We start from the raw sequence: 111,079 nt of genomic DNA on the forward strand, positions 1-111,079 counted from the left end.
TGCTGCCGGCGCTGGCGATCATGGGCGCGCCGTTCACCAGCGGCGCGGCAATGAAGTACCTGCTGAAGGAGGCCTGGCATGAAAGCGCCTTCGTCGCCTGGTTGCCCTGGCTGACCCTGGCCAGCTTCGCCACCGCGTTGCTGCTCTGGCGTGCGCTCTGGCTGATGTGGCGCGACCAGCAGCACGCCAGTGCACGCGCGCCGCTCGGCCAGTGGTTGCCGTGGGCGCTGCTCAGCATGGCGTCGCTATCCGTGCCCTGGTTCTGGCCGACCATGCGCGAAGCGCTGCTGGCTGGGGTGTATCCCGCGGGCCTGTGGTCAGCGCTCTGGCCGCTGCTGGCAGCTCTGGGTCTGACGCTGCTGGCTCTGCGCCGTGGCTGGAGGGTGCCGTCGCGGCTGGCGCAGTTGCCCAATCCGGCACTGTCGGCATCGCTGTATCTCACCCGCCTGCTGCGCCAGCCGCCACTGCCCGTACCCGGGATGCAGCTCGAGCGGAACCGCTGGCGGGCACGCGAACGGTGCTGGAATCGGCAGTGGGAACGCGGCGCCCTGACCCTAAGCGCCTGGCTGCTGGTGGCGCTGCTCTGGCTGGGCTGGCTGTGGTGAGCGATGGGATCAGGGCAGGGCTTTCTCGGCGTAGGGCCGGGTATCCAGGCCCAGCTGCGCGCGAAAGCTTTCCATGTCGAACATCGTGCAGATTTCCTGCACCTGCTGCGTCGGGGTGATGCTCCAGAAGGCCATGGCAGAAATGCTGAGCACCTTGTCGCTGGGCGGATAGCCGAACGCCGGCTGCTCGATGGTGCCGATCAGCGTGCTCCAGGTGACCACCCGGTTGCCTTCGGCGATGCATTCCTCGACCACCACTTCCAGTTCCGGCATGGCGTGGCGGATCTGCCGGACCATGTCGAGAAACTCGGCGCTGGCGAGCGGCCGGCCGATGAAGGAGCTCTTGTAGAGAAAATCCTTGCTGTGCAGGTGCTCGGCCAGCGCCAGGCGCCCGCGGTTCCAGGTCAGGTCGATGTGCTGACGGACGAGTTTCTTGCGGTCATCCAGTGACATGCGCCCTCCAATGGGCTGCAGATAGCTCGGCAGCGAACTCTAACAGCGGCCAGGGCCGTGCGGGAGTGCCGTTCGGTCAGTCGGCCTGCAGCCGGATGCGGAAAGCCGCGCCACCGAGCGCCGACTCGCCGAGACTGAGCTCGCCACCGTAACTGTCGAGGATGTCCTTGACCACCGCCAGGCCAATGCCCTGGCCGGGGTGCTGGCCATCGAGGCGCTCGCCGCGGCGGATGATGCGCTCGCGCTGGCCGACCGGCACACCCGGGCCGTCGTCCTCGACGCCGAGCAGCAGGTCGCCTTCGTGATGGCTGGCGCTGATTCGCACCTGCTGCAGGCACAGGCGGTAGGCGTTCTCCAGCAGATTGCCGAGCAGCTCCATCAGCGCGCCCTGTTCCATCGGCACCAGACACGGCTCGGCGAGCTGCATCTCGACCTGCACGTGTTTGTCGCGGTAGACCTTGTCCAACGTGCTGCAGAGGCTGATCAGCAATGGCTTCAGTTCGACCCGGTGTCGCACCAGACCGCTCTTGCCGAGGCTGGCGCGCTGCAGCTGGTAGCCGATCTGCTGGCTCATGCGTTCGATCTGCGCCTGCATCACCTGCGCCGGCTCGCGGCTCTGCGCCTGCGCGGCGAGGGTTTCGCCGACGCCCTGCAGCACGCTGAGCGGTGTTTTCAGACTATGCGCCAGGTCGCCCAACGAATTGCGGTACTGCTCGCGCTGGCGCCGTTCGCTGTCCAGCAGGCGGTTGAGCGAACGGGTAAGGCGCAGCAGCTCGCGGGGGTGTTCGTCGCTCAGGTGCTGGCGCTGGCCTCCTTCGACCTGATCGAGCTCGGCGCTGACGCGTTTCAGCGTGCGAAAGCCCCAGGTCAGGCCGAGCCAGAGCAGGATCAGCAACACCAGCAGGCCGCTGCCGAGCCACAGGTAGAGCTGCCGGCGAAACTCGTCGAACAGGCTCAGGTATTCGCTGGTGGGCTGCATGGTGACGAAACTGAAGGCGTTGTCGCGGCTGCCGGCCAGCTGCAGTTCGACGTCGTAGACGAAGTACTCGAGTCCCGCCGCATCGCGGGTGCGCAGAAATTCGCTGGTGCGGCCCTCGTAACGCGGGCGGTAGTCGATGCGCTCGTCGGCGGCCGAGCGGGAATGCCAGACCAGCTCGCCGCGGCGGTCGTAGATGAAACCGAGCAACTGCGCGTCGGGCAGGTTGAATTCTTCGTCCGGCATCCGCTCGGGCATCAGCAACCGGCCGTCTTCGACATGGGCGGCAGTGATCAGGGTGCTGGCATCGGCGGCCAGGCGTTGCTCGATGACGCGTTCGAAGGTCAGGCTGAAAGCGCCCTGCAGCGCCGGCAGCAGGGCCAGCATGAACAGCGCGGCGAGGCCTGCGGCGCCGAGCATCAGCCTTAGGCGCAGCGACATGGCACCTCTCAGTCGGTGGCGCACGCGCGCTTGCAGACGGCGCCAGCGTCGATTCATCGGCAGCGCTCGGTGAACAGATAGCCTAGGCCGCGCACGGTTTCGATGGGCTTCATCGCGCACTGCGCCTCCAGCTTGCGCCGCAGCCGGCCGACCAGCACTTCGATCACGTTCGGATCGCGCTCCTCGTCACCGCTGTAGAGCTGCTCCATCAGGCGCTCCTTGGCCACCACCTGCTGCTGATGACGCATCAGGTATTCGAGGATGCGGTATTCGTAGGCGGTCAGCGCCAGCGGCGCGCCATTGGCCGTGGCCTGCTTGCGATTGAGGTCGAGCAGCAGCGGGCCGGCTTCGATGGTGGCCTGGGTGAAGCCGCTGGAACGGCGCAGCAGAGCGTTCAACCGGGCTTCCAGTTCCTCGAACTGGAACGGCTTGACCACGTAGTCGTCGGCGCCCGCGGCCAGGCCTTCAACCTTGTCCTGCCAGTTGCCGCGCGCGGTAAGGATGAGAATAGGGAAGCTCTTGCCGCGGCTGCGCAGCTGGCGGATCAGGTCCAGCCCGCTGATGCCCGGCAGGCCGAGATCGATGACGGCCAGGTCATGGTTGAATTCGTGGGTCTGAAACAGCGCTTCCTCGGCGTTGGGCACGGCGTCGACGACATGCCCGCTTTCGCCGAGTCGGGTCTGCAAGTGGTGGCGCAGCAGCGCCTCGTCTTCCACCACCAGCACTTTCATTGGCTTGCTCCCCGTGCAAAAACGGCCAGGTTCTCGCCCTGGCCGTCGTTCAACGTTCTGTCAGCGTAACGCCATCAGAAGTGATAGTTCAGACCCAGATAGGCCTGCTTGCTGCTGTGCAGGTCGATCGAGCCGAGCTTGCCGACGCCGCGCTCGGATACTTCGGTACCGGCGTTGCTGCGCAGGTAGCGGTAGCCCGCTTCCACCGAAGTGTTGTCGCCGAGCTTCTGCAGGATACCGGCCTGCAGGCCGACCAGGTAACCGATGTCGCTGTCACGGCTGTAGCCCCTGGACTCGTTCTCCAGCTTGGTCAGGCCGGCGCTGGCGCCGCCGAACAGGCGGGTGGTGACACCCAGTGGGAGAAACAGGTCGTAGCTGCCGAGAAGGTTCTGCTGACGCAGCTTGAAGGTGCTGCCGTAATCGTCCGAGACGTTCTCGTAGGTCATGTAGTAACGACCCTCGTCGGTCATCTGGCCGGCGCGAACACCCCAGGTGCCGCTGTTCCTGATGGTGTCATCGAAACGGTTCTCGCCACCCATGCTCTGCTTCAGGGCGCTGGAACGATCGGTATTAACGGTGGTTTTGCCCCAGGTGAGACCGGCGAAGTTCTCTGCGGCGTGGGCGCCGAAGCTGAGGATGCCGAGGGACGTGGCCAGGGCCAGGGCCAGGGTGCTGAGTTTTTTCATCGGTGACTCCTTTTCAGGCAGCGGGATACTGACGGCCCCTAGCCTGAACGGGCGTCACTGAACCCTGCCTGAACCCCAGCTGAACCTGCGCTGAACGAGCGCCACCTGGTGCGCCGTCGGTCCGCTTTCGGCCTTCACGCGATCTGTTCCGGCTCGCTTTCGTCGTCCACATCGGCGTCGTCGTCCGGGTAGCTGCGCAGGATCGGCGGCTGCTCGGCATCGTCGATCCACCACTGCAGCTCGGCCTCGACACGGGTGTCGTCAGCGATGCCGAGGCGGTTGTTCAGCGGGCATTGCTGCGTCGGGGTGGCGATCAGCGTGCCGCTCTGCGCGGTCTGGGCATTGCCGGCCCTGCCACTGGAGCGCACCTTCAGACGAAAGCGGACCTGCTGCCCGCTGCCCTTGAAGCACAGGGCGAGCGAAAGCCGGCTTTGCTCGGCCGGTTGCAGCTCGAAACTGACGGCTACCGGTGCATCGGCAGGGGCGGGGGTGGCTGCGAGCAGCCAGGTGGTGAGGGTCATGGTCAGCATCCGTTCTGTTTCCGTTGAAGCCGGTCCGTGGCTGGAGGGTGGTTGCGCTACTGCTGGACGATGGTGGCGCTGTTGCCGGTGCCGCTCTGGTGGATCGTCGCGACGCCGGGCAGGCGGGTGAAGTCATTGGCCGGCAGGCTCTGGCGGATCATCGCCTCGTTGGCGCTGCCCAGTTGGGTGATGGTGGCCTGATGACCGTAATTGCCCTGTTCGATGCTCGCCAGGTTGTCGTTGCCGTTCTGGATCACCGTGGCCTGGTTGGACATGAAGCTCTGGGCGATGTCGACGCTGTTACCGCTGCCGGTCGACGAGCCACTGATGCGGCCGCCGAAGCCGTTCTGGTCGACCGTCAGCCGGTTGCTGTCGCCGCTCTGGGTGAAGTCGAGTTCGTTGTGGTAGTCGTTCTGCTGAATCTCGGCGATGTTGTAGGTGCCGGCCTGGGCGATGTTCATGCGATTGCCGTCGCCCTGGTAGATGTCGGCCAGGTTGCCCAGACCGTCCTGGGACACGTTCATCCGCGACCCTTCGAAGTAGCCCTGCTGGTCGAAGGTCAGCACGTTGTCGTCGCCGCGCTGCTCGATCTGTGCCGTGACGAAGGCGGTCTGGCTGCCGGTGATCTGGTTGCCGTTGCCGATGCTGCTGGCATCGACCGTGCTGGTACGTCCGGTCTGTTCGATGGTGGCGACATTGGCGTTACCGATCTGCTGCAGGTTGGCGACCTTGAAGTAGGCCTCGCCGATCTGCGTGATGCTGGCGGTGTTGAGGTTGCCGATCTGGCTGACATCCATGGTGCTGGACTCGACCAGGCCGGTCTGTTGCAGCTCGGCGACATTGTCCGTGCCGACCTGCTCCAGTTCGATGCTGTTCTGCGCCACGGCCTGAGTAGCGGCGAGAGTGAGCAGGGTGGCAATTGCCGTAGGCTTGAACATGAACTCTCCTGATCGCTAGCGACCCTGCACGATATTGATCTGCTGGCCGACGCCGTATTGCGTCACCGCGCTGCGCAGGCCCTGGCCGGTCTGCTCGATGCGCGCATCGTTATAGGCGCCGTACTGGCTGATGCTGGCCTGGTTGTCGCTGCCGGTCTGGCGGATTTCGGCGTAGTTGCCCTGGCCGACCTGCTCGATGACCGCCATCAGGTTATCGCCGTGCTGCAGGATAAAGGCTTCCTGATCGCCGCCCTGCTGCAGCATCTGCGCGCTCAACGCCTGGCCGTTCTGAGTCAGCTCGGCGAGGTTGCCCTGGCCGAGCTGCTGGATATAGGCGGCTCTGGCGTCGGTCAGATGAACGGCAAGCTGGGAGGTGGTGGTGCTGGTGCCGAGGGGCGATAGATCGCCGTTGTCCATCAGGTCGGCGGCCATCAGCGGCGCGCAGGCCAGGCAGGCAACCAGGGCAGACAGTGATGTGGCGCGGGGCAGGGCGTAACGGGCCATTGGTATGTACCGGATGACAGTGGTCGCGATTCTTGAACGCGGCGGACGCCCTTGAACATCCATCGGATGATGTAAAAGGCGTAGCACGAGCAATTCGCTCGGGATTAATGCCTGGCACGGGCGTGACGCTTTCGCACCGTGCCAGAGCGTCTCGGTGACGTCCCGTTCCGCTAGGCCGCCCGTCGCTGCGGGACGCTACTCAAGCGCTACAGGACTTGTCCCAGTCGAGATGACTGCGCAGCAGGTACGCCGCCTCGGCCCGATTGGAGGCGCCGATCTTGCGCAACAGATTGTGGATATGACTCTTGATCGTGTGCGGGCTGAGGCACAGCTGCTCGGCGATTTCCGCATTCGACAGCCCCTTGCCGGCGAGGCTCAGGATCTCGCGCTCGCGCAGCGTCAGGCTGGACTTGGTTTCAGCGAGCTGGCGCATGCGCCGCCACTGGCCCAGCAGCCTCTCGGTGAGGACCCGTGGCAGCCAGTCGCCACCCTTGAGCAGCACGCGGATGCCCTCGAGCAGGTGCTCGCGGGTGGCGTGGCTGTAGAACACCCCGCGAATCACCGGGTGTCGTTCGACCAGCTGCTCGGCCTGCTCGGGGACGATATTCACCAGCGCCACCGGTGTGTGCTCGTCGAGCTGGTCGATCAGGCTGGATATCTGTTCGGCTTCGCTATGGCCGGCGTCGACCAGAAACAGGTCGGCTCCGCGATTGTCCGGTGATTGCAGTCCGGTCAGCGCAACTTCGACTTGCGCCTGTTCGCCTAGAAAGTGGCGAAAGAACAACCCAAGCAGTTCATTGCCGGTTAACAGCGTGACAGTTGGGGAGGATGTGTCCCGTGTAAGCTCCGCGTCCATGTTCGGTACCTAGTCAGTCGGGCGTGATTGATTAAAAAGTTACTAAACGACCAGCACCTTGCAGCGAAGTTCAGCCGAGAGATGGCGAACGGGCATTATCCAGCCAGCACGTGCACAACTCCGCCAGGGTGAACGCGAGGCATCGAAAAGGGCGCGCGTTTTTGCACCGGGCGGCTGCTAAGGTAGGGGAATGATCGCGACCACCTCTGCCGTTTCGTCTCGTGAACTGACCCTGCGTGCCTTGCTCACCGGTCTGCTGCTGGGTGCGCTGCTGGCACCGTCGAATGTCTACTCGGGCCTCAAGATCGGCTGGTCGTTCAATATGTCGATCATCGCGCTGCTGATCGGCTTCGCGTTCTGGCAGAGCATTGCCGTCGCGTTCGGCCGCCCGCGCTGGTCGCTGCTGGAAAGCAACATCAACCAGACCACCGCCTCGTCCTGCGCCTCGATCATCTCCGGCGGGCTGGTGGCACCGATTCCCGCCTATACCCTGCTCACCGGTCAGCAGCTGGACAGCCTGCCGCTGATGGCCTGGGTGTTCTCGGTGAGCTTTCTCGGCATCTGGGTGGCCTGGTACCTGCGACCTTCGCTGATCGTCGAGTCGGGGCTGCGCTTTCCCGAGGGCATGGCGACCCTGGCGACGTTGCAGCAGATCTACAGTCATGGCGCCGAGGCCGGGCGCCGGCTCTGGGTACTGGGCGGTGCCGCCGTGCTGGCCGCGGGGAGCAAACTGGTCGATACCTTTTTCTGGACGCTGCCGCGCTGGGCACCTTCGGCGCAGCTTGAGCGCCTGACGTTCAGCTTCGAACCCTCGCTGCTGTTGCTCGGCTTCGGCGGCATCATCGGGTTGCGCGTCGGCCTGTCGCTGCTGCTCGGCGCCGTACTGGCCTGGGGCCTGATCGCGCCCTGGCTGCTGGCCGAGGGACTGGTGCGCTTGCCGGCCGCAGCCCAGGGGCCGCAGTTCGCCGCGCTGATCGAATGGCTGTTGTGGCCGGGCGTGAGCCTGATGGTCTGCGCGACGCTGACCTCGCTGGGCCTGCGCCTGCTGCGCTCACGCTCGCCAACGACACGCCGGCGGCCGGTGCTGCGGCGCCCGCACGGCTGGCCAGCGGCCGGTTTTGCGCTGTCGGTAGGACTGGTGCTGGCGCTGCAGGTCAGCCTGTTCGGCATCGACCCCTGGCTGGCAGCGCTGTCGATTCCGCTGGCGCTGCTGCTGGCGATGGTTGCCGCGCGGGTGGTCGGCGCGACCGGGATTCCGCCGATCGGCGCCATCGGCCAGCTGTCGCAGCTGAGCTTCGGCGTGTTCGCCCCGGGCCAGGTGCCGGTCAATCTGATGAGCGCCAACACCGCCGGTGGCGCGGCGGGGCAGTGCACCGATCTGCTCAACGACTTCAAGGTCGGGCATGCCATCGGCGCTGCGCCGGGGCGTCAGGCGCTGGCGCAGTGCTTCGGCATTCTGCTCGGCAGCGTGGTCGGCGTACTGGCCTATCAGCTGCTGATTCCCGATCCGCAGAGCATGCTGATCACACCCGAATGGCCGGCTCCGGCGGTCGCTACCTGGAAAGCCGTGGCCGAAGCCTTGACCGGTGGTCTCGGCGCGCTCGCTGCCGACATTCGCTGGGCAATGCTCGCTGGCGCGCTCGCGGGCGTGCTGCTCGGGATGCTGGAAGGGCTGCTGTCCGAACGCCGGCTGCGCTGGTTGCCGAGCTCCGCGGCGCTCGGCCTGGCATTCATCATTCCGGCGTCGATTTCGCTGATGATGACCTTCGGTGCCGTGCTCGCCTGGGCCTTCGCGTCACGCTGGCGCAGTCTCGGCGAGCGCTTCGTGATTGTCGCCGCGGCTGGCCTGGTAGCGGGCGAGAGCATGGCCGGCGTCGGCGCCTCGCTCTGGCAGCTGCTGCGCTGATTGGCGGCAACAGCTGAATTAATGCGCGGCGCGGTCTGTCGTACCTCTTGTACTCGCGAGGGGGAGCATCATGTCCACGTCGACACCGCAGAACGATGCCAAGACGGTCGCCAATCGCACGATTGTGCAGGCTGCGGTGCTGGCCGTCGTGGTGCTGCTGAGCATCGTCGCCTGGCTGGCGTTCGATTTCATCCTGCTGCTGTTCGCCTCGATTCTTTTCGGTGTGCTGATTCACGGCGTGAGCCGCTGGCTCTGCAGCAAGACGGCGCTGTCCTACAAGCTGTCCATGGCGGTGTTCTTCGTGCTCTTGCTGCTCGGCCTGGGGGGCGGCGGCTGGCTGGTCGCGCCGAGCATCGCCGAACAGGCCGATGCGCTCTCCGAATCGCTGCCCGAGGCCGTGGAGCGCCTGCGTGAGCGTGCCGAGCAGTTGCCTTAGGCGAATGAACTGCTGCAGCAGCGCGAACGCCTGGAGGACTCGCTGCCCGACGGCTCTAGCGCGTTCAGCGTGGTCACCAAGGTGATGGGCTCGATCGTCGGTGCGCTGAGCAGCTTCGCCATTGCCTTCGCCATCGGCATCTGCCTCGCCATCAATCCGAAGATATACGTACGCGGGCTGCTGAAGCTGATTCCGCTGGGCTATCGACCGCGCGCAGCGGAGGTGCTCGACGAAAGCGGCTCGACGTTGCGGGCCTGGCTGCTGGCCAAGCTGCTGGAAATGCTGCTGATCGGCGTGCTGACCACGCTCGGTCTGTGGTTGCTGGGCATCGAGCTGGCGCTGGTGCTCGGCCTGATCGCCGGGTTGCTGTCGTTCATTCCCAATATCGGTCCGGTGCTGGCGGTGATACCGGCGCTCCTGCTGGCATCGCTGGAGGGCGGGCGCACGGTGCTCTACGTCGCCGCGCTCTATCTGTTCATCCAGGCCTTGGAAAGTTATGTGTTCACGCCGTGGATGCAGCAGCGCATCGTCTCGGTTCCGCCGGCGCTGACCATCGCCGTGCAACTTCTGTTCGGCCTGCTGGCCGGTACCCTGGGTCTGCTGCTGGCGACGCCACTGGCAGCTGTCGGCATGGTGCTGGTGCGCATGCTCTACGTTGAGGATCTGCTCGGCGATCGGCCGCAGGCGACCGACGGTCCTAGTGCCTAGCCGCTCTGGCCGGGCGTTCTACAGGGCTGTCACGTTTTGTAAATGCTGACGACGAAACCCCTGACCCGTCCCGCTGCCGGATTACATGAACCCCCTGAAAATATGCAGGAGTCATCATGAACATGCACAAGATTGCGGCACTCACCCTGGCGGGACTGCTTTCCAGCGCGGCATTCGCTGCCGGCAATACCGGCACCGGCGCCGATACCGGCCACCGTGATTCGAAGGGACACAGTACCGAGCAGCCTGGAACCATGGGCGGCACGGGCAACGGAATGGATTCGACCTCCGATACCGGCAAGATGCCGGACGAGACTGAGCGCCCGGCGACCACACACGGTAGCGATCACGGTACTGGCGGCGATGGTGCGGCTGGTAAGCAGGGTACGACCGGTACGGGCGGCGAGGGCGGTGAACGCGGCGCCTACTGATCCATCGGTTGCACCTGAACGGCCCGGCAGGCTCAGCTTGCCGGGCCGTTCTGCGTTCAGCCTGACCGCTCGGCCGTTGCCGGCAGTTGTGCGGAAACCTTTGTCGGTGCCGGCGTGCCGAACCTGCAAGAGCAAAGATCGGGAGGTGCACGATGGACCTGCTGCGTATGAGCATTCTGCTGGTGCCACTGCTGGGCGCAACGAGCGCCCTGGCCGAGACTACCGGGCCGACCAATCCGGAAAAGGCCCGTCAGCACCCGCTGGACAGCCGCGAGCCGCGGCCGCACTCGGGTCAGCAATCGGACGAGATGGAACAGATCGAAGCACCGCTGCTGCAGCCGCGCCAGGCACCGATCGAGACCGATGTGCCGCCGACGCCCGAGCCGCGTGACGAGCAGCCAGGGGCGGATGTCGATGCTGCGGGTAATCGGGTGCTGCGCAGCTAGCGGAGAGCGCTCGGGTTTAGTCAGTGCGCATGAACGAAAAGGGAGGCCTAAGCCTCCCTTTCAACGCACCGCGTCAGCGAATCAGAACAGCACGCGGCTGCGGATGGTGCCGTTGACGTGCTGCAGCTTCTCCAGCGCCAGGTCGGAGTACTCCTTGTCCACGTCGATGACGACGTAGCCGACCTTCTCGTTGGTCTGCAGGAACTGGCCGCAGATGTTGATGCCGTTGTCGGCGAAGACCTTGTTGATCTCGCTCATCACACCCGGAATGTTCTGGTGGATGTGCAGCAGGCGGTGCTTGCCCGGGTGCGACGGCAGGGCGACTTCCGGGAAGTTGACCGAGGACACCGAGGTGCCGTTGTCGCTGTACTTGACCAGCTTCTCGGCGACTTCCAGGCCGATGTTGGCCTGCGCTTCGGCGGTGGAACCACCGATGTGCGGCGTCAGGATCACGCGATCCAGGCCACGCAGCGGGCTTTCGAATTCCTCGTCGTTGGACTTCGGCTCGACTGGGAACACGTCGATGGCGGCGCCGATCAGGTGCTCGTCCTTGATCGCGGCGGCCAGGTGATCCAGCTCGACCACGGTGCCGCGGGCGGCGTTGATCAGGATCGCGCCCTTCTTCATGGCGCGGATTTCCTTCTCGCCAATCATCCATTGGGTGGACGGCAGCTCGGGAACGTGCAGGGAGACGATGTCGCACATGCCCAGCAGCTCGTACAGCGAGCCGATCTGGGTAGCGTTGCCCAGCGGCAGCTTGGTCACCACGTCGTAGAAGTAGACCTGCATGCCCAGCGCTTCGGCCAGTACGGAGAGCTGGGTGCCGATGGAGCCGTAGCCGATGATGCCGAGCTTCTTGCCGCGGATCTCGAAGGAGTTGGCCGCCGACTTGATCCAGCCGCCGCGATGGCAGGAGGCGTTCTTCTCCGGAATGCCGCGCAAGAGCAGGATGGCTTCGGCCAGTACCAGTTCGGCCACCGAACGGGTGTTGGAGTAGGGCGCGTTGAACACCGCGATGCCGCGCTCGCGGGCGGCGTTCAGGTTGACCTGGTTGGTGCCGATGCAGAAGCAGCCGACGGCGATCAGCTTCTTGGCCGCATCGAAGACCTCTTCGGTGAGCTGGGTGCGCGAGCGGATGCCGATGAAGTGGACGTCGGCGATCTTTTCCTTCAGCTCCTCGCTGGACAGCGCGCCCTTGAGGTACTCGATGTTGGTGTAGCCGGCCGCCTTGAGGGTGTCGACGGCGTTCTGGTGCACGCCTTCGAGAAGAAGAAACTTGATCTTGCTCTTGTCGAGAGAGGTCTGGCTCATCTGCATTAAAACCTTAAGGCCGAAGGAAAGGACTGAAGTGTCCAGCGAAGGCTGGCCGACCCGTCATTAGCGGTGTCGGGAGTCTGCCGAGGCACGTTTCAAAGGGGTGCGTATGCTAGCATACGAGCCCCGCGAAACACCCCCACCCCTGTGCTGAAGCGTGCTCAGGGTGACCATGAATCGTATGAGAGTTCCCGTGATGACCGACCCCGCCCTGATCGATGAGCTGAAAACCCTGGTCGAGCCCGGCAAAGTGCTGACCGACGCCGAATCGCTGAATGCCTACGGCAAGGACTGGACCAAGCATTTCGCTCCTGCGCCCTCGGCCATCGTCTTTCCCAAGAGCATCGAGCAGGTTCAGGCCATCGTGCGCTGGGCCAACGAGCGCAAGGTCGCGCTGGTGCCCTCGGGCGGTCGCACCGGGCTTTCCGCAGCGGCCGTGGCGGCCAATGGCGAGGTGGTGGTGTCGTTCGACTACATGAACCAGATTCTCGAATTCAATGAGATGGACCGCACCGCCGTCTGCCAGCCGGGCGTGGTCACTGCGCAGCTGCAGCAGTTCGCCGAGGACAAGGGCCTGTATTACCCGGTGGATTTCGCCTCCGCCGGCTCCAGCCAGATCGGTGGCAACATCGGCACCAATGCCGGTGGCATCAAGGTGATCCGCTACGGCATGACCCGCAACTGGGTCGCCGGCATGAAAGTGGTGACCGGCAAGGGCGACCTGCTCGAACTGAACAAGGACCTGATCAAGAACGCCACCGGCTACGACCTTCGCCAGCTGTTCATCGGCGCCGAGGGCACCCTGGGCTTCGTCGTCGAGGCCACCATGCGCCTGGAACGCCAGCCGACCAACCTCACCGCGCTGGTGCTGGGCACCCCCGATTTCGATTCGATCATGCCGGTGCTGCATGCCTTCCAGGACAAGCTGGATCTGACCGCCTTCGAGTTCTTCTCCGACAAGGCGCTGGCCAAGGTGCTCGGCCGTGGTGACGTGCCGGCGCCGTTCGAAACCGACTGCCCGTTCTACGCGCTGCTGGAATTCGAGGCCACCACCGAGGAGCGCGCCGATCAGGCGCTGGCGACCTTCGAGCATTGCGTCGAGCAGGGCTGGGTGCTCGATGGCGTAATGAGCCAGAGCGAGCAGCAGCTGCAGAACCTGTGGAAGCTGCGCGAGTACATCTCCGAGACCATCAGTCACTGGACGCCGTACAAGAACGACATCTCGGTGACCATCGCCAAGGTGCCGGCCTTCCTCAAGGAGATCGACGCCATCGTCGGCGAGCACTATCCGGACTTCGAAATCGTCTGGTTCGGCCACATCGGCGACGGCAACCTGCACCTGAACATTCTCAAGCCGGATGCGATGGACAAGGACGAGTTCTTCGGCAAGTGCGCGACGGTGAACAAGTGGGTGTTCGAAACCGTACAGAAGTACAACGGCTCGATCTCGGCCGAACACGGCGTCGGCATGACCAAGCGCGACTACCTCGAATACAGCCGTTCGCCGGCGGAAATCGAGTACATGAAGGCAGTCAAGGCGGTGTTCGACCCCAACGGGATCATGAACCCAGGCAAGATTTTCGCGGCCTGAACGGCCCACGGATTACCAGGAGTCTTCGATGAGCTACCAGCACCACTACACCGATGGCACGCCGATCCACTATCCGCTGGGTAAGGTGGTCTGCATCGGCCGCAACTATGCCGAGCACGCCAAGGAACTGAACAACCCGGTGCCTACCGAGCCGCTGCTGTTCATCAAGGCCGGCAGTTGCACCGTGCCGCTGGACGACGGCTTCAGCATCCCCAGCGATCGCGGCGCCGTGCATTACGAAGCGGAAATCGCCGTGCTGATCGGCAAGCCGCTGTCGCGCAAGCCGAACGAGGAAGAGGTGCGCGATGCCATTTCCGGCTTCGCCCCGGCGCTGGACCTGACCCTGCGCGACGTGCAGGCCAGGCTCAAGGAAAAGGGCCATCCGTGGGAAATCGCCAAGAGCTTCGACGGCGCCTGCGTGCTGGCGCCGTTCGTGCCGGGCGATGCGGTGGAGGATCTGGGCGACATCGGCATCCGCCTGACCATCAACGGCGAAGTCCGCCAGGACGGCAACAGCAGCCAGATGCTCAACGCCATCCTGCCGCTGCTGCAGCACATCGCCGGGCATTTCAGCCTGCAGCCGGGCGATGTGGTGTTGACCGGTACGCCGGCCGGCGTCGGCCCGCTCAAGCAGGGCGACCAGCTGGTGCTGGAGTTGGTCGGGCTGTCGCGTTTCGAAAGCCGCGTGATCTGACCTGCGCGCGGCGGGGCAAACCCGCCGCGTCTGCTGCTTCTGTGCGAACCGCTCTCGTGTTGTAATCCGGCACCTTCCGCCGGAACGCTGTTCATGCCCGTTCGTTATTCCCGCTGGCGTCTGATCGTCGCCGCCATCCTGCTGTTGCTTTTTATAGCGCTGCTCGTCGCCACGCGCCTGCTGCACTGGGACGATCAGCTTCAGCTGTACTGGGGCGAGCGTTCGGTCAGCGCCGAACAGCGCGCAGCCAGCATCTGGCTGCCGGATTACGAGCTGACCCTGGAAACCACCCTGGCCGGCCTGGAAGACGAGGAAACCTCGGGACTGACCTGGAATCCCCTGACCGGCACGCTGTTCACCGTAACCGGCGAACAACTGGTCGAGTTCACTCCGTCCGGCGTCGTGCTGCGGCGCGTCGCGCTGACCGGTTTCGCCGATCCTGAGGCGGTGGAGGCCCTGGGTGACGGACGCCTGGCGATCGTTGATGAGCGCCGCCGGCTGGTGGCGGTGTTCCGTCTGGAGCCCGGCGTGGAAAGCCTCGATCTCGATGATCTGGCCAGCTATGACCTGGGCTTCGCCGATGCCGGCAACAAGGGCTTCGAGGGAATGGCCTGGAACCCGCGCACGCAGCGCCTGCTGCTGGCCAAGGAACGTGACCCGCAGGGCCTGTTCGAGCTGCCATTCCCGGGTGAGGACGGCGCCGCCGGGGCGCTGCAGGCCGTGCCGAAACAGCGGCTGCTGGTACGCGACATTTCCTCCGTCGCCATCGACCCGCGCAGCGGCCACACGCTGATGCTTTCCGACGAGTCGCGGCTGCTGGTGGAGCTGGACCTGCAGGGCAAGCCGCGCAGCTTCATCAGCCTGTTCGGCGGGCTCAATGGGTTGGTACATGGGATCGAGCAGGCCGAAGGTGTGGCGATGGATGGCGAAGGCAACATCTACGTGGTCGGCGAGCCCAACCGCTTCTACGTATTCAGCCGCAGGCGCTGAGACCTGGGCCGCCGTTAAGTTTGGTGTAAGCCTGACTGAAGACAATCGCTGCCCCAATTCCAGGTGAAAGTGGACCTTATGCGTGCGTTGAAAAGGATCTTGGCGGGGTTGCTGACCGTGGCCCTGCTGCTGGTGCTTGCCGCCGGCGTTCATTACCGGTTGTTCGAGCGTGGCTGGTTCCATCTCAACCAGTGGCATCGCGGCGAACCGGCGGCGGACGCCTCATTGTGGCTGCCGGATTACCAGGTGACGATCCAGGGCAAGGTGGTCCGTGGCATTGATGACGATCTCTCGGCGTTGACCTTCGATCCCGATCGCAACAGTCTGATCGCCGTCACCAATGGCAACCCGCATCTGCTCGAACTCAGCCTGGAGGGCGATCTGCTGCGCGCGATCCCGCTCGTTGGCTTCGGCGACCCGGAGGCTGTCGAGTACATCTCTGCCGGCGTGTATGTGATCAGCGACGAGCGCCGGCAGCGCCTGTTTCGGGTCGAAGTCGACGAGCAGACGACCATTATCGATGCCACACACGCCTCACAGCTTTCGCTGGGCATCGACCTCAACGGCAACAAGGGCTTCGAGGGCCTTGCGTACGATACGGCCGGCGGGCGCCTGTTCGTCGCCAAGGAGCGCAACCCGGTCAAGATTTATGAAATCGCGGGCTTTCCCTATTCTGCCGAAACGCCAGCAGTACATATCAATGAACACGAAGCCAGACTGTTCGTGCGTGATCTGTCCAGTTTGCAGTTCGATGAGCGCAGCGGACATCTGCTGGCGCTGTCCGACGAATCGCGGCTGGTGGTCGAATTGGGAAGCAAGGGCCAACCACTCAGCAGCCTGGCACTGAACGCAGGCAAGCATGGGCTGGAACAGGATGTGCCGCAGGCGGAAGGCATCGCGATGGGGCCGGATGGCACGCTGTATGTTGTCAGCGAGCCAAATCTGTTCTACGTCTTCAGCAAACAGGCCAGGTGACCGGTTACCGCCTCGATCACCGGCTTTGAAGGCGGTCAGGCGGCCGACGCGCTTTCGTCCTGCAGGGCGGCATTCGGTGCGTGGCGTAGTACCGAGTCGCAACCCTGCTCGGCACTGTGCAGGCTGGCGTACATCTGACTCTGGCCGATGACCTGCCCGTTGGTTGCCTTGAGCACGAAAAAGTACTTGCCGTTGCTCGACTCCTTGATCTCGAACGCACCTTCACGCACCGCGTTCTTGCGTACCGAATCGATGCCGTTGAGCGCCGAGGCATGGGCCTTGTACTGCTCGCTGGACAGGATGACCTGACCGTTGCCGGCCAGAAGATTGAAATGGAACTGGCCGTTGCTGGATTTCTTCAACTGGAATTTGCCGGACATGGCGACACCTCCTGTGATGAGCTGCGGCGGACTCGTCGCAGCGCACTTAAAGGGTAGTCGCCAGTTCGGCATCGCGCCGTTGCGCTTCGCCGCGGCGGATCAGCGCTTGAGTGTCTGCACGCCGTCCTTGGTGCCGAGCAGTAGCAAATCCGCCGGTCGCATGGCGAACAGACCGTTGCAGACCACGCCGACGATGTCGTTGATCTTGCCTTCCAGTTCCGGCGCGAAGCCGATCATCAGGTTGTGCACGTCGAGGATGACGTTACCGTTGTCGGTGACCACGCCGTCGCGGTAGACCGGGTCGCCGCCGAGCTTGACCAGCTCGCGGGCGACATGACTGCGCGCCATCGGGATGACTTCCACCGGCAGCGGGAAGGCGCCCAGCTGCTCGACCAGCTTGCTGCCGTCGGCGATGCAGATGAAGGTCTTGGCTACCGCGGCGACGATCTTCTCGCGGGTCAGGGCGGCGCCACCGCCCTTGATCAGCTCCAGGTGCTTGTTCGCCTCGTCGGCGCCGTCGACATAGAACTCCAGTTCGCTCACCGAGTTCAGGTCGTAGACCGGGATGCCGTGCTGCTTCAGGCGCTCGGCGGTGGCTTCGGAGCTGGCCACGGCGCCGTCGAAGAAGCCCTTGTGCTTGGCCAGCAGGTCGATGAAGAAGTTGGCGGTGGAGCCGGTGCCGACGCCAATGATGCTGCGATCGCTGAGGTGCGGGACGATATGGTCGACGGCGGCCTGGGCGACGGCCTGCTTGAGCTGATCCTGGGTCATGGCGGGAATCCGGGCGGGAAAGACGAAGGCTCGGATTATAGCCCTCTGCCGGCGGCGGGTCTTGTCATGCCGAAGCCGTGGTGGATTGCCGGTGGTCGCCGGGGGCGTGCGGGGGGTAGACTCCTCGTTCCCTCGCAATGCCTGCCAAGACAGCCAGAATGCTCGAACATTACGTCAAGAAGATCCTCACTTCCCGCGTCTACGACGTCGCCATCGAAACCCCGCTGCAGCCCGCCCGCCAGCTTTCCGAGCGAATCGGCAACCAGATTCTGCTCAAGCGCGAGGATCTGCAGCCGGTGTTCTCCTTCAAGGTTCGCGGCGCCTACAACAAGCTGGCGCAGCTGTCGGCCGAGGAACTGGCACGTGGCGTGGTCACGGCATCGGCGGGCAATCACGCCCAAGGCGTTGCGCTGGCGGCCAAGCAGTTGGGTATCAAGGCCACCATCGTCATGCCACGCACCACGCCGGAGCTGAAGGTGCAGGGCGTACGCGCCCGCGGCGGCAAGGTGGTGCTGCACGGTGATGCCTTCCCCGAGGCGCTGGCCTATTCGCTGAAGCTGGTGGAAGAGAAGGGCTACGTTTATATCCACCCTTACGACGATCCCGATGTGATCGCCGGACAGGGCACCGTGGCAATGGAAATCCTTCGTCAGCACCAGGGGCCGATCGACGCGATCTTCGTCCCGGTCGGCGGTGGTGGTCTGGTGGCCGGTATCGCCGCCTACGTGAAATACCTCTACCCAGAGACCAAGGTGATCGGCGTCGAGCCGGACGACTCCAATTGTCTGCAGGCCGCAATGGCCGCCGGCGAGCGCGTGGTGCTGGAGCAGGTCGGGCTGTTCGCCGACGGCGTGGCGGTGGCGCAGATCGGTCAGCACACCTTCGAGATCTGCCGGCACTATGTCGATGAGGTCATCACCGTCAGCACCGACGAGATCTGCGCGGCGATCAAGGATATCTACGACGATACCCGCTCGATCACCGAGCCGGCAGGTGCGCTGGCCGTGGCCGGGATCAAGAAATACGTCGAGCGAGAAGGCATCAGCGACCAGGTGCTGGTGGGCATCGACTCCGGCGCCAACGTCAATTTCGACCGCCTGCGCCATGTCGCCGAGCGCGCCGAGCTGGGCGAGAAGCGCGAGGCGATCATCGCCGTCACCATCCCCGAGCAGCCGGGCAGCTTCAAGGCTTTCTGCGAGGCGATCGGCAAGCGCCAGATCACCGAATTCAACTATCGCTACCACACCGACCGCGAGGCGCACATCTTCGTCGGTGTGCAAACGCATCCGGAAAACGACCCGCGCGCCGCGTTGGTGCAGGGGCTGCGCGACAAGGGCTTCCCGGTGCTCGATCTGACCGATAACGAACTGGCCAAGCTACACACGCGGCACATGGTCGGCGGCCATGCGGTCGGGGTCAGCAACGAGATGGTGCTGCGCTTCGAATTTCCCGAGCGGCCGGGTGCACTGTTCAACTTTCTCAACAAGCTCGGCGGGCGCTGGAACATCTCGATGTTCCATTACCGCAACCATGGTGCCGCCGACGGCCGGGTAGTTGCGGGGCTGCAGGTGCCGGCCGACGAGCGCCATCTGGTACCGGCCGCGCTGGACAAGATCGGCTACCGCTACTGGGACGAAAGCGAGAATCCGGCTTACAAGCTGTTTCTCGGCTGAACTGACTTAAAGGATCGCGAATGGAACACTATCTGACCCTACGAATCGTGCATGGCGCCACCGCGGTGCTGTTGCTACTGGGTGTGATCGTGCACCTGATCATGCTGTGGAAAGCCGGCCGCGGCGGCGACGAGGCCGTGCTGCAACGCAAGCTGCAGCGCACCCGCCGACTGTCCTTGCCGCTGCTGGCCGTGATCGGCCTGTCGCTGCCGGTGACCGGCTGGTGGCTGACGCATCTGGCCGGGTGGCCGCTGGGCCAGTTCTGGTTGCTGGCCAGCTCCGTGCTGTTCCTCGTGCTGATCCCGCTGGTTCTGCTGCTGGCCGGGCGTCTTGCCGCCTGGCAGGCGCCGGGCAGCGCCACCGCGGCGCGTAACGCCGGCATCTATGCTGTGCTGGTGCTGGTCGTGCTGATTGCCATCACCGCCCTGATGGGTGCCAAGCCGGTCTGATTCGACCGGCTCGGGTATGACTGCTGCGCTGGCTCAGCGCAGCGAGATGATCTGCCAGCCACGTTCGGTGGCGAAGTCGCGCAGCACCGGGTCCGGGTCCACCGCCACTGGGTGAGGGACGCGCTGCAGCAGCGGCAGGTCGTTGCGTGAGTCGCTGTAGAAATAGGCGTCTTCGAGAGTCTGCTCGGTTTCCGCCAGCCAGCGCTCGATGCGCTGGACCTTGCCTTCCTGGAAGCAGGGGATGTCGGTCAGACGGCCGGTGTAGCGCCCGTCACGCATCTCGCATTCGGTCGCCAGCAGGGTATCGACGCCCAGGCGTGCAGCGATCGGCCCGGTGATGAAGCGATTGGTGGCGGTGATGATCACTACCTTGTCGCCCGCCTCCAGATGCTGGCGTAGCAGGGCCTCGCCCTTGCTCAGCACGATGGGCTCGATGAAATCCTGCATGAATTCGTCGTGCCACTGCTGCAGCTGCGCCATCTCGCTGCGGCCGAGCAGTTCCTGGCAGAAATTCTGATAGGCGTGCACGTCGAGATTGCCGGCCAGGTAATCCTGATAGAAGGCGTCGTTGCGCGCCTTGTACTGGTTCGGATCGACGATGCCGCGCTGGCAGAGGTATTCGCCCCAGGCGTGGTCGCTGTCACCGGCCAGCAGGGTGTTGTCGAGATCGAATAGAGCCAGGCGCACGGATGTTTTCCTCGATGATGGTCAGGGCAGCCCCAAGCATACCGGTTGCAGCGTCTTGCGCGCAGCCTCGGGCGGCCCCTCGCCGAGCGCGCGGGTACGTGCCGAACGGCGGCTTGCCGTGCTTTCGGCTTATCGCGGTTTTGTGGAACAATGCCGCGACATGCGTCTGCGAGGTTGTATGCCGTGATCGACTCCGATGGTTTTCGCCCGAACGTCGGCATCATCCTGACCAACGATGTCGGTCAGGTGCTGTGGGCCAGGCGGATCAATCAGGATGCCTGGCAGTTCCCGCAAGGCGGGATCAACGCCCGTGAAACGCCGGAAGAAGCCTTGTTTCGCGAACTCAACGAAGAAGTCGGCCTGGAAGAGCAGGATGTGAATATCCTCGCCTGCACCCGTGGCTGGTTGCGCTATCGTCTGCCGCAACGCCTGGTGCGTACCCATAGCCAGCCGCTGTGCATCGGACAGAAACAGAAATGGTTCCTGCTGCGCCTGACCAGCGCCGAAGAGCGTGTACGCATGGACCTGACCGGCAAGCCGGAGTTCGACGGCTGGCGCTGGGTCAGCTACTGGTACCCGCTGGGACAGGTGGTCACCTTCAAGCGCGAGGTCTATCGTCGCGCACTTAAAGAACTCGCACCGCGTTTACCGGTGCGGGACTGAGATTCGGGGAGAAAGCCTCTGAGCATGCTCGGCACGCTGCGCAAGATTGTCCAGGAAGTGAATGCCGCCAAGGACCTCAAGGCGGCGTTGGGCATCATCGTGCTGAGAGTCAGGGAGGCCATGGGTAGCCAGGTCTGCTCGGTCTATCTGCTCGATCCGGAAACCGAACGCTTCGTCCTGATGGCCACCGAAGGCCTCAACAAGCGCGCCATCGGCAAGGTCAGCATGGCCCCCAACGAAGGCCTGGTCGGCCTGGTCGGCACTCGCGAAGAGCCGCTCAACCTCGAACACGCCTCCGAACACCCACGCTATCGCTACTTCGCCGAAACCGGCGAGGAACGCTATGCCTCCTTTCTAGGTGCGCCGATCATCCACCACCGGCGAGTGATGGGCGTACTGGTCATCCAGCAGAAGGAACGCCGCCAGTTCGACGAGGGTGAAGAAGCCTTCCTCGTCACCATGAGCGCGCAGCTTGCCGGTGTTATCGCCCATGCCGAGGCGACCGGTTCGATCCGCGGGCTTGGCCGGCAAGGCAAGGGCATCCAGGAAACCCGCTTCATCGGCATTCCGGGCGCGCCAGGCGCCGGCGTCGGAACCGCCGTGGTGGTGCTGCCGCCGGCTGATCTGGATGTGGTGCCAGACAAGAACATCGACAACATCGATGCCGAGCTGACGCTCTTCGAAGCTGCGCTGGAGGCCGTGCGCGCCGACATGCGAACTCTCTCGGAAAAGCTCGCCACGCAGATGCGCAAGGAAGAGCGCGCGCTGTTCGATGTATACCTGATGATGCTCGACGACTCCGCCCTGGGCGGCGAAGTGACCAAGGTCATCCGTACCGGTCAGTGGGCGCAGGGCGCGCTGCGCCAGGTGGTCAGCGAGCATGTGCGGCGCTTCGAGATGATGGACGACGCCTACCTGCGCGAGCGCGCATCGGACGTCAAGGACATTGGCCGGCGCCTGCTTTCCTACCTGCAGGAGGCGCGTCAGCAGACGCTGACCTATCCCGACAAGACCATCCTGGTCAGTGAGGAGCTCTCCCCGGCGATGCTCGGCGAGGTGCCAGAGGGCAAGCTGGTGGGCATGGTTTCGGTGCTCGGCTCGAGCAACTCCCACGTCGCCATTCTCGCCCGTGCCATGGGCATTCCGACGGTGATGGGCGCGGTCGACCTGCCGTATTCCAAGGTCGACGGCATCGAGCTGATCATCGACGGCTATCGCGGCGAGATCATCACCAACCCGGGCAAGGTCCTGCGCGAGCAGTATGAAGTGCTGGCCGAGCAGGAGCGCCAGCTCTCCGCCGGGCTCGACGTGCTGCGCGAGCTGCCGTGCGAGACCACCGACGGTCATCGCATTCCGCTGTGGGTGAATACCGGCCTGCTCGCCGATGTGGTGCGCGCGCAGGAGCGCGGCGCCGAGGGCGTCGGCCTGTATCGCACCGAAGTGCCGTTCATGATCAAGGAGCGCTTCCCAAGCGAGAAGGAGCAGATGGCGATCTACCGCGAGCAGCTGGAAGCCTTCCATCCGCTGCCGGTAACCATGCGCAGCCTCGACATCGGCGGCGACAAGTGCCTGCCGTACTTCCCGATCAAGGAACAGAACCCGTTCCTCGGCTGGCGCGGTATCCGCGTCACCCTCGACCACCCCGAGATCTTCCTGCTGCAGACCCGCGCCATGCTCAAGGCCAGCGCCGGGCTGAACAACCTGCGCATCCTCTTGCCGATGATTTCCGGCATCCGCGAACTGGAAGAGGCGCTGCATCTGATTCACCGTGCCTGGTGCGAGGTGCGCGACGAGGGCCTGGATGTGATCATGCCGCCGGTCGGCGTCATGATCGAAGTGCCGGCGGCAGTCTACCTGACGCGCGAGCTGGCGCGCATGGTGGACTTCATCTCGGTCGGCTCGAACGACCTCACGCAGTACCTGCTGGCGGTGGATCGCAACAATCCGCGGGTCGCCGATCTCTACGACTATCTGCATCCGGCGGTGCTCGAAGCGCTGCAGCGTGTGGTCAAGGAAGCCCATGGCGAGGGCAAGCCGGTGAGCATCTGCGGCGAGATGGCGGGCGACCCGGCGGCGGCCATGCTGTTGCTGGCGATGGGCTTCGACAGCCTGTCGATGAACGCCACCAACCTGCCCAAGGTGAAATGGCTGCTGCGTCAGATCAGCATGGATACTGCTCAGCAGCTGCTGGCGCGGGTCATGCTGCTGGACAGCCCGCAGGTCATCCACAGCACGGTCCAGCTGACCTTGCGCAACCTCGGCCTGAGCAAGCTGATCAACCCGTCCGCCGCCGTCTGAGCAATCCGCCGCTCGCCAATCAGCTCGTTGGCGGGTGGCGGTAGCGCACCTCGCCCACTGGGCCGTCCGGGCCGAAACTACGCTCCAGGATGTCCAGCGCTCCGTCGGCATGACGGATCAGCGCTGTGCTGGCGCGCGTGCCGTACTCCGGGCTGGCGATGAAGATGCTCGACAGCCGCCTTTCCCATTCCAGCGGCACGCCGGTCTGCGGCAGTTCATGCTCGGCCGCTGGACTTGGGTCCGCCAGCAGGGCGAGCAGGCTCTCAGGAGTCGCCGGGTCGAGGTTGGTCGCCAGTGCTGCGCGGGCTTTTCTCAGCTTGGGCCAGGGCGTGTCGAGGCCGGCGTTGGACAGACCGTAGATTCCGGGCTGCAACTCCGTCGCCTCACCGCGGTGTGAGTTCAGGTGCCAGAGTGCCTGCCGATCGCCGACCAGCAGGTTGAAGCCGGCGTAATCGGCGCGGCGCCCGGTCAGCTCGGCGAGGTAGTCGGCCGGCGGCAAGTTTCCGCGCAGGTACTGTTCCGGCAGCCCGCCGCGCGAACGTGGGCCGATCACCTGGCCGGGTGCGCGAATGTTGGTCAGTGCGGCGAAGCGTCCGCCGGTGGTGACGCCCATCCAGGTGCCGCCAGCCTGCAGGTCGCGCCCGCCGACGATCCAGGGTGCATCCTCCCAGTGCCCCAGCGGCAGGCTCGGGCGGGCGTGGAACTCGTCGCGGTTGGCGGCTACCACCAGCGGTTGGGTGTGGCCGGGGCGCCAGGCGAAAACGATCAGGCACATGGGAAAGCCAAACTATGTCCGGACCGCCAAGAGTACAGGCGTAGCCGGCGTATGAGCCACCGCCGGGTTTTTCACGCTCAACGTCGGCGCGCGGGGCGGGCGCATTTTCCGCTAACATGCCGCTTTGTTTCGCCGGGACGGGGCACATGGAGTTTCTGCTGTATCTGCTGCTTGGCGGCTTCGCCGGACTGCTGGCCGGGCTGTTTGGCGTGGGCGGCGGGCTGATCATCGTACCGGTGCTGGTATTCAGTTTCAGCGCGCAGGGATTCTCTCAGGAAATCCTCACCCACCTGGCCGTCGGTACGTCCCTGGCTACCATCGTCTTCACCTCGGTCAATTCAATTCTCACCCACCATCGCAAGGGTGCGGTGCGCTGGCCGATGGTGCTGTGGATGACCTTTGGCATCCTCCTTGGCGCTGCTCTGGGCAGCCTGACCGCGGCGGCTATCCAGGGTCCGATGCTGCAGAAGATCATCGGTGTGTTCGCCCTGGCGATGGCGGTGCAGATGGGCTTCGACCTGCGGCCCAAGGCCACCGGCCAGGCGCCGGGACGGCCCGAGCTGTCGCTGGTGGGCGTGGTGATCGGCTGGGCTTCGGCGATTTTCGGCATCGGTGGCGGCTCGCTGTCTGTGCCCTATCTGACCTGGCGAAGCGTGCCGATGCAGCAGGCGGTGGCGACTTCCGCGGCGTGCGGCCTGCCGATCGCCATTGCCGGGGCGCTGAGTTTCATGGTGGTCGGCTGGCTCGAAACGCAACTGCCCGACTGGAGTCTGGGCTTCGTCTATCTGCCGGCCATGCTCGGCATCGCGGCAACCAGCATGTTTTTCGCCAGACTGGGTGCGAAACTGGCGCATCGTCTGTCGGCCAAGGTTCTGAAACGGCTGTTCGCTCTACTGCTGCTGAGCGTCGGCATCAATTTTCTGGTTTGAGGAGTAACGGATGCTGCCCTATCCGCAGATCGATCCGGTGGCCATCGCCATCGGCCCCTTGCAGATTCACTGGTACGGCCTGATGTACCTGATCGGCATCGGCGGCGCCTGGTGGCTGGCTTCGCTGCGGGTGCAGCGCTTCGCGCCCGAGTGGCCGAAGGACAAACTCTCCGATCTGGTGTTCTGGGTGGCCATGGGCGTTATCGTCGGTGGCCGTCTGGGTTATGTGCTGTTCTACGATCTGGCTGCCTACATCAATGACCCAAGCCTGATTTTGCAGGTCTGGAAGGGCGGCATGTCCTTCCACGGAGGACTGATCGGCGTGCTGCTGTGCAGCTGGATCTTCGCTCGGCGCAACGGCAAGAGCTTCTTCGAGCTGATGGACTTCATCGCGCCGTTCGTGCCGATCGGCCTGGGCGCCGGGCGTATCGGCAACTTCATCAATGCCGAACTGTGGGGCAAGGCCACCGATGTGCCCTGGGCGATGGTCTTCCCGACCGATCCGCAGCAACTGGCGCGGCATCCGTCGCAGCTCTATCAGTTCGCCCTGGAGGGCGTCGCGCTGTTCCTGATCCTCTGGTTCTATTCGCGCAAGCCGCGGCCGACCATGGCGGTGTCCGGGCTGTTCGCGGTGTGCTACGGCATCTTCCGCTTCATCGTCGAGTTCGTCCGTGTGCCGGATGCACAGCTGGGCTACCTGGCGTTCGGCTGGCTGACCATGGGCCAGCTGCTCTGCGTGCCAATGGTGCTGCTCGGTGCCGGGATGATCGCCTGGGCCTATCGCCGCGACGCCGGCCGGGCTCCGGCCTGATTCCGTTGCCCTGCCTGTCGCCATGAGGGCGACAAGCGGGGCGCAGGCCTTTTACTATTCGCGCAGCCTTTTCACCGCGCTTCGGCGCCTGCTTCGAGTCAATCGATGAAACAGTACCTCGACCTGATGCGCCACGTGCGCGAATACGGCACCTTCAAGACCGATCGTACCGGCACCGGCACCTACAGCGTGTTTGGCCATCAGATGCGCTTCGACCTGGCCGAAGGCTTTCCGCTGGTCACCACCAAGAAGTGCCACCTCAAATCCATCATCCACGAGCTGCTGTGGTTCCTTCAGGGCGACACCAACATCAAGTACCTGAAGGAAAACGGCGTGCGCATCTGGGACGAGTGGGCCGACGAGAACGGCGAGCTGGGCCCTGTCTACGGCTACCAGTGGCGTAGCTGGCCGGCGCCGAACGGTGAATCCATCGACCAGATCGCCAACCTGCTGGCGATGATCAAGAAGAACCCGGATTCGCGCCGCCTGATCGTTTCGGCCTGGAACCCGGCGCTGGTCGAGCAGATGGCGTTGCCGCCATGCCACGCGCTGTTCCAGTTCTACGTCGCCGACGGCAAGCTCAGCTGCCAGCTGTACCAGCGCTCGGCGGATATCTTCCTCGGCGTGCCGTTCAACATCGCCAGCTATGCGCTGCTGACGCTGATGGTGGCGCAGGTCTGCGACCTGCAACCGGGCGAGTTCATCTGGAGCGGCGGCGACTGCCATCTGTACGCCAATCACCTGGAGCAGGCCGACCTGCAGCTGACCCGCGAGCCGCTGCCGCTGCCGACCATGAAGCTCAATCCGGACGTGAAGGACCTGTTCGCCTTCCGCTTCGAGGACTTCGAACTGGTTGGCTACGAAGCTCATCCGCACATCAAGGCACCCGTTGCCGTCTGACTTTGGTCGGTTTTGCCGTCGTGGATAACCCGGCTGTCATGTTTGCCGTATAGACTCGACCGCTCAGGGACTGTCGGGAGGCGAATCATGCGTAGGGTCGTGTTCAATCAGAAGGGCGGTGTCGGCAAGTCGAGCATCGCCTGCAACCTGGCAGCGGTCAGTGCATCGCAGGGCTACCGCACGCTGCTGGTGGATCTGGACGCCCAGGCCAACTCCACGCATTACCTGACCGGGCTGACCGGCGATGACATTCCCACCGGCATCGCCGATTTCTTCAAGCAGATTCTCGCCGGCGGTACCGCTGGCAAGAAGGCGCGCCCGCCCATTCTAGAAACGGCCTTCGACAATCTGCATTTGATCAGCGCGACGGCAGAGCTGGCCGACCTGCAGCCCAAGCTGGAGGCCAAGCACAAGATCAACAAGCTGCGCAAACTGCTCGACGGCCTCGCCGAGGACTACGACCGCATCTACCTCGACACCCCGCCGGCGCTGAACTTCTACACCGTGTCGGCACTGATCGCAGCCGACCGCTGCCTGATCCCCTTCGACTGCGACAGCTTTTCCCGCCAGGCGCTGTACAGCCTGCTCGACGAGATCGAGGAAATGAAGGAAGACCACAACGAGACGCTCGAGGTCGAGGGCATCGTGGTCAATCAGTTCCAGCCGCGTGCCGCGCTGCCGCAGCAAATGATCGATGAACTGCTGAGCGAGGGTCTTCCGGTGCTACCGGTCTACCTGATGAGTTCGGTGAAGATGCGCGAGTCGCACCAGGCCTGCACGCCGCTGGTTTACCTGGACCCGCGGCACAAGCTGAGCCAGCAGTTCGTCGAACTGCATGAACTGCTCGAAGCGAACGGCTGAGCCGGTTCGGCTTCAGTCCTCGGGGCGCCGCTGCAGCTTCTTGCCCAGCCGCGAGGCATAGAGTTCGCCGATCATCCCGCGCCGGAACACCAGTACGCAGACCATGAAGATGATGCCGGTGACCAGCGTCACCGGTAGCTCCGATGTGGCGAAGTAATTGCCCAGCGTGGTCACCAGCGCCGCGCCAAAAACCGGGCCGACCAGCGTGCCAATACCGCCGAGCAAGGTCATCAGCACCACCTCGCCGGACATCTGCCAGCTGACATCGGTCAGCGTGGCGAACTGGAACACCAGTGCCTTCAGCCCGCCGGCCAGCCCGGCCAGCGCGGCGGACATGACGAAGGCGCCGAGCTTGTAACGCGACACCGAATAGCCCAGCGAGATGGCGCGGTTCTCGTTCTCGCGGATCGAGCGCAGGATCATGCCGTACGGCGAATGGATCACCCGCCAGATCAGCAGCATTCCGGCGAGGAACACCGACAGCACGAAGAAGTACATGTACAGCGGCTCCTCGAGATCGATGAAGCCGAACAGGTGCCCGCGCGGGATGTTCTGAATGCCGTCCTCGCCGTGGGTGAACGAAGCCTGCAGGCAGAAGAAAAAGAACATCTGCGACAGCGCCAGGGTGATCATCGTCGAGTAGATGCCCTGCCGGCGGATCGCCAGGAAGCCGATGATCAGCCCGAGAAACGCCGCGCCGGCGACGCCGACGAGAATGCCCAACTCCGGAGGCAGCCCCCATTCCTTCACCGCGTGCGCGGTGAAATACGCCGCGCCGCCGAAGAACGCCGCGTGGCCGAAGGAGAGGATGCCGGTATAGCCGAGCAGCAGGTTGAAGGCGCAGGCGAAGAGGGCGAAGCACAGCACCTTCATCAGGAAGATCGGGTAGAAATAGAACGGTGCCAGTGCCAGCGCGGCCACGCCGATCAGGATCAGCACGGTCTCCAGGCGCAGCAGCGGGCGTTTGGTGGTCGGCGTGACATTCACCTGGCTGTTCATCAGGCGTCCCTCCCCATCAGGCCGGCCGGGCGCACCAGCAGCACGATCGCCATGATCACGAAGATCACGATGTTGGAAGCCTCCGGATAGAACACCTTGGTCAGCCCCTCGAGAATGCCCAGCATGTAGCCGGTAATGATCGCACCGAGAATCGAGCCCATGCCGCCGACCACCACCACGGCGAACACCACGATGATCAGGTTCGAGCCCATCAGCGGGCTGACCTGGTAGATCGGCGCCGCGAGCATGCCGGCCAGGCCGGCCAGCGCCGCGCCCATGCCATAGGTGAAGGTCAGCAGCAGCGGTACGTTGATGCCGAAGGTGCGCACCAGCGTCGGGTTCTCGGTGGCGGCACGCAGGTAGGCGCCGAGCTTGGTCTTCTCGATCAGCAGCCAGCTGGCGATGCAGATCACCAGGGAGGCCAGTACCACCCAGGCGCGGTACTTGGGCAGGAACATGAAGCCCAGGTTGTAGCCTCCGGCCAGCTCCTTGGGTACGGCGTAGGGCTGCCCGGAGGAGCCATAGAAGTAGCGGAACGCGCCTTCCAGGGCGAGCGCCAGGCCGAAGGTGAAGAGCAGGCTGTAGAGGTGGTCGAGGTTGTATAGCCGCGATAGCGCGAGGCGCTCGATCACCGCGCTGCACAGGCCGACGATGATCGGCGCGAGGATCAGCGCCGGCCAGTAGCCGATACCGAGGGTCGCCAGCAGCAGATAGCCGGCGAAGGCGCCGATCATGTATTGCGCGCCGTGGGCGAAGTTGATGATCTTCAGCATGCCGAAGATGATCGCCAGGCCCAGGCTGAGCATGGCGTAGAACGAGCCGTTGATCAGGCCAATCAGCAGCTGGCCGGGGAACGCCTGGATCGGCACATCGAAAATCGTCGTCATCAGACCCCCAGGGCTTCGTTGAGCATGCTCATGCGGCCGGGCAGATCGGCGACATCGAAGGTATCGATAACCTTGCCGTGGTCGACCACATAGAAGCGGTCGGCCACCTTGCTGGCGAAGCGGAAGTTCTGCTCCACCAGCAGGATGGTCATGCCGCGCTGCTTGAGCGTCTGCAGCGCCTCGCCGATGCGCTGGATGATCACCGGAGCCAGGCCTTCGGTGGGTTCGTCGAGCAGCAGCAGCTTGGCGCCCGTGCGCAGGATGCGCGCCATGGCCAGCATCTGCTGCTCGCCACCGGAAAGCTTGGTGCCGGGGCTCTTGCGGCGCTCTTCGAGGTTGGGGAACAGCTGGTAGATCTCCGCCAGGGTCATGCCGCCCTTGGCGATCACCGGCGGTAGGGTGAGGTTTTCCTCGACGGTGAGGGTGGAAAAGATGCCGCGTTCCTCCGGAACGTAGCCAATGCCGTGGCGGGCGGTGCGGTGCAGCGGTACGCGCAGCATGTCCTTGCCGTCGAAGCGGATGCTGCCGCTGCGCTTGCGGATGATGCCGACGATCGAGCGTAGCGCGGTGGTCTTGCCGACGCCGTTGCGGCCGAGCAGGGTCACCGTCTCGCCCTGGTGCACGTCGAGGTCGATGCCGTGCAGGGCATGGCTTTCGCCATACCAGGCGTTGAGGTCGCGCACGCTGAGCAAGGGTTCAGTCATCGTCGGTCCCCATGTAGGCCACGCGCACGCGCTCGTCCTGGCTGACCGTGCGGTAGTCGCCGGAGGTAAGGATTTCGCCGCGCTGCAACACGGTCACCTGATGGCAGAGGTCGGCGACCACCTTGAGGTTGTGCTCGACCATCAGCACCGCGCGCTGGGTGGCCACCTCGCGGATGATCTCGGCGACCACGTGCACGTCTTCGTGGCCCATGCCGGCCATGGGCTCGTCCAGCAGCAGCACCTTGGGCTCCAGTGCCAGGGTGGTGGCGATCTCCAGCACGCGTTTGCGCCCGTAGGAGAGATCAGCCGCCAGCTCGTTGCGCTTGTCGGCCAGGCCGACCGACTCGATCAGCTGCATGGCGCGCTCGTTGAGGCGGTTCAGCGAGCGCATCGGCAGCCAGAACTGCGTAGCCAGCCCGCCCGGCCGCTGCAGGGCAACGCGCACGTTGTCCAGCACGCTAAGGTGCGGGAATACCGCCGAGATCTGGAACGAGCGCACCACCCCCATGCGTGCCACCTTGGCCGGGTCGGTGCGGGTGATGTCATGGTCGAGCAGGCGAATGCTGCCGCTGGTGGGCTGCAGGAACTTGGTCAGCAGGTTGAACACCGTGGTCTTGCCAGCACCGTTGGGACCGATCAGGGCGTGCACCCGTGCATGGCGCACGTCCAGATCGACATTGTTCACCGCGACGAAGCCGCCGAACTCCTTGCGCAGGCCGCGGGCAGAGAGCATCACCGGCGTGTCCGTGGCTGTCCCAGCGGCCGAACCTCCGGCGTCCAGACCTTGCGCTGCAGCCATGCTCACTGCCCGACCAGATCACAGCCACTCTCGGCCGGATCGATGTAGGCCTCGTTGCCCGGCACGGTCGCCAGCACCTTGTAGTAGTCCCACTCGCGCTTGCTCTCTTCGGGCTTCTTCACCTCCATCAGGTAGACGTCGCTGATCAGCCGGCCGTTGGCGCCGACCTTGGCGTTGCGCGCGAAGACATCGTCCACCGGCATCTCGTGCATGGCCTTGGCCACCGGCTCGGTGGCGTCGGTACCGGCCTTCTCGATCGCCTTGAGGTACTGCATGACGCCGGAGTAGGTGCCGGCGTGGACCATGTTCGGCATACGGCCGGTGCGCTTGAAGAAGCGTTCGCCGAACTCGCGGGATTTGTCGTCGCGGTCCCAGTAGAAACTTTCGGTCAGGGTCAGGCCCTGGGCGGCGTCGAGGCCCAGGCCGTGCACTTCGGCGAGGGTGAAGAGCAGTGCGGCGAGGCGCTGGCCACCGGCGACGATGCCGAACTCGGCGGCTTGCTTGATGCTGTTGGCGGTGTCCAGGCCGGCGTTGGCCAGGCCGATGACCTTGGCACCGGAGGATTGCGCCTGCAAGAGGAACGATGAGTAATCGGTGCTCGCCAGCGGATGGCGTACCGCACCCTTGATTTCGCCGCCCTTGGATTTGACGAACTTGCCGGTCTGCTCTTCCAGCGAGTAGCCGAAGGCGTAATCGGCGGTGAGGAAATACCAGCTGTCGCCACCCTGGGACACCAGCGCGCCGCCAGTGCCGACCGCCAGCGCATGGGTGTCATAGGCCCAGTGGAAGCCATAGGGCGAGCACTGCTTGCCGGTCAGCTCGGTGGTGGCAGCGCCGGTGACCAGGTTGATCTTCTTCTTGCTCTTGGAAATGCCCTGTACCGCCAGCGCCACCGAGGAGGTGGTCAGCTCCATGATCGAGTCGACCTGCTCGCGGTCGTACCACTGCCGCGCGATGTTGGAGGCGATGTCCGGCTTGTTCTGGTGATCGGCGGTGACGATCTCGATTGGCGCGTCGAGCACCTTGCCGCCGAAGTCTTCGGCCGCCATCTTCGCCGCTTCGAACGACCACTTGCCGCCGAAGTCCGCGTACACGCCGGACTGGTCATTGAGGATGCCGATCTTCACCTTGCCGTCGGAAATCTCGGCCGAGGCGGGAACGGCGACCGCGGCCGTCAGGGTTGCCGCTGCGATTGCTGAAAGCTTCATGCGTATCTCCTTGCACGGTTTGTTCGGCATACGGGCGCGCGCCGATGCGAGGCGAGCCGTACGGGCGGTTTAGGGGAAAGCTGGGGAGGCGGGTAACAACGCAGCGCCGGGCTCGCTCCGCGCGAGGGCCGCCGTGGTGCACCGGCGGACGACGGTGCGTGGCAATCCGCGCATCAGGCAGGCTGCCGCCGTCGCGTCATGCTGCGAAGTCGAATGGCTGGATAGCGAAAGGGTAGGGCGAGAATCAGTCGAAGCAGGGCACATGGGCGTCTTCTTCTTATTGTTGTTCTGGCTCTAACCGTAGCAGGGCTTCGACGGGACGCAACTCGATGCCGCTGCGATGATGGCGCTGCGGCGCAGATTCACGCCCGTAGCGGGGCCACGGGCGCAGGCGGGCGGGGGTCAGCGGGCGATCAGGATGTCGCAGGGCGGCTGGTCGAGAAACTGACGCGCCAGGCTGCCGAGTAGCGCACTGCTCATCTCGCTACGGCTGTGGCTGCCCAGGGCGAGCAGCTGCGGTTGCCAGTCGCGCAGGGCGGCGTCCAGGCAGTTGCTGCGCTCGCCCTGATGCAGGCTGTAGCTCAGCAACGCACCGGTTTGCGGCAGTTGCTGCTGGATATCCTCCACCAGCTGATCGAACAGCTCCTGCTGCAGCACCAGACCCTCGGGGTCCGGGCCGTGCACCTCGGCCATCTCATGCACGTGCAGGGCATGCAGCTCGGCGTCGCCATCCAGCAGCTGCCAGGCGCACTGCATGGCGCGGGTGGCGCAGCGGGAGAAGTCCAGCGCGGCCATCGCGCGACGGTACGGCGCCTCGGCCGGCGCGACCACCAGCAGCAGCGGCGCGGTGCTCTCGAGCATGATGCGTTCCAGCGTGGTGCCGGCGAAGCCCTGACTGGAGCCACGGTGGTGGCGGCCCAGGACCAGCAGGTCGGCTTCCAGCCCTTCGGCCTGGGTGAGGATTTCCTCCACCGCCGGGCCGCGGCGAATCCAGGGCTCGAGCTGGTCCAGCTGCTGCTCGCGCAGACGCTCCTGCAGCCAGGCGCGTGCCGCGTGCTCGTCGGCGGACGGATCGCGCTCGTCGAGCACGTGCAGCAGGCTGAGCCGTGCGCCTGTCTGTCGCGCCAGCTGGACGGCACGCTGCAGGGCCAGACCGGCGTCCGGGCTGAGATCGTGAGCGACGAGAATGTGCTGGAACATGACTGGCCTCGCGAAGCTGGAGAAGAGGCGAGTATGCCGCGCCGCGGCAAGGCTGTCCTGCTGCAAGCCAGCAGCGGAGGGGCGTCGCGGCGGTTTCTGGCTGATCCGGCGCAACAACTTGCGCATCCATGCCCTTACGCGCTTTTGTCGATACGCTCCTGCGGCTATGCTTGCCGGCATTCGAGCAGGAGTGAAGGATGAGCAAGGTCAGTGTGCTGGTAGTGGATGACGCGCCCTTTATCCGCGACCTGGTGAAGAAGGCGCTGCGCAGCCAATTTCCCGGGATTCGCACCGAGGATGCGGTGAATGGACGCAAGGCCCAGCAGATGCTCGCCCGTGAGCGCTTCGACCTGATCCTCTGCGACTGGGAGATGCCGGAGATGTCGGGGCTGGAGCTGCTGACCTGGTGCCGCTCGCAGGATTCGCTGAAGACCACGCCGTTCATCATGGTCACCAGCCGTGGCGACAAGGAGAACGTGGTGCAGGCCATTCAGGCCGGCGTTTCGGATTTCATCGGCAAGCCTTTTTCCAACGAACAGCTCACCAGCAAGGTACGCAAGGCTCTCGGCCGCGCCGGCAAGCTGGATGCCCTGGCCGCCAGTGCGCCGACGCGAAGCCTGGCGACCGGCATGGCCAACGACTCGCTGGCCGCGCTGACGGGCGGCAAGGCCGAGGTGGTACGACCCGCCGCTCCGGCCGCCGAAGCCAAGGCCTCGCCGCTGATTCAGCCCAGTGCAGCGCCTGCCAGCGCACCAGCCGGTGCCGCGTCCGGTCGCGGGCAGGGCCAGTTGCGCCTGGCCAACGGCAGTGTCGCGTGCGTGATCAAGGCACTGAGCCTCAAGGAAGCGCTGCTGGTGGTCAAACGCGGCGAGCAGTTGCCGCAGGTGCTGGAAAGCGCCGTGTTCGATCTCGAGCAGGGCGAGGGCGGTGAGGTCGCCCGTCTCAATGGCTACCTGCATGCCGTCGCCGCGTTCGAACCCAAGCCCGACAGCGAGTGGCTGCAGCTGTCGTTCCGCTTCGTTGATCGCGATCCGCAGAAGATGGACTACCTGTCGCGCCTGATCGCCCGTGGTACCGCGCAGCGGCACTTCGTCCCAGGCGCCTGATTCGATCCGGCCAGGTGACCGTTCGGCGCCTGGCCACGCAGACAAACTGACGAGCATCACACCCCGACGGTCGGTGGCTCGCACAGGTTCTTCGGCACTGCTAGTCTTCCCGCTCTAACACTATAACCACTAGAAAAACTGCCGTTATGCTGGGGCGCATTCTTCTGTTGCTCGGGCTGCCGCTGCTGGCTACGCCGGCGCTGGCCCTGACCATCTACAAATACACCGACGCCAATGGGGTCGTGACCTACAGCGACCAGGCTGCGCCTGGCGCGCAGGTTTTCGTCTTCAGTGACCGCATGGTGGAAAAGCTCGACACCCAGGTCAAACTGGAAACCCGCAAGCACGCGGCGGGCGAGACGCTGCTGGTGCGTAACGACCTGTTCGCGCCGGTCGATATCGAGCTGAAGCTGGAAAACGTCGTCAATGCCGTCGGCGCACCGGCCAAGCCGATTCGCTGGGTATTGCCGCCGCGCAGTCAGATTCGTCTGGCCACGCTGGCCCCGCGCGATGCCAGCAAGCCACTCAAATACACGCCCAAGCTTCGCCATGCCCTGGGCGATCCGCGCCTGCTGCCCAAACCTTACAAGTACCCGCTGCCATGGCGCGGCGGTCCGTTCCGCCTGACCCAGGGCGCCAACGGCCAGTACAGCCATTTCACGCCGAAGGGCCGCTATGCGGTCGACATCGCCATGCCCGAAGGCACGCCCATCGTCTCCGCGCGCGGCGGCATGGTGGTAAAGATCGAGAACGAGCAGAGCGGCCGCGGCAACAACCCGGCCGGCAACTTCGTGCGCATCATGCATGACGACGGCACCATGGGCGTCTATCTGCACCTGATGAAAGGGTCGGTAGCGGTGCGCGAGGGACAGCGCGTCGAGAGTGGTACGCGTATCGCGCGTTCCGGCAATACCGGCAACAGCACCGGGCCGCACCTGCACTTCGTGGTGCAGCGCAACGTCGGCCTGGCGATCGAGTCGATTCCCTTCGACTTCTCCCAGCCGGTCAACAGCCTGCCGAATTTCGCCGTGGGGGGTGAGTAGCCGCGCTGGCCGCTCACCGGTCCGTTTATGACAGGTCGGCAATTTCAGCAACTCAGAATGCCAGGCCGACCTTCAAACCGACCTGTTCCTGCTTGAGCTTGCTGTTTTCGGCAAACTCGCTGTCACTGTCGATCTCGTAGCGGGTCTGGGTGTAGTACAGGCTGGTGCTGATTGGCATGTTGTTGATGCCCTTGTTCCACAGCACGCTCAGCTCACCGTAGGGGTTGACCTTGTCCTTGAGGTCGACGGTGTCGCTTTCGCCGCCAACCTTCAGCTTGCTGTCCGCTTCGATGGAATAGCGGGCGCCCACTTCAAGGCGCACGGTGTAGTCGGGCGTCAGGTAGTTGTAGCCGATACCTGCCTTGGCGAATGGCGAGCGGGTGGTCAGCTTGACGTCTTCCTCGAAGATGCCGACGCGCACGTCATCCTGCTCGATGCGTCCCCAGTCGTAGCCGCCGCCGACAATCAGGTCGACATAGTTGTTGGTACTCAGGGCTGCGCGCAGGCCCAGGTCGAGATCGGCGCGAGCGGACAGATATTCCACATCGTCTTTTTCACGGTACTGACCTTCGATTCCGGCCTGGTAGATGAAGCCTTCCTGTCCGGTCATCTTGTTGCCGAAGTTGTAGTACAGCCCGCCCTGGTTGAGGCGCTCCTTGTCGCTTTCGTCGTTCACGGTCAGCTTGTACTGATTGTGCGAGCCAATGACGCCGAACGTGGAGATCGGGCCGGTGGCCGATTGAGCAAAAGCCTGGGAGGTGGCTGCCAGGCACAGGGCCAAGGCGGTTGTGGTAGTCAAACCATTGATGCGCATGCGGGAAGCTCCATCGTCATTCGATAAGAAATCGGTGGCGGCTCAAGCGAGCCGCCTATGGCGTGGACTGGCGCTGTCTGAAAATAATTCTGCGTATCACGATGGGCGGTCGTTAATACTTGTAAATCAAGGATTAGCGAGCGGTATGTAAACGAAAAGGTAACTATGGTTGGCCAGCAATGGCGGGCGATCTATCCCGGAAAACGAAGGACCTTGGCCAAGACGATCTTCGGTCCGCGCATCTTCTTGATGACTATCTGCAGGCCATCGACCTGAAGCACTTCGTCTTCATCGGGGACACGTTTCAGCGTCTCGTAAACCAGACCGGCAAGGGTTTCAGCCTCGACGTGATCGAGATCGATCTCCAGCAGGCGCTCCAGCTTGAACAGCGGGGTGTCGCCGCGGACCAGCAGCTTGCCGGGCTGGTAGGCAAGCACGCCGCGTTCGGTCTTGCGATGTTCGTCCTGGATGTCGCCAACCAGCACTTCGAGCACGTCTTCCATGGTCAGGAAGCCAATTACCTTGTGGTCGCCTTCCTCGACCAGTACGAAATGCGCCCCTCCCTGACGAAACTGCTCGAGCAGGCTGGCCAGCGGCATGTGCTTGGACACCCGTTCCAGTGGGCGCAGCAGCTCGTTCAGGCAGAAGTGCTCGGGCAGGTGATCATCGGCGGCCAGCGCCAGCAGCAGGTCCTTGATGTGCAGCAAGCCGACGTACTCGCCCTGCTGGTTGTCGTAGACAGGGTAGCGGCTGTACTTGTGGCGGCGAATGACCTCGAGGACCTCGCTCAGCGGCGCATCGTGCTCGAGTTGCAGCAGGTCCTCGCGGGAGTTGGCCCAGTCAACGACTTCCAGCTCGCTCATTTCCACCGCCGAGGCCAGCACCTGGATCTGCTGGTTGCCGGGGTCGCGGGCGCGGTTGGAATGCAGGATCAGCTTGAGCTCGTCGCGGCTGTAGTGATGATCGTGGTGCGCCCCCGGCTCGCCCTGGCCGGCAATGCGGAGAATGGCGTTGGCACTGGCATTTAGCAGGTAGATGGCCGGGTACATCAGCCAGTAGAACAGGTACAGCGGAACGGCCGTCCACAGCGATAGCAGCTCCGGCTTGCGGATCGCCCAGGACTTCGGTGCCAGCTCACCAACCACGATATGCAGGTAGGAAATGATGAAGAAGGCAGTGAAGAAAGCGATGCCGTGCACCAGCGCCTGGGACTGGATGCCGATGCTGGCCAGCAGCGGTTCGAGCAGGTGCGCGAACGCCGGCTCGCCGACCCAGCCGAGGCCGAGCGAAGCCAGTGTGATGCCTAGCTGGCAGGCCGAAAGGTAGGCGTCGAGCTGAGCGTGAACGGTGCGCAGAATGTGCCCGCGCCAGCCGTGCCGGCTGGCAATCGCTTCCACCTTGGTGGAGCGCAGCTTGACCATGGCGAACTCGGCGGCAACGAAGAAGCCGTTGAGCAGCACGAGGAACAGGGCAAAGAGAATCAGACCGAAATCGGCGAAATAGGACGAGGCGGCGTAACTGGGGGAGGGGTCCATGAAGGGGTCGGGTAGCCAATGATCGCGACAGGATGGCGGCGGCGGGCCGGCTTTTCAAGCGATGAGCCGGGATTTTTCCGGCTCGCGCTGGCAGCGGGTCAGCGTTCGGACACCTGGCTGTTCTGGAAGTGGCAGGAGAAGCGGCTGCCTTGGCCAGGTGTACTGCTGATATCCAGGCGGCCCTGGTGGCGCAGCAGCACGTGCTTGACGATGGCCAGCCCCAGTCCCGTGCCGCCGGTGCTGCTGGCACGGCTGGAGTCGACGCGGTAGAAACGCTCGGTCAGGCGTGGCAAATGCTTCTGCTCGATGCCGATACCGCTGTCCTCGACACTGAGGTGCGCACCGACCTCGTCGGCCCACCAGCGCACATGCACACTGCCGCCATCGGGTGTGTACTTCACCGCATTGAACACCAGGTTGGAGAAGGCGCTGCGCAGCTCCGTCTCGCTGCCCTTGAGCAGCAGCGCCGGGTCGGCATCGAGGCTGATCAGGTGGCCGCGGCTGCCAGATAGTGCGCGGGCATCGCTGATGATCGATTGCAGCAGCAGGCCCACCGCCACCGGCTGGTTGTCGGTCGGGCGACTGCTGGTTTCCAGACGAGCCAGCAGGAGTAGGTCGTTGAGCAGGTGCTGCATGCGCCCGGCCTGCTGATTCATCTGCTGCAGCGCCCGGAGCCAGCGCGGGTTCACCGCATCGGCGTTTTCCAGCAGGGTTTCCAGATAGCCGGCGATGACGGTGAGCGGCGTGCGCAGCTCGTGGGATACGTTGGCGACGAAGTCTTTGCGCATCTGCTCCAGCTGGTGCAGGCGGGTGACGTCGCGGACCAGCAGCAGGTGCTCGCGGTTGCCGTAGCGAGTGATGTTGAACTGCAGGCGAATGCGGTCATCGACGGGAGAGGCCAGCTCCAGCGGCTGGTCATAGTTGCCGCCGTCGAAGTACTCCTTGAACGCCGGATGACGCACCAGGTTGCCGATCGGGTGACCGGCGTCCTGCGGCTTCTTCAGCCCCAGCAGGCGGTTGGCGGCGGGGTTCCACCATTCCAGATTGCCATCGCTGTCGAGCATGATCACCGCATCCTTGAGTGCGGCGGTAGAGCCCTGGGCGCGATCGATGATGCCTTGCAGTTCGCCGCGCAGGCGCAGGTCGCGGCGCTGCAGCTGGTAGAGGCTGTCGAACACATCGCCCCAGATGCCGGCCGAATCCGGCGGCGCTTCGTCCGGGTCGGCACGCCGCAGCCAGCGCTGCAGGCGCAGCAGCTGGCGCAGGGTCCAGATCAGGTAGCCGGTCAGGCCAAGGACCAGCGCCCAGGCATATTCGCCGGTCAGCAGTCCCAGCAGCAGGCAGCCGCCCAGCAGAAGCAGCAGGCGACGCACGAGGGCTCCTTGCCAGTCCTGATTCAACCGATGCACTCCAGAGAGGTGGCGATGATGGGATGGATGACGCCGGGACGCATGCTCACCCGGCGCGCTCAGCTTTTGCTGGAGAAACGATAACCGGTGCCGCGTACCGTCTGCACCAGGTTCTCGTAGGCTTCGCCGAGCGCCTTGCGCAGCCGACGGATATGCACATCGACGGTGCGCTCCTCGACATAGACATTGCCGCCCCAGACCTGATCGAGCAGCTGGCTGCGGGTGTAGGCGCGCTCCTGGTGGGTCATGAAGAATTGCAGCAGACGGTATTCGGTGGGGCCCATCTCGGCCGGTTTGCCGTCGATGGTGACGCGGTGGCTGACCGGGTCGAGCAGCAGGCCACCGATCTCGATCGGCGATTCGCTGTCCACCGGCGTCGCACGGCGCAGCACGGCCTTCAGGCGCGCTACCAGCTCGCGCGGTGAGAAGGGTTTGGTGATGTAGTCGTCGGCGCCGACTTCCAGGCCCTGAATCTTGTTGTCCTCTTCACCCTTGGCGGTAAGCATGATGATTGGCGTGTCGGCGGTCAGCTCGTCACGCTTGAGGCGGCGCGCCAGTTCGATGCCGGACGTGCCGGGTAGCATCCAGTCGAGCAGGATCAGGTCCGGCTTGCGGTCGATGATCAGCGCGTGGGCCTGCTGGGTGTTCTCTGCTTCGAGACAGTCATAGCCGGCCATTTCCAGGGCGACGACGATCATCTCCCGGATCGGCGCCTCGTCATCGACGATCAGTATGCTCTTGCCGTTCATGGTCAAGCCTCGGGTCTGTTCTTGTCGTCCGGCATTAGATAACGGAATTATTGCAGCCATGTGACAGGCAGACGGCAACAGGCTGCCGTGCTCCGGCGCTCTAGCCCGGCGCGCCTGGGCTTAAGCCTTGGTAGCGTAGTCCAGCACGATGCCCGCCAGGATCGCCAGTCCTGCCCAGTGGTTGTGCAGGAACGCCTTGAAGCAGATCTGCGGTTTGCGCGATTGGGTTTTCCAGAACTCCCAGGCGAAGCAGCCGGCGGCGACCACCAGCCCGAGGTGGAACCACTGGCCCAGCTCGAAGCGCACGCCGGCAAGGAGCAGGCAGAACAGCGCCAGGCCCTGCAGGGTGACGATGATGACGCGGTCCGCTTCGCCGAAGAGGATGGCGGTGGACTTGATGCCAATCTTCAGGTCGTCCTCGCGGTCGGCCATGGCGTAGTAGGTGTCGTAGGCCACCGTCCACAGCAGGTTGGCGATGAACAACAGCCAGGCCTCGGGCGGCAGGCTGCCGGTCTCCGCGGTGAAGGCCATCGGCATGCCCCAGGAGAAGGCCGCGCCGAGCACCACCTGCGGATAGAAGGTGTAGCGCTTCATGAACGGGTAGCAGGCGGCCAGCGCCAGGGCGCCGAAGGACAGGTAGACGGTGGTCGCGTTGGTCAGCAGCACCAGGCCGAAGCTCAGGCCGACCAGCACGGCGAACAGCGTCCAGGCCTCGCGCGAGCTGATCTTGCCGGTGGCCATGGGGCGCGCCTGGGTGCGTTGCACGTGGCCATCGAAGTTGCGGTCGGCGAAGTCGTTGACCACGCAGCCGGCGGCGCGCATCAGGATCACGCCGGTGACGAAGATGAACAGGTTCTTCGCGCTGGGCACGCCTTCGGCAGCGATCCACAGCGCCCACAGCGTCGGCCATAGCAGCAGATAGGTGCCGATGGGCCGGTCCAGGCGCATCAGCTGGATGAAGTCCCAGGCGCGCGGGTGCAGGCGATTGCACGATTGCAGCAGTTTCAGATACATCAACGGCTCTCCTTGGCGGAAGGGGGCATGCAGAGCGGCGCGCTCAGGGCGTGACGGCGGCGGCCTGCCACAGCTCGGGGAGGAACACCTCGGCGACCAGCACGCCGAGCCGATTCTGGCGGAAGCACGAGCGCCGCGCCCAGAGGCCGTCGACACGGCACGCATCCGGTAGCCAGCGCGCGGGGTAATGACAGGCCTCGAGCGTGCCGCGGGCAAAGGCCGGATCGCTGAACAACAGCTCACCCAGGGAACGATTGCCCAGGCGCTGCAGGTCGAGGCCGGAGTCCTCCAGCTGCGCTCGCGCGGCGACGCTGCGGGCGAACACCCAGGGCTGGCCATGACCGCACAGATAGACTTCACGCACCCAGCCCTCGCTCTCGGCCGGAACGCCGAGCGCGGCGCACTCGTCGGCACGCAGGGGCTGCCAGGCTTCGTGTAGCGGCGTCACGCTGAAGGCGCCATCGGCCAGCTCGGTCAGGCGGCGGGTGAGCGAGCCCTTGTCGACGTAGAGCCAGTCGTGCAGGGCGGGATCGAGGGGGGAGGGGAGGCGGTCGGCACTTAGCCAGTCATGAATTTCGGACACGGTGCGTCAGAGCTAGCGGAAAAGAGCGGCGAGTCTAGCATGCGACTTGGGCGCGGCACGGGTGCGGGCTGTCCGGCCAGGCTGTAGCCGCGCTCGGTAAACGCTACATACGCCTCAGGTCCAGCCTTCAAGGCGCATGGTGGCGCGCACCAGGCGCTGCTCTTCCTGCTCGATCTCCTTGAGATTGTCGCGAATGCCGTGGATATGGTCGCGTGCCGCACGCTGGGCCTGTTCCGGCAGACGCTCGATCACCGCGTGATAGAGCCGCGAGTGCTGGCGGTCGATCTGGCGCTTCTGTGCCGGTCGGTGGTATAGGTTGTTCACCGAGGCGAAAACCGTGCTGAGCATCAGGTCGGTCAGCGACTGCAGCGTGTGCACCAGCACCGGGTTGTGCGAGGCCTCGCAGATCGCCAGATGAAACGCATGGTCGAGGCGGGCGTGCTCGCGGGGGTCGGCGCCGTCCTCGCTGGCGTGGGCGGCGAGCATTTCCTCGTAGCGGCGGCCGAGCAGCACGAAATCCGCATCGGTGCCGCGCAGGGCGGCCAGCCGTGCCGACTCGCTTTCCAGCAGCGCGCGTACTTCCAGCAGGTCGTAGAGCGTGCGCGGTTGCGAGTTGAACAGGTGCATCAGCGGGCTGGCGTCGTGGTTGCCGGACAGTTCGGCGACGAAAGAGCCACGGCCCTGGGACGTTTCGATGATGCCGCGCCCGCGCAGCACCCGCAGGCCCTCGCGCAACGCCGAGCGGGAAATGCCCAGCTTCTCGCACAGACGGCGTTCCGATGGCAGCGCCTGGCCGACCTTCAATACGCCGTCGACGATCAGCCGTTCGATGCGCTCGGCGACGACATCGGCGACTTGACGACGGTCATTGTGGTTTTCGTTCTGCATTTCCTTCGTTCTCCTACTGGTAGGACCAGTTTGGCGGAAGTTTACCCTGAATGCCTGAATGCCAGTAACAGCACCGTCTGGAGGGCTATTTGGTAGTGCCTTTCATCGGGCGACTACAAAAAACTGGTAGGACCAGTTATCTGGGGCATGGACGCGCGCCCACCTTCGACGTTAAAGATGCGTCATTCCACCGCAGCCGTGCGCGCTGGCTGTGGCCCCACGAGAACTGGAACCTGCCATGAACATTCTCTACGACGAACGCGTCGATGGTGCGTTGCCCAAGGTCGACAAGGCTGCCCTGCTGGCCGAACTGCAGGCGCAGCTGCCCGACCTGGACATCCTCCACCGCAGCGAGGACCTCAAGCCCTACGAGTGCGACGGCCTTTCCGCCTACCGCACCACGCCGCTGCTGGTGGTGCTGCCCGAGCGTATCGAGCAGGTCGAGACGCTGCTCAAGCTCTGCCATCAGCGCGGCGTGCCGGTGGTTGCCCGTGGCGCCGGTACCGGTCTGTCCGGCGGCGCGCTGCCACTGGAGCAGGGCATCCTGCTGGTCATGGCGCGTTTCAACAAGATTCTCGAAGTCGACCCGGCTGGGCGCTTCGCCCGGGTCCAGCCCGGCGTGCGCAACCTGGCGATCTCCCAGGCCGCGGCCCCCTATGAGCTGTACTACGCGCCGGACCCCTCGTCGCAGATCGCCTGCTCCATCGGCGGCAACGTCGCCGAGAATGCCGGCGGCGTGCATTGCCTGAAGTACGGCCTGACCGTGCACAACCTGCTCAAGGTGGACATCCTCACCGTCGAAGGCGAGCGCATGACGCTCGGCTCCGACGCCTTGGATTCGCCAGGCTTCGACCTGCTGGCGCTGTTCACCGGCTCCGAAGGCATGCTCGGCATCGTCACCGAGGTGACGGTCAAGCTGCTGCCCAAGCCGCAGGTGGCCAAGGTGCTGCTCGCCGCCTTCGACTCTGTGGAGAAGGCCGGTCGTGCGGTGGGCGACATCATCGCCGCCGGCATCATCCCCGGTGGCCTGGAAATGATGGACAACCTGTCGATCCGCGCTGCCGAAGACTTCATCCACGCCGGTTATCCGGTGGATGCCGAGGCGATTCTGCTCTGCGAACTCGACGGCGTCGAAGCAGACGTTCACGACGACTGCGCCCGCGTCAGCGAAGTGCTGAAGCTGGCCGGTGCCACCGAAGTGCGCCTGGCCAAGGACGAAGCCGAGCGCGTGCGTTTCTGGGCCGGACGCAAGAACGCCTTCCCGGCGGTCGGGCGTATCTCGCCGGACTACTACTGCATGGACGGCACCATTCCGCGCCGCGAGCTGCCGGGTGTGCTCAAGGGCATCTCCGATCTCTCCGAGCAGTTCGGCCTGCGCGTGGCCAACGTGTTCCATGCCGGCGACGGCAACATGCACCCGCTGATTCTCTTTGATGCCAACCAGCCCGGTGAGCTGGAGCGCGCCGAAGACCTGGGCGGCAAGATCCTCGAACTCTGCGTGAAGGTCGGCGGCAGCATTACCGGCGAACACGGCGTCGGCCGCGAGAAGATCAATCAGATGTGCTCGCAGTTCAACGCCGACGAACTGACGCTGTTCCACGCGGTGAAGGCGGCCTTCGACCCGAGCGGCTTGCTCAATCCGGGCAAGAACATCCCGACCCTGCATCGCTGCGCCGAATTCGGCCGCATGCACATCCACAACGGCCAGCTGCCTTTCCCCGAACTGGAGCGTTTCTGATGTCCGTAATCGCCAACGACGCCAGCGCGCAGTTGCTGGATCAGGTCAACCAGGCACTTGCCGCCAACACGCCGCTGCGCATTCAGGGCAGCGGCAGCAAGGCTTTCCTCGGCCGGCAGGTCGACGGCGTACTGCTCGATACCCGCGAGCACCGCGGCATCGTCAGCTATGACCCCACCGAACTGGTGGTCACCGTCCGCGCCGGCACGCCGCTTACGGAGCTGGAAGCCGCGCTGGATGCTGCAGGGCAGATGCTGCCTTGCGAGCCGCCCCACTTCGGCGAGGGCGCCACCGTCGGCGGCATGATCGCTGCCGGGCTGTCCGGCCCGCGTCGTCCGTGGAGCGGTTCGGTGCGCGATTTCGTGCTCGGCTCGCGGGTCATCACCGGCCAGGGCAAGCACCTGCGTTTCGGTGGCGAGGTGATGAAGAACGTCGCCGGCTACGACCTGTCGCGCCTGATGGCCGGCAGCTTCGGTTGCCTCGGCGTACTCACCGAAGTCTCGCTCAAGGTCCTGCCCAAGCCGCGCCTGTGCACCAGCCTGCGTCTGGAAATCGACCTCGACAGCGCACTGCTCAAGCTCGCCGAGTGGGGCCAGCAGCCGATCCCGATCAGCGCCGCCAGCCATGATGGCCAGGCGCTGCACCTGCGTCTGGAAGGCGGCGAAGGCTCTGTTGGTGCGGCCCGCGAGCGTATTGGTGGCGAGGATCTCGACCCCGGCTACTGGAACGATCTGCGCGAGCAGCGCCTGGCCTTCTTCGCCGACCCGCTTCCGTTGTGGCGCCTGTCGCTGCCGAACAACACGCCGGCGTTGGGTCTGCCCGGCGATCAGCTGGTGGACTGGGCCGGTGCCCAGCGCTGGCTGAAGTCCGATGCCGACGCGGTGACCATCCGCGGCATCGCCATCGAGGTCGGCGGCCATGCCACCTGCTTCAGCGAAGGTGCCACGACCAATCCGTTCCAGCCGCTGGCGGCACCGCTGCTGCGCTATCACCGCCAGCTCAAGGCCGCGCTGGATCCGCAGGGGATCTTCAACCCCGGCCGCATGTATTCCGAGGTCTGATATGCAAACCAATCTGAGCGAAGCGGCCAAGCGGTTGCCGCGCGCCGAAGAAGCCGAAAGCATCCTGCGCTCCTGCGTGCATTGCGGCTTCTGCAATGCCACCTGTCCGACCTACCAGCTGCTGGGCGACGAGCTGGACGGCCCGCGCGGGCGCATCTACCTGATGAAGCAGATGTTCGAAGGCGGCGAGGTGACCGAGAGCACCCAGCTGCACCTGGACCGCTGCCTGACCTGCCGCAACTGCGAGACCACCTGCCCGTCCGGGGTGAAGTACCACAACCTGCTGGACATCGGCCGCGATTTCATCGAGCAGCAGGTGCAGCGCCCGCTGGGCGAGCGCATCGTGCGCGGTGGCCTGCGCACGGTGATCCCGCGCCCGGGCCTGTTCAAGGCGTTGCTGGGCGCAGGCAACGCGCTGAAGCCGCTGATGCCGGCCTCGCTCAAGGATCACCTGCCGCGCGAGATCCGCCCTGCCAAGCCGCGCCCGCAGGTGATGCACAGCCGTCGCATGCTGATTCTCGAAGGCTGCGTGCAGCCTAGCCTGTCGCCGAGCACCAATGCCGCCGCAGCGCGCGTGCTCGACCGCCTGGGCATCAGCGTCAGTCCGGCGCGCGAAGCCGGCTGCTGTGGCGCGGTGGACTACCACCTCAATGCCCAGGATGCCGGCCTGGATCGTGCGCGGCGCAACATCGACGCCTGGTGGCCGGCCATCGAAGCCGGTGCCGAAGCCATCGTGCAGACCGCCAGCGGCTGCGGCGCCTTCGTCAAGGAATACGGTCATTTGCTCAAGGATGACCCGGCCTACGCCGCCAAGGCCGCGCGGGTCAGCGAGCTTGCCAAGGATCTGGTCGAAGTGCTGCGCAGCGCCGAGCTGGAAAAGCTCAACGTGCGTGCCGACAAGCGCATGGCCTTCCATTGCCCGTGCACCCTGCAGCACGCACAGAAGCTCGGCGGCGCGGTCGAAGACGTGCTCACCCGCCTGGGCTACCAGCTCACCGCGGTGCCGGATGCGCACCTGTGCTGTGGCTCGGCCGGCAGCTATTCGATCACCCAGCCGGAGATTTCCCACCAGCTGCGCGACAACAAGCTCAACGCGCTGGAGAGCGGCAAGCCGGAAGTGATCGTCACCGCCAACATCGGCTGCCAGACCCACCTCGACGGCGCCGGCCGCACGCCGGTCAAGCACTGGATCGAAGTGGTCGAGGAATCGATGCAGTAGCAACGCCTCATGGTTCGGTCGCCCAGTCAGGGCGGCCAGCGAACAACCGAAATACCAAGACAGGAGAATCGAGATGAAAAGCAAAGCCGTACTGAGCCAGACCGAAGTCGCCACCATCCTTGCCGCCGCCCGTGCCGAAGCGCAGGCCAACGGCTGGGCCGTGACCATCGTCGTCGCCGACGACGGCGGCCATCCGCTGGCGCTGGAGCGTCTGGACGGCTGTGCGCCGATCGCCTCCTACATCGCCACCGAGAAGGCCCGCAGCTCGGCGCTCGGCCGTCGCGAAACCAAGGGCTATGAAGACATGGTCAACGGTGGCCGCAGCGCCTTCCTCTCCGCGCCGGTGGTCTGCTCGCTGGAAGGCGGCGTGCCGGTGGTGGTCGACGGCCAGGTGATCGGCGCGGTCGGTGTGTCCGGCGTGACCGCCACGCAGGACGCCCAGATCGCCAAGGCCGGCGTCGCCGCCCTGGCCAACTGAACAAGAGAGGAGAACGACTGATGACCGAGCGTGTAACCCTGGGCCGCCTGCAAGTCGCGGCCAATCTGCAGCGTTTCATCGAAGACGAAGTTCTGCCGGGCACCGGTATCGAAGCCGCCGCCTTCTGGCAGGGCCTGGACGCCCTGGTCCACGACCTGGCGCCGAAGAACCGTGAGCTGCTCGCCGAGCGCGACCGTATGCAGGTCGAGCTGGACAGCTGGCATAAGGCCAATCCCGGCCCAATCAAGGACATGGCTGCCTACCGCGCCTTCCTCGAGTCCATCGGCTACCTGCTGCCGGTGCCGGGCGAGGTGAGGATCGAAACCGCCAACGTCGACAGCGAGATCGCCACTCAGGCCGGCCCGCAGCTGGTGGTGCCGATCATGAACGCCCGCTATGCGCTGAACGCCGCCAACGCCCGCTGGGGTTCGCTGTATGACGCCCTGTACGGCACCGACGCCATCTCCGAAGAGGGCGGCGCGCAGAAGGGCCCGGGCTACAACGAAGTCCGTGGCGCCAAGGTCATCGCCTACGCACGCAACTTCCTCGATCAGGCTGCGCCGCTGGCCGAAGGCAGCCACGCCGATGCCACCGCCTACCGCGTGCAGGACGGCCAGCTGAAGGTCACCCTGGAGAACGGCAGCGTCACCGGCCTCAAGCAGCCGGAAAAATTCGTCGGCTTCCAGGGCGAAGCGGTCGAGCCGAAAGCCGTGCTGCTGAAGAACAATGGCCTGCATGTCGAGATCCAGTTCGATCCGAACAGCCCGATCGGCCAGACCGATGCTGCTGGCGTGAAGGACCTGCTGGTCGAGTCCGCCGTTTCCACCATCCTCGACTGCGAAGACTCGGTCGCCGCGGTGGATGCCGACGACAAGGTGCTGGCCTACCGCAACTGGCTGGGCATCGTGCAGGGCACCCTCAGCGAGGAAGTCGCCAAGGGCAGCTCGAGCTTCGTCCGCCGCCTGAACCCGGACCGCGAATACAGCGCGCCCAACGGTGGTGAACTGAAGCTGCACGGTCGCTCGCTGCTGTTCATCCGCAATGTCGGTCACCTGATGACCAACCCGGCGATCCTGCTGGAAGACGGCGGCGAGATCCCGGAAGGCATCATGGACGGCGTGTTCACCAGCCTGATCGCCAAGCATGACCTCAAGCGCAAGGGCAACTCGCGCACCGGCAGCGTCTACATCGTCAAGCCGAAGATGCACGGGCCGAAGGAAGTCGCCTTCGCCGACGAGCTGTTCGGTCGCGTCGAGGACCTGATCGGTGTGCCTCGCTATACCCTGAAAATGGGCATCATGGACGAGGAGCGCCGTACCAGCGCCAACCTCAAGGCCTGCATCGCCGCAGCTAAGCACCGCGTGGCCTTCATCAATACCGGCTTCCTCGACCGTACCGGTGACGAGATGCACACCTGCATGGAAGCCGGCCCGGTGCTGCGCAAGGGCGACATGAAATCCACCCCATGGATCCAGTCCTACGAGCGCAACAACGTGCTGGTCGGCCTGGCCTGCGGCCTGCGCGGCAAGGCGCAGATCGGCAAGGGCATGTGGGCCATGCCGGACCTGATGGCGGCCATGCTCGAGCAGAAGATCGGCCATCCGAAATCCGGTGCCAACACCGCCTGGGTACCGTCGCCGACCGGCGCCACCCTGCATGCGCTGCATTACCACCAGGTGAACGTGCAGGCCGTGCAGAGCGAGCTGGAAAAGGTCGATCTGGCCGCCGAGCGCGATCAACTGCTCAACGACCTGCTGACCATCCCGGTGGTCGCCGAGGACAAGTGGAGCGCTGAGGAGAAGCAGCAGGAGCTGGACAACAACTGCCAGGGCATCCTCGGCTACGTGGTGCGCTGGGTCGAGCAGGGCGTCGGCTGCTCCAAGGTGCCGGACATCCACAATGTCGGCCTGATGGAGGACCGCGCCACCCTGCGTATCTCCAGCCAGCACGTGGCCAACTGGTTGCACCATGGCGTGGTGACCCGCGAGCAGGTGCAGGAAACCCTGGAGCGCATGGCCAAGGTGGTCGACCAGCAGAATGCCGGTGATCCGCTCTATCGCGCCATGTCTGCCGACTACACTCAGTCGGCGGCCTTCCAGGCGGCCTGTGATCTGGTGTTCAAGGGGCGCGAGCAGCCTGCCGGTTATACCGAGCCTCTGCTGCACGCCTGGCGCCAGCGTTTCAAGGCGGCCCAGGGCTGACAGGCAGGATCGGCCGCGTGCTGCCGGAAGCCCGGCGCATGCGGTAAAGGACAGAAGCCCCAGGCGCTCCACGGCGCCCGGGGCTTTCGAGCATGAGCGGCGAGGTTTCGGCCTGGTCGCTGCGAGGCGCGCCGTGTGGGGGCGTTTCATGCGAGGCACCGGGCATGCCCGGACACAATAGAAGCGGTTCACAACAAAAAAGCAGGGACCCAACAAATGAGTCAAACACTACTGTCCATCCTGGCCTTCGTGCCGCTGGTGCTGGCGGGTGTGCTGCTGATCGGCTTTCGCTGGCCGGCCAAGTACGCCATGCCGCTGGTTTTCGTCCTCACTGCAGTGATCGGCCTGCTGGCCTGGGACATGACCCTCAACCGGGTCATCGCCTCGACCTTGCAGGGCCTGATCCTCACCGCGGCGATCCTCTGGATCATCTTCGGTGCGATTCTGCTGCTAAACACGCTGAAACATTCCGGGGGGATCAGTTCGATTCGGCGTGGCTTCTCCAATGTCAGTCCTGACCGTCGCGTTCAGGTGCTGATCGTCGCCTGGCTGTTCGGCTGCTTCATCGAGGGGGCCTCGGGCTTCGGTACGCCGGCTGCGGTGGCGGCGCCGCTGATGGTCGCGCTGGGCTTCCCGGCTCTGGCGGCAGTGGTCATGGGGATGATGGTGCAGTCCACGCCGGTATCCTTCGGCGCGGTGGGCACGCCGATTCTGGTCGGCGTCGGTGCGGGGCTGGACAAGACCGGTATCAGCGAGCAGCTGGCAGCGGTGGGCAGCAACTGGGAGGTGTTCTTCCACCTGATCTTCTCGCGCGTCGCCATCATCCATGCGCTGTGCGGGATTCTCATGCCGCTGATCATGGTCAGCATCATGACCCGCTACTTCGGCCGCAACAAATCCTGGACCGAAGGTCTGGCGGTTGCGCCGTTCGCCGTGTTCACCGGTCTGGCCTTCGTCATTCCGTATGCCGCGGCGGGTGTGTTCCTCGGTCCGGAATTCCCGTCGATGATCGGTGCGCTGGTCGGTCTGGCCATCGTTGTGCCGGCGGCCAAGGCCGGTTTCCTGCTGCCCAAGGACAGCTGGGATTTCGCCCCGGCGAGCGAGTGGCCATCCGAGTGGATGGGCAAGATCGAGATGAAGATCGAGGACGTCGCCGGCAAGACGCCGATTTCGGTGCCGATGGCCTGGGCGCCGTATCTGATCCTCGCAGCACTGCTGGTGGCGTCGCGGGTGTTCCCGGATTTCAAGGCGCTGCTGATGTCGTTCAGCTTCGGCTGGAAGGACATCCTCGGTGAGACCGGCGTGTCCGGTACGCTGGAGCCGCTGTACCTGCCGGGTGGCATTCTCTGCATCGTGGTGCTGATCACCTTCTTCCTGCATCGGATGAAGGCAGGTGAGCTGGGCGCGGCGATTTCCGAGTCGAGCAAGACCCTGCTTGGCGCGGGCTTCGTGCTGATCTTCACTATCCCGATGGTGCGGATCCTGATCAACTCGGGCGTGAACGGCTCCGATCTAGTGTCCATGCCGGTGGCCATGGCGCAGTTGGTGGCCAACAGCGTGGGTAGCGTCTATCCGTTCTTCGCTCCGGCAGTCGGTGCGCTGGGCGCCTTCATCGCCGGTTCCAACACCGTATCCAACCTGATGCTGTCGCAGTTCCAGTTCAACACCGCGGGGCTGCTCGGCCTGTCTGGTGCACTGATGGTGGCGCTGCAGTCGGTGGGTGCGGCGGCGGGCAACATGATCGCCATTCACAACGTGGTGGCGGCTTCGGCCACGGTAGGCCTGCTCGGTCGCGAAGGGATCACCCTGCGCAAGACCATGCTGCCGACCCTGTACTACCTCATCCTGGCCGGCACCATCGGCCTGATCGGGTTCTACGTGATGGGCATCAGCGACCCGCTGGCGGGTACCGCAGGCTAAGCCTGGCGGTATCGCGACGGGCGGCTCAGGCCGCCCGTTTTCATTTGTGGAATTGGTGCGGCGCGCTGTTCTGGTATAGCGTGCGTCGCAGTCGAAAGAGCATCGAGGTTACCCATGAAGAAATGGCAATGTGTGGTGTGCGGCTACATCTATGACGAAGCGCTGGGCGTACCGGAAGAAGGTATCGCGCCCGGGACGGCCTGGGAAGACGTGCCGGAAGACTGGGTTTGCCCGGACTGCGGTGTCGGCAAGATGGACTTCGAAATGATCGCCATCGGCTGAAAACCGTATCGCCAACCACCCATACGAGGACATGACGTGAGCGCACCTGTAGTCATCATCGGTACCGGCCTGGCCGGCTACAATCTGGCCCGTGAATTCCGCAAGCTGGACACGCAGACGCCGCTGTTGCTGATCACCGCCGATGACGGGCGCTCCTACTCCAAACCGTTGCTGTCCACCGGTTTCGCCGCCAACAAGAACGCCGAAAGCCTGGGCATGGCCACCGCCGGTGCCATGGCCGAGCAGCTGAACGCCGAGATTCGCATCCATACCCGCGTCACCCGCCTCGATCCGGCGAATCGGCGCGTGTGGATCGGCAATGAACCGGTCTCATATCGCGATCTGGTACTGGCCTGGGGGGCGCAGACGATCCAGGTGCCGGTCGCAGGCGATGCCGCCGACGCAGTATTCCTGATCAACGACCTGCACGATTACGGCCGCTTCCGCGCCGCCGTCGCCGGCAAGCGCCGCGTGCTGATCCTCGGCGCCGGGCTGATCGGCTGCGAGTTCGCCAACGACCTGCTGCTGGGCGGCCACGAGGTCGATCTGGTCGCGCCGAGCGAGCAGGTCATGCCCGGCCTGCTGCCGCTGCAGGCGGCCCAAGCGGTAAGGCGTGGCCTGGAGGGCATCGGCGCGCGCTTCCACCTGGGCTCAACGCTGCAGCGCCTCGAACGCAGTGACAACGGCCTGCAGGCGCAGCTTTCCGATGGCAATCGGCTGGCCTGCGATCTGGTGGTCAGCGCCGTTGGCCTGCGCCCGCGCACCGAGCTGGCTGCCGAGGCGGGGCTTGAGGTCAAGCGCGGCATCGTCGTTGATCGCCTGCTGCAGACCTCGGCGGCCCACGTCTACGCCCTCGGCGATTGCGCGGAAGTGGAGGGGTTGAACCTGCTCTACGTCATGCCGCTGATGGCCGGTGCGCGCGCCATGGCTAAAACACTGTTTGGCAATCCTACCTTTGTCAGTTATGGCCCCATGCCGGTCACCGTAAAGACCCCGGCATGCCCGGTGGTGGTCTCACTGCCCGCTGCCGGTAGCGCAGGCGAGTGGACCGTCGAGGCGCAGGGGAATGATGTGAAAGCGCTCTATCTCGGTGCCTCCGGGCAGCTGCTCGGCTACGCCCTGACCGGCGCGGCGGTGCAGGAGCGGCTGGGGCTGAACAAGCAGCTGCCGCCGGTGCTGGCGGAACTACCGCAAATTCTGTCGCTAAAGTCCCCCGGCTGAGCTGGCGAGCCGCCTACAGGGACTGGCGCAGGTGCTAGCGCCGTGCCATTCTCCATGGGTCTGCCCCAGCCTAGAGCTGTTGCAGCGCCTTTAGCGCTGTTCTTGTGAACAGTACGGACACAACAACAAAAACGTCTCAGAGGCTCCCAATGCGTAAACCGGAACTCGCCGCAGCCATTGCCGAGAAGGCCGATCTGTCCAAGGACCAGGCCAATCGCGTACTCAACGCCGTGCTGGATGAAATCACCAACGCGCTGAACCGCAAGGACAGCGTGACCCTGGTTGGTTTCGGCACCTTCGTTCAGCGCCACCGTGGTGCCCGCACCGGGAAAAACCCGCAGACCGGGCAACCGGTAACCATCAAGGCCAGCAATACCGTCGCGTTCAAACCGGGCAAGATGCTCAAAGACGCCGTCAACTGACGCTGCGCCGACCCGGAGCCGATCGGCTCCGGGTAAACCTGACCAGCCGGTCCGCCCCAGACCCGTTCGTACCCGTCCTTCCCCCCGCCGATCAAGCCACTACAATGCGGCCTTCCTCTCGTACCGGTCGGGACTACACGTCATGAAATTCCGCTTTCTGCTTTGGATGCTGGGCCGCCTGATGGCCAAGGCCAGCCGCACCAATCCCGAGTTCCAGCAGCAGCTGGGCGACAAGGACCTGAGCTTCCAGCTGCACACTCTGGACGGCAAGGTCGCCCGGCATTTCGTGGTGAAGAACCAGCGCGTCACCAGCAAGCGCGGTCCTGCGAGCGAGCCGGCTTTCTCCCTGGGGTTCAAGGATGCCGCCTATGGCTTCGCTACCATGACGGCGAAGAACAAGCAGCTGGCGTTCATGCAGGGAATTCAGAACAAGGACATCCAGATCCAGGGGAATCCGGCTCTGGTGATGTGGTTTCAGGGATTGATGAAGTATCTGAAGCCTCGTAAGAAGAAGTAGTTTCGCCTGTGCCCGCGATTCGGCGCGCTCATTCTGGATGTCCTGGCACCTGGCTCGTCAGACCCAAACCTGCACGCCACCTGTGGTGGAAAACGCTGCGCGGTTGCCACCCTACGGCCCTTCAGGTGCCAAATTCCTCACGTCCCTACGCCCCCTCCCGCCAAACCCTCGCTTCCTCCTTCAACCAGTCCCGAAACGCCACCAGCCCCGCCGACTCCACCTTGCGCTCCGGAATCATCAGGTAGTACGCCCGCGTCTCGCTGCGATAGGCGTGCGGATGCGCCAGCACCAGCCGTCCCTCGGCCAGTTCCCGCTGGATCAGGAACGGCGGGATCAGCGCCACCCCCATGCCATGCTCGGCTGCCTGCGCCAGCATGGAGAACAGTTCCAGCCGCGGCCCGGTCATGTCACGGGCGACTTTCAACTCCAATGAATCGAACCACTGCCGCCAGGCATAGGGTCGGGTGGTCTGCTGCAGCAGCGGCAGTTCGGCCAGGGCGTGGGTCGTGAACGGCCGACCATCGCGCAGCAGGGCCGGACTGCAGACTGGCTGCAGGTCCTCGGGCATCAGGTAGTGCGCCTCGGTACCGGACCAGTCGGCGTCGCCGAAGTAGATGGCGGCATCGAACTCGGTATCGGCAAAGAGAAACGGCCGGGTGCGGTTGGTCAGGTTCACCGTGATCTCCGGATGCAGCGCCTGGAAATGCCTGAGGCGTGGCACCAGCCATTGGGTGCCGAAAGTCGGCACCACCGCCAGCTCAAGGCTCATCGCGCCCTGCTGGCCCATCACCGACAGTGTGTCGCGCTCCACCGCGTCCAGTTGCGCGGCGATGCGGCGGGCGTAGGACTGGCCGGCGGCGGTCAGCTTCACGCCGCGTCGCGAACGGCGGAATAGCGCCAGGCCGAGAAATTCCTCCAGCCCGCCGATCTGTCGGCAGATCGCGCTCTGGGTCAGCGCCAGTTCGTCGGCCGCGCGGGTGAAGCTTTCGTGGCGGGCGGCGGCCTCGAAGGCGATCAGCGCGGCGGTACTGGGAATCTTGCGGCGCATTATGCAAAGACCTCACTGGATAATCCGGTTATTGGTCGGAAAGGATATCTCGGAGTGAGCAAAGCGCACAGTTCGGTGCGAAATCCTCGTTTGCGACCCGTTGGCGCCGCGCCTAGGATCAATCCATCCACGCGCAGCCGCGCTGCAGAACAAAACAAGAGGAGTTCCCATGGCCGGCAAAGCAAGCTTCAACTGGATCGACCCGCTGCTGCTCGATCAGCAGCTGACCGAAGAAGAGCGCATGGTGCGCGACAGCGCGGCGCAGTTCGCCGCGGACAAGCTGGCGCCGCGGGTGCTGGAAGCTTTCCGCCATGAACAGACCGATCCGGCGATCTTTCGCGAGATGGGCGAAACCGGCCTGCTCGGCGCGACCATTCCCGAAGCCTACGGTGGCAGCGGCCTGAACTACGTGTGCTACGGCCTGATCGCCCGCGAGGTCGAGCGCATCGATTCTGGCTACCGCTCGATGATGAGTGTGCAGTCCTCGCTGGTGATGGTGCCGATCTTCGAGTTCGGCAACGAGGCGACCAGACAGAAGTATCTGCCCAAGCTGGCCAGCGGCGAGTACATCGGCTGCTTCGGCCTGACCGAGCCGAACCATGGCTCAGACCCGGGCAGCATGGTCACCCGGGCGAAGAAGGTCGACGGCGGCTATCGCCTGTCCGGCAGCAAGATGTGGATCACCAACAGCCCGATCGCCGATGTGTTCGTGGTCTGGGCCAAGGATGACGCCGGCGAGATTCGCGGCTTCGTGCTGGAAAAGGGCTGGGAAGGGCTGTCCGCCCCGACGATTCACGGAAAAGTCGGCCTGCGCGCCTCGATCACCGGCGAGATCGTCATGGACAACGTGTTCTGCCCGGAAGAGAACGCCTTCCCCGACGTGCGCGGGCTGAAGGGCCCTTTCACCTGCCTGAACAGTGCCCGCTACGGCATCAGCTGGGGCGCGCTGGGCGCCGCCGAGTTCTGCTGGCACACCGCGCGCCAGTACGTGATCGACCGCCAGCAGTTCGGCCGGCCGCTGGCGGCCAACCAGCTGATCCAGAAGAAGTTGGCCGACATGCAGACCGAGATCAGCCTGGCCCTGCAGGGCTGCCTGCGCCTCGGCCGCATGAAGGACGAGGGCACCGCTGCGGTGGAAATCACCTCGATCATGAAGCGCAACAGCTGCGGCAAGGCGCTCGACGTGGCGCGCATGGCGCGCGACATGATGGGCGGCAATGGCATCAGCGACGAGTTCGGCGTGGCCCGCCACCTGGTCAACCTGGAGGTGGTGAACACCTACGAGGGCACCCATGACGTGCACGCGCTGATCCTCGGCCGCGCGCAGACTGGCATTCAGGCGTTCTTCTGAAACTGCGCCCCTCTCCCTCCGGGAGAGGGGCTGGGGGTGAGGGCGCTTGGCACTGCTCATGGTTCCCTCACCCAGGCCCTCTCCCACCGAGGCCAGGGTGCTTTCACCTTCCAATAGCCTTCGAGGTTTCGTCCATGCCCGGCGCCCTGTCCCATATCCGTGTTCTCGACCTGTCGCGCGTGCTCGCCGGGCCCTGGTGCGGGCAGATTCTCGGTGATCTCGGCGCCGAGGTGATCAAGGTCGAGCGCCCTGGCACGGGCGACGATACCCGCCATTGGGGCCCGCCCTATCTCAAGGACCAGCACGGCGAGAACACCTCGGAGGCCGCCTATTACCTGACCGCCAACCGCAACAAGCAGTCGCTGACCGTCGACTTCACCCGGCCCGAGGGCCAGCGCATCATCCGCGAGCTGGTGGCGCAGTGCGATGTGCTGCTGGAGAACTTCAAGGTCGGCGGGCTGGCCGCCTACGGGCTGGATTACGAAAGCCTGAAGGCGATCAATCCGCGGCTGATCTACTGCTCGATCACCGGTTTCGGCCAGGACGGCCCCTACGCCACACGTGCCGGCTACGACTTCATGATTCAGGGCCTAGGCGGGCTGATGAGCCTGACCGGCCGCAGCGATGCGGAGGAGGGCGCCGGGCCGGTGAAGGTCGGCGTGGCGCTGACCGATATCCTCACCGGCCTGTACGCCACCGTCGGCGTGCTCGCTGCGCTGGCACATCGCGAACGCAGCGGCGAGGGCCAGCAGATCGACACGGCGCTGCTCGACGTGCAGGTCGCCTGCCTCGGCAACCAGGCGCTCAACTATCTCACCACCGGCGTGGCGCCCAGGCGCATGGGCAATGCCCATCCGAACATCGTGCCCTATCAGGATTTCCCCACCGCCGATGGCGATATCATCCTCACCGTCGGCAACGACGGTCAGTTCCGCAAGTTCTGCGAGGTGGCCGAGCATCCCGAGTGGGCGGCCGATCCGCGCTTCGCCACGAACCGCGCGCGCGTTGCCCATCGCACCGAGCTGATTCCGCTGATTCGTCAGGTCTCGGTGTTCCGCACCACGGCCGAATGGGTCAGTGCGCTGGAGCAGGCCGGCGTGCCTTGCGGGCCGATCAACGACCTGGCCCAGGTGTTCGCCGACCCGCAGGTGCAGCACCGCGGGCTGAACGTCGAGATGCCGCACCCGCTGGCCGGCCACGTGCCGCAGGTGGCCAGCCCGCTGCGGCTGTCCGCTTCACCCGTGGATTACCGCATGCCGCCGCCACTGCTCGGCGAACACAGCGAGGCGCTGTTGCAGCGCCTGCTGGGCATGAGCGGCGAGCAGATCGCCAGCCTGCGCCAGGCCGGGGTTATCTAAAAGCTGTCAGAAACCTTCCAGCACGATCTTGCCCTTGGCCTTGCCGCTTTCCAGCAGGGCATGAGCACGGCGCAGATTGGCCGCGTTGATGGTGCCGAAATGTTCGCCGAGGGTGGTGCGCAGCACGCCCTGATCGACCAGCTGGCTGACGCGCTGCAGCAGGTGGTGCTGCTCGATCATGTCCGGCGTCTCGAACAGTGAGCGGGTGAACATCAGTTCCCAGTGCAGCGACAGGCTCTTGCGCTTGAGCTTCATCACGTCCAGCGGCTGGGCTGGATCGTCGATCAGCGCGAGGCGGCCCTGCGGCGTCAGTGCCTCGACCAGCTGGTCGAAGTGCTGATCGGTCTGGGTCAGGCTGGCGACATGGCTGACGCTGGCGAAACCGGCGCGCTGCAGCTCGGCGTGCAACGGCTGACTATGGTCGATGACATGGTGCGCGCCGAGTTCACGCGCCCAGGCCTGGGTTTCCGGACGCGAGGCGGTGGCGATCACGCTGACCTCGGTGAGCTGACGGGCCAGCTGCAGCATGATCGAACCGACGCCGCCGGCGGCTCCGACGATCAGCAGCTGCTGCCCGGCGCCATGGCCCTCCACCAGTTGCAGGCGTTCGAACAGCAGCTCCCAGGCGGTGATGGCGGTCAGCGGCAGCGCGGCGGCCTCGGCGAAGCCCAGACTCTGCGGCTTGCGTCCGACGATGCGCTCGTCCACCAGATGGCGTTCACTGTTGCCGCCGGCGCGGGCGATGGAGCCAGCGTAGTACACCTCGTCGCCGACCTTGAACAGGCTGACCTCGCTGCCCACCCCGACCACCACGCCGGCGACGTCCCAGCCCAGCACCTTCGGCTCGCCGGCCTCGGGCTGGGTGTTGCGGCGTACCTTGGTGTCTACCGGGTTGACCGAGATGGCGCGCACCTCCACCAGCAGGTCTCGCGGGCCGGGCACCGGCTCTGGTAGCTCCACGTCCTGCAGCGCGCGGGGATCGTCGATGGCGAGGGATTCGAAGTAGGCGACCGCTTTCATTCTGTTGCTCCGTATGGGTTCTGTGGGAGGGCATGCTCAGCTATTTGACGCGGCGGAAAAACGGGGCGATAAGCGAGGCTCTTTCAATAGGGTTTTGAAAATGCTGCGTATCGACGACCTGCAGCTGTTCGTCCGTACCGCCGACAGCGGCAGCCTTTCCGCGGCCGCGCGCGGGCTTGACGTGTCGCCCGCAGTGGCCAGTGCGGCCTTGAAGCGCCTCGAAGCGAGCCTGAGTGTGCGGCTGTTCGTGCGCTCCACCCGCAGCCTGCGCCTGACCGCCGAGGGCGAGGCTTATCTGCTGCATGCCCGGGCAGCACTGGCTAGCTTGCACGAGGGGGCACAGGCGCTCGCTGGTGGTCGCGAGGCGATCAGCGGCGTGCTGCAGCTGTCGGCGCCGTCCGACTTCGGGCGCAACGTGCTGCTGCCTTGGCTCGACGAATTCCAGGCGAGTCATCCGCAGTTGCAGCTGCGCCTGCTGCTGGGCGACGGGCTGACCGATCTGTTCCGTCAGCCGGTGGACATCGTCCTGCGCTATGGCGCGCCGGAGGATTCCAGCCTCGTCGCGCTGCCGGTCGCTGGCGAGAACCGCCGGGTGCTGTGCGCTTCGCCTGCCTACCTGCAACGGCACGGCGAGCCACGACGGCTGGACGAGCTGGCGGCGCACAACTGCCTGCGCTTCATGCTCGCCGGGCGCGTGCACGACCGCTGGTGCTTTCAGGAAGGACGCCGGGCGGTCACCGTGCAGGTCAGTGGTGACCGGGTCAGTGACGATGCCGACGTGGTGCGTCGTTGGGCGCTGGCCGGCAGCGGGCTGGCCTACAAGTCCTGGCTGGATATCGCCGACGACGTGGCAGCGGGCCGTCTACAGGTGCTGTTGCCGGACTGTCTTGGCGAGGCGGCGCCACTCAGCCTGCTCTGCGCCCATCGCGCGCAGTTGAGCAAGTCGGTGCGGCTGCTGCATGGACATCTGCAGACCCGTTGCAAGGCGCTGTTGGCGCGCGCGCCCTGGCATCTCATTTAGACGCGTTATTCATGCTCGAGCTGTGAGCTTTTGTTGCGCGCCTGAACTCTTATGGCGTTTGGCTATTCTTATCTGAGTACTGGTTAACAGAATGGACAGGCGCATCATGCATACGCAGCGTTTTCGCTACACCTGGCAACTGACTGCCGTGGTCTTCCTCTCCTGGCTTCTGGCCGGTTGCGGAGTCAATAACATCCCAACCTATGACGAGCAGGTAAAGGCCGCCTGGTCGCAGGTGGAGAACCAGTACCAGCGCCGTGCCGACCTGATTCCCAATCTGGTCGAGACGGTCAAGGGCTTCGCCCGTCAGGAGCAGGAAACCCTTACCGCCGTGGTCGAGGCGCGGGCCAAGGCCACGTCGATTCAGGTCGATGCCAGCACACTCGATGATCCGCAGAAGCTGCAGCAGTTCCAGCAGGCGCAGAACCAGCTGACCGGCGCCCTGAGCCGGCTGATGGCGGTATCCGAGCGCTATCCGGATCTGAAATCCAATCAGAACTTCCTTGCCCTGCAATCGCAGCTCGAAGGCACCGAGAACCGCATCGCGGTGGCACGTCGCGACTTCATCGCTGCGGTCGAGCGCTACAACACCGAGATTCGAACCTTCCCCGGTCGTATCTGGCACACCCTGATGTACAGCGACATGCCGATTCGCGAGAACTTCGAGGCTACCGCCGAGAATGCCGAGCAAGCGCCACAAGTGCAGTTTCAATGACCTCCAGGTTTCCGCTACTGCTGATCCTGCTGCTCTGGGCCGGTAGCCTCGTCGCCCAGGAAGCCGAGGTCCCGGAGCTGACCGGGCGCGTGGTCGATCGTGCCGAGCTGCTCGACACCCAGGCCGAGGCGCGGCTGACCAGCATGCTGGCCGGCCATGAGCAGGCGACCGGTGAGCAGGTTGTCGTTGTCACGGTGCCGGACCTGGGCGGGCGCAGCATCGAGGAATTCGGTCTGGAGCTTGGCCGTACCTGGGGCATCGGCCAGAAGGGCGAGGACAACGGTGCGCTGCTGATCGTCGCTCGCGATGATCGCAAGATTCGCATCGAGGTCGGCTACGGTCTGGAAGGCCGGCTCACCGACGCGCAGTCCTCGGTCATCATCAACCGGATCATCGCGCCGGCATTCCAGCGCGGCGACTTCATGGCCGGCATCACCGAAGGTGCGGAGGCGATCGTCACCGTGCTCGGCGGCGACCCGCTGCCGGCCGAGCTGCGCCCGGTGATGCCGATGGTGCAGGAGCAACCCGGCGGCCTCGGGATTCTCGGTTTCTTCCTCATGCTGGTAGCAATCTTCGTTATCGGCGGCGGGCGCGGTGGCCGCGGTGGCGGTCGTCGTGCCTTGCTGCTGGGCGCCTTGCTTGGCGGTATGGGGCGGGGCGGTGGTGGTGGTTTCGGCGGCGGTGGCTTCGGTGGGGGCGGCGGCGGTTTCGGCGGCGGTGGCGCTTCCGGCGGCTGGTAAATCAATGATGGATGAACGATGACCTTACTGAGCGAAAGCGAACTGCAACAGGTAGCCGAGGCGATCGAGCGCGTCGAGCGCAGCACCGATGCCGAGCTGGTCACGGTGCTGGCCGCGCAGGCCGACGACTACCACTACATCCCGCTGCTATGGGCCGGCCTGATCGCGCTGCTGCTACCCGGAGCGCTGCTGTTCTTCAGTGGCTGGCTTAACGCATGGCAGCTGCTGCTGGTGCAGTGGGCGACCTTTATCGTGCTCGCGGTGCTGTTCCGCATGCCGGCGCTGACCAGCCATCTGATCCCCCGTTCGGTGCGCAACTGGCGCGCCTGCAACCTGGCGCGGCGTCAGTTCATCGAACTCAATCTGCATCACACCGAAGGCGACACCGGCGTGTTGATCTTCGTCTCCGAAGCAGAGCGCTACGTGGAGATTCTGGTCGACCGCGGCATCTCCAGCCGTATCGACAATGCCGCATGGGAGTCTGTCGTCGCCTGCTTCACCGATCGGGTAAAGCAGGGCCAGGTGCTCGAAGGCTTTCTTGGCTGCATCGAGGCCAGTGGAGCGCTGTTGGCGCAGCATGTGCCGAAGACCCACGAACGCAACGAACTGCCGAACCGGCTGGTGGTGTTGCCTTAACTTTCCAGCAGCGATGGCGCCCGTGGGCGCCATCCTTTCACTGCATGCGCCGTTGTTCGGCAAGTAGCTGTCGCTCGCGCTGCAGGGCGCGTGCAAGGCGCTGCTGACCGTCGCGGTCGGCCGCGGCGATCAGTGTCTGGTCGACCAGGTCGCGTTGTGCATGACTGCCGCCAAAACGCTGCGCCTGATTGCGGATCGAGCGCAGCCGCTCCACACACCGCGTGTTGTCGCCTTCGACGAAGGCGACTACTGCCTCGACGCCTGGGGCGCCGATCTGGGCGGTGAAGCGCGCATTGTCATCGTCCCGCGTGCAGGCCCGTTGCTGGGCTGCGCGCAGCAGACCCAGCAGGTCGCCGCGTCCGGCGCAGGCGAAGGCCATCGCAGCGTGAAAGTCGTTGAACGCATAGTTGCCGTCCTCCGCCATCGCGGCCCAGCGCTCGGCCACGCCAGTCCAGCGGTCGCCGACATCCACGCCACGCAGTTGCAGCCGCCAGAGCAGTGCGCTGGCGTCGATCAGCTCCAGCGCCAGGGGGCTCTGATGGCCATTCACCGGGCCGTCGAACAGGTCCAGGGCCGCGCCGCAATCGTCCAGCTCGATGTGGTGCAACGCCAGGTGCCACCAGTTGTGCACCGCCAGCATGCTGTCCTGCTGCCAGGCCGGATTGCCTCGCATCCAGGCGATGCCTTCCTCGCGCCGTCCCTGCATTTCCAGGACGTGGGCGACCGCGTGCTGTGCCCAGGCGTCGGCGGGTTGCAGGGCGATTGCTTCACGGCCATAGCGCTCGGCGAGCCGATAGTCGCCGCATTCTTCCAGCCCGAACGCGTACAGGCCGAGCAACGCATGATAGCCAGGCAGCTGCAGTGACCAGTCCGGCAGCACACGGGCAATGCGGTCGCGCAGCATTCGCGCATCGCCGGTGAAAAAGTCGATCTGCTGTCCGGCCTGCAGCGCCAGCATGTCGTGGGGATAGTCGATGCTGAGGTCCTCCAGCACGCGTCCGGCGGCGTGCCAGCGGCCATCCAGCAGTTGCCGCAGCGCCTGCAGGTGGCGGGCCTCGCGGTCATTGTGCGGCAGCTCGAGGGCGCGCTCGTACGAGGTGTGGGCTACGGGCAGGGCGGCCGCCTCGGTGCCGAGCAGGTAGAGCCAGGCGTGCAGGACATGGCCCATGACCAGTTCCGGCGAGGCCTGCAGTGTGGCTTCGGTGGTTGCCAGCGATTCGGCGTGCAGGCAGCGAAACTGCGCGAGCGCCTGATCGAGCAGGGCCTGCGCCTCGCTATTGCAGCCGGTCAGTTGGTACCCGTGTGCGTCTTTCATTGTTCTATGCTCCATGAGTCCGGTTCGTTGGCATCGGCCAACGTGCCCATACTCGGGGTTTGGCTTACGTTGGCCCCCAGCCATCCTGGAAACAAACCGGCTATTTCCGCCATGGCCCGCTCAGAGATCGCCGAACGTCCGCCGCTGACCGTCGCCCTGCTGGCGACGCCGGACAGTACGGCCTCGACGCTATTCGGCCTCTACGATCTGCTGCTGGGTGCCCGTCGCGACTGGCAGCAACTGCTGCACCGCGCCGACGTGGCGTCGCCTTTCCTGCCGCTGATCGTCAGCCGCGACGGACGCTCGCTGCGGGTCTACAACGATATCCCGGTCCACCCTCACGCCAGTCTGGACGATGCGCCGCCGACCGATGTGGTGATTGTCAGCAACCTGGCGGTCAGCCCCTGGGAGCCGCTGGATGATCGCTACGCGCCCGAGGCGCAATGGCTGTGCGAGCGCTACGCGGCCGGCGCGACGCTGGCCGCTGCCTGCTCCGGGGCGATGCTGCTGGCGCGCACCGGGCTCTTGGCCGGCTGCGAAGGGACTTCGCACTGGGGCTACTGCGATTGCCTGCGACGCGAATACCCGGACGTGCACTGGCACCCGGACAAGGCATTGGTCAGCACCGGCGTCGGCCAGCGCCTGGTGATGTCCGGCAGTGGCAGCAGCTGGCATGCGCTGGGGCTGTTTCTCATCGCCCGTTTCGTCGGTGCGCGGGAGGCGATGGAGGTGGCGCGGATGAACCTGTTCGATTGGGATGCGACCAGCCCGCTGGCCTACGCCGCGATGATGCGCACCGGGCAGCTGGCCGATCCGGTGATCGCGCGTTGTCAGGAATGGGCGGCGCAGCACTACGAGGAGGAGGCGCCGGTGAGCGCCATGGTGCGCATCAGCGGCCTGCCGGAACGGACTTTCCAGCGCCGCTTCGCCCTGGCCACCGGACTGACGCCGCTGGATTACATCCATACCCTGCGGCTGGAGGAGGCCAAGCAACTGCTGGAAAGCGGAGAGCTGTCGGTTGAAGCGATCGCCTGGGAGGTCGGCTATCAGGACGCCGGCTTCTTCGGTCGACTGTTTCGGCGCAAGGTCGGCCTCACGCCAGCGCAATACCGGCGACGTTTCGGCGTGTTGTCGCGGCGCCTGGACGGCATCGCCACGCTGCAGCAGGCGGCGCCGGCCGTGCACTGATCCCAGCGGATGTGCCGTCCGCCGGGATCGTTACGCCCTCCGGCTCAGAGCCGGGTCGGGCCGTCGTCTTCTGGCTCGCTCGATACCACCGGCGACAGTTCGAAGCTGTCGGTGCTGTCCATGGCGCTGGCCGCGACGCGGTCGATGCTGTTCATCGCATGGCCGATGATCGAGCTGACACTGGCTTCGTGATGGTGCACGGGCAACCGTTCGATAGCCGCCAGCACCTCTTCCCCAGGCACGGTTTCCACCGCGAGCAGGCGCTCGGTGATGTGGTCGAGCGCTGGTTTCAACTGCTGCAGCAGGGCCAGGCACTCCTGATTGAGCTGCTGCAGCAGCTCATCGGCTGCTTCCAGCGCTTCGCGCGGATCGCTGTCCAGATGCGCGTCGCGCACGGCCTGCAGGCTCAACAGCGAGCCGCGCGGCCCCATGCCGAGGGCGCCGACCATGGAAAGGGCGATCTTCGAGGCTTCCTGCAGATCCTGCCCGGCGCCGGACGACACCTCGTGGAAATACAGCTGCTCGGCGCCGCGCCCGGCCAGCAGCATCTGGATGCGATTGCGCAGCTCGGAATACATGTGCAGGCGCTTGTCTTCCACCGGCGTTACCAGCGTCACCCCCAGCGCCTGACCCCGCGGCAGGATGGTGACCTTTTCCACCCGGCCGACCTTCAGTGCCGCCGCTACCAGCGCGTGGCCAGCCTCGTGCACGGCAATGCGCTTGCGATCGGTGGCGGACATCGGCGTCACGCCGGAGGGCTGCTCGCCGATGCGGCAGGTTTCCACCGCGTCGACGAAATGCGCCATATCGACCTGTCTGGCGCCCGCGCGGGCCGCCAGCAATGCTGCGTGGTTGACGATATAGGCGATCGCGGCCGGCGTCAGGCCGACGGTATTGCGCGCCAGCTGCGGGAAGTCCAGATCGGTCGCCGCGCTGATCTTTCCGGCGTAGAGGCGGAACAGCGCTTCGCGGTCATCGAGGCCGGGCAGGCCGACGGCGATCGAGCGGTCGAAGCGGCCTTCGCGCACCAGCGCCGGGTCGAGCGAGTTGGGGAAGTTGGTGGCGCCCAATACCAGCACGCCGGCGGCGCCATCGAAGCCGTCCATCTCGGCGAGGAACTGGTTGATGATGCGGTTGCTCTCGGCATCGCTGGAACGTGTCTGCTCGGCGCGCTTGCCGATGCCGTCGATTTCGTCGATAAAAATGATGCACGGCGCCTGCTTGCGGGCGGTGCGGAACAGCGCCTTGACCTTCTGGATGCCGACACCGAAATACATCGAGGAGAAGTCGCTGCCGGTGACCTGGATGAAGCTGGCATTCGACCCACTCGCCAGCGCCTTGGCCAGCTGGGTCTTGCCGGTGCCGGGCTCGCCGGTCAGCAGCACGCCCTTGGGCGGGCGGGCGCCGAGACGGGCATAGGCGGCCGGATCGCGCAGGTAGGCGGTGACGTCGCTGAGCGCCTGCTTGGCCTCGGCGGCGCCGATGACATCAGCGAAGGTCACACCGCTGCCCTTTCGCTGGACTTCAAAGCTACGGGTCTTCATGGCGAAGAACACCGCCGCGCCAATCAGCAGCAGGGCGATCGGTGAGTAGGGCAGAAGGATCTTGTAAAACGGCTGTTCCGCGTCGGTCTGGAACATCGCCAACGGGAACAGCTCGCCGCTGCTCTGCGCGTATTGCTCGAGTAGCAGTCTCGCGACGCGTCCGGACTGGTCCGGCACCCAGTAGCGCAGGCCCTCGTGCAGGCTGACGTAGACCGCATCCTTACCCAATGCGGCGCTGGCAATGCTGGCGCCACGCAGATCGTTCATCAGCACCGAGAGATCGCGGCGATTGGCCTGCCAGGGCTCGGTGGAGTCCTGCAAGGCTTCGAGCATGCTCGAAGCCGCACCAGTGGCTGGCGTCGACGGGGCGCTGGGGCGCAACTGCCAATAGGCGACGCTGGCGGCGATCAGCAGGAGCAGGAAAATAAGAAGTACAGGGCCGCGGCGACCTTGTAGCAGACGGGCTGTTTTCATTTCACATCCAATCGGGAAACCCGACGTTTCGACAAACCACCGCCAGGAGGCGGACCACAGTTGTTCGCGGGAAACCCCGCGGCGCCATTTGCATGGCGCGCCACAGTTCGGATGTGTTGGATGCGATTTATATGCCCGACTGTGTCTCGGCTCGGCAGACTCCGATAGCCGGCGAGAATACGGCAAGTGCCACCATGGGGGCGGCTACGCGACGAACGGAGAGCAGGTTTTCGACGAATGACCGGCTGCGCGGGGAACGAAAGTGTGCGTCGGATGACGTGCCGCGACGCCCGGCGGGCCTGGCGGAGCACGGCATCTCACGTAAGTGATCCGGCACAGAGATTGTCCCGCAAGGCCCTGTTAGGGTTCATCGCCGCGCGGTCGCTTGTCCCGAACCGGGCGCAATAAGAACCTGCCGACAGCCGCCCGGAACCGATGCCGGTGCGGAAAAACAACGTCCGATCGACCCGAGACTTCCACATGCCGACCAACAAGAAGTATCTTCGCTGCGCTTTTCTGGGCGCGCTGATTACCCTCCTGCCAATCGCCTCGGCCAGCGCCGACGGGGAAACCATCAACCTGCTCACGCAGAATTTCCCGCCGTTCAGCATGGCCGACGATGGCAAGAATTTCGCCAAGGAGGATGCGATCAGCGGCATTGATGCCGAGGTGGTGGCCGCTCTGTTCAAGCGCGCGGGCGTGCCCTATGCGATGACGCTGCGTTTCCCGTGGAGCCGCCTGCAGCAGCTGGCCGAGAAGACCCCGGGCTTCGCCGTGTTCTCCCTCAGCCGTACCCCCGAGCGCGAGCCCAAGTACAAGTGGGTCGGTCCGCTCAGCGAGATCCAGATCGTGCTGCTCAAGACTCCGGAGAGCCAGATTCAGGTCTCCAGCCTGGATGCCGCCAAGCAGTATCGAATCGGCTCGAAGGATGGCAGCGTGGGCAGTCAGTATCTGATCAACCGTGGCATCGAGGTGCAGAGTTCGCTGATCGACACCCCGGCCAAGCTGAAGGCCGGCCAGTTCGATCTGTGGGCGACCACCAACCCTTCCGGCGAATACGAGGCGAAGCAGGCCGGCGTCGGCCCGCTGGCCGTGGCGCTGACCCTGAGCCGTGTCGACCTCTATCTGGCGCTGAACAAGGAAACGCCGGATGCAGTCGTCGAGAAACTGCAGCGCACCCTCGACCAGATGAAACAGGAAGGGCTGCTGCAACAGGCGACGCAGCGTTACGTGAACTGAAGGCGTTTCACGCCACCGGGGGACGGATGATCGACCCCTGAGGCGGTTCTTGATGGGTCGCTATCTGCATTGGAGCGCCTCCCATCGAGGCATGAGCGAGTCATGCCTGTATGACATTCGACTCAGCTTGCCGCAGCGAGGACCGGCGCGCTCAGGCAACACCTTATGGTCGAGGCCGCGAGCAGATGCGACCCCCGTGCATGCCTGTTCGACCAACAAATCACCGGAAAACGAAACGGTACGGGATTTTTTGCCGGTTTGGACTGCCTTAGTCCAGTGGAGCGGTATCGCTCCAACCGCACTCCTGGCGATTCGAGAATTCGATGACTTGCTTCAAGAACTACATGCTGCGTGCCTTCTGCATGGCCGCCGCGGTCTGGATTGCGCCTACCAACGCTGAGAACCTACCCGAGCCGGTAGGCCATGTGGCGCGGGTGGAAGGCGCTGCGTACATCAGCAGTCGCGGCTATACCAACGCCGCCAAGGTCGGCCAGGCAATCGTGCCGGGTGTGGCTTTGAGCACCGGCGCCGAAGGTGCGCTGGGGGTGATCCTCGGCGACGGCAGTGTTTTGGCGTTCGGCCCGCACAGCGAGCTGACCCTCGACGACTATCGCTTCGCCCCGGCATTGGATGAGCTGCGCCTGCGCGCGACGCTCAATCGCGGCACGCTCAACCTGATTGCGGGCGACATGGCCCGCCTCGACCCACAGGCTATCGCTGTCGACACGCCGGACGGCCGCATCGGTGTGCGCGGTGGCCAGGTGTTGATGAAGGTGAGCCCGTGAAGCCGATTACGCTGATGCAAACGATGGTGCTGCTGGCGATGACGGCAGTGGCGGGCTGCGCGCAGCATTCCTACGTGATGCTGGCGGACGACAGTGGTGGGCGCGGTGGTGTGATGCTTGGAGAGGAAGGGGAGCGTCGGTTGGACGCGTCTGGCCAGGGCATGGCAATTGCCGGTACCGGTCAGGCCTATGTCGTACCGGACATGCGCCGCAAGGCGGACTTCGACAAGGCGCTGGCTGCCCAGCCGGCATTGCCCGAGCGTTTTAGCCTTCATATCGCGCCATCCGGCGCGCTGGACAGCACGGCTGAACAACTGCTGGACAGCGTTCTGCTGGCAGCCCAGCGTCGGGACTATCCGGTGGTAACAGTCATCGGCCATACCGATACGCTGGGTCATCGTGCGGCCAACGAGCAGGTCGGTTTGCGTCGCGCCCAGGCGGTCGCCGAGCTGTTGCGTACCAAGGGGCTGGAAGCGATGGAGTTGCGGGTGGAATCCCACGGCGAGCGCAATCTGCTGATAGCGACGCCGGATGCCACGGCCGAGCCGCGCAATCGGCGGGTCGAAATTCTGGTGCGTTGAGGTCGATGACGCGGCGACTGGCGCCGCGCCGACAGACGATCCGGTCAGTCGATGACCAGAACGGCGTCCATTTCAACCTGCGCACCCTTGGGCAGGGCGGAGACACCGATGGCGGCACGCGCCGGGTACGGCTGCTGGCAGTAGCGGCTCATCACCTCGTTGACGGTGGCGAAGTTGCCGAGGTCGGTGAGGAAGATGTTGAGCTTGACGATGTCCTTCAGCGAGCCGCCAGCCGCTTCTGCCACCGCCTTGAGGTTCTCGAAAACCTGCACCGCCTGCGCTTCGAAACCTTCCACCAGCTCCATGTTCTTGGGATCCAGCGGGATCTGCCCGGACAGGTAGACGGTGTTGCCGGCCTTGATGGCCTGGGAGTAGGTGCCAATGGCGGCCGGCGCCTTGTCGGTGTTGATCACGGTCTTGCTCATGGAGACTCCTCTGAGGGTTGGGCAACGGGCAGCCAGCATAATGGCTGATGGCGAGAGCGGCCAGCCGTGGCGTTTTGCAGACAGATCGAAGTTGACGGAGGAGGTCAGGCCTTGACGCGGGTGATGCGGGTGACGCCCTTGATGGCGCGCAGCTTCTTGATGACTCGGGCCAGGTGCACGCGGTCATGCACGCTGACCACCAGCTGGACGACGCTGATGCGGCCGTCGCGCTCGTCCATGCCGATCTTCTCGATGTTGCCGTCGGCGGCATTGACGCTGCCGGCGAGCAGGGCGATCAGGCCGCGCTGGTGCTCCAGCTCGACCCGGAGCTCGACATTGAACTCGCCGGTGACATCCTTCGACCAGGATAGCTGGATGCACTTGTCCGGGTTGTGGCGTACGTCGGCGATGTTCCGGCAGGTTTCCAGGTGCACGACCATGCCCTTGCCGGCCGATAGATGCCCGACGATGGGGTCGCCGGGAATCGGCGTACAGCACTTGGCGTAGTTCAGCACCAGCCCTTCGGTGCCGCGAATCGCCAACGGACCTTCGAGTGCCGGTACTTCCTCATTGTCGTGCGATATCAGACGGCGCGCGATCACATAGGCCATGCGGTTGCCCAGGCCGATATCCTCCAGCAGATCCTCGACGTACTCCATGTGGTATTCGGTCAGTACCTGCTGGATGCGCTCGGCGCTGATCTTGTCCAGGCTGGTCTCGAAGCCGCTGAGCGCCTTGCTCAGCAAGCGCTCGCCGAGGTTGATCGACTCCGAACGACGCTGCAGTTTGAGCGCATGGCGGATATGCGTGCGTGCCTTGCCGGTGACGACAAAATTCAGCCAGGCCGGATTCGGCCGCGCACCTGGTGCGGTGACGATCTCCACCGTCGAGCCACTCTCCAGTGGTTGCGACAGCGGCGCCAGGCGACGGTTGACGCGGCAGGCGATGCAGGTGTTGCCGACGTCGGTGTGCACCGCGTAGGCGAAGTCGACGGCGGTGGAACCCTTGGGCATCTCCATGATGCGGCCCTTGGGGGTGAAGACGTAGACCTCGTCGGGGAACAGGTCGATCTTCACGCTCTCGATGAATTCCAGCGAGTTGCCGGCGCGCTGCTGCAGTTCCAGTACACCCTTGACCCACTGGCGGGCGCGGGCGTGGGTGCCCTTGGGCACTTCGTCCTCGGGGGACTTGTACAGCCAGTGCGCGGCGATGCCGTTGTTGGCCATCTCTTCCATCTCGCGGGTGCGAATCTGGATCTCGATGGGCACGCCGTGCATGCCGAACAGGGTGGTGTGCAGGGACTGGTAGCCGTTGGCCTTGGGAATCGCGATGTAGTCCTTGAAACGGCCCGGCAGCGGCTTGTACAGGCTGTGCACCGCACCGAGCACGCGGTAGCAGGTGTCGACCTTGTCCACCACGATGCGGAACGCGTAGACGTCCATGATCTCGTGGAACGCCTTGCGCTTGCCGCGCATCTTCTTGTAGATGCTGTATAGGTGCTTCTCGCGGCCCAGTACGTCGCCTTCCAGGCCTTCGCGCTCTAGGCAATGGATCAGCGATTGTTCGATCTTCTCGACGATCTCGTTGCGGTTGCCGCGGGCGCGGCGAACGGCTGCGCGGATGCGTTCGGAGCGCATCGGGTGCATGGCCTTGAAACCGAGATCCTCGAACTCCACGCGCATGGTGTGCATGCCCAGCCGGTTGGCGATGGGCGCGTAGATCTCGAGGGTTTCCTTGGCGATGCGGCGGCGCTTTTCCCCGGCCAGCACTTCCAGGGTACGCATGTTGTGCAGGCGGTCGGCGAGTTTGACCAGGATCACGCGGATATCGCGAGCCATGGCCATGGCCATCTTCTGGAAATTCTCGGCCTGTGCCTCGGCCTTGGTCTCGAAGTTCATCTGGGTCAGCTTGCTGACCCCGTCGACCAGTTCGGCAACGGTTTCGCCGAACTGCGCGACCAGCGCTTCCTTGGGAATGCCGGTGTCTTCAATGACGTCATGCAGCATCGCGGCCATCAGGCTCTGATGGTCCATGTGCATGTCGGCGAGGATGTTGGCTACCGCGAGAGGATGGGTGACGTAGGCTTCACCGCTGCGCCGGCGTTGACCGTCGTGGGCCTGCTCGGCGTAAAAATAGGCACGACGGACCAGATTGACCTGATCCGGGCCGAGGTAGGTCGATAGGCGATCCGCAAGCGCGTCTATGGCTGGCAAGACAGTGCTCCTTGCCAGCGGGCTTCGATGTTATCGGTTCGACTTCGACCTGGCATTTATTCAGATGGCCTCGTTCGGCTCTTCCTCGTACTGGGTGAAGAGAGGCTCGTCGTCAACGATCTCGTCTTGTGCAATGACATCGTAGTCGACCAGGCCGGAAGCGATCTCGCGCAGGGCGACGACGGTCGGCTTGTCATTTTCCCATGCGACCTTGGGCTCCTTGCCACCGGTGGCCAGCTGGCGCGAGCGCTTGGTAGCGAGCATGACCAGCTCGAAGCGGTTATCGACGTTGTCCAGGCAATCTTCAACGGTAACGCGGGCCATGGTGTTCCTCATCAATAGCGGTAGAGCGTGCCCGAATGGGCGAGCGGACGGAGTAGTCTAAAAAATCACCAGCCTTAATGGAAGCGCTGTTTCTGCGGGCTGTGCGTCAACCGACCTGCGCGAGCAATTCGCCAAGAAGGCGGGCGTGGCGCTGTTGCTGGGTCTTCTGTATCAGTTGGTTGGAGCGGAAGATCGACTGCAGGTCAATCAGGGCGTGGGCGAAGTCGTCGTTGATCACCAGGTAATCGTATTCGACGTAGTGGCTCATTTCGCTGACCGCTTCGCGCATGCGCTTGTCGATGATCTCGTCACTGTCCTGGCCGCGGTTGTTGAGGCGTTGGCGCAGTGCTTCCTGTGTCGGCGGCAGGATGAAGATCGATTTGGCCTGGGGCATCAGGCGGCGCACCTGCTGCGCGCCTTGCCAGTCGATCTCCAGGATCAGGTCGAAGCCTTCGGCCAGGGTGTCTTCCAACCAGCGCTGGGAGGTGCCGTACAGGTTGCCGAACACTTCGGCATGCTCGAGAAACTCGTTGCGCTCCAGTCGCGCGAGAAAATCCTCGCGGCTGACGAAGTGATAGTTAACGCCGTCGACCTCGCCCGGCCGCATGGTACGGGTGGTATGGGAAACCGACACCCGCACCTGCGGTTGTGCATCGACCAGCGCCTTGACCAGGCTGGTCTTGCCGGCCCCGGAAGGCGCGGAAACGATATAAAGCGTACCGGTGGTGGCGGACATGACGGGTTCCTGAAAAGCGCTGTTAATGCTGTGGGACAAAATAGACCAGCCGTTGTGGTGGCTGATGGTTATTCGAGGTTTTGCACCTGCTCGCGCATCTGCTCGATCAATACCTTGAGATTGACCGCGGCCTGAGTGCTGCGCGGGTCGAACGCTTTCGAGCCGAGGGTGTTGGCTTCGCGATTGAGTTCCTGCATGAGGAAGTCGAGCCGGCGTCCGGCCGCGCCGCCGGTCTTGAGTACGCGTCGCACTTCGGTCACGTGGGTGTTCAGGCGGTCCAGTTCTTCGGCAACGTCACTCTTCTGTGCCAGCAGGACCATTTCCTGTTCGAGGCGCTGTGGGTCGAGTTCTGCCTGCATTTCGCTGAAGCGGTCGAGCACCTTCTGGCGCTGGGCTGCGAGCATCTGCGGCACCTGTTCGCGCAGCGTGGCAACTTCTTCGAGGATGCTGTCCAGACGCTCGTTGAGTAGCTTGGCCAGTTCGTCGCCCTCACGCCCGCGGCCTTCCTTGAGCTGCTCGAGCGCACTGTGGAAGAGCTGCAGGGCACTCTGGTTGAGTGCTTGTGGGTCGACTGCGTCGCCGACCAGTACGCCCGGCCAGCCAAGTACCTGCAGCGGGTCAATCGGTGCGGGTTGGCTGATCAGTGCGGCAACGCTTTCGGCGGCGGCGATCAACTGGCTGGCGCGCTCGCGGTCGACCTGCAGGGCGGTGCGGTTGTTTTCCTCGGCGAAGCGCAAAGTGCACTCCACCTTGCCGCGCGAGATGCCTTTGCGCAGGGCATCGCGAACCGCGCCTTCGAGGTCGCGGAAGGCGTCCGGCAGGCGCAGGTGCGGCTCGAGATAGCGATGATTGACCGAGCGGATTTCCCAACTGAGGGTGCCATGGGTGCCGGCCTGCTCGCTGCGGGCAAAGGCCGTCATGCTGTGGACCATCGGGGATACCTCTCGATTGCGGGCTGCGAAAGGCGAAGGATTGTAAAGGAAAACAGGGTGTCGCGGCAGCGATGGCCGGACGGTCGCGACCCTTTTCCACGCCAATGGGCTCTATAATGCCGGTCAATTTCCTATCTAGCAGGACCTATACATGAAGCGACCCAGTGGCCGTGCCGCCGATCAGCTGCGCTCGATCCGCATCACCCGCAACTACACCAAGCATGCCGAGGGCTCGGTGCTGGTGGAGTTCGGCGACACCAAGGTGATCTGCACGGTCAGCATCGAGTCCGGCGTCCCGCGTTTCCTGAAAGGGCAGGGGCAGGGTTGGCTGACCGCCGAGTACGGCATGCTGCCGCGCGCTACGGGTGAGCGCAACCAGCGTGAAGCCTCGCGCGGCAAGCAGGGTGGACGCACTCTGGAAATCCAGCGCCTGATCGGTCGTTCGTTGCGTGCGGCGCTCGACATGAGCAAGCTCGGTGAGAACACGCTGTTCATCGACTGCGATGTGATCCAGGCCGACGGCGGTACGCGCACGGCGTCGATCACCGGTGCCATGGTGGCGGTGATCGATGCGCTCAAGGTGCTAAAGAAACGTGGCGGTCTGAAGGCGGGCGATCCGGTCAAGCAGATGATTGCAGCGGTATCGGTCGGTATCTACCAGGGCGAACCGGTGCTGGATCTGGATTACCTGGAGGACTCGGCGGCCGAAACCGATCTGAATGTGGTGATGACCGACGCGGGCGGCTTTATCGAGGTGCAGGGCACGGCCGAGGGGGCACCGTTCCATCCTGAGGAACTCAATGCGATGCTGGCTCTGGCCCATGATGGCGTGCGCCAGCTGTTCGAGCTACAGCGCGCGGCGCTGGCGGACTGAGCAAGAGGTAGCGCGAAATGACCGATCAGGATCTTGTGCCGTTACCCAGTCGCGAAGCGCGCCAGTGGGCGATGTTCTGCCACTACTCGGCGTTCTTCTGGTTTCTGGCGCCGATGATCGGCAACGTGATCGGCCCGCTCATCGTCTGGCAGCTGAAGAAGGACATGGATCCCTTCGTCGATCAGCAGGGTAGGGAGGCGCTGAATTTTCAGCTGACCTTCAGCATCGCAATGATGATCTGCGGCGTGCTGGCCTGGATCCTCATCGGCTTTCCGCTAATGGTGTTGGTGAGCGTGGTGGCGCTGGTGCTGGTGGTGATCGCCGGCATTCGCGCCAACGAGGGCAAGCCCTACCGCTATCCGTTCTGTTGGCGGCTGGTCAAGTAGGGCAAACCGCTGAGCCTCAGAGGCTCAGCGTCCAGTCGTAGTCAACGATCAGCGGCGCGTGCTGGGAGAAGCGTGGCTGCCGTGGCAGGCGAGCAGTGCGCACGAAGCGGCGTAGACCGGATGTCAGGATCTGGTAGTCGAAACGCCAGCCGAGGTTGAGCATTTCGGCCTGCTCGGTGTCCGGCCACCAGCTGAACAGATCGCCTTCGCGATTGACTTCGCGCAGGGCGTCGATATAGCCCATATTGCCGAAAATCTCGTCCAGCCAGGCGCGCTCGGGCGCCAGAAACCCTGGGTCCTGCTGACAATCGCGCCAGTTCTTCACGTCCAACTTCTGGTGGGCGACATACAGTGAGCCACAATAAATGTACTCGCGGCGCTTGCGGCGCTGCTTGTCCAGGTAGTGGGCGAAGTCGTCCATGAACTTGAGTTTGTGGTTCAGGTTGGCATCGCCGCCGTGGCCGGACGGCACCAACAGGCTGGCGATGCTGACCTTGTCGAAATCCGCCTGCAGGTAACGCCCGTAGCGATCCGCCGTCTCGAAGCCCAGTCCGGTGATGACGGCCTTCGGCTGCAGCCTGGAATAGAGCGCCACGCCTCCCTGCTCCGGAATCTCGGCATCGCAGGCATAGAGAAAGTAACCGTCCAGCTGGTAGGCCGGATCGTCGAGTTCCAAGGCAGAGGCGCGGGTATCTTGCAGGCAGATGACATCGGCATTCTGCGCTTGCAGCCAGCTGAGCAATCCCCGCTGTGCCGCCGCTTGAATGCCATTCACGTTGACGCTGATGATCCGCATAAATGGCCCCTAAAAACACGTGCGTGTATGATAACCCAAGCTCTTCGCAATTAGCTAAAACAGTGGTTTTCCGGGAAATTTCTTCATGCAGGCGTACCAGCGCGAGTTCATTCGCTTCGCCATCGAACGCGGTGTTCTGCGTTTCGGTGAGTTCACTCTCAAGTCGGGACGCACCAGCCCCTATTTTTTCAATGCCGGGTTGTTCAACAGCGGCAGCGCGTTGGCACAGCTCGGGCGGTTCTACGCCTCGGCGGTGATCGAGAGCGGCCTGGATTTCGACGTCATCTTCGGCCCGGCCTACAAGGGCATCCCGCTAGGCGCAGCCACCGCCATCGCGCTGGCCGAGCAGCATCAGCGCGACCTGCCTTGGTGCTTCAACCGCAAGGAAGCCAAGGATCATGGTGAGGGTGGCACGCTGGTCGGTGCACCGCTGGTGGGGCGTGTGCTGATCGTCGATGACGTGATCACCGCCGGCACCGCGATCCGCGAAGTGATGCAGATCATCCAGGCGCAGAAAGCCGAGGCCGCCGGCGTACTCATCGCCTTGAATCGACAGGAAAGAGGGCAGGGCGAGCTGTCGGCGATTCAAGAAGTTGAACGTGATTATCGAATGCCGGTAATCAGTATTGTGTCCCTTGAGCAAGTGCTGGAATATCTCGCCGACGACGCTCAGCTGAAACAGCACCTGCCCGCGGTACAGGCTTATCGCGAGCAGTACGGAATCTGACCCAGGGTAGGTAATGCGCCATGCGTAAATCGGTAGCCGCTCGTACGTTGCTCCTGCTGGGAGTCATATGTCCGGTATTGGCCTCGGCTGCCGAGCTGTATCGCTATGTGGACGACCGCGGCGTGGTCGTACTCGATCGCCATGGCGTGCCGCCGCAACACATTTCGCGTGGATATCAGGTGCTCAACGAGCAAGGGCGAGTGGTCCGCGAGGTGCCGCCGGCACCGACCGCGGAGGAATTTGCCCGGTTGCAGGCACAGAAGGCCCGTGCTGCATCGGATGCGCAGCTGCTGCGTCTGTATGCCAGTGTCGAGGATGTGGAGCGGGCCGAAACGCGCAAGCTTTCCGAGCTCGATAGCGTGATGGGCTTGGCCCGCGGCAACCTGCAGTCGATACGCAACCAGCATGCGAGCTTGCGCAAGCAGGCGGCGAACCATGAGCGCGCCGGTCGCAAGGTTCCGGGCAACCTGTTGGCGCAGATCGAGAACCTTGAAAAGGAAGAGCAGAGTCTGCAGCGCGACCTCAAGCGTTTCGAAAAGGCGCGCGCTGATGCGGAAGTCAGCTTTGCCAGTGATCGCCAGCGGATTGCCGAATTGCTAGGGCAAAAGCAGTAAAACGCTGATACCCGTTCCCTTGTTTCAAAATACTTGGCGTGGCTATTTGCTATGCCAATAGCTCGATGAGTAGCTTGCTTGCTATCACAAAAGACCGCTCTAGCTCAATAGTTTCAAGGTCGTGATGAGTTGCTTGGGGTCAGTCTGTACCGTGGCGCAAATTTTTCGGTATGGCTGACTAGCATGAATGGTAGGGACCTACGCAGTTATCGGGAGCTTCACAAGCCGAAGGGAAATTTCGCGACTCGCTCTGAATACCTCGAGCATGAACTGGAGATCATGGCGCCGAAGCGCTGGGGAATAAACCTGCCGTTTCGTGACTACCGTTTCGAGTACGAAGATTGGGTGCCGGCCATGGCGGCGACCATCGGCAAGATCGTCATGGTGGCGGCTGTTGTTGCGGCTTTCGCCGGCCCGATGGGGCTTTCCAACGAGTTCGTGATCGAGAACGCGCGCTACGAGATGCTGATCGCAGCACTGCTGTTTGTCGTGGTGTTCTCCGGTTTCCTCAATCCCACGGCCAACCTGGCCGGGACCCATGGCCCGCTGATTCCGTTGATTCCCTTGATCGTCGCATCGGGCGGGCATCCTATGGCGCTGGGGATCATGGTGGGTGTGCTCGGTTTCACCCTCGGTGTCTTCAAGGGCGGCAGTCTGTTGGCGCGTCTGACTAGTGATGGCGTTTGTGGCGGATTGCTGCTGTATCTGGGTTTCATCGGCATTACCTCGCAGATCAAGAAGCTGTTCGGTTGGGCCGACAGCTTCGACATGGGCTACATCGCGTTTATCGTGGTGTTCGCCACCATCGTGATGTACGCCTATCTAGAACATATCCGCATGCGCTGGCTGGCGATTCCGCTGGGTTCGGCGCTGGCGGCCGTGATCGCATTTGCATTAGGCGCTCCGTTCGAGTTCACCACCGAGCCGGGTGTGCCCAACCTGAATCCGATGTACTGGTGGGGCGAGACTACCGGCTGGCAGATCGGTCTGCCCGAGCTGCATCACTTCATTGCTGTCGCGCCATTTGCCGTGCTGGCGGTAGCCATGTGGTCGCCGGACTTCCTTGGACATCGTGTGTTCCAGCAGCTGAACTATCCGCCGAAGGCGAAGAAGGTGCTGATGAACATCGATGACACCATGTGCGTTGCGGCGGCACGACAGATCGTCGGCACGTCGCTGGGTGGCGGTAACCTGGCCTCATCCTGGGGCACCTTCATGGTGCCGGCCGCCATCGCCAAGCGCCCGATTCCCGCCGGTGCATTGCTCACCGGCCTGCTCTGTGTGGTTGCGGCGCTTTGGGGCTACCCGATGGATCTGGCGATCTGGCCGCCGGTACTGAGCGTGGCGCTGATGGTCGGCGTGTTCCTGCCGCTGCTGGAAGCCGGTATGCAGATGACCCGTGAAGGCAAGACCTCGCAGTCGGCGGCCATCGTGATCTTTTCCTCGGCGCTGGTTAATCCGGTGTTCGGCTGGTCGCTGACCGTGCTGCTCGACAATCTCGGGCTGATCGGTGACAAGGAGCGTGGTCAGTCCCTGAGCCACCTGCATCGTTGGGTCATCCCGACGATCGTCTTCATCGTGCTCTGCGCCGTGATGCTGGGTATCGGCATGTTCCCGGGCATCCCGGCGATGCTCGAGTCGTTCCGTATCGATCTCTGATCGGCCGGCGGCACGGCATGAAAAAAGGGAGCCTAGGCTCCGTTTTCTTTTGCGTCTGCTTCAACCCTGGCTGTTGGTGATCAGTGTGCCGACGCCGACATCGGTGAAGATCTCCAGCAACACCGCGTTGGGCACGCGACCGTCGATGATGTGGGCGCTGTTGACGCCACCTTGCACCGCTTCCAGCGCGCAACGGATCTTCGGCAGCATGCCGCCGTAGATGGTGCCGTCGGCGATCAGTGCGTCGACCTGGGCCGTGGACAGGCCGGTCAGCACGCTGCCCTGCTTGTCCATCAGGCCGGCAATGTTGGTCAGCAGCATCAGCTTCTCGGCTTTCAGCGCTTCTGCGACTTTACCGGCGACCAGGTCGGCATTGATGTTGTAGGACTCACCGTTCTCGCCCACGCCAATCGGCGCGATTACCGGGATGAAGTTGCCCTGCACCAGCATTTCCAGCAGCTCGGCATTGACGCCGGTGACTTCGCCGACATGGCCAATGTCGATGATTTCCGGCTTGGTCATCTCCGGTGTCTGGCGGGTCGCCTTGAGCTTCTTGGCGCGGATCAGGCCGGCGTCCTTGCCGGTCAGGCCAATGGCGCTGCCGCCATGCTGGTTGATCAGGCTGACGATGCTTTTGTTTACCTGCCCGCCGAGAACCATCTCCACCACGTCCATGGTCTGGCTGTCGGTGACCCGCATGCCGTCGATGAAGTGGCTTTCGATGTTCAGCCGCTTGAGCAGGTCGCCGATCTGCGGACCGCCACCGTGCACCACCACCGGATTGATGCCGACCGCCTTCATCAGCACGATGTCGCGCGCGAAGCCGGTTTTCAGCTCCTCGCTTTCCATCGCGTTGCCGCCGTACTTGATGACCAGCGTCTTGCCGACGAACCGGCGGATGTAGGGCAGCGCCTCGGAAAGTACCTTGGCGAATTGGGTGGCAGCTTCACGGCTGAGGGTCATGCAGGGCTCCGCAAATCAGAACGGCAGTTTGAGATCGGGTGCAACGTTGAGCAGCTGTGCGCGGAAAACGTCCTGAATGCGGCTGAGTTCTTCCTCGCTGTCGGCCTCGAAGCGCAGCACCAGAACCGGTGTGGTGTTCGAGGCGCGGATCAGGCCCCAGCCCTTGGGATAGTCGACCCGTACACCGTCGAGGGTGATCAGGTTGGCTTCGCCCCACTGAGCGTCACGTTGCAGGGCGTCCATGATGGTGAATTTGCTTTCCTCTGTCACCGTGATGTTGATCTCCGGTGTCGAGATATCGCAGGGGAATGCGGCGAACACCTGCTCAGCGTCACGCTTGTCCTGGCTGAGGATTTCCAGCAGGCGCGCGGCGCTGTAGATGCCGTCGTCGAAGCCGAACCAGCGTTCCTTGAAGAAGATGTGCCCGCTCATTTCGCCAGCGAGCAGCGCGCCGGACTCCTTCATCTTCTTCTTGATCAGCGAATGGCCGGTCTTCCACATCACCGGCCGGCCGCCGTAACCGCTGATCAGCGGAGTGAGGCGACGGGTGCATTTGACGTCGAAGATGATGTCGGCGCCGGGATTGCGCGATACCACATCCTTGGCGAAGAGCATCAGCAGGCGGTCCGGATAGATCATGGTGCCGGCGTTGGTCACCACGCCGACGCGGTCGCCATCGCCGTCGAAAGCCAGACCGAGATCGGCCTTCTCGGATTTTACCTTGGCGATCAGGTCGACCAGATTTTCCGGTTTGCCCGGATCCGGATGGTGATTCGGGAAGTTGCCGTCGACCTCGCAGTACAGCGGGATCACGGTGCAACCCAGTGCTTCGATCATGCGTGGGGCGATGACGCCGGCGACGCCGTTACCGCAGTCGACCACCACCTTCATCGGCTTGGCCATGGCGATGTCATTGCGAATCTGCTCGAAGTAGCGTTCCAGTACATCGACCTGCTCGACCTTGCCCACGCCGCTGGACAGGTCGTTGGTCTCGATGCGCTTGCGTAGGGTCTGGATCTGTTCGTTGGCCAGGGTGTCGCCGGCGATGACGATCTTGAAGCCGTTGTAGTCCGGCGGATTGTGGCTGCCGGTGAGCATCACGCCGGACTTGCCGGCGAGAATGTTGGCGGCGTAATAGAGCACCGGCGTCGGCACCATGCCGATATCGCTGACGTCGCAGCCGCTGTCGAGCAGACCTTGAATGAGGTGCTGGACCAGTTCGGGACCGGACAGGCGCCCGTCGCGGCCAACCGAAACGTTGGGTTCACCCTTGGCGAGGCTCTCGGACCCGATGGCGCGGCCGACCCAGTAGGCGGTCTCGGTAGTCAGGCTGTCGCCGACAACGCCACGGATGTCGTAGGCGCGGAAGATACTGGCGGGCAAATTCGGGGCTTTGGCACTGCTCATTGCGGGTTCTCGCTCCTTGGTGTCGAGGCCGAAGATGTCCTGGTCCTCGTCGAGAATATCGATGTCGAGAATATCGGTGTCCGGCAAGCGCGGATCGACGTACTCGGTAGGTTTGGCGGGCCGAACGGCTGGAGCCGCGGCGGGTGCCTGAGTCGGAGCCGGTCCAGCTTGGCGGACAGGCAGTCGGACCATGTTCCTGGCCAGTGCGTCGAGGACCGGCAGGCTCAAGGCCGGTATTTGGATGGTCTTGCCGGTGGAGAGTTCCTGTAGCAGGCGGCTCATCTGCAACACGTCTTCGCGCAGCCTGCGCTGCTGGCCGCCGAGCACCAGCTGCAGACCGATCAGCACGCCGGCAATCGCCACCAGGGCGGCCGCGAGCAGGAGGAGCGGCATGAGGGTCAGCTGATCGATGGCGCCGGGCAGGTAGGCCAGCTTCCAGTTGGCGTTGCCGCTGGCGAGGGTCAGTGCCGAAGCATTGTCGGCCGCGGTGCCGCGCTGCAGCAGCACCTGTTCGGGTGCGCCGGAGAATTGCTGGGTCAGTCGCAGCTGGCCGGCTTCGTCGGGCAGCGTCGGGAGTGTCGCGAACAGGTGCTGGAGATCGCTGACCAGCAGCAGCGTGCCGCGAATCGCCTGCTCACCCTCGGCGCGCAGCGGAATCGCACTGTAGAGCAGCCAGCGGTTGTCGACCTTGTAGGCTTCCAGAGCGGCCGACTGGCCTGCTTCGACCCGCTGTAGCAGATCGAGCGCAGCGAAGTTCAGCGGGCCCGGGCGGCTGGTGTCCGGCACCACCCGGCCGCGTGGATTGAGGTGCGCGTCGACCACGCCGGGCAACTCCAGCAGGCGCTGTTCGGCTTCGCGTCTGAGCTCGGTGTCAGCACGGACGACGTCCACCAGGCGTTGCTGCTCCACCGCTGTCTGGGTATCGGTACGCAGCCGCCGCAGCGCCTGCTGCAATGCGCTTGCCTGACTCTGGCTCCAGGCCTCGGCGAGTTGTGTCTGTTGCTGCTGCTGAGCGCCCTGCTGACCGAGCCAGATCAGCGCGGCGGCGGCGCCGAGCCCGATCAGGCTGGCTGCGAGGCCACCGAGCAATGGCTTGAGGGTGAAACCGCCGCGCTTGCTGCGGGTGTCGGCCGGGTTCAGAACGCCTGAATCCTTGGCGGTGCGCTTGAAGAGTGCCATGAAGCTCCTCGAATCATCCTGAAAGGTAAGCGGTGCGCGGTGACTCAGTGGCTGCCGGAGTGCCCGAAGCCGCCAGCGCCGCGGTCGCTGCTGTCGAAACTGTCGACCAGTTCGAAGCGGGCCTGTACCACCGGTACCAGCATCAGCTGCGCAATACGCTCGCCGACGGCGATGGTGAAGGCGCTCTGGCCGCGGTTCCAGCACGACACCATCAGCTCGCCCTGGTAGTCCGAGTCGATCAGCCCGACCAGGTTGCCGAGCACGATGCCGTGCTTATGGCCCAGGCCCGAGCGCGGCAGGATCAGCGCCGCGAGCCCCGGATCGCCGATGTGGATGGCAATGCCGGTGGGAATCAGCAGCGTCTGGCCCGGCTCGAGCACCGTGTCGCTCTGCAGCATGGCGCGCAGGTCGAGGCCGGCAGAGCCCGGTGTCGCATATTCGGGAAGGGGGAAGTCCTGGCCGAGGCGAGGGTCGAGAATCTTGGCTTGGAGTGCGTGCATGTCAGGACTCTTTGTAGCGGTCGGCAATGAAGGCCACCAGCGCGCGGGCGATATGTCCCTTGCTGGCCTGGCCGAAACGGGTTTCGTGTTGCTGGCGGTCGATCACGCTGACGGCGTTGTCTTCGCTGTTGAAGCCGATGCTGGGGTTGGCCACGTCATTGGCGACGATCAGATCGAGATTCTTGTCGCGCAGCTTGCGCGTGGCGTACTCCAGCAGATTCTCGGTTTCTGCGGCGAAACCGACGCAGAACGGACGGTCCGTGCGGCTGGCCAGCGTGGCGAGAATGTCCGGGTTGCGCACCATCTGCAGCAGCAGGCCGTCGCCGGTCGTGGGGTCTTTCTTCAGTTTGTGTGGTGCCACCACTTCCGGGCGGTAGTCGGCTACCGCCGCTGCAGCGACGAGAATGTCGCAGGGCATCGCCGCTTCGCACGCGGCGAGCATGTCGCGGGCGCTGACCACGTCGATGCGCTGCACGCGATCGGGCGTCGGCAGGAACACCGGGCCGGTCACCAGCGTCACTCGCGCACCGGCCTCGGCGGCCGCCTCGGCCAGAGCGAAGCCCATCTTGCCGGAGCTGTGGTTGGTGATGTAGCGAACCGGGTCGATGTTTTCCTGGGTTGGACCTGCAGTGATCAGCAGGTGCTTGCCCGTCAGCAGGCCGGTCGCGAAGCAGTCCGCGGCGGCCTGGGCGAGTTCGTCGGCCTCGAGCATGCGGCCCATGCCGACATCGCCGCAGGCCTGGCTGCCGGAGCCGGGGCCGAACAGACGAATGCCACGTTTCAACAGCAATTCGCGATTGGCCTGAGTGGCCGGATCGGCCCACATGGCCTGGTTCATGGCCGGCGCCAGGGCGACCGGGGCGTTGGTCGCCAGCACCACGGTGGTCAGTAGATCATTGGCGACGCCTTGGGCCAGGCGTGCCATGAGGTCGGCGGTGGCCGGCGCGATCAACACCAGATCGGCCCAGCGCGCCAGTTCGATGTGACCCATCGCCGCTTCGGCGGCGGGGTCGAGCAGATCCAGATGAACCGGGTGGCCGGAGAGCGCCTGCAGGGTGAGAGGCGTGATGAACTCACGTCCGCCCTGGGTCATAACAACCCGGACTTCGGCGCCGTGGTCGCGCAGGCGACGGACCAGTTCGGCGCTCTTGTAAGCGGCGATACCGCCGCCGACGCCCAGGACGATGCGTTTACGATACAGCCGCTGCATAGGCCTGCCTTGTAATCTCGTAGGGACTCTCCGGAGTGAGAACCAGGTCAGAACACGCCCAATACCCCGGAAAAATGACGGGCTAAGATAGCACAGCGCCCACAGCGGAAAAGTGGGCTTGCTCGACAGGGAGAGGACATGAGCATACGTGACTGGCCGGCGGCGGAGCGGCCGCGGGAAAAGCTACTTGAACAGGGCGCTGCCGCGCTTTCCGATGCCGAATTGCTGGCGATATTCCTGCGCACCGGGGTTGCCGGCAAAAGCGCGGTGGATCTGGCGCGGCACCTGCTCGCCGAGTTCGGCAGCCTGCGCGCGCTGCTGGAGGCGGAGCTCGATCAGTTCAGCGCGCATCTTGGCCTGGGGCCGGCGAAATTTGCCCAGCTGCAGGCGGTGCTGGAGATGGGCCGCCGGCATCTGGCCGAGCGGCTGCGCCGCGATTCGGCGCTGGAGTCGCCGCAGGCGGTGCGTGACTACCTCAAGGCGCGGCTGCGGCATGAGCCGCACGAACTGTTCGGCTGTCTGTTTCTCGACTCCAAGCATCGCGTGCTGGCCTTCGAGGTGTTGTTCCACGGCACCATCGATGGCGCCAGCGTCTACCCGCGGCAGGTGGTCAAGCGTGCCCTGGCGCAGAATGCGGCAGCGGTCATCCTCACGCACAATCACCCCTCCGGCGTCGCCGAGCCAAGCCAGGCGGATCGTCAACTGACGCTGCGGCTGAAAGAAGCGCTGGCGCTGATCGATGTGCGGGTGCTCGATCACTTCATCGTCGGTGACGGCGAGCCCCTGTCGATGGCCGAGCACGGCTGGATGTGAGCGCTACGCCAGCAGCGGCACCAGCAGCAGTGGGCCGAGCACCAGCAGCACGAAACGGCCGTTCCAACCGAAGGCGATGCGCCACGGAGATAATTGCGCGTGGCGCGCCAGCATCAGTGCCGAGGGGCCATAGGGCGACAGCAGCATGGCCAGCGAAAAGCCGATCAGCAGCGCCACTGCCGGCTGCATGATCGCCACGCCGTGTCCGGCCAGCTGCGCGAGCAGTGCGGCGCACAGGCTTAGGGAGATGATCGGCGCGACACCGAGCAGGGCCAGGGCAATCATCGCCAGCATGCCGGCACTGCCAAGACCGAACAGCGCCAACGGCGTGCTGCTGAAGTGGCTGGCGAGTCGTTCGACCGGGACCAGCGCAGCCGTAAGCCCGCCAAGCAGTGCCGAGCAGGCGAAGATGAAGGTTTCGTTGCGCATGCCGGCCAGGGTGTCGCGTACTTCGGCATAGACCGTTGTTGGCGATCCACCCTGATACAGCAGCAGCCCGACCACCGCGAGCGGCACCAGCAGCATGGCGGCCTGGGTCGCCGACAGTGGGGTCAGGCTGGCCAGCAGCGCGATCAGCAGGATGCCGAGCACGCTGCCATAAAGCAGGTTGCGCAGCCCCATTGCCGACCCGGCAGTGCTCGAGCCGCTTGCCGGGGCATCGGTTTCTCGCAGCTGCCGCAGACGATGGTTTTCCATCGGCCAGCCCACTAAAAGCAGGATTGCCCCGCAGAGCAGGCCGAATGGCAGCAGGGCGCTCCAGCTCAGACCCGGCAACTCGCGGGTGAGGATCGCCACTGCCACGCTGGTTGGTGCCAGCAAGGGCACCAGAGCGAAGCCGCGCAGGGCCGTTACCATCACACCCCTGGCGCCCTCGCGGCGCTGGGTCGGGCTGTACGACTGCCGATCCAGATAACGTTCCAGTGAACCGCAGACCAGATTGAGCATGCCGAAGCTCAGCACCGAGCTGATCGCAAAGGTGCTGAGCAGGTAGCTTGGATAGAGGCTGGTACGGGGTAGCCGCAGTAAGAGCCGATGCAGCTCGCCGAGCTGCGGCATCCGCTTGACCGCGCAATGGGCAAGCCCGAGCGCGCCGATGAACGCGCCGTAGTAGGCCGCCGCGCCGAGCATCCGCTGGGTCTGCTGCCAGTCGGGGTCACGGAGCAGTGCCCAGTAGGCGAACAGCCCCAGCGTGACCAGCCCGAGCCGGCGCGGGTAGGGCATCAGCGAGCGCCAGTGCCAGGCGAAGAACAGCACCAGCAGCGCACCACTGATCACGCTCGGCAACTGCAGGCGCGTTACCAGCGCGAATAGCTCGCAGACGAGCGCCAGCGGGAGCAGGGCAAGCATCGCTCAGGGCAGCTCGCTGCGCAGTTTGCCGCGCTTGTATACGCCTTCGCCGAAGGCCAGTAACTGGTCCTTTTCGTCCAGCAGATCGCAGATGGCCATGAATACCTTGTGCCCGGCGGAGCGGCAGACTGCGACAGCTCGGATGCGGCTGCCGACTGGTGCCGGTGCGCTGAAGTTGACGTTCATCGACAGCGTGGTCGCCACGCGGCGCTGTTCCGGCTGTTCCACCCAGGTTCCGCAGAGGCCCATCGCCACGTCCAGCAGGGTCGCCGTGACGCCGCCGTGCAGGTTGCTGGCGTTGTTCAGGTGGCGCGGCAACAACAGCAGTTCGACCACCGCGCGCTCCGGGCCGTACTCCTTGAGGTGGCAACCGAGGTCCTGGAAGAACCCGGTCAACGAGCTTTCGACCTGTTGCAGTGTGGCGGCTGGATAGGGCTGATCGGACATGAGCGAGCGGGTTCGGCGGCTGACTTGCGCTGGAGATTGGCAGTCTTTACGCTCATGGTCAATTCGATGGAATCTTGTTCCGCACTGCGGAATATCGCATTGCTCGTTAGGAGGTTTGCATGTTTGAGCGTATCGGCATCGTCGGCGCGGGCGCCATGGGCCGCGGGATCGCGCAGTTGTTCGCCAGCGCCGGCAAGCAGGTCTGGTTGCACGATGCACGCAGCGCGTCGATCAGCGAGGCGCTGCGCTTCAACCGCGAGCTGCTAGAACGCGGCGTGGCCAAGGGGCGTCTGAGCGTCGCCGAACTGGACGCCACGCTGGCCCGAATGCAGGCGGCGCCTGCGCTGGCCGATCTGTCCGGCTGCGATCTGGTGATCGAGGCGATTGTCGAGAATCTCGAGGCCAAGCAGGCGTTGTTCATCGAGCTGGAGTCCTTGCTCGTCGAAGATGCGGTGCTGGCGACCAACACCTCGTCGCTTTCGGTCACGCGCATCGCGGCGGCCTGCCAGCACCCGGAGCGGGTAGCCGGTTTTCACTTCTTCAACCCGGTACCGCTGATGAAGCTGGTGGAGGTGGTGCGCGGTGAGCGCAGCGATCCGCAGGTCATCGAGCGGCTGGTCAAGCTGGCCGAAGAGGCTGGGCACTTTCCGGCAATCACGCCGGATAGCCCCGGGTTTCTGGTCAATCACGCCGGTCGCGCGTACAGCACCGAGGCGCAGCGCATCCTTGCCGAGGGTATCGCCGATGCCGAGCAGATCGACCGCATCCTGCGCGACGGGCCGGGCTTTCGCATGGGGCCGTTCGAGCTGTTCGATCTCACCGGCCTGGATATTTCCCATGCAGTGATGGAGTCGGTGTATCAGCAGTTCTATCAGGACCCGCGCTATACACCGTCCTACCAGGCGGCGCAGCGGGTCGCCGCGGGGTTGCTCGGCCGCAAGACCGGACAGGGTTACTACCGCTACGAGAACGGCCAGCAGATCCGCACGCCGGAGCCGCAACGGCGGCCGGTAGTCGTCGAGCGCCCGTTCTGGCTGGACAGTCAGGATGCCGAACTGCGTGGCCGGCTTGCGGCGTTGTTGTGCGAGGCCGGTACCCAGCTGGAAACCGGTGAGGTGCCGTCTGAGCGCGCCATCTGCCTGATCACCCCGCTGGGCGAGGATGCCAGCACGATGATCGCCAGGCTTGATCTGCCCGCCACCCGCAGTATCGCCTTCGACCTGTTCGCCGACTTCGATCGGCGCCGGGTACTGATGCGCCAACCGGCGCTCGACCCCGCGCTCGAAGCACAGGCGCAACAGGCCCTGAGTCACGATGGCGTGCCGGTGGAGGTGATCAACGACTCGCCCGGTTTCGTCAGTCAGCGGGTGGTGGCGAGCATCGTCAATCTCGGTTGCGAGATCGCACAGAAGGGCATTACCGACCCGCAGATACTCGACCGCGCAATCACCCTGGCGCTGGGCTATCCGAAAGGGCCGCTGGGCTTTGCCGAGCATTACGGTGCGGGGCGAATTCTCGCCATCCTTGAGGCGATGCAGAGTTGCTATGGCGGCGAGGCACGTTATCGCCCCAGTCCCTGGTTGCGCCGGCGCGTGCGGTTGTGCCTGCCGCTGACCGCGCCTGATCGTCCGGTCGCCGGCTGACGACCGACGGTGACTCGAGATGAGGTGGATCGCTTCAGTTTGTGCGGCGGCGGCCGTTAAGACTGGGGTGAGCCTCCGATGACGGCACGTTGCTACTAAGGCACTACTGTTCTTTATTGGAGGGTATGCGTACAACGTCGGATCGATCCGACAAGAACAAGAGGCCGACCATGAGCCCCGCCAACCGCCACCCCAAGGCCGCCGTGTTCCATGCCGTGCTGATCATCGGTCTGCTGCTCGTGCATTACTGGTTGGCACCGCCCCTGCTTGTGACCGGTGCGCTGCTGATGGTGGCGGCGCTTTGGCCCTGGTTCACCTCGTGGGGTGTGGTGGCCGGCGGCGCCCCGCCTGCCGACGGGGCGCCGCAGAGCTTCGCCGAGCTGACCAAGAATCTTTCGCGCAGTACCTGCCACAACGCCCTGTCTGCTGCCCAGGTCGCCTTCAGCGCCGAGCAGCTGGCCATCCGCCTGAAGTCGCAGCTGCAGGCTGTCAGCGAAATTGCCAATGGTGCCCAGGCTATCGCCGCCACCGAGCAGGACAGCGCCGAGCGGGCCCGCCACACACTGGATGCCGCGCAAGCGGTGCGCGAGCGCAGCGATACCGGGCAAGCCGAACTGCAGCGCGCCATCGAACGCATGCAACAGCTGAGTGCTCAGACCCACGCCAGCCGCGAGCTGATTGATGGGCTGTCGGCGCGGACGGAGGAAATCCGCCGCATTACCGACGTGATCCAGTCCATCGCCAGCCAGACCAACCTGCTGGCTCTGAACGCAGCCATCGAGGCCGCCCGTGCCGGTGAGGCCGGTCGCGGCTTTGCCGTGGTCGCCGACGAAGTGCGCAGTCTGGCGGCGCGCACCTCCAGCGCTACCGAGGAGGTCGGTCGCATGGTGGCCGACATCCGCGAGCAAAGCGAAGCAGTGGTCAGCTACATCCAGCGCCAGGGCAACGAGCTGGACGCCGCGGCCGAGCAGATCGCCACCACCGGTGAGCAGCTCAGCGGCATCGCCGAACTGGCCGGCAGCGTCGAAAGCCAGGTCGAGCAGATCACCACCGGCACCGCCGACAACCATCAGCGCCTGACCGGACAGTTCGTCGCCCTCGATCAGCTGCGCACCGATGCCCTGGACAGCGAGGAGCAGACCCGCCAGCTCGAGCAGGCGGCGGAACGCCTGGTGGCCCAGGCCGAAAGCGCCAGCGAGCAACTGGCCGAGGTCCAGCTCGACGATTATCACCAGACCATGTTCGACCTGGCGCGTCAGGGGGCTGCGGCCATCAGCGCGCGTTTCGAGGCCGATATCCAGGCCGGACGCGTCAGTCTCGATGACCTGTTCGACCGCAATTACCGTGCGCAGGCCAATACCGATCCGGTGAAGTATCAGACCCGCTTCGACCGCTATGCCGACGAGGTCTTGCCAGCGATTCAGGAGCCGGTGCTGCAGAAGCATCCCGCATTGGTCTACGCCATCGCCACGACGCCGGAGGGCTACGTGCCGACCCACAACCGCGCGTTCAGCCAGCCGCCGGTGGGCAACCCGGAGATCGATCGGGTCAAGAGCCGTAGCAAGCGCCTGTTCAACGATCACACCGGCGGTCGCTGCGGCAGCCATCAGCGCCGCCTGCTGTTGCAGACCTACAGTCGCGATACCGGGGAGCTGATGCACGACCTGTCCGTGCCGATCATGGTCGGTGGGCGTCACTGGGGCGGTTTGCGGCTGGGCTATCGTCCCGAGCAATAGTCCCGAGCAATAGTCCGGCAACCACCGATGTTGGCGCGATCGCCCTGTGTCCGGCGGCGCTCCAGTCGCTGCGACCGACTAAGCTTGGTGAGACGCGACTTCCGGAGATGCCGCCAATGAAGACCCTCACTGATCATTTGGCACAGTACGCGGCCTATCATCGCGATCCACGCAACCTCCTGACCCATTTCATCGGCATTCCGCTGATCGTGCTGGCAGTGGCGATCCTCCTGTCGCGGCCGGGCATCGAATGGGCTGGGTTGTGGCTAAGCCCGGCGGCACTGGTGTCGCTCGCCGCTGCGGTTTTCTACCTTCGTCTGGATCTGCGTTACGGCTTACTGATGAGCGCCGTGCTGCTGCTCTGCGTATGGCTGGGCGCAGTTCTGGCCGGCGCAACGATGGCGCTGTGGCTGGGCGTTGGCGCGGGATTGTCCGTACTCGGCTGGATCATCCAGTTCATCGGGCACTACTTCGAGGGGCGCAAGCCGGCATTCGTCGACGATCTCACCGGGCTGGTCATCGGGCCGCTGTTCGTCGCCGCCGAGCTTGGTTTCATGCTCGGCCTGCGTGAGCCGTTGCGCCTCGCCATCGAGGCGCGGGTCGGTCCTGTGCGTCTGCGCGACTCAGCCGCCCACGGCTGAGTCAGGGCTTGGCCGCCATCCACTGATCGCTGAGGCTGCGTGCATGGCGGTCGACCATGATCGGCGCGAACGGTCGGCCTGAAGCGGTTGTGAAGTTGTTGCTGCCGCTGTTCATGTCTTCCAGCGCCACCTTGAGGAAATCCCAGCGGGTCTTGAGTTTGGCCAGCGCGGGATCGCGCTTGCCATCCAGTTCGGCCAGCTGAGCGTCGATCGCCGGCACCAGGTGGCGCTCGTCCTGCCCGAGATAGGTGTCCGGCTGTTCGCGAGCGATCTCGAACGAGCCGATGTAGGCACGGCTGAGGTATTGAACGGCCAGGTATTCAACCTTGGCTGGCAGTTCGGCCTGAGCGTCCGCGCCTTGCTGCGCGCGAACGGCGGTGAGGAAGTCGCGCAGTGCCTTGCTCATCTCCAGCGGCCAGCCCCAGGGCATGTCCTCCTCTTCGTAGCCGAAGCCGGCGCCTTCGCGCAGCCGAGCCTGAAGCTCCTGGTGACTTTCGCGCAGGGCGCTGGTGGGATTGGCGACATTGAGCAGGGCTGCATTCAGCGCGCGGATGTCGTCTTCCAGACGCAACAGGTGCGCCTTCTGAAAGCCTTCGCCGCGGTAGAGCAGCAGGCTGCTGGTCGCGCGATTGGCGTGGATCTGCAAGTTCTGCAGCGCAGAGATGGTTTCGGGCGGGGCCGCCTCGGTAAAGCCGGGCAGCATTACGAGTATCAGCAATAGCCAGAAGCGAGTTAAACGGTCCATTGTCGTGCTCCTTTTTATTTTTATAGAAGCTATGCGTGCATGGCAGCAGCACGCTGGAGCCTAACGGACTGCTGGCCGAGTGGTATCACCCCAAAGAATGATTTGTGACGGCTTGTAGCCAAACGGACGACATCGTGCGGCAGCTTGTTGCGAACCTAGTGGCCTGTGCGGTGAGTTGGTTGAGGCAAGTTCGGCTGAACATGGCTCCGGGACAAGGCGCTGCGACGGGTTATAGCGGGCCTATGGCAAGGAGCAACAACGCGGCATTGGGCCATGGGTGCCGAAATGACCAACCGAACTTACCAAACAGGCCACTAAAGCATCTTCTCCAGGCCGATGACGTCGGCGAACCAGGCGTTGAAGCGTCGCCAGAGCCCGCCTGGCTCCTTTTCGATGGTGCGCAGCCGGCCGCCATCCTCGGCGATCCACGTGAGCTGCTTGCGGCCGTCGCGCTCCACCAGGCGAACTTCGTAGCTCAGTGCCGGCGACATACCCTCCAGCGTGAGGCGGTGGACCTCGCGGGCCAGTTCGTGGCTTTCCACCAGAATCCCCACCTCGGTGTTCCACAGCACCGAGCGCGGATCGAGATTCAGCGAGCCGATGAAAACCTTTTGCTGGTCGAATACCGCTGCCTTGCTATGCAGGCTGGATTCCGACTCGCCGAGAAAACTGTAAGAGGCTTCCTGCTCCGGCTGCCGGCGCAGTTCGAACAGGCGCACGCCGAGTTCCAGCATGGCCTCGCGGTAGGGCGCATAGCCGCCATGCACGGCCGGCACGTCAGTGGCCTCCAGTGAGTTGGTGAGGATGCGCACGGTCACGCCCGCGCCGGTGCGATCCGCCAGGTAGTCCACGCCGCTATCGGTCGGCACGAAGTAGGCCGAAACCAGTGTCAGCTCGCTGCTCACGGCCTGCATGGTCGGTGCAAGTTGCGTGGTCAGCAGCAGCGATGCCGCCGGTACGCCTTCGGCGAGCAGTTTTTCCGGCGCGTCCCACATCGCCCTGCCTGGTGCCCAGGTCAGTTCGTCCAGCCACTGCTGCAATTGCGGGCGCTGCTTGTACTGCATCAGGCGCTGGTACTGCTCGCTGTTTTCCTGTTTGGCCTGCTGCAGATAGTCGCTCAGCTGCTGGCGCGCCTTGTCCAGCTGGCGCGGTTTCGGTTGCCACCAGAGAAAATGCTGGATAGGCACGCTCAGCTGGTTGTTCCAGTAGCGGTCGAAACTCTTGCCGAGCTGCTCGGCGACCGGGCCGGCGCCAAGCAGGTCAATGTCGGTGAAGTTCATCGCCTGGTCGGCCTCGAAGTACTCGTCGCCGAGGTTGCGTCCACCGACGACGGCCAGGCTGCCATCGACCAGCATCAGCTTGTTGTGCATGCGCCGATGCTGCAGCGAAAGGTTCAATAGGCGTCCCATGGATCGGGTGATGGCGTTGCTGCGGCCGAGGTGAAGCGGGTTGAAGACGCGGATCTGAATATTGGGGTGCGCGGCCAGAGTGCCGATGCGATAGTCCTCGCCATGGCTGGTGGTGTCATCCAGCAGCAGCCGCACGCGCACGCCGCGGTCGGCGGCTTGCAGCACTTCGTCGATCAGCGCACGTGTGGTGAGGCCGTCATGGACGATGTAGTACTGGATATCGAGGCTGACCTGCGCCGCGCGGATCATCTCGGTGCGTGCGGCGAAGGCTTCGGTGCTCTCCGGTAGCAGGCGAAAACCCGAGTGGCCGTACGCGTGCTCGGTGGCGAGCTGCTGGATGCGCCGGCCAAGCGGCGACGCGTCCGGTGCCACGGAATAGGACTCGGTTGGCGTGGGGTGGCTGGCACAACCGGCCAGCAGCAATAGCAGCAGGAGCGTCAGGTAAGTGCGCAAGGTTTCTCCGGGTATGCATCCTTTCATTCATGCTTGGACGTTGCGCTTCGTCCGAAAATTCAGAATCGGTCCTTCAGTCGATACCAGAGCATGCCCAACGCCAGCAGTGGCGAGCGCAGTGCCGGTCCGCCGGGGAAGGTCGGATGCGGCACTTTGGCGAACAGATCGAAGCCGCTGCTTTGCTGGCCGGCAATGGCTTCGGCAAGCAGGCGACCGGCCAGGTGCGTGGCATTCAGCCCGTGGCCGGAATAGGCCTGGGCGTAGAACACGTTGGGATGTTCGGCCAGGCGACCGATCTGCGGCAGCCGGTTGGCGCCGATGCCGATCATCCCACCCCACTGATAGTCGATGCCGATGCCGACCAGCTGCGGAAATACCTCGAGCATCTTCGGCTGCATGTAGGCGGCGATGTCCTGTGGGTCACGGCCGGAATAGTGGCAGGCGCCGCCGAACAGCAGTCGGCCATCGGCGCTGAGACGGAAGTAGTCGAGCGCCACGCGCTGATCGCAGACCGCCATGTTCTGCGGCAACAGCTCGCGGCAGAGCGGCTCGGGCAGCCGCTCGGTGGCGATGATGTAGCTGCCGGCCGGCAGCACCTTGCCGGCGAGCTTCGGTTGCAGACCGTTGAGGTAGGCATTGCAGGCCAGCACCAGGTTGTCCGCGTGCACCACGCCCTGAGCCGTATGCACCTTGGCTTGCGGGCCGTACTCGATGCGCTCGACCGCCGACTGCTCGAACAGCCGCACGCCCAGCGACTGCGCCGCCGCCGCCTCGCCGAGTGCCAGATTCAGCGGGTGCAGGTGGCCCGAGCCCATGTCCAGCAGGCCGCCTAGGTAACGCTGCGAACCCACCACCGTGACCAGGTTGGGACGCGACACGCGCTGCAAAGGATGCGGATAGCCGAGGCGCAGCAGGTCGGAGTACTCGTCGTCGAAGCCTTTCAGATGCCGTGGCTTGGTCGCCAGGTCGCAATAGCCCCAGGTCAGGTCGCAGTCGATGGCGTAGCGCTCGATGCGCTGTCGGACGATGTCGACGGCTTCGAAGCCCATGCGCTTGAGTTCATCGACGCCTTCTTCGCCGATGATCTTGCTGAACTGCTCGACGTCATGGCCGACGCCGCGGATCAGTTGCCCGCCGTTGCGCCCGCTGGCGCCCCAGCCGATTCGGTGCGCTTCCAGCAGGATGACGCTGAGGCCCCGCTCGGCCAGTTCGATGGCCGTGTTGAGGCCGGAGAACCCACCGCCGACGACGCATACGTCGGCCCGCTGCTCGCCCTGCAACGGCTCGAAGGCCAGTTCGCGATTGACGCTCGCGGCATAGTAGGAGGGTGCATGTACGGCGCCGTTCGGCGCGGATGCGCGTTGATTCATCAAGGTGTCATGAGAGGTCTGCATGCGCCTAGGGTAGACCGGAGCGAGGCCGCGGAGCAAAGCCGGGCATGACCAGCGGTGCCTCGCAGGCTGCCCGACGAGGCCGCAGAACTGGCCGTCATCGGCTCTAGTCCGGGACCGGTAGGTCGAGGGATTCCTTGATCTCTTCCATCACGATATAACTCTTCGATTCGCGAACGTGCGGCAGCTTCAGCAGGATGTCGCCGAGCAATTTTCGGTAGGAGGCCATCTCCGAAATCCGCGCCTTGACCAGGTAGTCGAAGTCACCGGACACCAGGTGGCATTCGAGCACGTGGGGTAGCTTGAGCACGGCGCGGCGGAATTCCTCGAAGATGTCGCCGGACTTGTACGCCAGGCTGATCTCGACGAACACCAGCAGCCCCGCCTTCAGATGCTGCGGGTTCAGACGTGCCGAGTAGCCCATGATGATGCCTTCGCGCTCCAGGCGCCGGACGCGCTCGGTGCAGGGCGTGGTCGACAGGCCGACGCGCTCGCCCAGCTCGGTGAAGGGCAGGCGCCCTTCGGCTTGGAGGATGCGCAGGATGTGGCGGTCGATCTTGTCCAGTTCGCGTCGCGTCTGATGCCGGGTTCTCAAGGGATATGCCCTCCAAATAAAGGGTCGATGGCGTGAATAACGGCCAAAGATAGCTTTTTATATGGTGAATAACACTGCTTGAGTATTTTTATACTCCGTTTCAATAGTGATTCGGAAAAGCCCGTTCGAGCGGGTGGGAGGCTGCAATGCGTGTACTGGTATTGGGTAGCGGCGTGGTCGGTACTGCCAGCGCCTATTATCTGGCGCGGGCCGGTTTCGAAGTGGTGGTGGTCGACCGGCAGCCGGCGGTGGCGATGGAGACCAGCTTCGCCAATGCCGGGCAGGTCTCGCCCGGCTATGCCTCGCCGTGGGCGGCACCTGGCGTCCCGCTGAAGGCGATGAAGTGGCTGTTGCAGCGCCATGCGCCGCTGGCGATCAAGCTTACCGGTGACGTCGACCAGTACCTGTGGATGGCGCAGATGCTGCGCAACTGCACGGCGGCCCGCTACGCGGTAAACAAGGAGCGCATGGTGCGCCTGTCCGAGTACAGCCGTGACTGCCTCGATGAGCTGCGCGCGGAAACCGGGATCGCCTATGAAGGTCGTCAGCTCGGCACCACGCAGCTGTTCCGCACCCAGGCGCAGCTTGATGCCGCCGCCAAGGACATCGCTGTGCTGCAGCGCTCCGGGGTGCCCTACGAGCTGCTCGATCGCGCCGGCATTGCACGGGTAGAGCCGGCTCTGGCGAAGGTTTCGCACAAGCTCAGCGGTGCGCTGCGGCTGCCCAATGACCAGACCGGCGACTGCCAGATGTTCACCTCGCGCCTGGCGGAAATGGCCGTGGCGCTCGGTGTCGAGTTCCGCTTCGAACAGAATATTCAACGCCTCGACTACGCCGGCGACCGGCTGGCAGGTGTGTGGATCGACGGCAAGCTGGAGACGGCCGATCGCTACGTGCTGGCGCTCGGCAGCTACAGCCCGCAGATGCTCAAGCCACTCGGCATTCGTGCACCGGTCTACCCGCTCAAGGGCTATTCGCTGACCGTACCGATAAGCGATCCGGCGATGGCACCGCAGTCGACCGTGCTCGATGAAACCTACAAGGTCGCCATCACCCGCTTCGATCAGCGCATCCGTGTCGGTGGCATGGCGGAGATCGCCGGGCACGATCTGTCGCTCAACCCGCGCCGGCGGGAAACCCTGGAAATGGTGGTGGGCGACCTCTATCCGCAGGGCGGCGATCCGTCTGACGCGGTATTCTGGACCGGCCTGCGACCGGCCACGCCAGATGGCACACCGATCATCGGCGCGACACCCTATCGCAATCTGTTCCTCAATACCGGCCATGGCACCCTTGGTTGGACCATGGCGTGCGGCTCCGGCCGTGTGCTCGCTGACCTGCTGGCGTCCAAGCGTCCGCAGATCAGCACCGAGGGGCTGGATATCTTCCGTTACGGCAAGCACAAGGAGACCCGTAAACATGCCCATCCGGCGGCTGCACACTGAAACCCGCTATAGCGAAGCGGTGATCCACAACGGCGCAGTGTATCTCTCCGGGCAACTGGCCGATGACCTGACCGGTGATATCCGCGAGCAGAGCCGCGAAACGCTGTCGAGCATCGAGCGCTTGCTGGACGAGGCGGGTACCAGCAAGACGCGCTTGCTTTCGGCAACCATTCACCTGAAGGACATCGCCGCCGATTACGCCGGTATGAACGAGGTGTGGGATGCATGGATCACACCGGGCACGGCGCCGGCACGGACCACTGTTCAGGCCCTGATGTATTCGCCGGATGTGCGGGTCGAGATCACCGTCGTCGCTGCCATGCCGGATCTCGCCGGCCCGGTCCTCTGACTCTTGGGAGAGCCACGCGTGCCGGGCGACGGCTCGTCCGGAGCCAGTGTTGTAAATTCTGAACGCCATTGCCATGATAGCCCCCTCTTCGCATCGCTCTTGAAAGGGGGCTCCCGTATTGGACGTTGGCGTTCGACTGCAAACCATCCGCAAGCTCAAGGGTCTGTCCCAGCGTGAACTCGCCAAGCGTGCCGGCGTTACCAACAGCACCATTTCCATGATCGAAAAGAACAGCGTCAGCCCCTCGATCAGCTCGCTGAAGAAGGTGCTGAGTGGGATTCCCATGTCGCTGGTGGAGTTCTTTTCCCCCGACTTCGAGCAGGACAGCGACACCCAGGTGGTCTACAAGGCCGGCGAGTTGATCGATATATCCGACGGCGCGGTGAGCATGAAACTGGTGGGCAAGGCGCATCCGGGACGAGCCATCGCCTTTCTCGACGAGACCTATCCGCCGGGCTCCGACACCGGGATGGACATGCTCTCGCACCAGGGCGAGGAGGCCGGGATGCTGGTCGAAGGCCGTCTGGAGCTGACCGTGAACGGTCAGGTGTACGTGCTGGAGAGCGGCGATAGCTACTACTTCGAGAGCAGCAAGCCGCATCGTTTCCGCAATCCGTACGATGCGCCGGCACGGTTGATCAGCGCGACGACGCCGGCGAACTTTTAATCTCATAGGCCTTGATTCATCCGAAAGTTGCGATGCGACAAAGCGTCGCGGAGAAACGCCGGGCCTTTCGTATTGTTTCGGCCGGCATGGCTTGCCGTTATACTGACCGCCGCTCGCGATACCGTGGCCGCGAGCGTGTCTAGCCACAATGAGGGTGTAAGGTGAACCTGATTAAGAAGATCCTGGTAGCACAGACTGCCGTATTGGCCCTGTGGGCAATGAGCGCTCAGGCTGCGACCGACGAAGCAATCGCCGAGCGCCTCAAGCCGGTGGGCGAAGTATGTATTCAAGGTGAAGAGTGCGCAGCCGCTGGTGCCGGCGCTGCCGCAGCCGCCGGTGGTGCCGCTCGTAGCGGTTCCGACGTGTACGGCAAGTTCTGCACCGCCTGCCATGGCTCCGGTCTGCTGAACGCGCCGAAGACCGGTGACAGTGCAGCCTGGACGGCCCGTGCCGATGCATCGGGTGGCCTGGACGGCTTGCTGAAGAATGCCATCAGCGGTATCAACGCCATGCCGCCGAAGGGCACCTGTGGCGACTGCTCCGATGACGAGCTGAAGGCCGCCATCCAGCACATGTCCGGCCTCTGATCGAGCGCCAGGCGTCACCAGCAAAGCCGCCTCCGGGCGGCTTTGTCGTTTCTGCGGTGAGCAAAGCAGGCAGCTCTCGAGTCGAATTCGATACGGCCTACCGGTCGGATTCCCGTGACGACAGAGGAGCCCCGCATGCCCAGTTCCGCACCACAACCCGAACAGCTGTACCTGGCCAGTGACGGGCGCACGCCCAACAGCCCGCATCCGGTGCTGATCTACCGCCAGCTGCCATTGGCCGGACCAAGCCCCGCAGAAGCCTTCGAGCGACTGTTCGACAGCCATCTATGGCCGTCTGCCTGGCGTGGGACGGTTTACGACTACCATCACTACCATTCCACCGCCCACGAAGTGCTCGGCGTGGCCAGCGGCTGGGCGCGGGTCATGTTGGGTGGTGATAACGGTCAGGAGGTCGAGCTGAAGGCGGGCGACGCGCTGGTGCTACCGGCCGGGACAGGGCATTGCGCGCTCGAGGCCAGCGCAGATTTTCAGGTGGTGGCGGGTTATCCGGTCGGCCAGCAGTACGACATGCAGCGGCCAGACGCGGCCACCCATGATCAGGCGCGTGAGCGAATTGCCCAAGTCGGCGTGCCCATCAGCGATCCGCTGGCAGGCACGCAGGGTGCGCTGGTGGCGCTATGGCGCGCAGAGGCGCCGCCGGCCAGTTGAGCCGGGTTCAGCTTTTGAGCTGCGCCCGGACTATGACCTGCACTCAGTCTATGAATTGCACTTGCCCATCAGCCAGCGAGGCGACACGGGCCAGGGACTCGACGCGGTAACCGGCTTCTTCCAGCTCCTGACGACCGGCCTGGAAGGCCTTTTCGATGACGATGCCAAGGCCGGCGATGCTCGCGCCGGCCTGGTTGATAATCGAGATCAGGCCCTTGGCGGCTTTGCCGTTGGCGAGGAAGTCGTCGATGATCAGCACGCGGTCGTTCGAGGACAGGTGCTGGGTGGACACGGCGATGGTGCTTTCCACCTGCTTGGTGAATGAATAGACCGTGGCGGTTAGCAGGTTGTCCTGCAGCGTCAGCGACTGGTGCTTGCGGGCGAAGATCACCGGCACGCCCAGCTCCAGGCCGGCCATGACGGCCGGCGCAATGCCGGAGGCTTCGATGGTGACGATCTTGGTGACGCCGGCATCGCGGAACAGGCGGGCGAATTCCTGCCCGATGGCCTGCATCAGCACGGGATCGATCTGGTGGTTGAGGAACGCGTCGACCTTGAGTACCCGGTCGGAAAGCACGATGCCCTGACTGCGAATCTTATCTTTCAGCTGTTCCACGAACGCTACCTCAAGCGTGGGCGGCCGCGGCTTGCCTGACGCTTGGCGCCGGGGCGCTTCTGCCGTCACTGCGTTTCGCAGCCTGGAAAAGCCGCGCATTCTCGCTCAATTCGGCGCGCCGATCCAAGGCCGACGTTCAGCCCAGCGCTTCGATCGACAGGCGGCGAAAGCGCACCGCCTCACCGTGGTGCTGCAGGACGATATGCCCGGCCGGCGCCTTGGCGAACAGCGGCTTGTCGGCGAATTTGCTGGATTCGATCAGCGTGTGCAGGGCCGGGTCGTCCAGGCGATAACTCAGCACCATACGATTGCCCAGCCAGTGTTCGACCGCACCCTGGCGCACGACAAGCGCTGCGTGCATGAAGCTGCCGGGTTCAATCCGGGTTTCCTGTTCGGGCGCGAGCAGGCCATACAGGGCACCGTTGCGGGTGGTTGGTTCTTCGCCGTCGGGGTGAACGGCATCATCCAGCAGCTGCATTTCCGGCCCGCTGTGCCAGGCGAGGCCGGCGCTTTCGTCGACGCGGTAGAAGACCCCGGAATTGCCGCCCACCGGTAGGGCGAACTCGAACTGCAGGATGAAATCGCCATAGCGCTCGCGCGAGACCAGGTCGACCCGCGGGGCGCCGACAATGGCACACAGCTGTTCATCGTCGTCGCGGTACCAGCTTTCGTCGGGAAAGGTTGCGCCATGCCAGGCGTGCCATTGTGCTGCGTCGAGATTCATCAGCCGCTCCTCATCCGAACAGTTGCTGCTTGCGCCGCAGCCAGCGATAGCCGTAGGGCCCGAGGCGAATCTTCAGCGGTGAGCCTTCCGGCTGCCCGTAGTCGCAGTCGGCGAGCACATCGACCATGTCCTGAAGGTCGTCCTCGGTGATCTCGACGGTGGTTTCCGTGTCGGCAAGATTGACCAGCATCAGCACCGTGGAGCCGTTGTCGTGGCGGATGGCAAAGACGGCGGGGTCGTTCACCTCGACCGTTGTGCGCTTGCCGATGCCAATCTCGCGCAGGCCTATGCGGGTGCGGATCATGTTGCCGGTGCGCGCCATCAGCGAGTCGCTGCGCAAAGTTTGAGCGAACACGTTGATCTTCTCGTACGAGAAGGGCCCTTCGTCGATCACCGGTGCGGCCAGCTCACCTTTGGTACAGGAGAATCCGGCGTTGGGTTCGTTGGACCACTGCATGGGCGTGCGTACGGCCAGTCGCTCGGGGCGGTCGAGGTCATCGCCCATACCGATTTCCTCGCCGTAGCGGATGATCGGCGTGCCGGGCAGCGAGAACAGCAACGCATGAGTGGCCGCGATGCGTCGCTCGTCGCCGTCGAGCATCGGCGCGAGCCTCCGGCGAATGCCGCGATCGTAGGCGCGCATGTTCTCGTCGGGGGCGAAGGTGTCCATCACCTCTTTGCGCTCATCCTCTTCCAGCCGGTCGAGGCTCAGCTCGTCGTGGTTGCGGATCCACAGCGCGTATTGCGAATGACTGGGCGGCAGCGGTTGGCTGTTCAGGGCGCGCACCAGCGGCTCGGCCTGCTGCCGTGCCAGGGCCAGGAACAGGTGATTGTTGGTCCAGAAATCCAGCAGCAGGGTGATGCGATCGGCCTCGTCGCCGAAGTATTCGACGTATTTTTCCGGATCAGTGTCGATCTCACCGAGCAGCACGGTCTCGGGCCGGCGCATGGTGACGAAGTCGCGCATGTGTTCGAGTAGCCAGTAGCCCTTCTCCAGTTCACCGCCGCCGGCCTGGCGCACCATGTGCACCGCGGCGTCGATGCGGAAACCGGAGACACCCAGACGCAGCCAGAACGACATGATCCGCTCGATCTCGTGGATGACCTTCGGGTTGGTCAGGTCAAGATCCGGCTCGTGCTTGTAGAACAGATGGCGGTAGTACTGGCCGGCTTCCTCGTCCCAAGTCCAGATGCTGTCCTCGACCGTCGGGAAAATCGGCTCCATGAAGTCGTCGGGCTCGTCGGCCCAGATGTAGTAGTCGCGGTAGGGCGACTCGCGGTCACGGCGCGCCTCCTGGAACCACTTGTGCTGGATGGACGTGTGCTGCACCACCAGCTCGATGATGACGTGCAGGCCCAGCTCTTCGGCCTTCTCCAACAGAGCGACGATGTCGGCCAGATCGCCGAAACGTTTGTCCACCTGTAGATGGTCGGTGATGTCGTAGCCGGCATCCTCGAAGGGCGACTGATAGAACGGCATGAGCCATACGGCCGTGCAGCCGAGGCCGCGAATGTAGTCGAGCCGCTCGGTGATGCCGCGCAGATCGCCGCAGCCGTCTCCATTACTGTCACGAAACAGGGTGGGATCGATCTGATAGATCGCCGCGTTGCGGTACCAGAGTGGACGCATGCTCAGTTCTCCGTTGGGCGCAGCACGACGGCCCGCCCTGGGTTAAGGGTGCCGTTGTAGGGAGCGCCTTCACCGACACCGTCACTGGCGATCTCGACGTGCCATTCTCCGGCGTGCGGGTGGGCGTGGGGCTGGTCGGAGAAGTTGATGCAGACCAGTCGCTGGTCGCCGCCTAAGTGCCTGCGGTAGGCAAGCACCTCGGGGTGTGAAGGCAATTCTTCGAAATCGCCGTGGTGCAGCGCCGGGCTGATCTTGCGCGCGGCGAGCAGGCGCTGGTAGAGCGCGAACATGGAGTTCGCCGCACCGGTCTGCCGCTCGGCCGCGAGTTCGCCCGCCTCAGGTGGAAAGGGCAGCCAGGGTGTCGCGCCGTCCCAGCCATGGGGCGGTTCGGCCAGCCAGGGAATCGGGGCCCGGCAACCGTCACGGCCGCCCGGATCGGTTCGGGTTTCGGCGGTAATAACTGCGTCTTCCAGCCCCAACTCCTCACCCTGATAGATGAAAGGCGTACCGCGCAGTGTGAGCAGCATTACCGCAGCCGCCCGTGAGGCTCGCTCGGAACCCTGATAGCGGCTGCGCTGGCGCACGTTGTCGTGATTGGACAGCACCCAGGTCGGCCAGGCACCGGCGGGTTGCAGCCAGTGCTCGACCTCGCCGATACAGGTGCGAAACAGCACCGGGTCCCAAGGCGCATCCAGCGGATTGAAGTTGAAGGCCAGGTGCAGCTCGTCGCCAGCGCCGTAGTACTGCAGCACCCGTTCGGTGGAGCGGATGTTCACCTCACCCACCAGCATGCGGTCGCCGGGATAGCTGTCGACCAGCTTGCGCAGGCCGCGCAGCACTTCGTGGCTGTAGGGCTGATCGTTGAAGTCGGACAGCGGCTGGCCAGCCTGGCAGCGCGGGTCGTCAGCAAAGCTCGGGTCCTTGCCGGTGCAGTGGATGACGTCGATGCGAAAGCCGTCGATGCCGCGGTCGAGCCAGAAGCGCAGCACGTCGTGCATCGCCTCGACCACCTCGGGGTTGCGCCAGTTCAGGTCCGGCTGCTTGGCCAGGAACAAGTGCAGGTAGTACTGCTGCGTGTGCTCGTCCCAAGTCCAGGCGCTGCCGGCGCCCAGCGCGGCGCGCCAGTTGTTCGGCTGGTCGCGCCAGACGTACCAGTCGCGCTTGGGATTGTCCCGCGAGCTGCGCGACTCGACGAACCAGGGGTGTTCATCGGAGGTGTGATTGGGCACGAAGTCCAGCAGCACCCGGATACCGCGGGCATGGGCTTCGGCAATCAGCCGGTCGATATCGGCCAGCGAACCGAACAGCGGATCGATATCGCAATAGTCGCTGATGTCGTAGCCGGCATCGGCCATGGGTGAGCGGAAGATCGGCGACAACCACAGCGCATCGACGCCCAGCTGTTGCAGATGATCGAGATGGCGCAGCACGCCATTGAGGTCACCGATGCCGTCTCCGTTGCTGTCTGCAAAGGATCGCGGGTAGATCTGATAAACGGTCGCGCCCTTCCACCACGGTGTCTGGGTTGTCTCGCTCATGCCTCACACCCCCTGATTCGTCTCAGGTCGCGGCCGATCCTGCACGACCGCTCTGTCAGGTTTACGACTGGCCAACGGCACATGGGTTCGCCGGTTAATTGATCCTGGTCGGTCCGCGATGAACGCAAGGGTGGATACTCCGCCTAAGCTAACGACAGACTTTCAACCCCCCTCCGAGGAGATTTGCATGCTACGTATTGCCATCAACGGGTATGGACGTATCGGCCGCGCCGTCGTACGAGCGCTGTTCGAGCGTGGATTGCAGGATCGGGTACAGGTGGTCGCGATCAACGATCTCAGCGACCACAAGACGCTGGTGCATCTGACCCGCTTCGATTCGACCTTCGGTCGTTTCCCCGAGCCGGTAGAGCTGCAAGGCGAATCGATGGTGGTGCGTGGCCAGGCGATCCGCCTGCTGGCCGAGCGGGATGCGACCAAGCTGCCGTGGAAGGAATTGGGCGTCGATGTGGTGCTCGAGTGCACCGGCAAGTTCAAGAAGCGCGCGCTGATCGAGCAGCACCTGCAGGCCGGGGCCGGTCGCGTATTCGCCTCGCACCCGCTCGATGGCGGCGACCTGACCGTGGTCTACGGCGTGAATCACCAGCTGCTGGGCGATCAGCGCGTCGTCTCCAATGCCTCCTGCACCACCAATTGCCTGGCGCCGCTGGCCAAGGTGCTGCACGAGGCGGTCGGCATCCGCCAGGGCCTGCTCAACACCGTGCACTCCTACACCAACGACCAGAACCTGCTGGACAAGGCGCACAGCGATCTCTACCGCGCGCGTGCCGCGGCGTTGTCGATGATTCCGTCCACCACCGGTGCGGCCAAGGCCATCGGCCTGGTGCTGCCTGAACTGGCCGGGCGTCTGGACGGCCTCTCGGTGCGGGTGCCGACGCCGAACGTCTCGCTGGTCGACCTGACCTTTATCGCCGAGAACGCGCCGGAAAGCGTCGAGGCAATCAACGACATCCTGCGTGCCGGGGCGCAGAAGCTGCCGGCCGGCGTCATGGAGTGCAATGAGGAAGCGCTGGTCTCCTGCGACTTCAACGGCTACCCGGCGTCCTGCGTTGCCGACCTCAGCCAGACCCGCGTGCAGGGCGAGCTGGTCAAGGTGATGGCCTGGTACGACAACGAGTGGGGCTTCTCCAACCGCATGCTCGATGTGCTGCTGCATTGGGACGGCGCCAAGTCGGCCTGATGGGCGAAGCCTACCGGCCGGGCGCGGGGCTGGGGCTCTGGCAATTGAGCCTCGCGCAGTTTCGCCATGCCGTTGCCGAGCGCGCCTTACCCGGCTGCGGTGCGGTCGCGGCGGTGACTGCTGACCTCGCTGTGGCGCTGATCGTCAAGGCGCTGCGGGTCAGTGCGGCGCACAGCGATGCTTCCTGCGAGGCGCTGCTGGCCGAAGCCCGATCACTGCTTGGTCGTCCCGGTGCCTTTGCCGATGATGACGTTGCGGTCTTTTCCGACTATCTGAAGGACGACGAAGGCCGGAGGCCTGACTTGTCGCGCCAGGCATGCGCGGTGCCGCTCGCGACGGCGCATGCCTGCGTCGAGGCGCTGGGCATTGCCGAGCGCGCCTTGCCGATGGTCGAGCCGTCGCTGCGCTGTGATGTCGAGGCGGCGGTGTTGTTGCTGAGTGCCTGCGTCGATGCCGTACTGCTCAACGTCGAGGCCGATCTGCAGGGGCTGGGCGACTCGGAAGCACGGGCACGGGTGCAGGCGGTGGCCGAGCGACTGGCCATGGCGGCAAACCACTACCGGCGACCTTCGGGTTGATCGGTATGGCAGATAACGACCACGCAGCAGATAAAACGAGACCTTCGGTCTCGTTTTTTATTGACGGCTGTCAGTTCGCTTTCTACTCTCCAGTTTCGATAGTGAGACATAAAGTCTCAGAATAAGAAGATGCCAGCTTGTCAGGCGGCCCATTTCGGAGAGTGCCATGAGTCATCGCATAGTTCTGCCGCGCCTGATGGAAGTCGGTGCCGGCGCCAGCGGGCAACTCGCCCGCGTGCTGAAGGAGCTGGGCTGCAATCGCCCGCTGATCGTCACCGACCGCATGATGGTCGAGCTCGGCTATGTCGCCCGTATCGCCGGTCAGCTGGAAGAGGCCGGCATCGCCAGCCAGTGCTTCGCCGATACCCTGCGCGAACCGACCGCTGCCTCGATTCGAGCGGGCGTGGAAATGGTCCGTCAGGGCGACTTCGACTCCATCGTCGCCCTCGGCGGCGGCAGCCCGATCGATTCGGCCAAGGCCATCGGCATACTCGGCAAGTTCGGCGGCGAGATGCGCGACTACCGCTTCCCACGCGATGTCAGCGAAGCCGGCCTGCCGCTGATCGCCATCCCCACCACTGCTGGCACCGGCTCGGAGTCGACGCGCTTCACCATCATCACTGATGAGACCAGCGACGAGAAAATGCTCTGCGCGGGCCTTGGTTTCATGCCCATCGCCGCGCTGATCGATTACGAGCTGACCCTCTCGCTGCCGCCGCGGGTCACCGCCGATACCGGTATCGACGCCTTGACCCACGCCATCGAGGCCTATGTCAGCCGCAAGGCCAGCCTCTACAGCGATGCCCAGGCGCTTGAAGCCATGCGTCTGCTGGCGCCGAACCTGCGCGCGGCCTTCAATGAGCCGGGCAACCGCGCCGCGCGCGAGGCGATGATGCTCGGCGCGACCCTGGCCGGGATCGCTTTTTCCAACGCCTCGGTGGCGCTGGTGCACGGCATGAGCCGGCCGATCGGCGCCTTCTTCCATGTGCCGCATGGGTTGTCCAACGCCATGCTGCTGCCGGCGATCACCGCCTTCTCGATTCCCGCCGCGCCCGCGCGCTACGCCGATTGCGCGCGAGCGATGGGCGTCGCCGCGCAGACCGACGATGTCGAGACGGCCAACGCCAAGCTGCTGGTCGAGCTGCGTGCCATCAATCAGGAACTCAAGGTGCCGAGCCCCGAGCGGTTCGGTATCGCCCGCGAACGCTTCTTCGAGCTGCGCGAGACCATGGCCAAGCAGGCGCTTGCCTCCGGTTCGCCGGGCAACAACCCGCGCGTGCCCACGGAAGCGGAAATCATCGACCTCTACGAAACCGTCTGGAACCAGGAGTGAAGCCATGCAGACCCTCGGCAACCTGATCAACAACGAGGCCGTTGCTGGCCGCTCCGAGCGCCACGCCACCGTCTACAACCCGGCCACCGGCGAGCCGCGGCTGTATGTCTCGCTGTCCTCGGCAGACGAAACCCGCGAGGCCATCGCCGCCGCCCAAGCCGCCTTCGAAGGCTGGTCGAAGACCCCGCCGTTGGTGCGCGCGCGGGTCATGTTTCGGTTCAAGGAGCTGCTCGAAAAACGTCGTGACGACGTCGCCCGCTTGATCACCAGCGAGCACGGCAAGGTCTTTTCCGATGCCCAGGGCGAAGTCACCCGCGGGCTGGAAGTGGTGGAGTTCGCCTGCGGCATCCCGCACCTGCTCAAGGGCGAGTTCTCCTCCAATGTCGGTCGCGACATCGATTCCAACTCGCTGATGCAGCCGCTCGGAGTCTGCGTCGGCATCACCCCGTTCAACTTCCCGGCGATGGTGCCGCTGTGGATGCTGCCGGTGGCCATCGCCTGCGGTAACACCTTCGTGCTCAAGCCCTCGGAAAAGGACCCGAGCGCGACCATGTTGCTCGGCGAGCTGCTGGCCGAAGCCGGGCTTCCGGCCGGCGTGCTGAACATCGTCAACGGCGACAAGGAAGCCGTGGACGTGCTGCTCACCGACGAGCGCGTGCAGTCGGTCAGCTTCGTCGGCTCGACGCCGATCGCCGAATACATCTATGCCACCGCCTCGGCCCACGGCAAGCGCTGCCAGGCCCTGGGCGGAGCGAAGAACCACATGGTGGTGATGCCCGACGCCGATCCGCAGCAGGTGGTCGGCTCGCTGATCGGCGCGGCCTACGGCTCGGCCGGCGAGCGCTGCATGGCGATCTCCGTGGCGGTGTGCGTCGGTGACGAGGTGGCGGACAAGCTGGTCGGCATGCTGCAAGACGAGATCGGCCAGATGCGCACCGGCCCGGGCCTGGGCATCGAGCCCGAGCCGCACATGGGCCCGCTGGTGACCCGCGAGCACCAGCAGAAGGTCAGCGGCTATATCGATCTGGGCGTGGAAGAGGGCGCGACGCTGGTCTGCGACGGTCGCGGCATCAAGGTCGAGGGCCATGAGAACGGCTTCTATGTCGGCCCGACGCTGTTCGACCGTGTCACGCCGAGCATGCGCATCTACCGTGAGGAAATCTTCGGCCCGGTGCTGGCTGTGGTGCGGGTGAAGGGCTTCGATGAGGCGCTGCAACTGATCAACGACCATGAATACGGCAATGGCACCTCGATCTTCACCCGCGACGGCGACACCGCGCGGCAGTTCGAGGAGAACGTCAGGGTCGGCATGGTCGGCGTCAACGTGCCAATCCCCGTGCCCATGGCCTTCCACTGCTTCGGCGGCTGGAAGCGCTCGGTATTCGGTCCGCTGAACATGCACGGCCCGGATGGGGTGCGCTTCTTCACCCGGATGAAGACCGTGACCCGGCGCTGGCCTACCGGTATCCGTGCCGGCGCCGAGTTCGCCATGCCGACCATGAAGTGACCCGGGCGGCACCGTTGCACTGACGGTGCCGGTCGCTACACTTCCGGGCGCCCTGCGGGGCGTCCATCTTCATCGAACGACAAGGCAGACGATGCGCAGCACTCCCCGCGAGAAAGGCTCCTCCATCACCCGCGTGCTGGAAATCATCGAGGCGGTGGCGGCGGCGAAGGAGCCGCTCAGCCCGACGGCCCTGGCCGAACGGCTGGACATCCCCAAGGCCAGCGCGCACCGGCTGGTGCAGACGCTGGAAAAGGAAGGCTTCCTGCAGTTCGGTCTGCGCGGCGGGCTGCTGCCGGGCGAGCGCCTGCACGTCGCCGCGCTGAACATCCTGCGCAGCAGCCGGCACAAGGCGTTGCGCCAGGCGATCCTGCGCCAGCTCTCCGAAGCCATCGGCGAGACCTGCGGGCTGGCGATCCCGGACGGGCTGGACATGCTCTATTTCGACCGGGTGCAGACCAACTGGCCGCTGCAGATCAACCTGCCCATCGGCAGCCACACGCCGCTCTGGTGCACCGCCAGCGGCAAGCTCTATCTGGCCTCGCTGCCGCCGGAGCAACTGGAGCGGGTGCTGCCGCGCCTGCCGCTGCAGCGCATGGCACGCAACACCCTGACCGACTTCAGCGCGCTGCGCGACGACCTGGCGCGGGTGCGGGAAGAGCAGCTGGGCACCGATTGCGAGGAGTTCATCGACGGCATGGTCGCCTGTGCGGTGCCGGTGCGTGACGCCAACGGCGAGCTGCTGGCCTGCCTGTTCAGCCACGCGCCGGTGATCCGTTGCTCGATGGCGCAGCTGCTGGCGTTCGTGCCGCGGCTGCGCGCGGCGGCGAGCGAGCTGGAAGCGGTGCTCGGCAGCGCCGCGGCGCTGGAGGCCGATCAGAGCACGTAGAACAGGATGGCGATGAAATGCAGCAGGCTGCCGACCATCACGAAGATGTGCCAGATGCCATGCCAGTGCCGAAAACGGTCGTCGAAGACGAAGAAGACGATGCCCACCGTGTAGCAGATGCCGCCGGCCAGCAACCAGCTGAAACCGGCGCCACCGAGGGCGGCGAACAGCGGCTTGACCGCCACCAGCACGATCCAGCCCATCACCGCGTAGATCACCAGTGACAGCACCCGCGCCTCGGAGCGCGGCTTGATCTCCTGCAGCATGCCGATCACGGCCAGGCCCCAGACGATGCCGAACAGCGTCCAGCCCCAGGCGCCGGCCAGGGTGACCAGGCAGAACGGTGTGTAGCTGCCAGCGATCAAGAGGTAGATCGACAGGTGATCGAGCTTGCGCATGACCACCTTCGCCCGCCCGCGCAGGCTGTGGTACAGCGTCGAGATGCTGTAGAGCAGGATCAGGCTGAGGCCGTAGATCGCTGCACTGACGATCTTCACCGGCGAGCCGTCGAGCGCCGCCAGCACCAGCAGCCAGATCGCGCCGAGACACGCCAGCGCAGCACCGACCAGGTGCGTCCAGGCATTGAAACGTTCGCCGTGATACATCGCATCCCTCTCAGAAACCGTGATCGGCAAAGCATGCCGCGGTTGGGTTACGGGATACAAACCGGTGCTGAATGCCCCTCGAAAAGAAGGGCGTGGCGATCAGCGCTTGAGCATCGCCCGCATCGCCGCGAGGGCGTCGTTGCCGCGCGCGGCCTTGACCTCCACCGGCGCGTCTTCCTGGCCTTCCCAGACCAGGTCCTCCGGCGGTAGCTCGTCGAGGAAGCGGCTCGGCGTGCAGTCGATCACCTCGCCGTACTGCTTGCGCTTGGCGGCAAAGGTCAGCGCCAGGTTGCGCTTGGCACGGGTGATGCCGACATAGGCCAGGCGCCGCTCTTCTTCGATGGTGTCGGCCTCGATGCTGGAACGGTGCGGCAGGATTTCTTCCTCAAAGCCGATGATGTACACCGAGGGAAACTCCAGGCCCTTGGAGGCGTGCATGGTCATCATCTGCACGCCCTCGGCGCCTTCTTCCTCTTCCTGCTGACGCTCGAGCATGTCGCGCAGTACCAGCTTGCCGATGGCGTCCTCGATGGTCATGTCGCCGTCTTCGTCTTTATCCAGCGTGTTTTTCAGCGCATCGACGAGGAACCAGACGTTGCCCATGCGCGCGTCGGCCACCTTGTCGCTGGAGGCGTTCTGCCTGAGCCAGTTCTCGTAGTCGATGTCCATCACCATGCTGCGGATGGCGGCGATCGGGTCGTTCTGCGCGCACTGCTGGCGCACGTTGTCCATCCAGCGCTTGAAGCGCGACAGGCGCTCGGCGTAGCGGCTGTCCAGATGCGCGCCGAGGCCGATCTCGTCAGCGGCGGCGTACATGCTGATGCCGCGCTCGCTGGCGTAGTTGCCGAGCTTCTCCAGGGTGGTGGAGCCGATCTCGCGGCGCGGCACGTTGATCACCCGCAGGAAGGCGTTGTCGTCGTCCGGGTTGACCAAGAGGCGGAAGTAGCTCATCAGGTCCTTCACCTCCTGGCGGGCGAAGAAGCTGGTGCCGCCGGACAGGCGATAGGGAATCTGGTGGTGCTGCAGCTTCAGCTCCATCAGCTTGGCCTGGTAGTTGCCGCGGTAGAGGATGGCGAAGTCGCTGTAGGGGCGCTGAGTACGCAGGTGTTCGGTGAGGATTTCAAGCGCCACACGCTCGCACTCGGCGTCCTCGTTGCGCGTGCGGATCACGCGGATCTCGTCGCCATGGCCCATCTCTGACCACAGCTGCTTCTCGAACACGTGCGGGTTGTTGGCGATGAGGATGTTGGCGCACTTGAGGATGCGGCTGGTGGAGCGGTAGTTCTGCTCCAGCATCACCACCTTCAGCGACGGGTAATCCTCCTTCAGCAGCATCAGGTTTTCCGGACGCGCGCCACGCCAGGCATAGATCGACTGGTCGTCGTCGCCGACCACGGTGAACTGGTTGCGCATGCCCACCAGCAATTTGACCAGCAGGTACTGGCTGGCGTTGGTGTCCTGGTATTCGTCCACCAGCAGGTAGCGGATGCGGTTCTGCCATTTTTCCAGAATGTCGGCGTGCTCCTGGAAGAGCTTCACCGGCAGCAGGATCAGGTCGTTGAAGTCCACCGCGTTGTACGCCTTGAGCGTGCGCTGGTAGTGCAGATAGACGATGGCGGCGGTCTGCTCCTTGGGGTTGCGCGCGTTGGCCAGGGCTTCGTCGGGCAGGATCAGGTCGTTCTTCCAGCTGTCGATGTAGTTCTTGATTTCGTCGGCACCATCGTCCCCGGAATATTCCTTCTGCATGATGTCGGTGAGCAGCGCTTTGATATCGCCGTCATCGAAGATCGAGAAGCCGGGCTTGTAGCCCATCCGCGCGTATTCCTTGCGGATGATGTTCATGCCCAGGTTGTGGAAGGTGGACACGGTCAGGCCGCGCGCCTCGGCGCCCTTGAGCAGGCTGCCGACGCGCTCCTTCATCTCGCGCGCGGCCTTGTTGGTGAAGGTCATGGCGACGATATGGCGGGCCTGGATGCCGCAATGCTGCACCAGGTAGGCGATCTTGCGGGTGATCACGCTGGTCTTTCCGGAGCCGGCACCGGCGAGCACCAGAAGTGGGCCGCCGACGTAGTTCACGGCTTCCTGCTGCCGAGGGTTGAGTCGGGACATGGTGTTCAGGTCATTCGAAGCGGGGGCGGGAGTTTAACAGGCTGCCGCGCCGATGCTGGCCC

Annotated in this window: 109 protein-coding genes and 1 pseudogene (1 of these 110 running past the window's edge); 58 read left to right on the plus strand and 52 right to left on the minus strand. The window is 64.5% G+C overall.

Annotated elements, in window-relative coordinates; all coding sequences use genetic code 11:
* A protein-coding gene (locus BM275_RS13900; protein ID WP_090521829.1) for a complex I subunit 5 family protein crosses the window boundary here: on the plus strand, positions 1-605 show its 3' end. The gene continues 1,045 nt to the left of window position 1, outside the view; 605 of the gene's 1,650 nt are visible here — the last part of the coding sequence; its start codon lies beyond the left edge, outside the window; the stop codon is at positions 603-605.
* Between the two features lie 9 nt (positions 606-614).
* Here the strand turns inward: BM275_RS13900 and BM275_RS13905 are convergent, their stop codons facing one another.
* From BM275_RS13905 to BM275_RS13940, 8 genes are all read right to left on the minus strand, one after another.
* A complete protein-coding gene (locus tag BM275_RS13905) occupies positions 615-1,058 on the minus strand; it encodes a ketosteroid isomerase-related protein (RefSeq protein WP_044315835.1) in 444 nt (147 codons plus the stop codon).
* 76 nt (positions 1,059-1,134) lie between these two features.
* Positions 1,135-2,532 (minus strand): ATP-binding protein, encoded by a 1,398-nt coding sequence (locus BM275_RS13910; protein ID WP_090521830.1) that lies wholly within the window; start codon positions 2,530-2,532, stop codon positions 1,135-1,137.
* Complete coding sequence (locus BM275_RS13915; RefSeq protein WP_014821866.1) at positions 2,529-3,206, minus strand: response regulator; 678 nt, start codon at positions 3,204-3,206, stop codon at positions 2,529-2,531. The genes BM275_RS13910 and BM275_RS13915 overlap by 4 nt, the downstream gene beginning before the upstream one ends.
* A gap of 74 nt (positions 3,207-3,280) precedes the next feature.
* Entirely contained in the window at positions 3,281-3,892 is a 612-nt protein-coding gene (locus BM275_RS13920; RefSeq protein WP_090521832.1) for an outer membrane beta-barrel protein, read from the minus strand.
* Positions 3,893-4,026: 134 nt separating this feature from the next.
* Entirely contained in the window at positions 4,027-4,422 is a 396-nt protein-coding gene (locus BM275_RS13925; protein ID WP_014821864.1) for a hypothetical protein, read from the minus strand.
* 47 nt (positions 4,423-4,469) lie between these two features.
* Positions 4,470-5,351, minus strand: a complete 882-nt coding sequence (locus tag BM275_RS13930) for a hypothetical protein (RefSeq protein ID WP_090521834.1) — start codon at positions 5,349-5,351, stop codon at positions 4,470-4,472.
* A gap of 15 nt (positions 5,352-5,366) precedes the next feature.
* Complete coding sequence (locus tag BM275_RS13935; RefSeq protein WP_090521836.1) at positions 5,367-5,855, minus strand: curli production assembly protein CsgB; 489 nt, start codon at positions 5,853-5,855, stop codon at positions 5,367-5,369.
* Positions 5,856-6,054: 199 nt separating this feature from the next.
* Positions 6,055-6,639 carry a helix-turn-helix transcriptional regulator gene (locus BM275_RS13940; protein ID WP_041015247.1) on the minus strand — a complete coding sequence of 195 codons (585 nt, stop codon included), beginning with the start codon at positions 6,637-6,639 and terminating at the stop codon, positions 6,055-6,057.
* 262 nt (positions 6,640-6,901) lie between these two features.
* Between BM275_RS13940 and BM275_RS13945 the strand changes: the two genes are divergently transcribed.
* The 4 genes and pseudogenes from BM275_RS13945 to BM275_RS13960 all read left to right on the plus strand — a co-directional run bounded on the left by BM275_RS13945 (position 6,902) and on the right by BM275_RS13960 (position 10,638).
* Complete coding sequence (locus BM275_RS13945; protein ID WP_090521837.1) at positions 6,902-8,617, plus strand: OPT family oligopeptide transporter; 1,716 nt, start codon at positions 6,902-6,904, stop codon at positions 8,615-8,617.
* A gap of 70 nt (positions 8,618-8,687) precedes the next feature.
* Positions 8,688-9,761 (plus strand): annotated as a pseudogene (locus tag BM275_RS13950) (AI-2E family transporter).
* Positions 9,762-9,877: 116 nt separating this feature from the next.
* A complete protein-coding gene (locus BM275_RS13955) occupies positions 9,878-10,192 on the plus strand; it encodes a hypothetical protein (RefSeq protein WP_090521838.1) in 315 nt (104 codons plus the stop codon).
* A gap of 152 nt (positions 10,193-10,344) precedes the next feature.
* Positions 10,345-10,638 (plus strand): hypothetical protein, encoded by a 294-nt coding sequence (locus tag BM275_RS13960; protein WP_090521840.1) that lies wholly within the window; start codon positions 10,345-10,347, stop codon positions 10,636-10,638.
* A gap of 81 nt (positions 10,639-10,719) precedes the next feature.
* Here BM275_RS13960 and serA read toward each other — a convergent pair whose 3' ends face one another.
* Entirely contained in the window at positions 10,720-11,949 is a 1,230-nt protein-coding gene (serA, locus tag BM275_RS13965) for a phosphoglycerate dehydrogenase (RefSeq protein ID WP_041015354.1), read from the minus strand.
* Between the two features lie 199 nt (positions 11,950-12,148).
* Here serA and BM275_RS13970 point away from each other — a divergent pair, with 199 nt between their 5' ends.
* From BM275_RS13970 to BM275_RS13985, 4 genes are all read left to right on the plus strand, one after another.
* Positions 12,149-13,543, plus strand: a complete 1,395-nt coding sequence (locus tag BM275_RS13970) for an FAD-binding oxidoreductase (protein WP_046618466.1) — start codon at positions 12,149-12,151, stop codon at positions 13,541-13,543.
* A gap of 28 nt (positions 13,544-13,571) precedes the next feature.
* Positions 13,572-14,237, plus strand: coding sequence for a fumarylacetoacetate hydrolase family protein (locus BM275_RS13975; RefSeq protein ID WP_041015243.1), 666 nt, complete (start codon positions 13,572-13,574; stop codon positions 14,235-14,237).
* A gap of 93 nt (positions 14,238-14,330) precedes the next feature.
* Entirely contained in the window at positions 14,331-15,227 is an 897-nt protein-coding gene (locus tag BM275_RS13980) for an SdiA-regulated domain-containing protein (RefSeq protein WP_090521842.1), read from the plus strand.
* Positions 15,228-15,305: 78 nt separating this feature from the next.
* On the plus strand, positions 15,306-16,202 hold the full coding sequence (locus tag BM275_RS13985; protein WP_090521844.1) for an SdiA-regulated domain-containing protein: 897 nt from the start codon (positions 15,306-15,308) through the stop codon (positions 16,200-16,202).
* 35 nt (positions 16,203-16,237) lie between these two features.
* On the opposite strand, the gene BM275_RS13990 is transcribed toward BM275_RS13985, so the two are convergent.
* Positions 16,238-16,582 (minus strand): YegP family protein, encoded by a 345-nt coding sequence (locus tag BM275_RS13990; RefSeq protein WP_090521846.1) that lies wholly within the window; start codon positions 16,580-16,582, stop codon positions 16,238-16,240.
* A 99-nt stretch (positions 16,583-16,681) separates the two neighbouring features.
* Positions 16,682-17,353, minus strand: a complete 672-nt coding sequence (gene rpiA / locus BM275_RS13995; RefSeq protein ID WP_014821851.1) for a ribose-5-phosphate isomerase RpiA — start codon at positions 17,351-17,353, stop codon at positions 16,682-16,684.
* A gap of 158 nt (positions 17,354-17,511) precedes the next feature.
* Here rpiA and ilvA point away from each other — a divergent pair, with 158 nt between their 5' ends.
* Entirely contained in the window at positions 17,512-19,026 is a 1,515-nt protein-coding gene (ilvA, locus tag BM275_RS14000; protein WP_090521848.1) for a threonine ammonia-lyase, biosynthetic, read from the plus strand.
* A gap of 20 nt (positions 19,027-19,046) precedes the next feature.
* The gene (locus BM275_RS14005) at positions 19,047-19,475 is read left to right on the plus strand and encodes a DUF2269 family protein (RefSeq protein WP_090521851.1); all 429 of its coding nucleotides are present in this window, start codon (positions 19,047-19,049) and stop codon (positions 19,473-19,475) included.
* Positions 19,476-19,508: 33 nt separating this feature from the next.
* Here the strand turns inward: BM275_RS14005 and BM275_RS14010 are convergent, their stop codons facing one another.
* A complete protein-coding gene (locus BM275_RS14010; protein WP_090521853.1) occupies positions 19,509-20,162 on the minus strand; it encodes a histidinol-phosphatase in 654 nt (217 codons plus the stop codon).
* Between the two features lie 183 nt (positions 20,163-20,345).
* Here BM275_RS14010 and BM275_RS14015 point away from each other — a divergent pair, with 183 nt between their 5' ends.
* On the plus strand, positions 20,346-20,825 hold the full coding sequence (locus BM275_RS14015) for an RNA pyrophosphohydrolase (RefSeq protein ID WP_014821847.1): 480 nt from the start codon (positions 20,346-20,348) through the stop codon (positions 20,823-20,825).
* Positions 20,826-20,849: 24 nt separating this feature from the next.
* On the plus strand, positions 20,850-23,123 hold the full coding sequence (gene ptsP / locus BM275_RS14020) for a phosphoenolpyruvate--protein phosphotransferase (protein ID WP_090521855.1): 2,274 nt from the start codon (positions 20,850-20,852) through the stop codon (positions 23,121-23,123).
* 19 nt (positions 23,124-23,142) lie between these two features.
* Here ptsP and BM275_RS14025 read toward each other — a convergent pair whose 3' ends face one another.
* Entirely contained in the window at positions 23,143-23,898 is a 756-nt protein-coding gene (locus BM275_RS14025; RefSeq protein WP_090521857.1) for an NRDE family protein, read from the minus strand.
* Between the two features lie 146 nt (positions 23,899-24,044).
* Between BM275_RS14025 and BM275_RS14030 the strand changes: the two genes are divergently transcribed.
* The 4 genes from BM275_RS14030 to BM275_RS14045 all read left to right on the plus strand — a co-directional run bounded on the left by BM275_RS14030 (position 24,045) and on the right by BM275_RS14045 (position 27,399).
* On the plus strand, positions 24,045-24,827 hold the full coding sequence (locus tag BM275_RS14030; protein ID WP_090521859.1) for a sulfite exporter TauE/SafE family protein: 783 nt from the start codon (positions 24,045-24,047) through the stop codon (positions 24,825-24,827).
* Between the two features lie 10 nt (positions 24,828-24,837).
* Positions 24,838-25,638, plus strand: a complete 801-nt coding sequence (lgt, locus tag BM275_RS14035) for a prolipoprotein diacylglyceryl transferase (protein ID WP_042927847.1) — start codon at positions 24,838-24,840, stop codon at positions 25,636-25,638.
* A 105-nt stretch (positions 25,639-25,743) separates the two neighbouring features.
* A complete protein-coding gene (locus BM275_RS14040) occupies positions 25,744-26,538 on the plus strand; it encodes a thymidylate synthase (RefSeq protein ID WP_090521861.1) in 795 nt (264 codons plus the stop codon).
* A gap of 87 nt (positions 26,539-26,625) precedes the next feature.
* Positions 26,626-27,399: a ParA family protein gene (locus BM275_RS14045; protein ID WP_041015235.1), complete on the plus strand. Its 774-nt coding sequence runs from the start codon at positions 26,626-26,628 to the stop codon at positions 27,397-27,399.
* A 12-nt stretch (positions 27,400-27,411) separates the two neighbouring features.
* On the opposite strand, the gene BM275_RS14050 is transcribed toward BM275_RS14045, so the two are convergent.
* The 6 genes from BM275_RS14050 to BM275_RS14075 all read right to left on the minus strand — a co-directional run bounded on the left by BM275_RS14050 (position 27,412) and on the right by BM275_RS14075 (position 33,196).
* Complete coding sequence (locus tag BM275_RS14050; RefSeq protein ID WP_090521863.1) at positions 27,412-28,398, minus strand: branched-chain amino acid ABC transporter permease; 987 nt, start codon at positions 28,396-28,398, stop codon at positions 27,412-27,414.
* On the minus strand, positions 28,398-29,285 hold the full coding sequence (locus tag BM275_RS14055) for a branched-chain amino acid ABC transporter permease (protein ID WP_090521865.1): 888 nt from the start codon (positions 29,283-29,285) through the stop codon (positions 28,398-28,400). The genes BM275_RS14050 and BM275_RS14055 overlap by 1 nt, the downstream gene beginning before the upstream one ends.
* On the minus strand, positions 29,285-29,989 hold the full coding sequence (locus BM275_RS14060) for an ABC transporter ATP-binding protein (protein ID WP_090521867.1): 705 nt from the start codon (positions 29,987-29,989) through the stop codon (positions 29,285-29,287). Before BM275_RS14060 ends, BM275_RS14055 begins: the two co-directional genes overlap by 1 nt.
* On the minus strand, positions 29,982-30,788 hold the full coding sequence (locus BM275_RS14065; RefSeq protein ID WP_090521869.1) for an ABC transporter ATP-binding protein: 807 nt from the start codon (positions 30,786-30,788) through the stop codon (positions 29,982-29,984). Before BM275_RS14065 ends, BM275_RS14060 begins: the two co-directional genes overlap by 8 nt.
* A 2-nt stretch (positions 30,789-30,790) precedes the next feature.
* Positions 30,791-31,996 carry an ABC transporter substrate-binding protein gene (locus tag BM275_RS14070; protein WP_090521871.1) on the minus strand — a complete coding sequence of 402 codons (1,206 nt, stop codon included), beginning with the start codon at positions 31,994-31,996 and terminating at the stop codon, positions 30,791-30,793.
* A 402-nt stretch (positions 31,997-32,398) separates the two neighbouring features.
* Positions 32,399-33,196, minus strand: a complete 798-nt coding sequence (locus BM275_RS14075) for a universal stress protein (RefSeq protein WP_090522075.1) — start codon at positions 33,194-33,196, stop codon at positions 32,399-32,401.
* 197 nt (positions 33,197-33,393) lie between these two features.
* Here BM275_RS14075 and BM275_RS14080 point away from each other — a divergent pair, with 197 nt between their 5' ends.
* Together BM275_RS14080 and BM275_RS14085 are read left to right on the plus strand one after the other, a co-directional pair.
* Positions 33,394-34,302, plus strand: a complete 909-nt coding sequence (locus tag BM275_RS14080; protein ID WP_090521873.1) for a response regulator — start codon at positions 33,394-33,396, stop codon at positions 34,300-34,302.
* Positions 34,303-34,448: 146 nt separating this feature from the next.
* Entirely contained in the window at positions 34,449-35,345 is an 897-nt protein-coding gene (locus tag BM275_RS14085; protein ID WP_023444550.1) for a peptidoglycan DD-metalloendopeptidase family protein, read from the plus strand.
* Between the two features lie 52 nt (positions 35,346-35,397).
* Here the strand turns inward: BM275_RS14085 and BM275_RS14090 are convergent, their stop codons facing one another.
* The 7 genes from BM275_RS14090 to glcC all read right to left on the minus strand — a co-directional run bounded on the left by BM275_RS14090 (position 35,398) and on the right by glcC (position 42,337).
* On the minus strand, positions 35,398-36,159 hold the full coding sequence (locus tag BM275_RS14090; RefSeq protein WP_042927857.1) for an outer membrane beta-barrel protein: 762 nt from the start codon (positions 36,157-36,159) through the stop codon (positions 35,398-35,400).
* A 191-nt stretch (positions 36,160-36,350) separates the two neighbouring features.
* Positions 36,351-37,694, minus strand: a complete 1,344-nt coding sequence (locus BM275_RS14095) for a hemolysin family protein (protein ID WP_023444552.1) — start codon at positions 37,692-37,694, stop codon at positions 36,351-36,353.
* A 98-nt stretch (positions 37,695-37,792) separates the two neighbouring features.
* Entirely contained in the window at positions 37,793-39,094 is a 1,302-nt protein-coding gene (gene phoR / locus BM275_RS14100) for a phosphate regulon sensor histidine kinase PhoR (protein ID WP_090521875.1), read from the minus strand.
* Between the two features lie 68 nt (positions 39,095-39,162).
* A complete protein-coding gene (gene phoB, locus BM275_RS14105) occupies positions 39,163-39,852 on the minus strand; it encodes a phosphate regulon transcriptional regulator PhoB (RefSeq protein ID WP_003283304.1) in 690 nt (229 codons plus the stop codon).
* A gap of 120 nt (positions 39,853-39,972) precedes the next feature.
* Positions 39,973-40,866, minus strand: a complete 894-nt coding sequence (gene ubiA / locus BM275_RS14110; RefSeq protein ID WP_090521878.1) for a 4-hydroxybenzoate octaprenyltransferase — start codon at positions 40,864-40,866, stop codon at positions 39,973-39,975.
* Between the two features lie 43 nt (positions 40,867-40,909).
* Positions 40,910-41,449 (minus strand): chorismate--pyruvate lyase family protein, encoded by a 540-nt coding sequence (locus BM275_RS14115; protein ID WP_042927861.1) that lies wholly within the window; start codon positions 41,447-41,449, stop codon positions 40,910-40,912.
* Between the two features lie 114 nt (positions 41,450-41,563).
* Positions 41,564-42,337, minus strand: coding sequence for a transcriptional regulator GlcC (glcC, locus tag BM275_RS14120; protein WP_041015224.1), 774 nt, complete (start codon positions 42,335-42,337; stop codon positions 41,564-41,566).
* A gap of 238 nt (positions 42,338-42,575) precedes the next feature.
* Here glcC and glcD point away from each other — a divergent pair, with 238 nt between their 5' ends.
* The 10 genes from glcD (at position 42,576) to BM275_RS14170 (ending at position 53,396) form a co-directional block, all read left to right on the plus strand.
* A complete protein-coding gene (glcD, locus tag BM275_RS14125; protein ID WP_015278497.1) occupies positions 42,576-44,075 on the plus strand; it encodes a glycolate oxidase subunit GlcD in 1,500 nt (499 codons plus the stop codon).
* Positions 44,075-45,136 (plus strand): glycolate oxidase subunit GlcE, encoded by a 1,062-nt coding sequence (gene glcE / locus BM275_RS14130; RefSeq protein WP_090521881.1) that lies wholly within the window; start codon positions 44,075-44,077, stop codon positions 45,134-45,136. Before glcD ends, glcE begins: the two co-directional genes overlap by 1 nt.
* A gap of 1 nt (position 45,137) precedes the next feature.
* Positions 45,138-46,355: a glycolate oxidase subunit GlcF gene (gene glcF, locus BM275_RS14135; protein WP_090521883.1), complete on the plus strand. Its 1,218-nt coding sequence runs from the start codon at positions 45,138-45,140 to the stop codon at positions 46,353-46,355.
* 73 nt (positions 46,356-46,428) lie between these two features.
* Complete coding sequence (locus tag BM275_RS14140; protein WP_023444558.1) at positions 46,429-46,833, plus strand: heme-binding protein; 405 nt, start codon at positions 46,429-46,431, stop codon at positions 46,831-46,833.
* 20 nt (positions 46,834-46,853) lie between these two features.
* Positions 46,854-49,034 carry a malate synthase G gene (locus BM275_RS14145; protein ID WP_090521885.1) on the plus strand — a complete coding sequence of 727 codons (2,181 nt, stop codon included), beginning with the start codon at positions 46,854-46,856 and terminating at the stop codon, positions 49,032-49,034.
* A 216-nt stretch (positions 49,035-49,250) separates the two neighbouring features.
* Positions 49,251-50,954, plus strand: coding sequence for an L-lactate permease (locus tag BM275_RS14150; RefSeq protein ID WP_090521887.1), 1,704 nt, complete (start codon positions 49,251-49,253; stop codon positions 50,952-50,954).
* A 114-nt stretch (positions 50,955-51,068) separates the two neighbouring features.
* Positions 51,069-51,236, plus strand: coding sequence for a rubredoxin (gene rd, locus BM275_RS14155; protein WP_003283319.1), 168 nt, complete (start codon positions 51,069-51,071; stop codon positions 51,234-51,236).
* A gap of 36 nt (positions 51,237-51,272) precedes the next feature.
* Entirely contained in the window at positions 51,273-52,457 is a 1,185-nt protein-coding gene (locus BM275_RS14160; protein WP_090521889.1) for an NAD(P)/FAD-dependent oxidoreductase, read from the plus strand.
* A gap of 149 nt (positions 52,458-52,606) precedes the next feature.
* On the plus strand, positions 52,607-52,879 hold the full coding sequence (locus tag BM275_RS14165) for an HU family DNA-binding protein (RefSeq protein WP_003283322.1): 273 nt from the start codon (positions 52,607-52,609) through the stop codon (positions 52,877-52,879).
* Positions 52,880-53,021: 142 nt separating this feature from the next.
* On the plus strand, positions 53,022-53,396 hold the full coding sequence (locus BM275_RS14170; protein ID WP_041015218.1) for an SCP2 sterol-binding domain-containing protein: 375 nt from the start codon (positions 53,022-53,024) through the stop codon (positions 53,394-53,396).
* A 145-nt stretch (positions 53,397-53,541) separates the two neighbouring features.
* On the opposite strand, the gene BM275_RS14175 is transcribed toward BM275_RS14170, so the two are convergent.
* Positions 53,542-54,444: a LysR family transcriptional regulator gene (locus BM275_RS14175; RefSeq protein ID WP_090521892.1), complete on the minus strand. Its 903-nt coding sequence runs from the start codon at positions 54,442-54,444 to the stop codon at positions 53,542-53,544.
* Between the two features lie 169 nt (positions 54,445-54,613).
* Between BM275_RS14175 and BM275_RS14180 the strand changes: the two genes are divergently transcribed.
* Both BM275_RS14180 and BM275_RS14185 read left to right on the plus strand, forming a co-directional pair.
* Entirely contained in the window at positions 54,614-55,795 is a 1,182-nt protein-coding gene (locus tag BM275_RS14180) for an acyl-CoA dehydrogenase (protein WP_090521894.1), read from the plus strand.
* A 134-nt stretch (positions 55,796-55,929) separates the two neighbouring features.
* Positions 55,930-57,153 (plus strand): CaiB/BaiF CoA transferase family protein, encoded by a 1,224-nt coding sequence (locus BM275_RS14185; protein WP_090521896.1) that lies wholly within the window; start codon positions 55,930-55,932, stop codon positions 57,151-57,153.
* A 6-nt stretch (positions 57,154-57,159) separates the two neighbouring features.
* Here the strand turns inward: BM275_RS14185 and BM275_RS14190 are convergent, their stop codons facing one another.
* Complete coding sequence (locus BM275_RS14190; protein WP_090521898.1) at positions 57,160-58,173, minus strand: zinc-binding alcohol dehydrogenase family protein; 1,014 nt, start codon at positions 58,171-58,173, stop codon at positions 57,160-57,162.
* A 100-nt stretch (positions 58,174-58,273) separates the two neighbouring features.
* Between BM275_RS14190 and BM275_RS14195 the strand changes: the two genes are divergently transcribed.
* The 4 genes from BM275_RS14195 to BM275_RS14210 all read left to right on the plus strand — a co-directional run bounded on the left by BM275_RS14195 (position 58,274) and on the right by BM275_RS14210 (position 61,285).
* Complete coding sequence (locus BM275_RS14195; RefSeq protein WP_090521900.1) at positions 58,274-59,194, plus strand: LysR family transcriptional regulator; 921 nt, start codon at positions 58,274-58,276, stop codon at positions 59,192-59,194.
* A gap of 106 nt (positions 59,195-59,300) precedes the next feature.
* The gene (locus BM275_RS14200; RefSeq protein WP_044316339.1) at positions 59,301-59,909 is read left to right on the plus strand and encodes a LemA family protein; all 609 of its coding nucleotides are present in this window, start codon (positions 59,301-59,303) and stop codon (positions 59,907-59,909) included.
* The gene (locus BM275_RS14205) at positions 59,906-60,649 is read left to right on the plus strand and encodes a TPM domain-containing protein (RefSeq protein WP_090521902.1); all 744 of its coding nucleotides are present in this window, start codon (positions 59,906-59,908) and stop codon (positions 60,647-60,649) included. Before BM275_RS14200 ends, BM275_RS14205 begins: the two co-directional genes overlap by 4 nt.
* 18 nt (positions 60,650-60,667) lie before the next feature.
* The gene (locus tag BM275_RS14210) at positions 60,668-61,285 is read left to right on the plus strand and encodes a TPM domain-containing protein (protein ID WP_090521904.1); all 618 of its coding nucleotides are present in this window, start codon (positions 60,668-60,670) and stop codon (positions 61,283-61,285) included.
* Between the two features lie 37 nt (positions 61,286-61,322).
* Here the strand turns inward: BM275_RS14210 and BM275_RS14215 are convergent, their stop codons facing one another.
* Positions 61,323-62,600, minus strand: coding sequence for a tetratricopeptide repeat protein (locus BM275_RS14215; RefSeq protein ID WP_090521906.1), 1,278 nt, complete (start codon positions 62,598-62,600; stop codon positions 61,323-61,325).
* Positions 62,601-62,711: 111 nt separating this feature from the next.
* Here BM275_RS14215 and BM275_RS14220 point away from each other — a divergent pair, with 111 nt between their 5' ends.
* Positions 62,712-63,788: a GlxA family transcriptional regulator gene (locus BM275_RS14220; RefSeq protein ID WP_090521908.1), complete on the plus strand. Its 1,077-nt coding sequence runs from the start codon at positions 62,712-62,714 to the stop codon at positions 63,786-63,788.
* Positions 63,789-63,832: 44 nt separating this feature from the next.
* Here the strand turns inward: BM275_RS14220 and BM275_RS14225 are convergent, their stop codons facing one another.
* Entirely contained in the window at positions 63,833-65,806 is a 1,974-nt protein-coding gene (locus BM275_RS14225) for an AAA family ATPase (RefSeq protein ID WP_090521910.1), read from the minus strand.
* A gap of 480 nt (positions 65,807-66,286) precedes the next feature.
* Between BM275_RS14225 and BM275_RS14230 the strand changes: the two genes are divergently transcribed.
* From BM275_RS14230 to BM275_RS14240, 3 genes are all read left to right on the plus strand, one after another.
* A complete protein-coding gene (locus tag BM275_RS14230) occupies positions 66,287-67,045 on the plus strand; it encodes a substrate-binding periplasmic protein (RefSeq protein WP_090521912.1) in 759 nt (252 codons plus the stop codon).
* Between the two features lie 323 nt (positions 67,046-67,368).
* A complete protein-coding gene (locus tag BM275_RS14235) occupies positions 67,369-67,830 on the plus strand; it encodes a FecR family protein (protein WP_090521914.1) in 462 nt (153 codons plus the stop codon).
* 14 nt (positions 67,831-67,844) lie between these two features.
* Complete coding sequence (locus BM275_RS14240; RefSeq protein ID WP_041015352.1) at positions 67,845-68,411, plus strand: OmpA family protein; 567 nt, start codon at positions 67,845-67,847, stop codon at positions 68,409-68,411.
* A gap of 44 nt (positions 68,412-68,455) precedes the next feature.
* Here BM275_RS14240 and BM275_RS14245 read toward each other — a convergent pair whose 3' ends face one another.
* The 5 genes from BM275_RS14245 to BM275_RS14265 form a co-directional block, all read right to left on the minus strand.
* Positions 68,456-68,836, minus strand: coding sequence for a RidA family protein (locus BM275_RS14245; RefSeq protein ID WP_090521916.1), 381 nt, complete (start codon positions 68,834-68,836; stop codon positions 68,456-68,458).
* Between the two features lie 104 nt (positions 68,837-68,940).
* Positions 68,941-71,049 (minus strand): bifunctional GTP diphosphokinase/guanosine-3',5'-bis pyrophosphate 3'-pyrophosphohydrolase, encoded by a 2,109-nt coding sequence (spoT, locus tag BM275_RS14250; RefSeq protein WP_046618404.1) that lies wholly within the window; start codon positions 71,047-71,049, stop codon positions 68,941-68,943.
* Positions 71,050-71,109: 60 nt separating this feature from the next.
* Positions 71,110-71,373: a DNA-directed RNA polymerase subunit omega gene (gene rpoZ / locus BM275_RS14255; protein ID WP_003283345.1), complete on the minus strand. Its 264-nt coding sequence runs from the start codon at positions 71,371-71,373 to the stop codon at positions 71,110-71,112.
* A gap of 106 nt (positions 71,374-71,479) precedes the next feature.
* Entirely contained in the window at positions 71,480-72,109 is a 630-nt protein-coding gene (gene gmk, locus BM275_RS14260; RefSeq protein WP_042921757.1) for a guanylate kinase, read from the minus strand.
* Positions 72,110-72,177: 68 nt separating this feature from the next.
* Positions 72,178-73,041 carry a YicC/YloC family endoribonuclease gene (locus tag BM275_RS14265; protein ID WP_046618401.1) on the minus strand — a complete coding sequence of 288 codons (864 nt, stop codon included), beginning with the start codon at positions 73,039-73,041 and terminating at the stop codon, positions 72,178-72,180.
* A 151-nt stretch (positions 73,042-73,192) separates the two neighbouring features.
* Between BM275_RS14265 and rph the strand changes: the two genes are divergently transcribed.
* Together rph and BM275_RS14275 are read left to right on the plus strand one after the other, a co-directional pair.
* The gene (gene rph / locus BM275_RS14270; protein ID WP_046618399.1) at positions 73,193-73,915 is read left to right on the plus strand and encodes a ribonuclease PH; all 723 of its coding nucleotides are present in this window, start codon (positions 73,193-73,195) and stop codon (positions 73,913-73,915) included.
* A 17-nt stretch (positions 73,916-73,932) separates the two neighbouring features.
* A complete protein-coding gene (locus tag BM275_RS14275) occupies positions 73,933-74,301 on the plus strand; it encodes a DUF4870 domain-containing protein (protein WP_046618397.1) in 369 nt (122 codons plus the stop codon).
* A gap of 16 nt (positions 74,302-74,317) precedes the next feature.
* Here BM275_RS14275 and BM275_RS14280 read toward each other — a convergent pair whose 3' ends face one another.
* Positions 74,318-75,097: an exodeoxyribonuclease III gene (locus tag BM275_RS14280; protein ID WP_014821803.1), complete on the minus strand. Its 780-nt coding sequence runs from the start codon at positions 75,095-75,097 to the stop codon at positions 74,318-74,320.
* A gap of 85 nt (positions 75,098-75,182) precedes the next feature.
* Between BM275_RS14280 and pyrE the strand changes: the two genes are divergently transcribed.
* The 3 genes from pyrE to BM275_RS14295 all read left to right on the plus strand — a co-directional run bounded on the left by pyrE (position 75,183) and on the right by BM275_RS14295 (position 78,097).
* Positions 75,183-75,824: an orotate phosphoribosyltransferase gene (gene pyrE, locus BM275_RS14285; protein ID WP_046618395.1), complete on the plus strand. Its 642-nt coding sequence runs from the start codon at positions 75,183-75,185 to the stop codon at positions 75,822-75,824.
* 20 nt (positions 75,825-75,844) lie between these two features.
* On the plus strand, positions 75,845-76,438 hold the full coding sequence (locus tag BM275_RS14290; RefSeq protein WP_224742652.1) for a DUF4124 domain-containing protein: 594 nt from the start codon (positions 75,845-75,847) through the stop codon (positions 76,436-76,438).
* A gap of 183 nt (positions 76,439-76,621) precedes the next feature.
* Positions 76,622-78,097 carry a DUF3360 family protein gene (locus BM275_RS14295; RefSeq protein ID WP_080902081.1) on the plus strand — a complete coding sequence of 492 codons (1,476 nt, stop codon included), beginning with the start codon at positions 76,622-76,624 and terminating at the stop codon, positions 78,095-78,097.
* 60 nt (positions 78,098-78,157) lie between these two features.
* On the opposite strand, the gene argB is transcribed toward BM275_RS14295, so the two are convergent.
* From argB to coaBC, 4 genes are read right to left on the minus strand one after another with little or no spacing between them, the layout of a single operon-like run.
* Positions 78,158-79,060 carry an acetylglutamate kinase gene (gene argB / locus BM275_RS14300; protein WP_003295449.1) on the minus strand — a complete coding sequence of 301 codons (903 nt, stop codon included), beginning with the start codon at positions 79,058-79,060 and terminating at the stop codon, positions 78,158-78,160.
* Positions 79,061-79,075: 15 nt separating this feature from the next.
* Entirely contained in the window at positions 79,076-81,646 is a 2,571-nt protein-coding gene (locus tag BM275_RS22580) for a phosphomannomutase/phosphoglucomutase (protein ID WP_090521920.1), read from the minus strand.
* 44 nt (positions 81,647-81,690) lie between these two features.
* Positions 81,691-82,146, minus strand: coding sequence for a dUTP diphosphatase (gene dut, locus BM275_RS14310; RefSeq protein WP_003283360.1), 456 nt, complete (start codon positions 82,144-82,146; stop codon positions 81,691-81,693).
* A gap of 1 nt (position 82,147) precedes the next feature.
* Positions 82,148-83,356 (minus strand): bifunctional phosphopantothenoylcysteine decarboxylase/phosphopantothenate--cysteine ligase CoaBC, encoded by a 1,209-nt coding sequence (gene coaBC / locus BM275_RS14315; protein WP_014821797.1) that lies wholly within the window; start codon positions 83,354-83,356, stop codon positions 82,148-82,150.
* Positions 83,357-83,494: 138 nt separating this feature from the next.
* Between coaBC and radC the strand changes: the two genes are divergently transcribed.
* Positions 83,495-84,169 carry a RadC family protein gene (gene radC, locus BM275_RS14320; RefSeq protein ID WP_090521922.1) on the plus strand — a complete coding sequence of 225 codons (675 nt, stop codon included), beginning with the start codon at positions 83,495-83,497 and terminating at the stop codon, positions 84,167-84,169.
* Positions 84,170-84,172: 3 nt separating this feature from the next.
* Here the strand turns inward: radC and BM275_RS14325 are convergent, their stop codons facing one another.
* Entirely contained in the window at positions 84,173-85,516 is a 1,344-nt protein-coding gene (locus BM275_RS14325) for a hypothetical protein (RefSeq protein WP_090521924.1), read from the minus strand.
* Between the two features lie 3 nt (positions 85,517-85,519).
* Entirely contained in the window at positions 85,520-85,963 is a 444-nt protein-coding gene (locus tag BM275_RS14330) for a PaaI family thioesterase (RefSeq protein ID WP_090521927.1), read from the minus strand.
* Between the two features lie 119 nt (positions 85,964-86,082).
* Between BM275_RS14330 and BM275_RS14335 the strand changes: the two genes are divergently transcribed.
* From BM275_RS14335 to BM275_RS14345, 3 genes are all read left to right on the plus strand, one after another.
* A complete protein-coding gene (locus tag BM275_RS14335) occupies positions 86,083-87,606 on the plus strand; it encodes a 3-hydroxyacyl-CoA dehydrogenase (RefSeq protein ID WP_090521929.1) in 1,524 nt (507 codons plus the stop codon).
* A 170-nt stretch (positions 87,607-87,776) separates the two neighbouring features.
* Positions 87,777-89,342: a methyl-accepting chemotaxis protein gene (locus tag BM275_RS14340; protein ID WP_090521930.1), complete on the plus strand. Its 1,566-nt coding sequence runs from the start codon at positions 87,777-87,779 to the stop codon at positions 89,340-89,342.
* Between the two features lie 116 nt (positions 89,343-89,458).
* Positions 89,459-89,983: an Mpo1 family 2-hydroxy fatty acid dioxygenase gene (locus BM275_RS14345; protein ID WP_090521932.1), complete on the plus strand. Its 525-nt coding sequence runs from the start codon at positions 89,459-89,461 to the stop codon at positions 89,981-89,983.
* A gap of 1 nt (position 89,984) precedes the next feature.
* On the opposite strand, the gene BM275_RS14350 is transcribed toward BM275_RS14345, so the two are convergent.
* The 4 genes from BM275_RS14350 to BM275_RS14365 form a co-directional block, all read right to left on the minus strand.
* On the minus strand, positions 89,985-90,728 hold the full coding sequence (locus BM275_RS14350) for a hypothetical protein (protein WP_090521934.1): 744 nt from the start codon (positions 90,726-90,728) through the stop codon (positions 89,985-89,987).
* Between the two features lie 314 nt (positions 90,729-91,042).
* Entirely contained in the window at positions 91,043-92,590 is a 1,548-nt protein-coding gene (locus BM275_RS14355) for a phospholipase D family protein (RefSeq protein WP_090521936.1), read from the minus strand.
* A 59-nt stretch (positions 92,591-92,649) separates the two neighbouring features.
* A complete protein-coding gene (locus BM275_RS14360; protein ID WP_090521938.1) occupies positions 92,650-93,960 on the minus strand; it encodes an NAD(P)/FAD-dependent oxidoreductase in 1,311 nt (436 codons plus the stop codon).
* A 127-nt stretch (positions 93,961-94,087) separates the two neighbouring features.
* Positions 94,088-94,576 (minus strand): Lrp/AsnC ligand binding domain-containing protein, encoded by a 489-nt coding sequence (locus tag BM275_RS14365; protein WP_003295466.1) that lies wholly within the window; start codon positions 94,574-94,576, stop codon positions 94,088-94,090.
* 146 nt (positions 94,577-94,722) lie between these two features.
* Here BM275_RS14365 and dadA point away from each other — a divergent pair, with 146 nt between their 5' ends.
* The 5 genes from dadA (at position 94,723) to BM275_RS14390 (ending at position 98,293) form a co-directional block, all read left to right on the plus strand.
* Positions 94,723-96,021 carry a D-amino acid dehydrogenase gene (dadA, locus tag BM275_RS14370; RefSeq protein WP_014821787.1) on the plus strand — a complete coding sequence of 433 codons (1,299 nt, stop codon included), beginning with the start codon at positions 94,723-94,725 and terminating at the stop codon, positions 96,019-96,021.
* Entirely contained in the window at positions 95,996-96,370 is a 375-nt protein-coding gene (locus tag BM275_RS14375; protein ID WP_090521940.1) for a RidA family protein, read from the plus strand. Before dadA ends, BM275_RS14375 begins: the two co-directional genes overlap by 26 nt.
* A 118-nt stretch (positions 96,371-96,488) precedes the next feature.
* Complete coding sequence (locus BM275_RS14380; protein WP_003297842.1) at positions 96,489-97,037, plus strand: cupin domain-containing protein; 549 nt, start codon at positions 96,489-96,491, stop codon at positions 97,035-97,037.
* 161 nt (positions 97,038-97,198) lie between these two features.
* Positions 97,199-97,624, plus strand: coding sequence for a c-type cytochrome (locus BM275_RS14385; RefSeq protein WP_090521942.1), 426 nt, complete (start codon positions 97,199-97,201; stop codon positions 97,622-97,624).
* A 135-nt stretch (positions 97,625-97,759) separates the two neighbouring features.
* Complete coding sequence (locus BM275_RS14390; RefSeq protein WP_090521944.1) at positions 97,760-98,293, plus strand: cupin domain-containing protein; 534 nt, start codon at positions 97,760-97,762, stop codon at positions 98,291-98,293.
* A 43-nt stretch (positions 98,294-98,336) separates the two neighbouring features.
* Here BM275_RS14390 and BM275_RS14395 read toward each other — a convergent pair whose 3' ends face one another.
* The 4 genes from BM275_RS14395 to BM275_RS14410 form a co-directional block, all read right to left on the minus strand.
* Complete coding sequence (locus BM275_RS14395; protein ID WP_003297838.1) at positions 98,337-98,909, minus strand: xanthine phosphoribosyltransferase; 573 nt, start codon at positions 98,907-98,909, stop codon at positions 98,337-98,339.
* 136 nt (positions 98,910-99,045) lie between these two features.
* A complete protein-coding gene (locus BM275_RS14400) occupies positions 99,046-99,633 on the minus strand; it encodes a 3-keto-disaccharide hydrolase (protein WP_090521946.1) in 588 nt (195 codons plus the stop codon).
* Between the two features lie 10 nt (positions 99,634-99,643).
* Positions 99,644-101,263, minus strand: a complete 1,620-nt coding sequence (locus BM275_RS14405; protein WP_090521948.1) for an alpha-amylase family protein — start codon at positions 101,261-101,263, stop codon at positions 99,644-99,646.
* A gap of 2 nt (positions 101,264-101,265) precedes the next feature.
* The gene (locus tag BM275_RS14410) at positions 101,266-102,801 is read right to left on the minus strand and encodes an alpha-amylase family glycosyl hydrolase (RefSeq protein ID WP_090521950.1); all 1,536 of its coding nucleotides are present in this window, start codon (positions 102,799-102,801) and stop codon (positions 101,266-101,268) included.
* Between the two features lie 187 nt (positions 102,802-102,988).
* Here BM275_RS14410 and gap point away from each other — a divergent pair, with 187 nt between their 5' ends.
* The 5 genes from gap (at position 102,989) to BM275_RS14435 (ending at position 108,303) form a co-directional block, all read left to right on the plus strand.
* Complete coding sequence (gap, locus tag BM275_RS14415; protein WP_046618372.1) at positions 102,989-103,999, plus strand: type I glyceraldehyde-3-phosphate dehydrogenase; 1,011 nt, start codon at positions 102,989-102,991, stop codon at positions 103,997-103,999.
* Positions 103,999-104,577, plus strand: a complete 579-nt coding sequence (locus tag BM275_RS14420; RefSeq protein ID WP_090521952.1) for a cyclodeaminase/cyclohydrolase family protein — start codon at positions 103,999-104,001, stop codon at positions 104,575-104,577. Before gap ends, BM275_RS14420 begins: the two co-directional genes overlap by 1 nt.
* A gap of 166 nt (positions 104,578-104,743) precedes the next feature.
* A complete protein-coding gene (locus BM275_RS14425; RefSeq protein ID WP_090521954.1) occupies positions 104,744-105,910 on the plus strand; it encodes an iron-containing alcohol dehydrogenase in 1,167 nt (388 codons plus the stop codon).
* A gap of 4 nt (positions 105,911-105,914) precedes the next feature.
* Positions 105,915-107,417, plus strand: coding sequence for a CoA-acylating methylmalonate-semialdehyde dehydrogenase (locus tag BM275_RS14430; protein WP_090521956.1), 1,503 nt, complete (start codon positions 105,915-105,917; stop codon positions 107,415-107,417).
* A gap of 91 nt (positions 107,418-107,508) precedes the next feature.
* On the plus strand, positions 107,509-108,303 hold the full coding sequence (locus BM275_RS14435; RefSeq protein WP_090521957.1) for an IclR family transcriptional regulator: 795 nt from the start codon (positions 107,509-107,511) through the stop codon (positions 108,301-108,303).
* Here the strand turns inward: BM275_RS14435 and trhA are convergent.
* Positions 108,291-108,908, minus strand: a complete 618-nt coding sequence (gene trhA / locus BM275_RS14440) for a PAQR family membrane homeostasis protein TrhA (RefSeq protein WP_090521959.1) — start codon at positions 108,906-108,908, stop codon at positions 108,291-108,293. The two genes, BM275_RS14435 and trhA, sit on opposite strands and share 13 nt — an antisense overlap.
* 99 nt (positions 108,909-109,007) lie before the next feature.
* Positions 109,008-111,017, minus strand: a complete 2,010-nt coding sequence (rep, locus tag BM275_RS14445; RefSeq protein WP_090521961.1) for a DNA helicase Rep — start codon at positions 111,015-111,017, stop codon at positions 109,008-109,010.
* Positions 111,018-111,079: the final 62 nt, after the last annotated feature.

Origin of the sequence: Stutzerimonas kunmingensis (assembly GCF_900114065.1) — a bacterium.
Classification (GTDB): domain Bacteria; phylum Pseudomonadota; class Gammaproteobacteria; order Pseudomonadales; family Pseudomonadaceae; genus Stutzerimonas; species Stutzerimonas kunmingensis.

Excerpts from the sequence above, each read along its gene's own strand:
- BM275_RS13905 (WP_044315835.1), bottom strand. The coding sequence starts at position 1,058 with ATGTCACTGGATGACCGCAAGAAACTCGTCCGTCAGCACATCGACCTG.
- BM275_RS13910 (WP_090521830.1), bottom strand. The coding sequence starts at position 2,532 with ATGAATCGACGCTGGCGCCGTCTGCAAGCGCGCGTGCGCCACCGACTG.
- BM275_RS13915 (WP_014821866.1), bottom strand. The coding sequence starts at position 3,206 with ATGAAAGTGCTGGTGGTGGAAGACGAGGCGCTGCTGCGCCACCACTTG.
- BM275_RS13920 (WP_090521832.1), bottom strand. The coding sequence starts at position 3,892 with ATGAAAAAACTCAGCACCCTGGCCCTGGCCCTGGCCACGTCCCTCGGC.
- BM275_RS13925 (WP_014821864.1), bottom strand. The coding sequence starts at position 4,422 with ATGCTGACCATGACCCTCACCACCTGGCTGCTCGCAGCCACCCCCGCC.
- BM275_RS13930 (WP_090521834.1), bottom strand. The coding sequence starts at position 5,351 with ATGTTCAAGCCTACGGCAATTGCCACCCTGCTCACTCTCGCCGCTACT.
- BM275_RS13935 (WP_090521836.1), bottom strand. The coding sequence starts at position 5,855 with ATGGCCCGTTACGCCCTGCCCCGCGCCACATCACTGTCTGCCCTGGTT.
- BM275_RS13945 (WP_090521837.1), top strand. The coding sequence starts at position 6,902 with ATGATCGCGACCACCTCTGCCGTTTCGTCTCGTGAACTGACCCTGCGT.
- BM275_RS13955 (WP_090521838.1), top strand. The coding sequence starts at position 9,878 with ATGAACATGCACAAGATTGCGGCACTCACCCTGGCGGGACTGCTTTCC.
- BM275_RS13960 (WP_090521840.1), top strand. The coding sequence starts at position 10,345 with ATGGACCTGCTGCGTATGAGCATTCTGCTGGTGCCACTGCTGGGCGCA.
- serA (WP_041015354.1), bottom strand. The coding sequence starts at position 11,949 with ATGAGCCAGACCTCTCTCGACAAGAGCAAGATCAAGTTTCTTCTTCTC.
- BM275_RS13970 (WP_046618466.1), top strand. The coding sequence starts at position 12,149 with ATGACCGACCCCGCCCTGATCGATGAGCTGAAAACCCTGGTCGAGCCC.
- BM275_RS13975 (WP_041015243.1), top strand. The coding sequence starts at position 13,572 with ATGAGCTACCAGCACCACTACACCGATGGCACGCCGATCCACTATCCG.
- BM275_RS13980 (WP_090521842.1), top strand. The coding sequence starts at position 14,331 with ATGCCCGTTCGTTATTCCCGCTGGCGTCTGATCGTCGCCGCCATCCTG.
- BM275_RS13985 (WP_090521844.1), top strand. The coding sequence starts at position 15,306 with ATGCGTGCGTTGAAAAGGATCTTGGCGGGGTTGCTGACCGTGGCCCTG.
- BM275_RS13990 (WP_090521846.1), bottom strand. The coding sequence starts at position 16,582 with ATGTCCGGCAAATTCCAGTTGAAGAAATCCAGCAACGGCCAGTTCCAT.
- rpiA (WP_014821851.1), bottom strand. The coding sequence starts at position 17,353 with ATGACCCAGGATCAGCTCAAGCAGGCCGTCGCCCAGGCCGCCGTCGAC.
- ilvA (WP_090521848.1), top strand. The coding sequence starts at position 17,512 with ATGCTCGAACATTACGTCAAGAAGATCCTCACTTCCCGCGTCTACGAC.
- BM275_RS14005 (WP_090521851.1), top strand. The coding sequence starts at position 19,047 with ATGGAACACTATCTGACCCTACGAATCGTGCATGGCGCCACCGCGGTG.
- ptsP (WP_090521855.1), top strand. The coding sequence starts at position 20,850 with ATGCTCGGCACGCTGCGCAAGATTGTCCAGGAAGTGAATGCCGCCAAG.
- BM275_RS14025 (WP_090521857.1), bottom strand. The coding sequence starts at position 23,898 with ATGTGCCTGATCGTTTTCGCCTGGCGCCCCGGCCACACCCAACCGCTG.
- BM275_RS14030 (WP_090521859.1), top strand. The coding sequence starts at position 24,045 with ATGGAGTTTCTGCTGTATCTGCTGCTTGGCGGCTTCGCCGGACTGCTG.
- lgt (WP_042927847.1), top strand. The coding sequence starts at position 24,838 with ATGCTGCCCTATCCGCAGATCGATCCGGTGGCCATCGCCATCGGCCCC.
- BM275_RS14040 (WP_090521861.1), top strand. The coding sequence starts at position 25,744 with ATGAAACAGTACCTCGACCTGATGCGCCACGTGCGCGAATACGGCACC.
- BM275_RS14045 (WP_041015235.1), top strand. The coding sequence starts at position 26,626 with ATGCGTAGGGTCGTGTTCAATCAGAAGGGCGGTGTCGGCAAGTCGAGC.
- BM275_RS14050 (WP_090521863.1), bottom strand. The coding sequence starts at position 28,398 with ATGAACAGCCAGGTGAATGTCACGCCGACCACCAAACGCCCGCTGCTG.
- BM275_RS14055 (WP_090521865.1), bottom strand. The coding sequence starts at position 29,285 with ATGACGACGATTTTCGATGTGCCGATCCAGGCGTTCCCCGGCCAGCTG.
- BM275_RS14060 (WP_090521867.1), bottom strand. The coding sequence starts at position 29,989 with ATGACTGAACCCTTGCTCAGCGTGCGCGACCTCAACGCCTGGTATGGC.
- BM275_RS14065 (WP_090521869.1), bottom strand. The coding sequence starts at position 30,788 with ATGGCTGCAGCGCAAGGTCTGGACGCCGGAGGTTCGGCCGCTGGGACA.
- BM275_RS14070 (WP_090521871.1), bottom strand. The coding sequence starts at position 31,996 with ATGAAGCTTTCAGCAATCGCAGCGGCAACCCTGACGGCCGCGGTCGCC.
- BM275_RS14075 (WP_090522075.1), bottom strand. The coding sequence starts at position 33,196 with ATGTTCCAGCACATTCTCGTCGCTCACGATCTCAGCCCGGACGCCGGT.
- BM275_RS14080 (WP_090521873.1), top strand. The coding sequence starts at position 33,394 with ATGAGCAAGGTCAGTGTGCTGGTAGTGGATGACGCGCCCTTTATCCGC.
- BM275_RS14085 (WP_023444550.1), top strand. The coding sequence starts at position 34,449 with ATGCTGGGGCGCATTCTTCTGTTGCTCGGGCTGCCGCTGCTGGCTACG.
- BM275_RS14090 (WP_042927857.1), bottom strand. The coding sequence starts at position 36,159 with ATGCGCATCAATGGTTTGACTACCACAACCGCCTTGGCCCTGTGCCTG.
- BM275_RS14095 (WP_023444552.1), bottom strand. The coding sequence starts at position 37,694 with ATGGACCCCTCCCCCAGTTACGCCGCCTCGTCCTATTTCGCCGATTTC.
- phoB (WP_003283304.1), bottom strand. The coding sequence starts at position 39,852 with ATGAACGGCAAGAGCATACTGATCGTCGATGACGAGGCGCCGATCCGG.
- ubiA (WP_090521878.1), bottom strand. The coding sequence starts at position 40,866 with ATGTATCTGAAACTGCTGCAATCGTGCAATCGCCTGCACCCGCGCGCC.
- glcC (WP_041015224.1), bottom strand. The coding sequence starts at position 42,337 with ATGCAGAACGAAAACCACAATGACCGTCGTCAAGTCGCCGATGTCGTC.
- glcD (WP_015278497.1), top strand. The coding sequence starts at position 42,576 with ATGAACATTCTCTACGACGAACGCGTCGATGGTGCGTTGCCCAAGGTC.
- glcE (WP_090521881.1), top strand. The coding sequence starts at position 44,075 with ATGTCCGTAATCGCCAACGACGCCAGCGCGCAGTTGCTGGATCAGGTC.
- glcF (WP_090521883.1), top strand. The coding sequence starts at position 45,138 with ATGCAAACCAATCTGAGCGAAGCGGCCAAGCGGTTGCCGCGCGCCGAA.
- BM275_RS14140 (WP_023444558.1), top strand. The coding sequence starts at position 46,429 with ATGAAAAGCAAAGCCGTACTGAGCCAGACCGAAGTCGCCACCATCCTT.
- BM275_RS14145 (WP_090521885.1), top strand. The coding sequence starts at position 46,854 with ATGACCGAGCGTGTAACCCTGGGCCGCCTGCAAGTCGCGGCCAATCTG.
- BM275_RS14150 (WP_090521887.1), top strand. The coding sequence starts at position 49,251 with ATGAGTCAAACACTACTGTCCATCCTGGCCTTCGTGCCGCTGGTGCTG.
- rd (WP_003283319.1), top strand. The coding sequence starts at position 51,069 with ATGAAGAAATGGCAATGTGTGGTGTGCGGCTACATCTATGACGAAGCG.
- BM275_RS14165 (WP_003283322.1), top strand. The coding sequence starts at position 52,607 with ATGCGTAAACCGGAACTCGCCGCAGCCATTGCCGAGAAGGCCGATCTG.
- BM275_RS14170 (WP_041015218.1), top strand. The coding sequence starts at position 53,022 with ATGAAATTCCGCTTTCTGCTTTGGATGCTGGGCCGCCTGATGGCCAAG.
- BM275_RS14175 (WP_090521892.1), bottom strand. The coding sequence starts at position 54,444 with ATGCGCCGCAAGATTCCCAGTACCGCCGCGCTGATCGCCTTCGAGGCC.
- BM275_RS14180 (WP_090521894.1), top strand. The coding sequence starts at position 54,614 with ATGGCCGGCAAAGCAAGCTTCAACTGGATCGACCCGCTGCTGCTCGAT.
- BM275_RS14185 (WP_090521896.1), top strand. The coding sequence starts at position 55,930 with ATGCCCGGCGCCCTGTCCCATATCCGTGTTCTCGACCTGTCGCGCGTG.
- BM275_RS14190 (WP_090521898.1), bottom strand. The coding sequence starts at position 58,173 with ATGAAAGCGGTCGCCTACTTCGAATCCCTCGCCATCGACGATCCCCGC.
- BM275_RS14195 (WP_090521900.1), top strand. The coding sequence starts at position 58,274 with ATGCTGCGTATCGACGACCTGCAGCTGTTCGTCCGTACCGCCGACAGC.
- BM275_RS14200 (WP_044316339.1), top strand. The coding sequence starts at position 59,301 with ATGCATACGCAGCGTTTTCGCTACACCTGGCAACTGACTGCCGTGGTC.
- BM275_RS14205 (WP_090521902.1), top strand. The coding sequence starts at position 59,906 with ATGACCTCCAGGTTTCCGCTACTGCTGATCCTGCTGCTCTGGGCCGGT.
- BM275_RS14210 (WP_090521904.1), top strand. The coding sequence starts at position 60,668 with ATGACCTTACTGAGCGAAAGCGAACTGCAACAGGTAGCCGAGGCGATC.
- BM275_RS14215 (WP_090521906.1), bottom strand. The coding sequence starts at position 62,600 with ATGAAAGACGCACACGGGTACCAACTGACCGGCTGCAATAGCGAGGCG.
- BM275_RS14220 (WP_090521908.1), top strand. The coding sequence starts at position 62,712 with ATGGCCCGCTCAGAGATCGCCGAACGTCCGCCGCTGACCGTCGCCCTG.
- BM275_RS14225 (WP_090521910.1), bottom strand. The coding sequence starts at position 65,806 with ATGAAAACAGCCCGTCTGCTACAAGGTCGCCGCGGCCCTGTACTTCTT.
- BM275_RS14230 (WP_090521912.1), top strand. The coding sequence starts at position 66,287 with ATGCCGACCAACAAGAAGTATCTTCGCTGCGCTTTTCTGGGCGCGCTG.
- BM275_RS14235 (WP_090521914.1), top strand. The coding sequence starts at position 67,369 with ATGACTTGCTTCAAGAACTACATGCTGCGTGCCTTCTGCATGGCCGCC.
- BM275_RS14240 (WP_041015352.1), top strand. The coding sequence starts at position 67,845 with ATGCAAACGATGGTGCTGCTGGCGATGACGGCAGTGGCGGGCTGCGCG.
- BM275_RS14245 (WP_090521916.1), bottom strand. The coding sequence starts at position 68,836 with ATGAGCAAGACCGTGATCAACACCGACAAGGCGCCGGCCGCCATTGGC.
- rpoZ (WP_003283345.1), bottom strand. The coding sequence starts at position 71,373 with ATGGCCCGCGTTACCGTTGAAGATTGCCTGGACAACGTCGATAACCGC.
- gmk (WP_042921757.1), bottom strand. The coding sequence starts at position 72,109 with ATGTCCGCCACCACCGGTACGCTTTATATCGTTTCCGCGCCTTCCGGG.
- BM275_RS14265 (WP_046618401.1), bottom strand. The coding sequence starts at position 73,041 with ATGGTCCACAGCATGACGGCCTTTGCCCGCAGCGAGCAGGCCGGCACC.
- rph (WP_046618399.1), top strand. The coding sequence starts at position 73,193 with ATGAAGCGACCCAGTGGCCGTGCCGCCGATCAGCTGCGCTCGATCCGC.
- BM275_RS14275 (WP_046618397.1), top strand. The coding sequence starts at position 73,933 with ATGACCGATCAGGATCTTGTGCCGTTACCCAGTCGCGAAGCGCGCCAG.
- BM275_RS14280 (WP_014821803.1), bottom strand. The coding sequence starts at position 75,097 with ATGCGGATCATCAGCGTCAACGTGAATGGCATTCAAGCGGCGGCACAG.
- pyrE (WP_046618395.1), top strand. The coding sequence starts at position 75,183 with ATGCAGGCGTACCAGCGCGAGTTCATTCGCTTCGCCATCGAACGCGGT.
- BM275_RS14290 (WP_224742652.1), top strand. The coding sequence starts at position 75,845 with ATGCGTAAATCGGTAGCCGCTCGTACGTTGCTCCTGCTGGGAGTCATA.
- BM275_RS14295 (WP_080902081.1), top strand. The coding sequence starts at position 76,622 with ATGAATGGTAGGGACCTACGCAGTTATCGGGAGCTTCACAAGCCGAAG.
- argB (WP_003295449.1), bottom strand. The coding sequence starts at position 79,060 with ATGACCCTCAGCCGTGAAGCTGCCACCCAATTCGCCAAGGTACTTTCC.
- BM275_RS22580 (WP_090521920.1), bottom strand. The coding sequence starts at position 81,646 with ATGGCACTCTTCAAGCGCACCGCCAAGGATTCAGGCGTTCTGAACCCG.
- dut (WP_003283360.1), bottom strand. The coding sequence starts at position 82,146 with ATGCACGCACTCCAAGCCAAGATTCTCGACCCTCGCCTCGGCCAGGAC.
- coaBC (WP_014821797.1), bottom strand. The coding sequence starts at position 83,356 with ATGCAGCGGCTGTATCGTAAACGCATCGTCCTGGGCGTCGGCGGCGGT.
- radC (WP_090521922.1), top strand. The coding sequence starts at position 83,495 with ATGAGCATACGTGACTGGCCGGCGGCGGAGCGGCCGCGGGAAAAGCTA.
- BM275_RS14325 (WP_090521924.1), bottom strand. The coding sequence starts at position 85,516 with ATGCTTGCCCTGCTCCCGCTGGCGCTCGTCTGCGAGCTATTCGCGCTG.
- BM275_RS14330 (WP_090521927.1), bottom strand. The coding sequence starts at position 85,963 with ATGTCCGATCAGCCCTATCCAGCCGCCACACTGCAACAGGTCGAAAGC.
- BM275_RS14335 (WP_090521929.1), top strand. The coding sequence starts at position 86,083 with ATGTTTGAGCGTATCGGCATCGTCGGCGCGGGCGCCATGGGCCGCGGG.
- BM275_RS14340 (WP_090521930.1), top strand. The coding sequence starts at position 87,777 with ATGAGCCCCGCCAACCGCCACCCCAAGGCCGCCGTGTTCCATGCCGTG.
- BM275_RS14345 (WP_090521932.1), top strand. The coding sequence starts at position 89,459 with ATGAAGACCCTCACTGATCATTTGGCACAGTACGCGGCCTATCATCGC.
- BM275_RS14350 (WP_090521934.1), bottom strand. The coding sequence starts at position 90,728 with ATGGACCGTTTAACTCGCTTCTGGCTATTGCTGATACTCGTAATGCTG.
- BM275_RS14360 (WP_090521938.1), bottom strand. The coding sequence starts at position 93,960 with ATGAATCAACGCGCATCCGCGCCGAACGGCGCCGTACATGCACCCTCC.
- dadA (WP_014821787.1), top strand. The coding sequence starts at position 94,723 with ATGCGTGTACTGGTATTGGGTAGCGGCGTGGTCGGTACTGCCAGCGCC.
- BM275_RS14375 (WP_090521940.1), top strand. The coding sequence starts at position 95,996 with ATGCCCATCCGGCGGCTGCACACTGAAACCCGCTATAGCGAAGCGGTG.
- BM275_RS14390 (WP_090521944.1), top strand. The coding sequence starts at position 97,760 with ATGCCCAGTTCCGCACCACAACCCGAACAGCTGTACCTGGCCAGTGAC.
- BM275_RS14400 (WP_090521946.1), bottom strand. The coding sequence starts at position 99,633 with ATGAATCTCGACGCAGCACAATGGCACGCCTGGCATGGCGCAACCTTT.
- BM275_RS14405 (WP_090521948.1), bottom strand. The coding sequence starts at position 101,263 with ATGCGTCCACTCTGGTACCGCAACGCGGCGATCTATCAGATCGATCCC.
- BM275_RS14410 (WP_090521950.1), bottom strand. The coding sequence starts at position 102,801 with ATGAGCGAGACAACCCAGACACCGTGGTGGAAGGGCGCGACCGTTTAT.
- gap (WP_046618372.1), top strand. The coding sequence starts at position 102,989 with ATGCTACGTATTGCCATCAACGGGTATGGACGTATCGGCCGCGCCGTC.
- BM275_RS14420 (WP_090521952.1), top strand. The coding sequence starts at position 103,999 with ATGGGCGAAGCCTACCGGCCGGGCGCGGGGCTGGGGCTCTGGCAATTG.
- BM275_RS14425 (WP_090521954.1), top strand. The coding sequence starts at position 104,744 with ATGAGTCATCGCATAGTTCTGCCGCGCCTGATGGAAGTCGGTGCCGGC.
- BM275_RS14430 (WP_090521956.1), top strand. The coding sequence starts at position 105,915 with ATGCAGACCCTCGGCAACCTGATCAACAACGAGGCCGTTGCTGGCCGC.
- BM275_RS14435 (WP_090521957.1), top strand. The coding sequence starts at position 107,509 with ATGCGCAGCACTCCCCGCGAGAAAGGCTCCTCCATCACCCGCGTGCTG.
- trhA (WP_090521959.1), bottom strand. The coding sequence starts at position 108,908 with ATGTATCACGGCGAACGTTTCAATGCCTGGACGCACCTGGTCGGTGCT.
- rep (WP_090521961.1), bottom strand. The coding sequence starts at position 111,017 with ATGTCCCGACTCAACCCTCGGCAGCAGGAAGCCGTGAACTACGTCGGC.